Origin of the sequence: Microbacterium sp. No. 7, assembly GCF_001314225.1 — a bacterium.
Lineage (GTDB): Bacteria > Actinomycetota > Actinomycetes > Actinomycetales > Microbacteriaceae > Microbacterium.
In genome coordinates this window covers 734,966-849,130 of record NZ_CP012697.1, presented here as the reverse complement: position 1 = coordinate 849,130, position 114,165 = coordinate 734,966, and the positions used below count along the sequence as shown (strand labels likewise).

The 114,165-nt window shown below is 69.0% G+C and carries 110 protein-coding genes (2 of these 110 only partly in view); 37 read left to right on the top strand and 73 right to left on the bottom strand.

Going from position 1 to position 114,165, the window contains the following annotated elements:
- A protein-coding gene (locus AOA12_RS03790) for a hypothetical protein (RefSeq protein WP_054680385.1) crosses the window boundary here: on the top strand, window positions 1-1,485 show its 3' portion. 633 nt of this gene lie to the left of the window's left edge; only the last 1,485 of its 2,118 coding nucleotides appear in the window; the start codon falls outside the window, past its left edge; the stop codon is at window positions 1,483-1,485.
- Here AOA12_RS03790 and AOA12_RS03785 read toward each other — a convergent pair.
- Window positions 1,469-2,626 carry a polysaccharide pyruvyl transferase family protein gene (locus AOA12_RS03785; protein ID WP_054680382.1) on the bottom strand — a complete coding sequence of 386 codons (1,158 nt, stop codon included), beginning with the start codon at window positions 2,624-2,626 and terminating at the stop codon, window positions 1,469-1,471. The genes AOA12_RS03790 and AOA12_RS03785 overlap by 17 nt on opposite strands.
- Window positions 2,623-3,507 carry a glycosyltransferase family 2 protein gene (locus tag AOA12_RS03780; protein ID WP_054680380.1) on the bottom strand — a complete coding sequence of 295 codons (885 nt, stop codon included), beginning with the start codon at window positions 3,505-3,507 and terminating at the stop codon, window positions 2,623-2,625. Before AOA12_RS03780 ends, AOA12_RS03785 begins: the two co-directional genes overlap by 4 nt.
- Before the next feature lie 229 nt (window positions 3,508-3,736).
- Here AOA12_RS03780 and AOA12_RS03775 point away from each other — a divergent pair, with 229 nt between their 5' ends.
- The 20 genes from AOA12_RS03775 to AOA12_RS03680 all read left to right on the top strand — a co-directional run bounded on the left by AOA12_RS03775 (window position 3,737) and on the right by AOA12_RS03680 (window position 26,515).
- Window positions 3,737-4,999, top strand: coding sequence for a YveK family protein (locus AOA12_RS03775; protein WP_054680375.1), 1,263 nt, complete (start codon window positions 3,737-3,739; stop codon window positions 4,997-4,999).
- A complete protein-coding gene (locus AOA12_RS03770; protein ID WP_054680373.1) occupies window positions 4,996-6,003 on the top strand; it encodes a DUF6492 family protein in 1,008 nt (335 codons plus the stop codon). The genes AOA12_RS03775 and AOA12_RS03770 overlap by 4 nt, the downstream gene beginning before the upstream one ends.
- Before the next feature lie 3 nt (window positions 6,004-6,006).
- Entirely contained in the window at window positions 6,007-6,915 is a 909-nt protein-coding gene (locus tag AOA12_RS03765) for a glycosyltransferase family 2 protein (RefSeq protein WP_054680367.1), read from the top strand.
- Window positions 6,912-8,402, top strand: a complete 1,491-nt coding sequence (locus AOA12_RS03760) for an O-antigen ligase family protein (RefSeq protein WP_054680363.1) — start codon at window positions 6,912-6,914, stop codon at window positions 8,400-8,402. Before AOA12_RS03765 ends, AOA12_RS03760 begins: the two co-directional genes overlap by 4 nt.
- On the top strand, window positions 8,399-9,397 hold the full coding sequence (locus AOA12_RS03755; protein WP_054680360.1) for a glycosyltransferase: 999 nt from the start codon (window positions 8,399-8,401) through the stop codon (window positions 9,395-9,397). Before AOA12_RS03760 ends, AOA12_RS03755 begins: the two co-directional genes overlap by 4 nt.
- A 162-nt stretch (window positions 9,398-9,559) precedes the next feature.
- A complete protein-coding gene (locus tag AOA12_RS03750; RefSeq protein WP_197281047.1) occupies window positions 9,560-10,813 on the top strand; it encodes a hypothetical protein in 1,254 nt (417 codons plus the stop codon).
- A 124-nt stretch (window positions 10,814-10,937) separates the two neighbouring features.
- A complete protein-coding gene (locus AOA12_RS03745) occupies window positions 10,938-12,530 on the top strand; it encodes a lipopolysaccharide biosynthesis protein (RefSeq protein WP_054680354.1) in 1,593 nt (530 codons plus the stop codon).
- Window positions 12,527-13,666 carry a glycosyltransferase gene (locus AOA12_RS03740; protein WP_054680352.1) on the top strand — a complete coding sequence of 380 codons (1,140 nt, stop codon included), beginning with the start codon at window positions 12,527-12,529 and terminating at the stop codon, window positions 13,664-13,666. Before AOA12_RS03745 ends, AOA12_RS03740 begins: the two co-directional genes overlap by 4 nt.
- Window positions 13,663-14,805, top strand: a complete 1,143-nt coding sequence (locus AOA12_RS03735; protein ID WP_054680348.1) for a glycosyltransferase — start codon at window positions 13,663-13,665, stop codon at window positions 14,803-14,805. The genes AOA12_RS03740 and AOA12_RS03735 overlap by 4 nt, the downstream gene beginning before the upstream one ends.
- Window positions 14,806-14,833: 28 nt before the next feature.
- Window positions 14,834-16,387: a lipopolysaccharide biosynthesis protein gene (locus AOA12_RS03730; RefSeq protein ID WP_054680345.1), complete on the top strand. Its 1,554-nt coding sequence runs from the start codon at window positions 14,834-14,836 to the stop codon at window positions 16,385-16,387.
- Window positions 16,388-16,425: 38 nt separating this feature from the next.
- Complete coding sequence (locus AOA12_RS03725; RefSeq protein WP_054680342.1) at window positions 16,426-17,736, top strand: UDP-glucose dehydrogenase family protein; 1,311 nt, start codon at window positions 16,426-16,428, stop codon at window positions 17,734-17,736.
- A gap of 160 nt (window positions 17,737-17,896) precedes the next feature.
- Window positions 17,897-19,408, top strand: coding sequence for an IS1182 family transposase (locus AOA12_RS03720; protein ID WP_442922247.1), 1,512 nt, complete (start codon window positions 17,897-17,899; stop codon window positions 19,406-19,408).
- A gap of 226 nt (window positions 19,409-19,634) precedes the next feature.
- Window positions 19,635-21,278, top strand: coding sequence for a glycosyl hydrolase family 28-related protein (locus AOA12_RS03715; protein WP_054680339.1), 1,644 nt, complete (start codon window positions 19,635-19,637; stop codon window positions 21,276-21,278).
- A gap of 156 nt (window positions 21,279-21,434) precedes the next feature.
- Window positions 21,435-22,304, top strand: coding sequence for a glucose-1-phosphate thymidylyltransferase RfbA (rfbA, locus tag AOA12_RS03710; protein WP_054680336.1), 870 nt, complete (start codon window positions 21,435-21,437; stop codon window positions 22,302-22,304).
- A complete protein-coding gene (gene rfbB / locus AOA12_RS03705; RefSeq protein ID WP_054680333.1) occupies window positions 22,304-23,302 on the top strand; it encodes a dTDP-glucose 4,6-dehydratase in 999 nt (332 codons plus the stop codon). Before rfbA ends, rfbB begins: the two co-directional genes overlap by 1 nt.
- A 98-nt stretch (window positions 23,303-23,400) precedes the next feature.
- Window positions 23,401-23,982, top strand: coding sequence for a helix-turn-helix domain-containing protein (locus AOA12_RS03700; RefSeq protein ID WP_054680330.1), 582 nt, complete (start codon window positions 23,401-23,403; stop codon window positions 23,980-23,982).
- Window positions 23,982-24,548: a nucleotidyl transferase gene (locus tag AOA12_RS03695; protein WP_156366382.1), complete on the top strand. Its 567-nt coding sequence runs from the start codon at window positions 23,982-23,984 to the stop codon at window positions 24,546-24,548. Before AOA12_RS03700 ends, AOA12_RS03695 begins: the two co-directional genes overlap by 1 nt.
- Entirely contained in the window at window positions 24,545-25,951 is a 1,407-nt protein-coding gene (locus AOA12_RS03690; protein WP_054680324.1) for a sugar nucleotide-binding protein, read from the top strand. The genes AOA12_RS03695 and AOA12_RS03690 overlap by 4 nt, the downstream gene beginning before the upstream one ends.
- A gap of 97 nt (window positions 25,952-26,048) precedes the next feature.
- The gene (locus AOA12_RS03685) at window positions 26,049-26,336 is read left to right on the top strand and encodes a helix-turn-helix domain-containing protein (protein ID WP_054680321.1); all 288 of its coding nucleotides are present in this window, start codon (window positions 26,049-26,051) and stop codon (window positions 26,334-26,336) included.
- Complete coding sequence (locus tag AOA12_RS03680; protein WP_054680318.1) at window positions 26,333-26,515, top strand: hypothetical protein; 183 nt, start codon at window positions 26,333-26,335, stop codon at window positions 26,513-26,515. The genes AOA12_RS03685 and AOA12_RS03680 overlap by 4 nt, the downstream gene beginning before the upstream one ends.
- Window positions 26,516-26,658: 143 nt before the next feature.
- Here the strand turns inward: AOA12_RS03680 and AOA12_RS03675 are convergent, their stop codons facing one another.
- Together AOA12_RS03675 and AOA12_RS03670 are read right to left on the bottom strand one after the other, a co-directional pair.
- Entirely contained in the window at window positions 26,659-26,976 is a 318-nt protein-coding gene (locus tag AOA12_RS03675; protein WP_054680315.1) for a hypothetical protein, read from the bottom strand.
- Between the two features lie 490 nt (window positions 26,977-27,466).
- On the bottom strand, window positions 27,467-28,714 hold the full coding sequence (locus tag AOA12_RS03670) for an IS256 family transposase (protein WP_054678492.1): 1,248 nt from the start codon (window positions 28,712-28,714) through the stop codon (window positions 27,467-27,469).
- 217 nt (window positions 28,715-28,931) lie between these two features.
- On the opposite strand from AOA12_RS03670, the gene AOA12_RS03665 reads away from it, so the two are divergent.
- Together AOA12_RS03665 and AOA12_RS03660 are read left to right on the top strand one after the other, a co-directional pair.
- Complete coding sequence (locus tag AOA12_RS03665; RefSeq protein WP_054680311.1) at window positions 28,932-30,416, top strand: sugar transferase; 1,485 nt, start codon at window positions 28,932-28,934, stop codon at window positions 30,414-30,416.
- Entirely contained in the window at window positions 30,413-31,513 is a 1,101-nt protein-coding gene (locus tag AOA12_RS03660) for a glycosyltransferase (RefSeq protein WP_054680308.1), read from the top strand. The genes AOA12_RS03665 and AOA12_RS03660 overlap by 4 nt, the downstream gene beginning before the upstream one ends.
- A 486-nt stretch (window positions 31,514-31,999) precedes the next feature.
- On the opposite strand, the gene AOA12_RS03655 is transcribed toward AOA12_RS03660, so the two are convergent.
- From AOA12_RS03655 to AOA12_RS22475, 9 genes are all read right to left on the bottom strand, one after another.
- On the bottom strand, window positions 32,000-33,376 hold the full coding sequence (locus AOA12_RS03655; protein WP_156366381.1) for an O-antigen ligase family protein: 1,377 nt from the start codon (window positions 33,374-33,376) through the stop codon (window positions 32,000-32,002).
- Between the two features lie 82 nt (window positions 33,377-33,458).
- The gene (locus AOA12_RS03650; protein ID WP_082405902.1) at window positions 33,459-34,781 is read right to left on the bottom strand and encodes an oligosaccharide flippase family protein; all 1,323 of its coding nucleotides are present in this window, start codon (window positions 34,779-34,781) and stop codon (window positions 33,459-33,461) included.
- Window positions 34,782-34,795: 14 nt separating this feature from the next.
- On the bottom strand, window positions 34,796-35,926 hold the full coding sequence (locus tag AOA12_RS22490) for a glycosyltransferase (RefSeq protein WP_082405901.1): 1,131 nt from the start codon (window positions 35,924-35,926) through the stop codon (window positions 34,796-34,798).
- A complete protein-coding gene (locus AOA12_RS03645; protein ID WP_082405900.1) occupies window positions 35,923-36,810 on the bottom strand; it encodes a glycosyltransferase in 888 nt (295 codons plus the stop codon). The genes AOA12_RS22490 and AOA12_RS03645 overlap by 4 nt, the downstream gene beginning before the upstream one ends.
- Entirely contained in the window at window positions 36,807-37,889 is a 1,083-nt protein-coding gene (locus AOA12_RS03640; RefSeq protein ID WP_156366380.1) for a glycosyltransferase family 4 protein, read from the bottom strand. Before AOA12_RS03640 ends, AOA12_RS03645 begins: the two co-directional genes overlap by 4 nt.
- Before the next feature lie 125 nt (window positions 37,890-38,014).
- Window positions 38,015-38,977 (bottom strand): glycosyltransferase family 4 protein, encoded by a 963-nt coding sequence (locus AOA12_RS22485; RefSeq protein ID WP_197281046.1) that lies wholly within the window; start codon window positions 38,975-38,977, stop codon window positions 38,015-38,017.
- A gap of 182 nt (window positions 38,978-39,159) precedes the next feature.
- Complete coding sequence (locus AOA12_RS03630; RefSeq protein ID WP_442922247.1) at window positions 39,160-40,671, bottom strand: IS1182 family transposase; 1,512 nt, start codon at window positions 40,669-40,671, stop codon at window positions 39,160-39,162.
- 170 nt (window positions 40,672-40,841) lie between these two features.
- Window positions 40,842-41,939 carry a glycosyltransferase gene (locus AOA12_RS22480; protein WP_082405898.1) on the bottom strand — a complete coding sequence of 366 codons (1,098 nt, stop codon included), beginning with the start codon at window positions 41,937-41,939 and terminating at the stop codon, window positions 40,842-40,844.
- Window positions 41,936-43,228: a sugar transferase gene (locus AOA12_RS22475; RefSeq protein WP_156366379.1), complete on the bottom strand. Its 1,293-nt coding sequence runs from the start codon at window positions 43,226-43,228 to the stop codon at window positions 41,936-41,938. Before AOA12_RS22475 ends, AOA12_RS22480 begins: the two co-directional genes overlap by 4 nt.
- A 293-nt stretch (window positions 43,229-43,521) precedes the next feature.
- Here AOA12_RS22475 and AOA12_RS22960 point away from each other — a divergent pair, with 293 nt between their 5' ends.
- The 5 genes from AOA12_RS22960 to AOA12_RS03605 all read left to right on the top strand — a co-directional run bounded on the left by AOA12_RS22960 (window position 43,522) and on the right by AOA12_RS03605 (window position 47,457).
- Window positions 43,522-43,740 carry a hypothetical protein gene (locus AOA12_RS22960; protein ID WP_156366378.1) on the top strand — a complete coding sequence of 73 codons (219 nt, stop codon included), beginning with the start codon at window positions 43,522-43,524 and terminating at the stop codon, window positions 43,738-43,740.
- Between the two features lie 6 nt (window positions 43,741-43,746).
- On the top strand, window positions 43,747-44,778 hold the full coding sequence (gene gmd, locus AOA12_RS03620) for a GDP-mannose 4,6-dehydratase (protein WP_054680284.1): 1,032 nt from the start codon (window positions 43,747-43,749) through the stop codon (window positions 44,776-44,778).
- A complete protein-coding gene (locus AOA12_RS03615; protein WP_054680281.1) occupies window positions 44,775-45,740 on the top strand; it encodes a GDP-L-fucose synthase family protein in 966 nt (321 codons plus the stop codon). The genes gmd and AOA12_RS03615 overlap by 4 nt, the downstream gene beginning before the upstream one ends.
- 120 nt (window positions 45,741-45,860) lie before the next feature.
- Complete coding sequence (locus AOA12_RS03610; protein ID WP_054680277.1) at window positions 45,861-46,154, top strand: hypothetical protein; 294 nt, start codon at window positions 45,861-45,863, stop codon at window positions 46,152-46,154.
- 52 nt (window positions 46,155-46,206) lie between these two features.
- Window positions 46,207-47,457: an O-antigen ligase family protein gene (locus tag AOA12_RS03605; RefSeq protein WP_054680271.1), complete on the top strand. Its 1,251-nt coding sequence runs from the start codon at window positions 46,207-46,209 to the stop codon at window positions 47,455-47,457.
- A gap of 85 nt (window positions 47,458-47,542) precedes the next feature.
- On the opposite strand, the gene AOA12_RS03600 is transcribed toward AOA12_RS03605, so the two are convergent.
- The 7 genes from AOA12_RS03600 to AOA12_RS03570 form a co-directional block, all read right to left on the bottom strand.
- A complete protein-coding gene (locus tag AOA12_RS03600) occupies window positions 47,543-48,691 on the bottom strand; it encodes a lipopolysaccharide biosynthesis protein (RefSeq protein WP_054680268.1) in 1,149 nt (382 codons plus the stop codon).
- Window positions 48,692-48,693: 2 nt separating this feature from the next.
- Window positions 48,694-49,944 carry a CDP-glycerol glycerophosphotransferase family protein gene (locus AOA12_RS03595; protein WP_156366376.1) on the bottom strand — a complete coding sequence of 417 codons (1,251 nt, stop codon included), beginning with the start codon at window positions 49,942-49,944 and terminating at the stop codon, window positions 48,694-48,696.
- Window positions 49,945-50,075: 131 nt separating this feature from the next.
- Complete coding sequence (locus AOA12_RS03590; RefSeq protein WP_054680262.1) at window positions 50,076-51,218, bottom strand: nucleotidyltransferase family protein; 1,143 nt, start codon at window positions 51,216-51,218, stop codon at window positions 50,076-50,078.
- Window positions 51,219-51,266: 48 nt separating this feature from the next.
- Window positions 51,267-52,265 carry an ATP-binding protein gene (locus tag AOA12_RS03585; RefSeq protein ID WP_156366375.1) on the bottom strand — a complete coding sequence of 333 codons (999 nt, stop codon included), beginning with the start codon at window positions 52,263-52,265 and terminating at the stop codon, window positions 51,267-51,269.
- A 69-nt stretch (window positions 52,266-52,334) separates the two neighbouring features.
- Window positions 52,335-53,843 carry a polysaccharide biosynthesis tyrosine autokinase gene (locus AOA12_RS03580; RefSeq protein ID WP_082405896.1) on the bottom strand — a complete coding sequence of 503 codons (1,509 nt, stop codon included), beginning with the start codon at window positions 53,841-53,843 and terminating at the stop codon, window positions 52,335-52,337.
- A gap of 363 nt (window positions 53,844-54,206) precedes the next feature.
- Window positions 54,207-54,890 carry a hypothetical protein gene (locus AOA12_RS03575; RefSeq protein ID WP_156366374.1) on the bottom strand — a complete coding sequence of 228 codons (684 nt, stop codon included), beginning with the start codon at window positions 54,888-54,890 and terminating at the stop codon, window positions 54,207-54,209.
- 155 nt (window positions 54,891-55,045) lie between these two features.
- Window positions 55,046-55,912, bottom strand: a complete 867-nt coding sequence (locus tag AOA12_RS03570; protein ID WP_054680249.1) for a helix-turn-helix domain-containing protein — start codon at window positions 55,910-55,912, stop codon at window positions 55,046-55,048.
- A 269-nt stretch (window positions 55,913-56,181) separates the two neighbouring features.
- On the opposite strand from AOA12_RS03570, the gene AOA12_RS03565 reads away from it, so the two are divergent.
- From AOA12_RS03565 to AOA12_RS03555, 3 genes are all read left to right on the top strand, one after another.
- Entirely contained in the window at window positions 56,182-57,531 is a 1,350-nt protein-coding gene (locus tag AOA12_RS03565; RefSeq protein WP_442922258.1) for an IS30 family transposase, read from the top strand.
- Window positions 57,512-58,519: a MauE/DoxX family redox-associated membrane protein gene (locus tag AOA12_RS03560; protein WP_082405895.1), complete on the top strand. Its 1,008-nt coding sequence runs from the start codon at window positions 57,512-57,514 to the stop codon at window positions 58,517-58,519. Before AOA12_RS03565 ends, AOA12_RS03560 begins: the two co-directional genes overlap by 20 nt.
- Window positions 58,520-58,621: 102 nt before the next feature.
- Complete coding sequence (locus tag AOA12_RS03555; protein WP_054680243.1) at window positions 58,622-59,659, top strand: hypothetical protein; 1,038 nt, start codon at window positions 58,622-58,624, stop codon at window positions 59,657-59,659.
- A 69-nt stretch (window positions 59,660-59,728) separates the two neighbouring features.
- On the opposite strand, the gene AOA12_RS03550 is transcribed toward AOA12_RS03555, so the two are convergent.
- The 4 genes from AOA12_RS03550 to AOA12_RS24070 all read right to left on the bottom strand — a co-directional run bounded on the left by AOA12_RS03550 (window position 59,729) and on the right by AOA12_RS24070 (window position 65,715).
- Window positions 59,729-60,376 (bottom strand): hypothetical protein, encoded by a 648-nt coding sequence (locus AOA12_RS03550; RefSeq protein WP_054680240.1) that lies wholly within the window; start codon window positions 60,374-60,376, stop codon window positions 59,729-59,731.
- A gap of 214 nt (window positions 60,377-60,590) precedes the next feature.
- On the bottom strand, window positions 60,591-61,316 hold the full coding sequence (locus tag AOA12_RS03545) for a helix-turn-helix domain-containing protein (RefSeq protein ID WP_156366373.1): 726 nt from the start codon (window positions 61,314-61,316) through the stop codon (window positions 60,591-60,593).
- A 774-nt stretch (window positions 61,317-62,090) separates the two neighbouring features.
- On the bottom strand, window positions 62,091-62,993 hold the full coding sequence (locus tag AOA12_RS03540) for an AraC family transcriptional regulator (protein WP_054680233.1): 903 nt from the start codon (window positions 62,991-62,993) through the stop codon (window positions 62,091-62,093).
- 181 nt (window positions 62,994-63,174) lie between these two features.
- Window positions 63,175-65,715, bottom strand: coding sequence for a LuxR C-terminal-related transcriptional regulator (locus AOA12_RS24070; RefSeq protein ID WP_156366372.1), 2,541 nt, complete (start codon window positions 65,713-65,715; stop codon window positions 63,175-63,177).
- A 399-nt stretch (window positions 65,716-66,114) separates the two neighbouring features.
- Here AOA12_RS24070 and AOA12_RS03530 point away from each other — a divergent pair, with 399 nt between their 5' ends.
- Window positions 66,115-66,693: a hypothetical protein gene (locus tag AOA12_RS03530; protein WP_054680226.1), complete on the top strand. Its 579-nt coding sequence runs from the start codon at window positions 66,115-66,117 to the stop codon at window positions 66,691-66,693.
- 134 nt (window positions 66,694-66,827) lie between these two features.
- Here the strand turns inward: AOA12_RS03530 and AOA12_RS03525 are convergent, their stop codons facing one another.
- Window positions 66,828-67,829 carry a helix-turn-helix transcriptional regulator gene (locus AOA12_RS03525; protein ID WP_054680223.1) on the bottom strand — a complete coding sequence of 334 codons (1,002 nt, stop codon included), beginning with the start codon at window positions 67,827-67,829 and terminating at the stop codon, window positions 66,828-66,830.
- A gap of 299 nt (window positions 67,830-68,128) precedes the next feature.
- On the opposite strand from AOA12_RS03525, the gene lepB reads away from it, so the two are divergent.
- Window positions 68,129-68,857 (top strand): signal peptidase I, encoded by a 729-nt coding sequence (gene lepB, locus AOA12_RS03520; protein ID WP_054680221.1) that lies wholly within the window; start codon window positions 68,129-68,131, stop codon window positions 68,855-68,857.
- Window positions 68,858-69,259: 402 nt separating this feature from the next.
- Here lepB and AOA12_RS03515 read toward each other — a convergent pair whose 3' ends face one another.
- From AOA12_RS03515 to AOA12_RS03500, 4 genes are all read right to left on the bottom strand, one after another.
- Window positions 69,260-69,439: a hypothetical protein gene (locus AOA12_RS03515; RefSeq protein ID WP_054680218.1), complete on the bottom strand. Its 180-nt coding sequence runs from the start codon at window positions 69,437-69,439 to the stop codon at window positions 69,260-69,262.
- Window positions 69,439-70,134 carry a hypothetical protein gene (locus AOA12_RS24085; protein ID WP_054680215.1) on the bottom strand — a complete coding sequence of 232 codons (696 nt, stop codon included), beginning with the start codon at window positions 70,132-70,134 and terminating at the stop codon, window positions 69,439-69,441. The genes AOA12_RS03515 and AOA12_RS24085 overlap by 1 nt, the downstream gene beginning before the upstream one ends.
- 84 nt (window positions 70,135-70,218) lie before the next feature.
- Entirely contained in the window at window positions 70,219-71,058 is an 840-nt protein-coding gene (locus AOA12_RS03505; protein ID WP_054680212.1) for a universal stress protein, read from the bottom strand.
- 111 nt (window positions 71,059-71,169) lie between these two features.
- Entirely contained in the window at window positions 71,170-71,400 is a 231-nt protein-coding gene (locus tag AOA12_RS03500; RefSeq protein ID WP_054680209.1) for a type II toxin -antitoxin system TacA 1-like antitoxin, read from the bottom strand.
- Window positions 71,401-71,627: 227 nt separating this feature from the next.
- On the opposite strand from AOA12_RS03500, the gene AOA12_RS03495 reads away from it, so the two are divergent.
- Window positions 71,628-72,728 (top strand): hypothetical protein, encoded by a 1,101-nt coding sequence (locus AOA12_RS03495; RefSeq protein ID WP_054680206.1) that lies wholly within the window; start codon window positions 71,628-71,630, stop codon window positions 72,726-72,728.
- A 139-nt stretch (window positions 72,729-72,867) separates the two neighbouring features.
- The gene (locus AOA12_RS03490) at window positions 72,868-73,557 is read left to right on the top strand and encodes an endonuclease/exonuclease/phosphatase family protein (protein WP_054680203.1); all 690 of its coding nucleotides are present in this window, start codon (window positions 72,868-72,870) and stop codon (window positions 73,555-73,557) included.
- A 326-nt stretch (window positions 73,558-73,883) separates the two neighbouring features.
- Here the strand turns inward: AOA12_RS03490 and truA are convergent, their stop codons facing one another.
- The gene (truA, locus tag AOA12_RS03485; RefSeq protein ID WP_054680200.1) at window positions 73,884-74,717 is read right to left on the bottom strand and encodes a tRNA pseudouridine(38-40) synthase TruA; all 834 of its coding nucleotides are present in this window, start codon (window positions 74,715-74,717) and stop codon (window positions 73,884-73,886) included.
- Window positions 74,718-74,812: 95 nt separating this feature from the next.
- Here truA and AOA12_RS23500 point away from each other — a divergent pair, with 95 nt between their 5' ends.
- Window positions 74,813-76,972 (top strand): acyltransferase family protein, encoded by a 2,160-nt coding sequence (locus AOA12_RS23500; protein WP_054680199.1) that lies wholly within the window; start codon window positions 74,813-74,815, stop codon window positions 76,970-76,972.
- Window positions 76,973-77,241: 269 nt separating this feature from the next.
- Here the strand turns inward: AOA12_RS23500 and rplQ are convergent, their stop codons facing one another.
- The 42 genes from rplQ to AOA12_RS03270 all read right to left on the bottom strand — a co-directional run bounded on the left by rplQ (window position 77,242) and on the right by AOA12_RS03270 (window position 112,805).
- Entirely contained in the window at window positions 77,242-77,808 is a 567-nt protein-coding gene (gene rplQ / locus AOA12_RS03475; RefSeq protein ID WP_054680196.1) for a 50S ribosomal protein L17, read from the bottom strand.
- A gap of 29 nt (window positions 77,809-77,837) precedes the next feature.
- Window positions 77,838-78,827 (bottom strand): DNA-directed RNA polymerase subunit alpha, encoded by a 990-nt coding sequence (locus AOA12_RS03470; RefSeq protein ID WP_054680194.1) that lies wholly within the window; start codon window positions 78,825-78,827, stop codon window positions 77,838-77,840.
- Between the two features lie 183 nt (window positions 78,828-79,010).
- On the bottom strand, window positions 79,011-79,409 hold the full coding sequence (gene rpsK, locus AOA12_RS03465; protein WP_047544506.1) for a 30S ribosomal protein S11: 399 nt from the start codon (window positions 79,407-79,409) through the stop codon (window positions 79,011-79,013).
- A 35-nt stretch (window positions 79,410-79,444) separates the two neighbouring features.
- The gene (rpsM, locus tag AOA12_RS03460) at window positions 79,445-79,825 is read right to left on the bottom strand and encodes a 30S ribosomal protein S13 (protein WP_054680191.1); all 381 of its coding nucleotides are present in this window, start codon (window positions 79,823-79,825) and stop codon (window positions 79,445-79,447) included.
- Between the two features lie 299 nt (window positions 79,826-80,124).
- Window positions 80,125-80,241, bottom strand: a complete 117-nt coding sequence (gene rpmJ, locus AOA12_RS03455; RefSeq protein WP_005050492.1) for a 50S ribosomal protein L36 — start codon at window positions 80,239-80,241, stop codon at window positions 80,125-80,127.
- Window positions 80,242-80,342: 101 nt separating this feature from the next.
- Complete coding sequence (gene infA / locus AOA12_RS03450) at window positions 80,343-80,564, bottom strand: translation initiation factor IF-1 (RefSeq protein ID WP_005050493.1); 222 nt, start codon at window positions 80,562-80,564, stop codon at window positions 80,343-80,345.
- Window positions 80,565-80,860: 296 nt separating this feature from the next.
- Window positions 80,861-81,844 (bottom strand): hypothetical protein, encoded by a 984-nt coding sequence (locus AOA12_RS03445; protein WP_156366371.1) that lies wholly within the window; start codon window positions 81,842-81,844, stop codon window positions 80,861-80,863.
- Between the two features lie 230 nt (window positions 81,845-82,074).
- Complete coding sequence (locus AOA12_RS03440; protein ID WP_054680184.1) at window positions 82,075-82,755, bottom strand: DsbA family protein; 681 nt, start codon at window positions 82,753-82,755, stop codon at window positions 82,075-82,077.
- A 74-nt stretch (window positions 82,756-82,829) separates the two neighbouring features.
- Window positions 82,830-83,663, bottom strand: a complete 834-nt coding sequence (map, locus tag AOA12_RS03435; protein WP_082405893.1) for a type I methionyl aminopeptidase — start codon at window positions 83,661-83,663, stop codon at window positions 82,830-82,832.
- 2 nt (window positions 83,664-83,665) lie between these two features.
- Complete coding sequence (locus AOA12_RS03430) at window positions 83,666-84,253, bottom strand: adenylate kinase (RefSeq protein WP_054680181.1); 588 nt, start codon at window positions 84,251-84,253, stop codon at window positions 83,666-83,668.
- Entirely contained in the window at window positions 84,250-85,575 is a 1,326-nt protein-coding gene (gene secY / locus AOA12_RS03425) for a preprotein translocase subunit SecY (RefSeq protein WP_054680177.1), read from the bottom strand. The genes AOA12_RS03430 and secY overlap by 4 nt, the downstream gene beginning before the upstream one ends.
- 99 nt (window positions 85,576-85,674) lie before the next feature.
- Window positions 85,675-86,163 carry a 50S ribosomal protein L15 gene (rplO, locus tag AOA12_RS03420; protein ID WP_082405892.1) on the bottom strand — a complete coding sequence of 163 codons (489 nt, stop codon included), beginning with the start codon at window positions 86,161-86,163 and terminating at the stop codon, window positions 85,675-85,677.
- Window positions 86,160-86,345, bottom strand: coding sequence for a 50S ribosomal protein L30 (rpmD, locus tag AOA12_RS03415; RefSeq protein WP_054680173.1), 186 nt, complete (start codon window positions 86,343-86,345; stop codon window positions 86,160-86,162). Before rpmD ends, rplO begins: the two co-directional genes overlap by 4 nt.
- Window positions 86,345-87,013 (bottom strand): 30S ribosomal protein S5, encoded by a 669-nt coding sequence (gene rpsE, locus AOA12_RS03410; protein ID WP_231637170.1) that lies wholly within the window; start codon window positions 87,011-87,013, stop codon window positions 86,345-86,347. The genes rpmD and rpsE overlap by 1 nt, the downstream gene beginning before the upstream one ends.
- 14 nt (window positions 87,014-87,027) lie before the next feature.
- A complete protein-coding gene (rplR, locus tag AOA12_RS03405) occupies window positions 87,028-87,387 on the bottom strand; it encodes a 50S ribosomal protein L18 (protein WP_054680170.1) in 360 nt (119 codons plus the stop codon).
- A gap of 2 nt (window positions 87,388-87,389) precedes the next feature.
- Window positions 87,390-87,926, bottom strand: coding sequence for a 50S ribosomal protein L6 (rplF, locus tag AOA12_RS03400; RefSeq protein ID WP_054680167.1), 537 nt, complete (start codon window positions 87,924-87,926; stop codon window positions 87,390-87,392).
- A 6-nt stretch (window positions 87,927-87,932) separates the two neighbouring features.
- Window positions 87,933-88,331 (bottom strand): 30S ribosomal protein S8, encoded by a 399-nt coding sequence (gene rpsH / locus AOA12_RS03395; protein ID WP_054680163.1) that lies wholly within the window; start codon window positions 88,329-88,331, stop codon window positions 87,933-87,935.
- A gap of 104 nt (window positions 88,332-88,435) precedes the next feature.
- The gene (gene rplE, locus AOA12_RS03390; RefSeq protein WP_054680160.1) at window positions 88,436-89,023 is read right to left on the bottom strand and encodes a 50S ribosomal protein L5; all 588 of its coding nucleotides are present in this window, start codon (window positions 89,021-89,023) and stop codon (window positions 88,436-88,438) included.
- A gap of 2 nt (window positions 89,024-89,025) precedes the next feature.
- A complete protein-coding gene (gene rplX, locus AOA12_RS03385) occupies window positions 89,026-89,385 on the bottom strand; it encodes a 50S ribosomal protein L24 (protein ID WP_054680157.1) in 360 nt (119 codons plus the stop codon).
- Between the two features lie 2 nt (window positions 89,386-89,387).
- The gene (rplN, locus tag AOA12_RS03380; protein WP_029145868.1) at window positions 89,388-89,756 is read right to left on the bottom strand and encodes a 50S ribosomal protein L14; all 369 of its coding nucleotides are present in this window, start codon (window positions 89,754-89,756) and stop codon (window positions 89,388-89,390) included.
- A complete protein-coding gene (gene rpsQ / locus AOA12_RS03375) occupies window positions 89,753-90,067 on the bottom strand; it encodes a 30S ribosomal protein S17 (protein ID WP_054680154.1) in 315 nt (104 codons plus the stop codon). The genes rplN and rpsQ overlap by 4 nt, the downstream gene beginning before the upstream one ends.
- Window positions 90,067-90,375 carry a 50S ribosomal protein L29 gene (gene rpmC, locus AOA12_RS03370; RefSeq protein WP_054680151.1) on the bottom strand — a complete coding sequence of 103 codons (309 nt, stop codon included), beginning with the start codon at window positions 90,373-90,375 and terminating at the stop codon, window positions 90,067-90,069. Before rpmC ends, rpsQ begins: the two co-directional genes overlap by 1 nt.
- Window positions 90,375-90,794: a 50S ribosomal protein L16 gene (gene rplP / locus AOA12_RS03365; protein ID WP_054680148.1), complete on the bottom strand. Its 420-nt coding sequence runs from the start codon at window positions 90,792-90,794 to the stop codon at window positions 90,375-90,377. Before rplP ends, rpmC begins: the two co-directional genes overlap by 1 nt.
- On the bottom strand, window positions 90,794-91,546 hold the full coding sequence (rpsC, locus tag AOA12_RS03360; RefSeq protein WP_054680145.1) for a 30S ribosomal protein S3: 753 nt from the start codon (window positions 91,544-91,546) through the stop codon (window positions 90,794-90,796). The genes rplP and rpsC overlap by 1 nt, the downstream gene beginning before the upstream one ends.
- Window positions 91,546-91,938 (bottom strand): 50S ribosomal protein L22, encoded by a 393-nt coding sequence (gene rplV / locus AOA12_RS03355; protein WP_054680142.1) that lies wholly within the window; start codon window positions 91,936-91,938, stop codon window positions 91,546-91,548. The genes rpsC and rplV overlap by 1 nt, the downstream gene beginning before the upstream one ends.
- Window positions 91,939-91,978: 40 nt before the next feature.
- A complete protein-coding gene (gene rpsS / locus AOA12_RS03350; protein WP_054680138.1) occupies window positions 91,979-92,260 on the bottom strand; it encodes a 30S ribosomal protein S19 in 282 nt (93 codons plus the stop codon).
- Window positions 92,261-92,272: 12 nt separating this feature from the next.
- Window positions 92,273-93,112: a 50S ribosomal protein L2 gene (rplB, locus tag AOA12_RS03345; RefSeq protein ID WP_054680135.1), complete on the bottom strand. Its 840-nt coding sequence runs from the start codon at window positions 93,110-93,112 to the stop codon at window positions 92,273-92,275.
- A gap of 24 nt (window positions 93,113-93,136) precedes the next feature.
- Window positions 93,137-93,457 carry a 50S ribosomal protein L23 gene (gene rplW, locus AOA12_RS03340; protein WP_054680131.1) on the bottom strand — a complete coding sequence of 107 codons (321 nt, stop codon included), beginning with the start codon at window positions 93,455-93,457 and terminating at the stop codon, window positions 93,137-93,139.
- A complete protein-coding gene (rplD, locus tag AOA12_RS03335) occupies window positions 93,454-94,116 on the bottom strand; it encodes a 50S ribosomal protein L4 (protein WP_054680130.1) in 663 nt (220 codons plus the stop codon). The genes rplW and rplD overlap by 4 nt, the downstream gene beginning before the upstream one ends.
- A gap of 2 nt (window positions 94,117-94,118) precedes the next feature.
- Window positions 94,119-94,778, bottom strand: a complete 660-nt coding sequence (gene rplC / locus AOA12_RS03330; protein WP_054680129.1) for a 50S ribosomal protein L3 — start codon at window positions 94,776-94,778, stop codon at window positions 94,119-94,121.
- 11 nt (window positions 94,779-94,789) lie between these two features.
- Window positions 94,790-95,098: a 30S ribosomal protein S10 gene (rpsJ, locus tag AOA12_RS03325; RefSeq protein WP_005050520.1), complete on the bottom strand. Its 309-nt coding sequence runs from the start codon at window positions 95,096-95,098 to the stop codon at window positions 94,790-94,792.
- Window positions 95,099-95,570: 472 nt separating this feature from the next.
- On the bottom strand, window positions 95,571-101,813 hold the full coding sequence (locus AOA12_RS03320; protein WP_156366370.1) for a DUF7927 domain-containing protein: 6,243 nt from the start codon (window positions 101,811-101,813) through the stop codon (window positions 95,571-95,573).
- A gap of 651 nt (window positions 101,814-102,464) precedes the next feature.
- Window positions 102,465-103,421, bottom strand: a complete 957-nt coding sequence (locus AOA12_RS03315) for a hypothetical protein (RefSeq protein ID WP_156366369.1) — start codon at window positions 103,419-103,421, stop codon at window positions 102,465-102,467.
- A gap of 336 nt (window positions 103,422-103,757) precedes the next feature.
- Window positions 103,758-103,985, bottom strand: coding sequence for a hypothetical protein (locus tag AOA12_RS03310; protein WP_054680119.1), 228 nt, complete (start codon window positions 103,983-103,985; stop codon window positions 103,758-103,760).
- A gap of 170 nt (window positions 103,986-104,155) precedes the next feature.
- Window positions 104,156-105,346: an elongation factor Tu gene (gene tuf / locus AOA12_RS03305; RefSeq protein ID WP_054680116.1), complete on the bottom strand. Its 1,191-nt coding sequence runs from the start codon at window positions 105,344-105,346 to the stop codon at window positions 104,156-104,158.
- A gap of 138 nt (window positions 105,347-105,484) precedes the next feature.
- Complete coding sequence (fusA, locus tag AOA12_RS03300; RefSeq protein ID WP_054680113.1) at window positions 105,485-107,599, bottom strand: elongation factor G; 2,115 nt, start codon at window positions 107,597-107,599, stop codon at window positions 105,485-105,487.
- A 71-nt stretch (window positions 107,600-107,670) separates the two neighbouring features.
- A complete protein-coding gene (gene rpsG, locus AOA12_RS03295; RefSeq protein WP_054680110.1) occupies window positions 107,671-108,141 on the bottom strand; it encodes a 30S ribosomal protein S7 in 471 nt (156 codons plus the stop codon).
- Window positions 108,142-108,146: 5 nt separating this feature from the next.
- Window positions 108,147-108,515: a 30S ribosomal protein S12 gene (rpsL, locus tag AOA12_RS03290; RefSeq protein ID WP_013584051.1), complete on the bottom strand. Its 369-nt coding sequence runs from the start codon at window positions 108,513-108,515 to the stop codon at window positions 108,147-108,149.
- 256 nt (window positions 108,516-108,771) lie between these two features.
- Window positions 108,772-110,175 carry a DUF5684 domain-containing protein gene (locus tag AOA12_RS03285; RefSeq protein ID WP_054680106.1) on the bottom strand — a complete coding sequence of 468 codons (1,404 nt, stop codon included), beginning with the start codon at window positions 110,173-110,175 and terminating at the stop codon, window positions 108,772-108,774.
- 224 nt (window positions 110,176-110,399) lie between these two features.
- A complete protein-coding gene (locus AOA12_RS03280) occupies window positions 110,400-111,038 on the bottom strand; it encodes a hypothetical protein (protein ID WP_054680101.1) in 639 nt (212 codons plus the stop codon).
- Between the two features lie 203 nt (window positions 111,039-111,241).
- Window positions 111,242-111,700, bottom strand: coding sequence for a hypothetical protein (locus tag AOA12_RS03275; protein ID WP_054680098.1), 459 nt, complete (start codon window positions 111,698-111,700; stop codon window positions 111,242-111,244).
- A 7-nt stretch (window positions 111,701-111,707) separates the two neighbouring features.
- Window positions 111,708-112,805 (bottom strand): hypothetical protein, encoded by a 1,098-nt coding sequence (locus AOA12_RS03270; RefSeq protein ID WP_054680095.1) that lies wholly within the window; start codon window positions 112,803-112,805, stop codon window positions 111,708-111,710.
- A gap of 153 nt (window positions 112,806-112,958) precedes the next feature.
- On the opposite strand from AOA12_RS03270, the gene AOA12_RS03265 reads away from it, so the two are divergent.
- Window positions 112,959-113,567 (top strand): hypothetical protein, encoded by a 609-nt coding sequence (locus tag AOA12_RS03265; protein ID WP_054680092.1) that lies wholly within the window; start codon window positions 112,959-112,961, stop codon window positions 113,565-113,567.
- Between the two features lie 7 nt (window positions 113,568-113,574).
- On the opposite strand, the gene AOA12_RS03260 is transcribed toward AOA12_RS03265, so the two are convergent.
- Window positions 113,575-114,165: the 3' portion of a hypothetical protein gene (locus tag AOA12_RS03260; RefSeq protein WP_054680089.1), read on the bottom strand. The gene runs 3 nt beyond the window's last position; only the last 591 of its 594 coding nucleotides appear in the window; the start codon falls outside the window, past its right edge; its stop codon occupies window positions 113,575-113,577.

Sequence of the window (114,165 nt, the reverse complement as noted above, 5' to 3'; positions counted from 1 at the left end):
TTCGCCGTGGACAACAACTTCACGACGGGCAACGGCCACATCGTCATCGGCACCGTCCCCGCGTGGTCGACGCGGCAGACGTACGTGTGCGTGCAGAACATCGAGATCCGCGACATCGACGTCTTCGGCGTCGCGGACAAGTCGGGCGAGTCGTCGGCGATCTGGTTCAGCACCGTGCACGTGCGCGAGGCCGAGGCGAACCCCCTCGCCAACGGGCTGACGCACCCGTGGGTGAGCATGTGGCAGAACTGGTCGCTCGACACGTACTGGAGCCGCCAGACCGCCTACGCGAACGGCTGGACGTGGATGACCGACATCCGCATCTCGCAGGTGCGCACGCACAACACGGCCCTCGCGGTCGGGGTGGTCGCGTACGTCGGCCGGCACTACTCGATCTGGATGGACGGCATCGAGATCGACGACGTGATCCATACCCAGGACACGCACTACCAGCGGGCGCGCATGCACTGCTCGGTGTACGTGGGCGGCAACATCGTCGGCGGCTCGGCGACCGTGCGCAACATCGCGGTCACGAACATCGGCGACGACTCGCTGGAGATCGGCGGGTTCCGCGAGGTGCTCGTCGAGAACATGGTGTCGGTCAACGCGAACCGCGCCGGCATCATCATCCGGTACTCGCAGCGTCCGCAGTACCCCTCTCAGACGCGCGTGACGATCCGCAACTACCGCAACGTCGTCACGGGCGACGCGATCCGTCCGGGCGCCGTCAAGCAGAGCTTCCGCGGCTCGCCGATCGACATCTTCTACGACCGCGACGGCGACGTCGATCCGTCGACCGGGGTGCAGCGCGGCGACATCTACCCGCTCGCGTTCCTCACCATCGAGGACAGCTCGTCGCTCATCGACGGCACGACGAGCGACGGCGTCGACCGCGGCGAGTACTCGATCCTCGAGCGCGCGGGCGCCCTGGGCTGGACCCACAACTGGCAGGTCGGCCTCGTCACGATGCGCCGCGTCAGCGCGGCGGTGCGGCACTTCCACCTCGGCCATCCGCCGAACACCGAGTTCCCGATGAACCTCATCGAGGGCCAGCACCCCGACACCCGCTGGGACGTCGAGGGGCTGACCCTCGAGGTGGAGGACGTGACGTCGAGCGGTCGCCAGATGATGTTCTACGCGACGTGCCTGCACTCGCGGAAGCCGATCCGCCTGGCGAACGTCGTCGGCATCCTGCGCGACACCGACAACGCCGCCGTCAGCCGGTTCGTGGCGACGTCGCCGGGGTACAAGCCGCACAGCGTGGCGCCCGACCAGATCTACGTCGGCGGCATCGAGACGATCGACGGCGTGCGCGTCATCTCGTCGGGCACGACGACGGCGATGATCCGCGGCGTCTCGGTCGCCAACCACCAGCCGGTCGCCTCGATCGCGGTGCGCGGCGTCGACGTGCTCTCCGCCCCCGGCGCGATCGCGATCAACCTGCCCTTATCCGGCGCGAACGCGGGCATCACCGTGCTGCAGTGACGCTCCTCAGGATGCCGTCGAGGTCGTCCCACATGCGCGCGACCGAGGCCTCGACGGTCTCGGACGCCGCCCGGATGGTCTGCGACACCTCCTCGCGGCGGGCCAGCAGCCCGCGCAGCACCTCGACCTGCTCGTGTGCGGGGCGGGCGGGGTCGACGACGAACTCGCGCACACCGTAGTCGGCGCCCATCCACGCGTACTTGTGGCTCCACGAGTGCACGAGCGTCGGCACGCTCTGCGCGAGCGCGCTCGACACGGCGTGGAACCGGCCCGACACGACGACGTGCGCCGAGCCGATGAGGGCCTTCAGCTCCAGCTCGCGGAGACCGCTGACGAGCTCGAGGTCGCCCGTGCGCTCGCGCAGCGCGGTGAGGATGGCGAGGTCGCGATCGCCCTCGTGCGACAGGCCGTAGGGGGTGAGGCCGGCGGCCCTGACCTCGGTCACGAACGCCTCGAGCACGTCGAGGTACGCGTCGGTGTCGTTGCCGAGCAGCCGTTCCCGGATGTTCCAGTTGGGCACGAGCGGAACCGCCCCCGCGAGATGCTGCAGACCCGCCGGCGCCCGCCCGGCCTGCTCCGCCGTGAAGTCGGGCGACTGCCGGATGTTCGCGCCGTCGAGGCCCGACGCCGTGGCCAGCTCGCTGAGGTAGCGGTACGAGTCGGGATCGCGCGCGTAGATGACGGCGCACGAGCCGAGCAGCGTGCGGGCCGGGTCGGCGGTCTCCTCGAAGGGGCCGAACGCCTGCGGCAGCATGACGACGGCGCGGCCGCGCTGCGACCACGCCTCGAGGCGGCGCGCCGAGCCCTCGAGGTTGAGCCGCGTCCACTGGTCGGCGTAGCGGAACCCCGAGATGTCGAGCACGGCGGAGATCTCGCGCGGGTACACGAAGCGCAGGCGCGAGGGCAGCACGCCGTTGAGCACGCTCAGGTCGGCCCACGGCGCGTTGCGCTCGACCTTGCGGGGCGCGAGCGTGCGCACGCCGTACTGCGCGCGCTGCTCGGGCGTGCCCGTGCTGTAGTCGAGCACGACGTCCCAGCCCCACTCGGCGAGCTTGTCGCGCACGCGCAGGAGCATGAGGTTCGCGCCCTGGTTCTCGAAGTTCGCTCCGACGACGAGCGCCAGCGGTCTCTTGCTGCTCACGATGTCCTCTCCTCCAGCGGCCGGACGAGCACCATCCGGCGGTGCTTGATGTCACGCAACAGGGTCATGATGTCGACGGGGCTCAGGACCACGATGAGGAACGCGTGCTTCAGCTTGGCCGGGAGCGTTCTCGACGAGTGGAACCGGATGCGGTGGATCGACCCGCGGATGCGGTTGCGGTCGCGCAGGCGCAGCGAGGCGCCGTGCTTCGCGAGATAGAGCTCGGTGCCGCGCGCCCGCGCCTCGGTGAGGCTCATCAGCTGGCCGCGGTCGTGCTTGCGCTGCAGCACGTTGCGCGCGGAGACGACCGCGTAGGTCTTGCCCGCGGCGAGGAAGCGGTAGAGGAAGTCGGTGTCGTTGCGCACCGGCAGCCCGATGTCGTACCCGCCGACGTCGTCGAAGGCCGAACGGCGCAGCAGCACGTTCGATCCCGTGGCGCCGGGGTTGACCGCGGCGACCCGCGTGTGGCTCAGACCGGGCGGCATGTTGGCGCCGTCCTGCACGACGTCGCCCGAGAACTTGGAGATCCAGGTCACGACCAGGTCGACGTCGTCGCGCGTCATCGCCGCGGACGCCTGCTCGAGGTAGCCGGGCCTCCACAGGTCGTCGTCATCGAGGAACGCGAGCAGGTCGCCGCGCGCGACGGCGGCCCCCGCGTTGCGGGACGACGAGGCGCCCGCGCCCGCGGAGTTGTCGACGAAGCGCGCCTCGATGCCCGACCGCTGCGAGAACTCGTGCGTGATCCGCTCGGCCTCGGGGTTCGGGATGTCGGACGCGACGATCACCTCGAGCGGCGGCAGGGTCTGCGCGCCGATCGACTCCAGGCTCTCGCGCAGGAAGTCGTTGCGGTCATGTGTCGGGATCACGCAGCTGATCGTCACGTTCGGCTCCACTGGCAGTCGCGGCCCGCCGATGGCGCTTGCCCCGCCGGCGAGCACCATTACTTGTCCACACGATACAACCGGCCGCGCGGCGCGAAACGGCCGGGGGGCGGTTCGCACGAAACGTTTTCCAACCCGAAATGTTCCTGTTTCGTTTGCGTCTTTCGGGCCTGCCTATCATGACCGGCATGCAGCACTTGAGGTCTCACGCCCGAAACGAGCGGCGATCGTGACGGCGGGCGGTCCCACCTGGCGCGATGTGGTGGCGAGGTGGCCGCTGGCTCTCGGAGTGTTCCTCATAGCGATCGCGACCTCGGCGATCGTGGGTCTCGTCACACCGCGCGAGTACGAGTCGACGGTGCGGCTCTACGTGTATGCGGCCTCCGAGCTGGAGGCGCCGACCGTCAACCAGATCGTCAAGGGCAACCAGTTCGCGGTGGCCGAGGCGGCGCTCGCCCCGACCGTGGTCAAGAGCGACGCGAACCTGCAGACCGTGCTCGACGAGCTGTCGCTGTCGTGGAGCCGCCCGCAGCTCGCCGCCACGATCGACGCGACGACGGTCACCAACTCGCCGATCGTGTCGCTGACGGCCACGAGCGCCTCGCCCCAGGACTCCCAGACGATCGTCGAATCGGTCGCGCGCGCCTACATCGGCTCGCTCGACCGCGACACCGCGGGCGTGCCGTTCCACGTCGCGGCCACCCCGCTCGAGGCGCCCAAGACGCCCGCCACCCCTTCGAAGCCGAACCTGCCGGCGATCTTCGCGATCGGCGTGATCGTGGGCGTCGTGTTCGGCAGCCTCGCCGCCTACATCGTGGCGCTCGTCTCGCGCCAGGCCGGGTCGCCCGACCGGCTCGCGGCGGAGGCCGGCGGTCCGCTCGTCGCCGCGCTCGGCACGCCGGCGGGCGACGTCGAGGACACGAGCGGGCGCGCACGCACCCGTTGGCTCGCCGCACGGCTCGGCCGGCTCGCGCGCGCGAACGGAACCCGCTCGATCGCCCTGACGACCGCCCGCCCCGGCGACGACGTGCGCGCCGTCGCGGAGCGGGTGACCGCCGCGCTGCAGGCCGACGGGGTGCGCGTGGGCGTCGTCGACCTCGTGTCGCACGCGGACGGCGGGCGCTACGCCGGCGACGGCACCGTGCTGCGCCGCGGGGGCGGCGCCGCGGCATCCCCCCTCTCCGCCGGCGGCGTTCGAGCCGCACGCGACGAGGTCGAGCAGTCGCACGACCTCGTGCTGTGGCTCGTCGATCCCGTCTCGGCGTCGGCCGACGCGCTCGCCGTCGCCGGCGGCCTCGACGCGACCGTGCTCGTGGCCGACCGCCGCACGCCCCTCACCGACGTGCGCGGAGCCCGCGAGGCGCTGCGGTTCGCGGGCGAGGAGTTCGCGGGCGTCGTCGTCACGTCGGTGCGGCGTGCGGGCGAGCTGCGCTGGGGCCCGTTCCTGGAGGACGCGCCCGCCGACGTGCGCGCGGAGGTGCTGTCGTCATGACGACGCGCGCGGTGAGCGTCGTGACCGTCGTCTTCGAGGTCGAGATCCCCCTGCTGCTGCTGCAGGCCCGCTCGCTGCGCGCGCACGTGCCCGCCGAACGGATCGCGCGCTACATCGTGATCGACAACACGGCGCGCGGCCTGAGCCCGGCCGACCGCCGGCGCATCGCGGGCGAGCTGGGCGACCACGCGCCGCGGCTGCGCGTCGTGCGGCCGGCGGACCTCGTCGACGTGCCCGCGGCGAAGGGCTGGGTCGTGCAGCAGGTGCTCAAGCTCGCCGTGAGCGCGCTCGTCGACACCGACCACTACGTGGCGCTCGACGCGAAGAACCACTTCGTCCGCACGCCCGCGCCCGACTTCTTCGTGTCGGCGGACGGGCGTGCGCGCGTGAACACCTACTCCTACGAGGAGCACCCGCTGCGCCCGCAGCTGGAGACCGTGCTCGCGTACACGGGTCTGGAGCCCGGCGCGCTCGTGCGCGACTTCACCGCGACGGTCACGCCGTTCGTGTTCGACACGGCGCGCGTGCGGCGCACGATCGCCGAGGTCGAGGAACGCAGCGGATCGCCCTTCGCCGACGAGTTCGTGCGCGCGGGCCTCACCGAGTTCTTCCTCTACACGGCCTGGGCGCTGCGCGACGGCGCCACGATCGACGCGGTCTTCGACGTGCAGCAGGTCTTCTGCCCCGTGCTCTGGCCGCGCCGCAACTCGCTCGCGCACGTCGACGACGTGCGCGAGCGGCTCGACGACGAGCGCGTCCCCCTGCTCAGCGCGCACCGCAACGCCCTCGCCGACCTCCCCCGCCCCGCTGCGGACGCCCTCGCGGCGCTCTGGGTGAGCCACGGCCTGTTCGCCTCGCCGCGCGAGGCCCGCGGGTTCCTGCGACGCTTCCGGATCAACCGCCTGGTGCAGACGGCGCTGCTGCGCGCACGCGCGAAGCTGCCGGCCCGGGGCGGGCGCGCGCCGCGCGCCGCGCTCGCACAGGCCGCCGCGAGAGAGGGATGAGCCATGCCCGCATCCGAGCCCGCAGGCCCCGCCGTCGCGATCGGCATCGCGACCTACCGGCGCCCGGCGCTGCTGCGCCAGCTGCTCGAGTCGCTCCGTGACCTCGAGCGTCCCGTGCCCGTGAGCGTGTACGTCGTCGACAACGACGCCGACGGGTCGGCGCGCGAGGTCGCGGCCGAGTTCGCCGACCTCGACGTGCGGTACTCCGTCGAGCCGGCGCCCGGCATCGCCGAGGCGCGGAACGCCTTCCTGCGCGCGGTCGCCGACGAGACGCACGTGGCGTTCGTCGACGACGACGAGCGCGTCGCGCCCGACTGGCTCGTGCGCCTGTGGGACGCCGCGCACGCCTACGACGCGGAGGTCGTCGCGGGCCCGGTCGTGCCGGTCTTCCCCCCGAACGCCCCCACGTGGGCGATCGCGGGCGGCTTCTTCGAGCGGCCGCGCGTCGCGACCGGCCAGCGCATGCCGCTCGCCGCGACGAACAACTCGCTCGTGCGGCGCACCGCGCTGCAGCGGCTCGACAGCCCGTGGTTCGACCCCGCGTTCTCGCGCACGGGCGGCAGCGACTCCGACCTGTTCCACCGCATGGTCGCCGCGGGCGCGACGATCGTGTGGTGCGACGAGGCGGTCGTAGAGGAGGACGTGCCGCTGGAGCGGATGACGTGGGAGTGGGTCAAGCGCCGCGCCGAGCGCACGGGCAACGTGCGCGCACGGCTCCTGCTCAACGACGGCAAGCGCCTGCGCGTCGGCGTGGAGGGCGTCGCGCGGCTCGCCGTGGGCGGCCTGCGCATCACGACGCGCACGCTGCGGCGCCGGCCGGTCGACGCGCACGCGCTCAACACGTGGATGCGGGGGCTCGGCCTGCTGCGCGCGATGCGGGGCGACCTCATCCAGGAGTACCAGCGGTCATGAGCGCGCAGCCGATGGCCTCGCGCCACGACACGGTGGCACGGCGCATCGGCCGCGGCATCCCCGACGCCCAGCGCCGCGCCCTCGCGATCGGCATCGTCGCGGGAGCGGTCGTCGTCGTGGTGCTCGCCGTGCTCGCGCTCACGCGGCTCTCGGCGGCGTTCACGGTGCTCGCGGTCGTGATCGGCGGCGCCGCGGCGATCGCGCTGTTCTGGTCGCTGCCGGTGACCTGGCTGCCCGCGGCGTCCGTCGTGCTCTACGCCGCCCTGCCGGCGCAGCTGCTCATCCGCGTCAACACGGTGCCGCTGCTGGGACTGCCGCTCGTGATCTGGGTCGTCCGCCGGCTGGTCGCCCAGTGGCGGGGCGGTCCGCCCGCGTTCTCGCTGAGCCACCGCCTCGGCTCGCGCTACTGGGTGCTCGTCGCGGCGCTGGCCTTCGTCGCATGGCTCGTCGCGACCGTCTCATGGTCGCAGGACCCCGTGCGCAGCGTCGCGTTCGTGGTCGCGATCCTGACGTCGGTGATGTCGCTCGTGATGGTGCTCGACGCGCAGCGCGAGGCCTGGCTGCTGATGCGCGCGTGGGTCGTCACGGGCGCGATCGCGGGCGCGTACGCCGTGCTCGAGGCGATCGTGCAGTTCAACCCGGTCGCCGACACGCTCTCGCCGCTGTTCGGCATCACGAGCCGCACCTGGGCCGTGTACCGCTCGCAGGTGTGGTTCGTGCATCCCCTGTACGCGTCGGCGTACCTCTGCATCGCCGCGGCGCTCGCGCTGGGCCTGTGGCTGCAGTTCGGTCGCACCCGCTTCCTCGTCGCGGCGCTCGTGACGGCCGCGGGCGTCGCCGCGACCGGATCGCGCGGCAGCCTCGTGGCCCTCGCGTTCGGCGTCGGCGTCGCGTGGCTCGTGGCGTTCCTGCGCACGCGGCCGCTGCCCGTCTTCCGCCTGGGGATCGCGGCGATCCTGGCCGTGGTCGGCGCGATCGTCGTGATCAGCCTCCCGACGATCGCCGAGCGCTCGTCGTCGGTGGAGGCCGACCGCTCCGCAGAGGCGCGGGCGGCGGGCATCGAGTACGCCCTCCGGGCGGCGGAGGACTTCGGGTGGCTGGGCAGCGGCGGCTTCAGCTCGCGCGACGTCTTCGACCGCTACGCGACGATCCCGCTGGAGAGCGGCTACCTGCAGCTGCTCATCAGCATCGGCGTTCCGGGCCTCGTGCTCTTCGGGGTGTTCCTGCTCGCGGTGGCGCTGTCGGGCGTCGCGGCCCGCGAGGCGGCCGCGGTCGGCTCGCTCGTCGCGTGCGCGATCGTGCTCGGCTCCTTCAACGCGATCGACGACATCCCCGGCCATCTCCTGCTGTACGGCTACACGGTGTTCCTGTGCGTCGCCGGCCCGACGGCCTGGATGTCGCGCGGCGATCCCGCGCACGCGGACGACCCGCCTCCGGCGAGGTCGCGGTTCGCCGGAAGCGCGGGCAGCCCGGGGAACGCCGGGTGAGCCGCCCGCCGCGCGTGCTGCTCGGCCTGTGGCCCGACGACCGCGGCACGCAGTACGCCGACCAGCTCGTCGACGGCGGCGACGGCTCGATCGAGCTCGGCTACTTCTCCTGGCGCGAGGCGCTGCTCGGGTCGTACGACGTCTTCCACGTGCACTGGCCCGAGATGCTCGTGCGCGGGTCGACGCGCCTGGAGAGCCTGCTGCGGCGGCGCGCGCTCGCGCTCGTGCTGTGGCGCTGCCGGCTGCGCCGCGTGCCCGTCGTGCGCACCGTGCACAACGCGACGCCGCACGAGCCCGGCAGCCGTGCCGAGCAGCGCGTGCTCGCCGCCTGCGACCGGGCGACGAGCGGCGTCATCCGCCTGACGACGCACACCGATGTCGCCTTCGGGAGCTTCGTCGCGACGATCCCGCACGGGCACTACCGTCCGCGGTTCGACGCGCTCCCCCGCGAGGCGCAGGTGCCCGGCCGGCTCCTCTTCATCGGCATCGTCCGTCCTTATAAAGGAGTGCTCGATCTCATCCGGGTCTTCCGCTCGCTCGACGATCCGGCCCTGTCGCTGCGCGTCGTCGGCGCGCCGAGCCCCGGCCAGGGCGAGCTCGTGACGCGCGAGGCGGGCGACGACCCCCGTGTGAGCACCGAGCTGTCGTTCGTGAGCGACGCCGACTTCGTGCGCGAGATCTCCGCCGCCGAGCTCGTCGTCTTCCCTTACCGGCGCATGCTCAACAGCGGCGTGCTGCTCGCCGCGCTCTCGGTCGACCGGCCCGTGCTCGTGCCGAGGTCGCCGGTCAACGAGGCGATCGCCGACGAGGTCGGCCGCGAGTGGTTCGTCTTCTACGACCGTCTCGACGCACCGGGCCTCGCGCAGGCTCTGCGGGACGTGCGCGCGCGGAGCCTGCGGGGTCGCCCCGAGCTGTCGGCGCGCGACTGGCCGGCGGTCGCCAGGGCGCATCGCAAGGTGTACCTCAGCGCCCTGCGCGAGGCCGGGAGAGGGTGATCGGATGCCGTCGGGCGACGCCTACGAGACGCGGATGAAACAGGATCGTTTCGGGTTTGGAAACCCTTGCTGTACGGCGTCCTATCCGGCCCGATCCGCGCATGACGCGGCTATATCGTGAGCAATGACTGGTCCCCCGACCGGAAGGAAGCGTCCCCCGTGGTGACTGCAAGACGTATCGCGCTCGGCATCGGCCTCGCGCTCGCGGGAGCGGCGGTCGGCCTGGCGGCCGGCTCCGTGGTCGCCGGCGAGCTGGCCGAGCGGAACACCGCGGAGGCCGTGCTGCTCGTGGGCGTGGACGCGGGGTCCGTCGACCCCAGCACGCAGCTCGCCGACACGCAGGTGCTCATCGCGCAGATCACCAACGGCTACACGGCGCTCATCCGCACCCCCCTCATCCTGGACGACGCGATGGACGAGCTGGGCGGCGACGTCGCCGGCCTCACGACCGACGACGTCGCCCGCATGACGAGCATCGCGAGCGGCCGCACGTCGCCCATCGTCACGATCTCGGTCACCGACGACGACCCCGAGCGCGCCGCCGTGCTCGCGAACGCGCTCGCGACGACGTTCATGGAGCGCCTCAACGCGGGCAGCATGCCCGAGATGCCCACGCAGGTCGGCGTGATCTCGGCGAGCCTGCTGCGCGAGGCCGCGCCCGGATCGCCGCGGATCGACCTGCCCGCGCCCCTCGCGATGGCGGGCGGCGCCGTCGCCGGCGGCGCCCTCGGGCTCGCGATCGCGTGGCTCGCGCTGCGCGCCGGCGGCCGGGTGCGCCCCGGCGAGCGCCTCGACGGCTACGGGCTCGACGAGCTGGGCCCGCTCTCACCGGGCGAGACCGGCGCGGTCCCGCCCGAGCCGGCGCGGCTGCTGCGCTCGCTCGTCGCCGCGCACTTCCCCGCCGCACGGGTCGTCGTGCTCACCTCGACGACGAGCCGGTCGGCCGAGCCGAGCGCGGCGGTCGGGGTCGCCCGGGCGTTCGCCGCCGCGGGGGCGCGCACGCTGCTCGTCGACGCCGACCTCGCGCACGGAGGACTCGGGCAGGCGCTCGGGCTGTCCGGCCGCGCCGGCCTCGCCGAGCTCCTCGCGAGCCCCGAGGCCGAGCCGTCGGTCGTCGCGCTCGACGGCGTCGGCGAGGTGCTGACCGCGGGGACGACGACGGGCGACGACGGAGTGCGCCACGACGCGCTCGCCGGCATCCTCTCCCGTCTCCGCCGCGGCTACGACGCGATCGTGATCCACGCGCCCGCCCTGCTCGACGAGCCCGGCACCGCGTCGATCGTCGACGCGCCGGGCGTCGTCGTCGGGCTCACGGTCACCCCGCAGGTCGACCGTCGCGCCGACGTGCGCAGCGCCGCCCATCTGGTCCGCAGTCTGGACAACCCCCTGATCGGAGCCATCGTCGTGCAGAGCTGACCTCAGCCCGGGGCCTTCGCGCGCACCCGGCATCCCCGACCCGAGTGTCCCACTCGCCTGCGGCAGTGTCGCTGCATCTCTTGTTGCTGACCATTCCTGCTGATCTCAGACCGATGGGGGATCCGTGAAACCCGAAAAGCCTGCCGCGCAGAAGTCGCTGTCGTCGACGGCGGCACGCGGCGGCGTGATCACGCTCGGCTCGCAGGGCGTGCGCGTCGCGCTGCAGCTGGCCGGCACGGTCGTGCTCGCCCGGCTGCTGGGCCCCGAGGACTTCGGCCTCATCGCGATGGTGCTCGTCTTCGTGGGGCTCGGCGAGGTGATCCGCGACTTCGGCCTGTCGAACGCGGCGATCCAGGCGAAGGCCCTGAGCGTGCCCGAGCGGAACGCGCTGTTCTGGCTCAACACGGCGATCGGCGCGAGCCTCGCCGTGCTGCTCTTCGCGCTCGCCGTGCCCATCTCGGCGCTCTTCGGGCAGCCGGCGCTCGTGCCGCTCGTGCACGGGCTCGCGCCCGTGCTGCTGCTCAACGGCATGGCGACCCAGTACCAGGCGAACCTCACGCGCGAGATGCGCTACCTCGCCATCACGGCGGCCGATCTCATCAGTCTCGCCGCGGGCCTCGTGGTCGGCATCACGGCCGCGGCGACGGGCGTCGGCGTCTTCGCCCTCGTGCTGCAGCAGCTCACCAACGCCGTGCTCGGGCTCGTCATCGTGATGATCCTCGGCCGGTGGCTGCCGCGGCTGCCGCGACGCGACGTCTCCATCCGCCCGTTCGTGCGCTACGGCTGGAACCTGTTCTGGGCCGAGATGCTCATCTACTCGAGCAAGAACGTCGACACCGTCGTGCTCGGCGTGACCACGACGCCCGCCGCGCTCGGCCTCTACAACCGCGCCTACCAGCTGCTGATGGTGCCGGTCATGCAGATCAACGCGCCGCTCAAGCGCGTCGCCCTGCCGACGCTGTCGCGGCTGCAGGACGACCCGCCCCGCTACGCGGCCTATCTCCTGCGCGCGCAGAAGATCCTCGTGCTCGCCGTGCTGTTCATCCTCGGCTTCGCGGCCTCGCAGGCGCTGCCGCTCATCGGCCTCGTGCTCGGGGCCGACTGGACCGGCGCCGTGCCGATCTTCCAGCTCCTCGCGATCGGCGGCGCGTTCCACGTCGTCACCTACGCCGTCACGTGGGTCTTCCTCTCGCGCGCCATCACGGGCGCCTACTTCCGCTACACGCTCGTGATGCGGAGCGTGATGATCGGCCTCGTGCTCGTCGGCAGCCTGTGGGGCGTGCTCGGCGTCGCCGCGGGATACTCGCTCGCGCTCGCCGTTCAGTGGCCGGTCGCCCTGCTCTGGACCCGCCGCGTGGAGGGCGTGCCCACGCGGCAGATGTTCGGCACCGGCCTGCGCTTCCTGCTCATCGTCGCCGCCTCCGCGGCGCCGGGCCTCGTCATCTCGACGTGGCTGCAGCCCTGGCATCCGCTCGTGAACCTGCTCGTCGGCACCGCGATCATGCTCGCCGTCGCTGCCCTCCTCTTCGTGCTGTGGCCGCAGGCCCGCCGCGACCTCCGCGACGTGATCGACGGCGTCGCCCGCATCCGCGGGGCGCGGGGATCGCGCGGCGGGGCGCCGAAGAAGCAGGCCACGACCGCTCAGACGCCGCACGCGCCCGAGCCCACAGACACGGCATCAGAATCCGAGCTGGCGAAGGAGCGAACGACACCATGACGAGATCTGTCGCGATCATCGGCACCCGAGGGTATCCCTCGTACTACGGCGGGTTCGAGACGGCGGTGCGCAAGCTCGCCCCGTACCTCGTCGACCACGGATGGGACGTCACCGTGTACGGCCGCGACGGCGCGACGCGCGACGACGACCCGACCCGCGACCCGCGCGTGCGCACCGTGACGACGCGCGGCACCGACACGAAGTCGCTCAGCACCCTCTCCTACGGGTTCACGTCGGTCTTCCACGCCGCCCGGCGCCGGCCCGACGTCGCGCTCGTGATGAACGTCGCGAACGGGTTCTGGCTGCCGATCCTCAAGGCCCGCGGCATCCCCACCGTCGTCAACGTCGACGGCATCGAATGGGACCGCGCCAAGTGGGGCCGGCTCGCCAAGGCCGTGTTCCACACGGGCGCCCGCTTCACCGCGCGCTTCGGCACGAGCATGGTCTACGACTCGACCGTCATCGCCGCCCGATGGAAGGACGAGTTCGGCCTCGACGGCGACTTCATCCCCTACGGCGGCGATGTGCCGCCCGCGCTCCCCGTGGAGCCGGGGCTGGCGCACCGCGGCTACGTGCTCGTCGTGGCCCGCTTCGTGCCGGAGAACACGATCCCCGAGTTCATCGCCGCGGCCGAACAGATCGCCGAGGAGCACGACGTCGTGATCGTCGGATCGAGCGGCTACGGCGGCGAGCTCGACGAGGCCGTCGAGGCGCTCGCCGCCGCGCGCCCGCGCGTGCGCTGGCTCGGCCACATCAGCGACGACCAGCGCCTGCTCGCCCTGTGGCAGCACGCGGGCGCCTACTTCCACGGCCACTCCGTCGGCGGCACGAACCCGGCGCTCGTGCAGGCGATGGCTGCCGGCGCGCCGGTCGTCGCCCGCGACACCCTGTACAACCGCGAGGTGCTCAGCGACGACGGCGCCGTGTTCGTGCAGCCCGAGCCGGCGTCGATCGCCGCGGGGGTCACGAGGCTCATCTCCGACCCGGCGCTGCAGGAGCGGCTGACCGCCGTGACACGGGCGCGCGCGACCGAGACCTACTCGTGGGAGTCGGTGTGCGCGGGCTACGACGCGGCGCTCACGCGGGAGATGCGGGGAGCGGCCACCGAGATGCGACGAGAGAAGAAGACGGCATGACGACCTCCCCCACCGTCCCGACCCGTACCACCGCCCCCGCGCTCACGGCGTTCCCGATGCACGGTCAGCACAAGCTGATCAGCGAGGGGTACCGCACGCGCGACGGGCACCTCATCGAGTGGTTCGGCGAGCTGCTCGCCCCGCACGGCCACGTCGCGGTGCTGTCGCGGCCCGAGCCGCTGCCGCTGAGCCTGCGCTACCGCGTGCTGCGCGGCACGGTCGCCCCGAACACCCGCGGCTATCCGTCGACGAGCGTGCGGATGCCGAACCTCTCCGACCGGCGCAAGTGGTGGGTGACCTCGCTCCCCGACTACCGGGGGTTCGTCGACGGCCGGCCGACGCCCGTCATCGCCTGGAACCCCTTCCTGTCGCTCTCGAGCGCGTGGAAGGAGATCGTCGCGTCGGGCCAGCCGCTCGTGTTCGACCTGCTCGACGACTGGACCATCCACTACGCGTTCGAGTCGGTGCGCGGCGAGGTGACCGAGGCGTACCGCCGCATCTTCGACCACGCGACCGCCGTGACCGCCAACTCCGAGGCGACGCGCGACCTCGCCCGCTCGTTCGGCCGCGACGACGCGCAGCTCGTCACCAACGGCTGCGACCCCGAGCGGTTCGCGACGACGAGCCTCGCGACCGGGCCGACGACCGTCGGATACGTCGGCAAGATCGGCCGCCGCGTCGACCTCGACCTCGTGCTGGGCGTGACGAGCGCGCTGCCGTCGGTGCGGTTCGTGTTCGCGGGGCCGATCCTCGACGCCGAGTACGAGGCGCCGCTCAAGCGGCAGCCCAACATCGAGCTGCTCGGCGACGTGCACTACTCCAAGGTGCCCGCACTGCTGCAGACGTTCGACATCGGCTGGGTGCCCCACCGCGTGGGCGAGGGCGAGGTCGGCGGCGACGTCATCAAGACGTACGAGTACCGGGCCGCGTGGCTGCCCGTGATCACGACGCCCGTGCTCGGCGCCTCCAGCAGGGGGCTGCAGCACGTCGTCGCGCTGCCCGCGGCCGAGCACGAGCGCTGGTTCGCCGACCAGGCGGCGCAGGGCCCGCGGGTCGCGCGCCGCGAGGGTGCGATCCCGCCGGAGGCGACGTGGAGCGGCAAGGCGCGTCACCTGCTGAGCGAGCTGGGGCTGGGGTAGCGGGACTCTCCGCTCCCCCTCGAACGACATGGCCGCGGGCACGCAGCGTGAGACGCACGGCGGCGCGGGCGGGCTCGGCCGCGTCGCCGGCCGCGGCGCCGTGCTCACGTTCGGCGGCCAGGTGGTCCGCATCGCGATCCAGCTGGGCGGCCTCGTCGTGCTGGCGCGGCTGCTCGATCCCGCCGACTACGGCGTCGTCGCGATGGTCGTCGCCGTCATCGGCATCGCCGAGGTGGTGCGCGACTTCGGTCTGTCGAGCGCCGCCGTGCAGGCGAAGACGCTCACCGCGGGGCAGCGCACCAACCTGTTCTGGCTCAGCCTCGGCATCGGCGTGGTGCTGAGCCTCGCCACGGTGGCGCTCTCGACGCCCATCTCCGCCCTGTACGGCGATCCCCGGCTCGTCGCGGTGACGATCGCGCTCTCGGCGGCGTTCACGCTCGACGGGTTCTCGGCGCAGTTCCGCGCGAGCCTCACGCGCGAGTTCGCCTTCGGCCGGCTCGCGGTCGTCGAGATCGTCGCGCCGTTCACGGGGCTCGTGGTCGCCGTCGCGATCGCGTGGGCCGGCGGGGGCTACTGGGCGCTGGTGGCGCAGCAGGTGGTGCAGGCGGCGTGCGGCGCCGTCGTCCTCCCGTTCGTGGCGCGGTGGTGGCCGGGGATGCCGCGGCGCGGCGAGAGCATGCGCTCGCTCGTCGCGTTCGGCGGCGGACTCGTGGGCGCGCAGCTGCTGACCTACGTGAGCCGCAACATCGACACGGTCGTGATCGGCCGGCTCTTCGGCGCGCAGGCGCTCGGCTACTACAACCGCGCGTTCCAGCTCATGCTGCTGCCGCTCAACCAGATCAACGCGCCCGCGACGCGCGTCGCGCTGCCGACGCTGTCGCGCCTCGACGACGACCCGCAGAAGTACCGCGAGTTCATCGTGCTCGGGCAGATCGTGCTGCTCAACGTCGTGGGCGCGGTGCTGTGGCTGTCGGTCGCGCAGGCCGAGGACCTCATCGCGCTCGTGCTCGGCCACCAGTGGGACGAGACCGTGCCGCTCTATCAGATCCTCGCGGTCGCGGGGTTCTTCCAGGCCGCGGCATTCGCCACCTACTGGGTGTACCTCTCGAAGGGGCTCACGCGACGCTTCTTCTCCTACACGGCGTGGACGCGCCCCGTCGTCATCGGCGTGATCGTGCTCGGCGCCCTGTGGGGCGTCGCGGGCGTCGCCTGGGCGTACCTGATCACGACCGCGCTGCTGTGGCCGATCGGGCTGCTCTGGCTGCGGGGCCGCACCGATGCGCCGCTGCGGCTGCTCTTCGCGAACGCGGGCCGCACGCTCGTCGTCTACGGCGTCGCCGCGCTCGGGTCGTACGGCGCGACGTTCGCGCTGCCCGGCCCGCCGATTCTCGGGCTGACGGTCGGCACCGTAGTCTTTGTCGGGGTGCTGGGGGTGATCGCGCTCGTCTATCCGGCGTATCGGCGTGATCTGATCGCGATCGTCCGCTCGCGGCGGTATTTCGCCGGCAGAGGCGTCATGTCCGCGCAACATCGGTCTGATACAAGTGAACGGCACGCACTGGCAAGCGACGCCGACGTCTGAGGTTCCCTGACACCCCGTCTGACACCCAAGGAGAAGTTATGCGCATGTCTGTGATCGGTTGCGGCTACCTCGGAGCCGTGCACGCCGCCGCCATGGCGTCCATCGGCCACGAAGTGGTCGGCATCGACGTCGACGATCGCAAGATCGCGTCGCTGCAGAAGGGCGAGGCCCCGTTCTTCGAGCCCGGGCTGCAGGACATCCTCGCCGAGGCGATCGCGTCGGGCCGGCTGTCGTTCACGACCGACATCGCGCAGGCGCACGGCGCGGCCGTGCACTTCGTGGGCGTCGGCACGCCGCAGCAGAAGGACGGCTACGCCGCAGACCTCACCTACGTCAACGCCGCGTTCGACGCGCTGATCCCGCACCTCACGCCGGGCGACGTCGTCGCGGGCAAGTCGACGGTGCCGGTGGGCACGGCATCCGCTCTCGCCGAGCGCGTCACGCCGACGGGCGCGACGCTCGTGTGGAACCCCGAGTTCCTGCGCGAGGGCTTCGCCGTGCAGGACACGGTCGACCCCGACCGGCTCGTCGCGGGCGTGCCCGAGGGCGAGGAGGGCGAGCGCGCCGCCGAGATCCTGCGCGAGGTCTACCACCCGTCGGTCGCGAAGGGCACGCCGTTCATCGTGACCGACTACGCGACCGCCGAGCTCGTGAAGGTCGCCGCCAACGCCTTCCTGGCCACGAAGATCAGCTTCATCAACGCGATGGCCGAGATCGCCGAGGTCACCGGCGCCGACGTCACCCAGCTGGCCGACGCGATCGGCCACGACGTGCGCATCGGCCGCCGCTTCCTCGGCGCCGGCATCGGCTTCGGCGGCGGATGCCTGCCGAAGGACATCCGCGCCTTCTCGGCCCGCGCCGAGGAGCTCGGCCGCGGCGAGTCGGTCGCGTTCCTGCGCGAGGTGGATGCCATCAACCTGCGCCGTCGCGAGCGCGCGGTGCAGCTCGTCGTCGACGCGCTCGGCGGCTCGGTGTTCCAGAAGCGCATCGCCGTGCTGGGCGCCGCGTTCAAGCCGCACAGCGACGACATCCGCGACTCCCCCGCGCTCGACGCGGCCGTGCGCCTGCACGGCCTGGGCGCCGACGTCATCGTCACCGACCCCGAGGCGGTCGAGAACGCCCGTCGCGTGCAGCCGCAGCTGGCCTACACGACCGACCGCGACGAGGCGCTGCAGGGCGCCGACGCCGTGCTCGTCGTGACGGAGTGGGACGAGTACCGCCGCGAGCTCTCGCCCGAGCACGCCGCCGCGCTCGCCGCCGGACGCATCATCGTCGACGGCCGCAACTGCCTCGACGCCGCCGCCTGGCGCTCCGCGGGCTGGAGCTACTACGGCATGGGTCGCCCGTAGGGACCACCTGCCGATCGGGCCGCTCCGGTGCTCCTCTTCGAGCACCGGAGCGGCCCGATCGCGTTGCGCCCGCCCTGAGTCGAAAGGCCGCGCGAAGCCCGGACCCGTCCTCGGTCTGCGGCTAGGTGCGTGGGTCAGATCCTTCCGTTAACGCGCCGGGGTGAATCCGGTGGATAGCGCGGGGTGCTGGGAGAATCGATTCATGACGGTGACTGCCAGCCTGGAGGGTCTGTTCGAGGTCGAGCCGGGTGAGGCGCGGGCGCCGGGCTCGGCTGCACCGGCGGGTGCGGGCAAGACGTTCCGTGGGTATGACCAGGGGCAGTGTTTCCTGCTCCCGCCGAGTCTGGATGACTGGCTGGACGAGGATGATGAGGCCCGGTTCATCTCCGAGGTCGTCGAAGAGCTCTTGGATCTGACGCCGGTCTACGCGTCGTACGCGTCCGCCTCGGGTGCGCCTCCGTATGACCCGCGGATGATGTTGAAGCTGCTGCTGTTCGCGTACGCGACGGGCGTGACCTCGTCTCGTGAGTTGGAGCGGCGCTGCAAGCGCGATATCGCCTTCCGGTGGCTGTCGGGCAACCAGGCGCCCGACTACCGGTCGCTGGCCCGGTTTCGTCGGCGTCACCTGGATGCCCTGCCGGGGTTGTTCCTGCAGGTGCTGCGGGTCTGCGCGGAGGCGGGGCTGGTGCGGTTGGGGCGTGTCGCGCTGGATGGCACGAAGCTGGCCGCGAACGCGTCGCGGCATAAGGCGATGAGCTACGACCGGATCGTGCCGAAGATCGATCAGCTCCAAGCCGAGGTCGCTGCGCTGCTCGCCGAGGCGGAGGCGGTCGATGAGGCCGAGGATCAGCAGTTCGGCCAGGACCGGCGCGGGGACGAGGTCGCCCCGGAGCTGGCCCGCCGTGAGGGGCGCCTGGCAAAACTACGTGCCGCGAAGGACGCGATCGAGGCCGACGCCGCCGAGAAGGCGGCAGCCGTAGCGCGGAAGAAGGCCGACGCCGCCGGTCAGCCCCCTGAACAGGCCGACGCGGCCGTCGCGACTGCAGTGGACACGGCGGCGCCGAAGCCGAAAGCGCAACGCAATTTCACCGATCCTGAGGCGCGGATGATGAAGACGGTCCGCGGCTTCGATTACGCGTTCAACGCGCAGGCCGTTGTCGATGAGGGCCACCAGATCGTGCTGAGCGCCGAGGTCACCCAGCAGGCCACCGATATCCAGCAGTTCGTCCCGATGGCCGAGCAGACCCTACGGAACCTCGACGCGGCAGGAATCGAGCGTTCCCCAGAGGTCGTCCTCGCTGACGCGGGCTACTGCTCGGAAGCCAACCTCGAAGCCGCCGACGATCTGGACGCACAGGTGTTGATCGCGACGGGACGGCAACGTCACGGCGAGAGCTTCCCTACCGCCGGCGCCCCGGACCCGGCCCCAGAGGACGCGAGCCGGCGGGAGCGGATGGCGCACGCGCTGCGCACCGAGCAGGGCCGCACCGACTACGCGCGCCGCAAAGCCATCGTTGAACCCGCGTTCGGGCAGATGAAGACCCGGCAAAACGCCGGACAGCTCCGGCTACGCGGACTCGCCGGCGCCCAAGGCGAATGGCTACTCCACACGATCTGCCACAACCTCCGCAAGCTCCGCGTCGCTACAGCCGCCGGGCTGGCGCCCGCATAGGCCTCCCCAGGGGTCCCGGGGCGTCACAGCACGCACCGACAGTCGCCACGAGCCCCTCGCCGTGCGATCCCGCACGCTCTCACACCGCAACGGCCCGCCCGTTCCCGTTCGCGACCGTCAGCGCGCGATGCCAGAGTCAACGCCGCGCGCCACGCCACCCGATTCTGACCCGCGCACCTAGGGTGGCGTCAACGCCCGCCGGCTCTGCTTCTGAGAGGAACCACGCATGGCTCTCCCCGACGACACACAGGACACGGGCAGCGCACCCGTGACCGCACGCCGCCCCACGACATCGTCCGCCTCCTCGCAGCGGTCGTCGTCGGGGCGCGCGTTGAACGTTCTCGACTACGGCGCGGACCGGTCGGGCGTGGCGGACTCGACGGCCGCCATCCAGGCCGCCGTCGACGACGCGATCACGAGCGGCTCGGGGACCATCGTGTTCCCCAACCGCGAGGGCTGGTCGAAGTACCGGATCGACGGGACGATCACCGTCGCGGGGATCTACAGCAAGGTGGTGCGGTTCGAGTTCGAGGACTCCCTGCTCCTCGCGTCGGAGAACGTCGGCGCCCCCGTGTTCAAGATCTGGTCCCCCTACGCGGACACCGACACAACCGCGCCGCCGTACCTGCGACGCATCTCGCTCCGCGATCTGCGCCTGCAGGCGCACGAGAACTGGGCCTCCAGCGTGCAGCGCCGCCGGCTGGCGTTCGACCTGCGCATCGTGCAGGACATCGAGATGGACAACGTGTGGATCAGCGGGTTCCGGCACGGCGGCATCGACATGATCGACGTGTGGGACGGCTCCTTCAGCAACGTGCAGATGCTCACCTGCGGATGGGGCGACCCGACCGACGTGACGGATCCCACCCTGTACTACGCCCTGTCGCTGCGCACGAAGTTCGACAACACCAACGCGACGCACTGGAACGCGCTGCACATCGAGCAGTCGCCGCTCATGCTCGTCGTCCACGGCCGCTCCCGGCACAACCATTTCGTCAACAGCAAGTTCGAGCAGCGCGCGGAGAACACGTCCGCGCTGTCCGCCATCCAGATCAACGGGTACGAGAACTCGTTCGCGAACATCCACTTCACGCAGAACCACGACACCGCCGCGGGAGGACCGGCGTTCTTCCGGTCGCCCCCGCCGATCGGTGCCGGCGAGCCCAACTATCCCGACCTGCCGAAGAAGTACATCTCGGTCGTGGGGTCGTCGTTCTCTTCTCCGCATGGGAAGGCGGTCAGATGGTTCGAGGGCGGGCAGACGAAGTTCCTCGGATGCGTGTTCCAGCATGCGAAGGGCGACGCCTGGCAGTCCGCCTTCGACCTCGACAACGACGTCACGCTGCGCGACTGCGAGGTCACCCACGCCGCCGGCTACTCCGCGACGATGAGGCTGCGCGGGGCGGGGAACCGGGTCGAGAACCTGCGCGTCTTCTGCGCCGCCTCAGGGAACTCGGGGGCGACGGTCTCCGTGGATGCCACCGCGACGAGCAACGACGTCAGCGGCGTCCGCATCACCGGCGCGCCGGCGACCCTGCTGGGCAACCACACCGGTCTCGCCGGGTCGTCGCTCGGCTCCAATCGCGTCAAGCCCTCCGCCTGGAAGGGAGCCGTGTCGGCCAACTCCGGCGATCCGGTCGTCTTCGACACCGACCTGCTGAAGCTCACCGGATCGACCGTCGGAACGATCACCAACTTCCGGCACGCCTACTCCGGGCAGGCGCTGCTCGTCGTGTCGAACGCCTCGGCGAGCACGATCGTCCAGCACGGGGCACTGATCAAGACGAAGACCGGAGCCGATGTCACGCTCGCGCCCGGCGCGACCATGCAGTTCGTCCACGACGGCGGGGTCTGGTATCAGGTCACCTGACCGCGGTTCTGTCGGCTCTCGTTCTGCACCGAAGCGGGCGTGCGACGGGTGCGGGTTCGAAACGGTCTGATTAACTCCCGCAACAGTCTGGTTAACAATGTCCGGCGTGACCGCATCCGGGCGAATCGCTTTCGCGCGCCATGCAACCATGGTCCCGTGAAGGGGATCATTCTCGCCGGGGGGTCGGGGACGCGTCTGCACCCGATCACCCTCGGCGTCTCGAAGCAGCTCGTGCCCGTCTACGACAAACCGATGGTGTACTACCCGCTGTCGACGCTCATGCTCGCGGGCATCCGCGACATCCTGGTGATCACGACGCCCGCCGACGCTCCGTACTTCGAGCGCCTGCTCGGCGACGGGTCGCAGTTCGGCATCTCGCTGACGTTCGCGCAACAGCCGTCGCCCGACGGCCTCGCGCAGGCGTTCACGATCGGCGCCGACTTCATCGGCGACGACAAGGTGGCGCTCGCGCTCGGCGACAACCTGCTCTACGGTCCCGGGCTCGGCAGCCAGCTCACGCGGTTCGCCGACGTCGACGGCGGAGCCGTGTTCGCCTACTGGGTCGCCGAGCCGCAGGCCTACGGCGTCGTCGAGTTCGACGACGCGGGCAAGGCCGTCTCCCTCGAGGAGAAGCCGGCGCAGCCGAAGAGCAACTACGCCGTGCCCGGTCTGTACTTCTACGACAACGACGTGGTCGAGATCGCGCGCGGCCTGCAGCCGTCGGCGCGCGGCGAGTACGAGATCACCGACGTGAACCGCGCGTACCTGGAGCGGGGCGCCCTGCAGGTCGAGGTGCTGCCGCGTGGGACGGCGTGGCTCGACACCGGGACGTTCGACCAGATGACGGATGCCGCGGAGTACGTGCGCACGATCCAACGCCGCACCGGCATGTCGATCGGGGTTCCCGAGGAGGTCGCGTGGCGACAGGGCTTCCTCACCGACGACGAGCTGCGCACGCGCGCGCAGAAGCTCGCGAAGTCGGGCTACGGCTCGTATCTGCTCGCCGTGCTGGAGAGAGGGCTCTGATGGCGCATCTGCTGGTCACCGGCGGTGCCGGCTTCATCGGCTCCAACTTCGTGCACCACGTGATCGCGCACACCGATCACTCGGTGACCGTGCTCGACAAGCTCACCTACGCGGGCAACCGCGCATCGCTCGACGGACTGCCGGAGAGCCGCTTCACGTTCGTGCAGGGCGACATCGCCGACGCGGCCCTCGTGGACGAGCTGTTCGCGGGCGTCGACGCCGTCGTGCACTACGCCGCCGAGTCGCACAACGACAACAGCCTGCACGACCCGCGTCCCTTCCTCGACACCAACATCATCGGCACGTACACGCTGCTCGAGGCCGCCCGCCGGCACGACCGCCGCTTCCACCACATCTCGACCGACGAGGTGTACGGCGACCTGGAGCTCGACGACCCCGCCCGGTTCACCGAGTCGACGCCGTACAACCCGTCGTCGCCGTACTCGTCGACGAAGGCCGGCAGCGACCTGCTCGTGCGCGCGTGGGTGCGCTCGTTCGGCGTGCGCGCGACGATCTCGAACTGCTCGAACAACTACGGCCCGTACCAGCACGTGGAGAAGTTCATCCCGCGGCAGATCACGAACGTGCTCCGCGGCGTCCGTCCCAAGCTCTACGGCAAGGGCGAGAACGTGCGCGACTGGATCCACGCCGACGACCACTCGTCGGCGGTGCTGACGATCCTCGACCGGGGCGAGATCGGCGAGACCTACCTCATCGGCGCCGACGGCGAGAAGAACAACAAGGACGTCGTCGAGCTGATCCTCACGATCATGGGCCGGCCCGCCGACGCATACGACCACGTGACCGACCGCGCGGGCCACGACCTGCGCTACGCGATCGACTCCACGAAGCTGCGCACCGAGCTGGACTGGCTGCCGTCGTACCGCGACTTCGAGGCGGGCCTCGCCGCCACGGTCGACTGGTATCGCGAGAACGAGTCGTGGTGGGCCCCCGCCAAGGACACCACCGAGGCCTTCTACGCCGCGAAGGGCCAGTGAGCTCGGCGGCACCTCGCAGTGCACGATCGTCGCGTTCAGAGACAACCAAGCCTGTACACATGCAGGTAGAATTGTCGTATTCGACAAGAGGGAGTCACATGAGCATCGCAACGGCACTCTCCGCGCAGCGGCGCCGTCATGGCTTCCCCGCGAACGAAGTCGCTGCCCGGGCACGCACGTCGCCCGCCGCACTGTCGCACATCGAGGCGGGCAGACGACTGCCCCGCATCGATCTGGCCGAACGCATCGCTGAGGCGATGGGCAGCCGTATCGTCGTGCTTCCCGGTGCGCGCGGGAGAAGAGGACCTGCGGAGATCGTCGACGACATCCGCCATGATCTCGCGCAGGCGCACCACGACTGGGCTTTTCGACGACTCATCCAGCTGTCTGACGACCTCCGAGCGGTCGACCCGTTCGTCGCGGCGGTTCTCAGCGCGGAACGACCTGAGCACACTGGCAGCGCTCTCTTCGACGCCGGCCTCGCCGCCGTGACAGCGCAGGCGCTCGCCACTCGTGACATGCCTACGCCGTCGTGGACGCGCGAGCCCGATCGATATCTGGCGGAATCGACCTATCTGCCCGATCCGCAGGCACCGTTCGACCTGCGCGACGACGAAGTCCCCGACGAGTTCGCTGCGCGAAACGTTCGCGTTCACCGCCTGGATCTGGAATCGGTGTGATGCTCGATCGCCAGGATGTGATCGAACTCGTCGAGGCGCTCGCCGCGGCTCTGGACGACAGCGGTGTACCCGTCACCATTCAGATCGTCGGGGGCGCCGGCATCGCTTGGCTGCATTTTCCCCAGCGGCGGGGCACAGTCGATATCGACGCCTTGTTCTCGCCACGTGAGCAGGTATTGCGGGTAGCGAGCGAGATCGCTGCTCTGCATGGACTTCCCGATGAGTGGCTCAACGATGCGGTGCTTCGGACGGGCGCCATCCCCTTCGCACGCGACATCGACTGGATCACCGTCGTCGAGCGAGGCGACGTCACCGTTCACGTCGCCGATGCACGCGCATTGCTCGCCATGAAGCTCCGCGCCGCTCGCCCCGGGCGCGACACCGACGACATCGTGCATCTCATGAGCAGGGAAGACATTCGCTCCATCGACGAGGCAGAAGCCGTATTCGAGGAGTTCTACCCGGGCGAAGCGGTCTCTGAGAGAGGCATGCGCATCCTGGAACGTATCTTCACAGTCGACCTGGTCGATGAACACACTCATCATGAGAAAGGCGGCAACGCGTGACCGAGTACGGCAAGCGGCTGAGCCCTGTCGAGACGCCCATTCCCGGGCTCACCCTGTGGGAGCTGCCGGTGCACGGCGACAGCCGGGGCTGGTTCAAGGAGAACTGGCAGCGCGAGAAGATGACCGCGCTGGGGCTGCCCGACTTCGGGCCCGTGCAGAACAACATCTCGTTCAACGACGCGGTCGGCACGACGCGCGGCATCCACGCCGAGCCGTGGGACAAGTGGGTCTCGGTCGCCACGGGCCGCATCTTCGGCGCGTGGGTGGACCTGCGCGAGGGGCCGACGTTCGGCACGGTGTTCACCGCCGAGCTCGATCCGTCGCGGGCCATCTTCGTGCCGCGCGGGGTGGGCAACTCGTACCAGACGCTCGAGCCGAACACGGCGTACGCGTATCTCGTGAACGACCACTGGTCGCCGGACGCCGAGTACTCGTTCCTCAACCTCGCCGACGAGACGGCCGCGATCGACTGGCCGATCTCGCTCGCCGAGGCGGAGCTGTCGGCGAAGGATGCCGCGCACCCGCGCCTCGCCGAGGTCACGCCGATCCCGCCGAAGAAGATCCTCGTCGTCGGCGCGAACGGCCAGCTCGGACGAGCGCTGCGCGCGGAGTACGAAGGCGCCGCGCACGTCGAGTTCGCCGCGCGCGACGACCTCGACCTCACCTCGCCGACGCTCGAGGATGCGCGGCGCTGGCGCGACTACGGCGCCATCGTCAACGCGGCCGCTTACACCAAGGTCGACCTCGCCGAGACCGCCGAGGGCCGTCGCGACGCGTGGGCGGCCAACGTCACGGCCGTGAGCACGCTCGCGCGCCTCGCGACCGCGAACGGCCTCGCTCTCGTGCACGTCTCCAGCGACTACGTGTTCGACGGCACCGCCGACCGCCCGTACCGCGAGGACGACCCGCTCTGCCCGCTCGGCGTCTACGGCCAGACAAAGGCGGCGGGCGACGCGATCGTCACGACCGTTCCGCGGCATTACATCGTGCGCACGAGCTGGGTCATCGGCGACGGCAACAACTTCGTGCGCACCATGGCCTCGCTCGCGGAGCGAGGCATCGACCCGGGCGTCGTGAGCGATCAGACCGGGCGCCTGACGTTCACGAGCGAGCTGGCCCGCGGCATCCGGCATCTGCTGGAGACGAGCGCGCCGTTCGGCACATACAACCTCACGGGCTCGGGCGAGCCGCGCACCTGGGCCGAGATCGCGGCGCGCGTGTTCGAGCTCGCCGGCCACGACCCCGCCCGCGTGCGGCCGGTCACCACCGACGAGTACTTCGCCTCCGCGACCACGCCCGTCGCCCCCCGGCCCCGTTGGTCGACCCTCGACCTCGCCAAGATCGAGCAGACGGGCTTCGCCCCTCGCGATGCCGACGACTCCCTGCGCGACTACCTGTCCTGAGCGCGACCCCGTTCCCAGAGCACAAGGATAACTGTGCGTTTTCTGTCGATTGTCGCGTAGATAGCGGTTTGTCATCGCGAATATGCAAGCTAGCGGAGTGGACGAATGGGAGCGTGAGTTCGGCGCGCAGATCCGACGCGCTCGACTGCTGGAAGACATCACGCAGGACGATCTCGCGCGCCGCGCCCATGTCAGCGTGGGCACTCTCGTCACGCTCGAGGGTGGCAAGGGAAGCAGTTTCTCCACCGTCATCCGCGTCGTGCGTGCGCTGGGACGCGAAGAATGGCTGGCGTCATTCGAGCCGAAGCCCGTGGTGAGCCCGCTTGCGCTCGCCAGAGAGCAGCGAGGGCTCACCGAACCGCGCCGCGCATCGAGGCGATCGTGACGTATCAGCACGTCGAGGTGCTCACGAGCCGAGACATCATCCCGCTCGCGGACTGGGCCCGCACCGCCGACGTTCGCGGCAGCGTCGCCGCGAACAAGGCCAAGCAACAGACGATTCCGGCGTTCCGTCTGCGCGATCGGTGGATGATCGCGGTCGCACACAGGGAGCCGGCGCTATGAGCAGCAGCGTCCGGTGGCCGCGCCATGTTTGATCGGGGGAGCAGCATTCACCGCGGCGCGAGCGCTGCCGGACTCCTGCGCGCTGTGAGCTGGTAGACGGCGGGCTTGATCGCCGAGATCGTCGAGCCGGTCGTAGCGCGGCATCATCGGTCGGAGGACGGCTCGCCCCAGGCGCGATTCATCAGCCAGGTCACATCGCGATCGAGATGGGTGATCTTCGCGTCGATCGTGTCGAGACGGCTGTGCACGGCGTCGAAGCGTGCACTCAGCTCGCCGCGGAGCCCGCCGATCTGCGCATCCAGCTCACCGCGGAGCCCGCCGATCTGCGCATCCAGCTCACCGCGGAGCCCGTTGACCTGCGCCTGCGTCGATCGGTTGATGAGGGTCGTCGACAGTGTGAGCCCGCCGATCATGATCGTGCCGAAGACCGCGATCAGGGTCCAGATCTGGGGATCGTTCATGGGGTCCACTCCTTCATTCTCGCTCGGTGCGACCGAGAATGCCAGATGTGCGAGGCGACGATCTTGCGATCCTCCGCATTCGTGGACAGATCGCGCGATGACCCGATTGTGGACGAGGACTCAGCCCCGCAGCGGTGAGCTTGTATCATGCGGCGGCGCCGCCGCCCCGACGCTGGTCGAGCAGGCCCCGCCGGTCGAGCAGGCCCCGCCGGTTGAGTACCCCCGCTGGTTGAGTAGGTCCCGCCGGAGGCGGGACCGTATCGAAACCCATTTAAGGCTCACGATACCCATAACCCCGGCATCCATATCGCCAGCAAGTCTCGACGATGCATCACCACATGTCGATGTCGCCTGTCGGCGCAGCTTTGTCACCTCTTGACGCCGGTCTGACACCGACACGTGCACGTCACAAACGCACTGCTATCCTGGGGACTGGTCAAGCCCCGGGACGTGGTGTAGCGGACGGTGATCCTTCTGTTGTTGATTTCGGTTAGGCGCTGAGCTCGAGGACGGTGTCGGTGTTCACCTCCTCTCCGGTGTCGGCGACGAGGGTGAGGCGGGACTTGGCAAGGATCTCGAGGCCGAGGTAGCGGCGGCCCTCGACCCATTCGTCAGTCTGCTCGGCGAGGACCGCGCCGACGAGGCGGATGATCGCGTCGCGATTGGGGAAGATGCCCACGGAATCGGTGCGGCGGCGGATCTCCCGGTTGAGGCGCTCGTTCGGATTGTTCGACCAAATCTGCTGCCAGAGCCCGTCGGGGAACCCGGTGAACGCGAGGATGTCCGCCCTCGCGGCGTCGAGGTGCTCGAACGCGTCGGGGAGTTTCCCGTCGACGTAGTCCAGCAGCCGGTCGAACTGGGCGTGCACGGCGTCCTTGTCGGGCTGGTCGTAGACGGAGTGCAGCATCGCTTTCACCGCCGGCCACATGGCCTTCGGTGTCACGCTCATCAGGTTCGCCGCGTAGTGGGTTCTGCATCTCTGCCAGACAGCTCCGGGCAGGTTCGCCGAGATCGCTTCCACCAGCCCGGCGTGCGCGTCGGAGGTGACCAGGCGGACCCCGCCGAGGCCGCGGGCGACGAGGTCGGCGAAGAACGAGTTCCAGGCCGCCCCGGTCTCGCTGGTCGCCACGCGCAGGCCGAGGACTTCGCGATGCCCGTCCCCATTCACGCCGGTCGCGATGAGCACGACCGCGTTGATCACGCGGCCGCCTTCGCGGACCTTCATGGTGAGCGCGTCGGCGGCGACGAACGTGAACGGGCCTGCATCATCGAGCGGGCGGTGACGGAACTGGTCGACGTGCTCGTCGAGGTCCGCCGCCATCCGCGAGACCTGCGACTTCGACAGCGAGTGGATCCCGAGAGTCTTCACGAGCTTGTCCATCCGTCGGGTGGAGACGCCGGCGAGGTAGCAGTCCGCGACCACGGTGATCAGCGCCGTCTCGGCCCGCTTACGGCGCTCCAGCAACCACTCCGGGAAGTAGGTTCCGGTGCGCAGCTTCGGGATCTGAACGTCGATCGTGCCGACACGAGTGTCCAGGTCGCGGTGCCGGTAGCCGTTGCGTTGGGCGGTGCGGTCGGGGCTGGGCTTGCCCCATTCGGCGCCGACAACAGCGTCCGCGTCGGCGGACAGCAGCGCGTTGATCATCGTCTGCAGCAACTGCCGCATCAGATCGGGAGATCCGTCGGCAAGGGCTTCACCGAGCAGGCGGGCAGGGTCGACAATATGAGGTGCGGTCATCGTGATGATGCCTTTCGAGTGGGATGTGAGAGTTTCCTCGAAGGATCACACGGTGACCGCGCCCACGTCCAAGACAGGACCGGCAGCCACCGCGCGCTACACCACGTTAAGGGGCACTACTTGGGGACTTGCCGTGCTTTTGGGGAAAAGCCCGTGTTTACACGGGCGGGCACGCGCAACGGTCCCGGCCGGGTCGGGGTCTTGGGGAGGAACGTCGATGACTGTGCACGCCACAGAGCCACGCCGCACGGAATCGGGGAGCATACTGCTGCCGCCTGTCGCCGACAGGTGGCAGCGAGACTACGCGACGAGGCTCGTCATCAGCGACTTCGTGATCGTGACGCTCACTGTCTTCGGCACGCAAGTCTTCTGGCTTGGCAGCCATACGAGGGGGGTTGCCGGCGCCGACTATCTGGATTACACCTGGCTGTCCCTTCTGCTCATCGCGAGCTGGATGCTGATGCTCTCGCTCTATGGCACTCGTAGCCCGCGCGTGATCGGCTACGGCAGCGCCGAGTACAGGGCGATCGTCGATGGCGCCCTACGGCTCTTCGGCCTCATTGCGATCGTGTCCTACCTTGCGATGGTCGATGTGTCGCGCGGGTACATCCTCATCAGCATGCCTCTTGGGCTGGCGCTTCTCATCCTGTCACGCTGGGCGTGGCGCGCATGGCTGCGCGGACGTCGGCGGCGCGGCGAGATGATCTCCCGCGTGCTGCTGATCGGCGAGGAAGAGGCCAGTGAGCGCATCCTCACTGAGTTGAACAGCCAGCCGGCCGCCGGCTACGTCGTCGTCGGCGCATGCTCGCCGTCGGGCCTCGTCGGCGGAACGCTCGGTGACACAGGTGTTCCGGTGCTGGGCAACCTCGACCACATGATCGACGCGCTGCGCGTCACCGGTGCCGACACGGTGCTCATCTCGGGCGAGAGCGGCCTGCCCGCCGGCAAGGTGCGCGAGCTGAGCTGGCAGCTCGAGGCCGGCCAGCACCACCTCATCATGGCGCCCAACCTCACCGACATCGGCGGCCCCCGCATCCACACACGCCCCGTCGCAGGCCTGCCCCTCATGCACGTGGAGACTCCTCGCTACACGGGTCGCCAGGTCGTGCTCAAGCGTGCGTTCGACATCCTCGGCTCCGGCACGCTGCTGCTGCTGCTCTCGCCGGTCTTCCTTCTCATCATGCTGCTCGTGCGGCTGTCGAGCCCTGGCCCGATCTTCTACGGGCAGGAACGCATCGGCCTCAACGGCAAGCCGTTCCAGATGCTCAAGTTCCGGTCGATGATCCCCGATGCCGACGACATGCTCGCCGAGCTGCTCGCCCAGCAGGGCACGAGCGACACCCCGCTCTTCAAGGTCGAGAACGACCCGCGCATCACCAAGGTCGGCCGCGTGCTGCGCAAGTACTCGCTCGACGAGCTCCCCCAGCTGGTCAACGTGTTCCTCGGCAGCATGAGCCTCGTCGGCCCCCGCCCGCAGCGCGAGGGCGAGGTCGAGCTCTACGACGACGCCGCTCGTCGCCGCCTCATCGTCAAGCCCGGCATGAGCGGGCTGTGGCAGGTGAGCGGTCGCTCCGCGCTCAGCTGGGAAGATGCCATCCGCCTCGACCTCTACTACGTGGAGAACTGGTCACTCACGGGCGACGTCAACATCCTGCTGCGCACGTTCAAGGCGGTTGTCGCCCCCGGGGAGACGGCGCATTGACAGGACTGCTCGTCCACGAGTGGATCGCTCCGTCTGGCGGCTCCGAGAACGTGCTCGAGGCGATGGCCGACGCGTTCCCGGACGCCGACATCCAATGTCTGTGGACCGATGCGCCGCATCGGCTCGCCGATCGCAATCTGCGCGAGACATGGATCGCGCGCACGCCGATCCGGCGCAGCAAGGCGCTGGCGCTGCCTTTCACGGTACCCACCTGGCGCATGCTGAAAGCCGACCGCGCCTACGACTGGATGCTCGTTAGTTCGCATCTCTTCGCTCATCATGCGCGCATTCGAGGCCAAGACATTCCAGAACTCGTCTACGTGCATAGTCCCGCCCGGTACATCTGGACGCCGGAGTATGACGAGCGCGGCGCAAGCGCGATGATCAGGGCAGTCGCTCCCCTATTCAAACTTATCGACCGTCATCGTGCGGCGGAGGCCGCAGCGATCGCGGCCAACAGTGCTTTCGTTCGGCGACGTGTGCAAGACGCTTGGGAGCGTGATGCCGTCGTCATCCATCCGCCTGTCGAAGTGGAACGCATTGCTCGTATCCATGAGTGGTCGGCGCGACTCACCGACGATGAACGTCGGTTGCTCGACGCCCTCCCAGAGGTGTTCGTGCTCGGCGCCTCACGGTTCGTCCCGTACAAGCGGCTCGATCTGGTGATCGCGGCGGCAGAGGCAGCGAATGTCCCAGCGGTGATCGCGGGTCGTGGTCCGGACGAAGAGTTGTTGCGCGCACAAGCCGGTGAGGCGTCAGTCCCCGTGCAGATCGTGCACTCGCCATCAGATTCGTTGCTGTGGGCGCTCTACGAGCGCGCGAGCGTGTTCGTCTTTCCTGCGATCGAAGACTTCGGGATCGTTCCCGTCGAGGCCCAGGTCCTCGGAACACCCGTCGTGACCGGTCCCGTCGGCGGGCAGCTCGAGACGTTCGTGGACGGTGAAACGGGAGTCGTTGCTGAGTCAACAGATGCCACTGACCTAGCCCATGCGTTGGTCCGCGCCCTTGATTTACCAGCATTCGACGGTCCCGCTGCGACAGCCGAGTACAGTCTTTCTGTGTTTCAGCGAAACATTCAGGAGTTTGTCGCAAGCTGAATCGCGCGGCGCGTATTGGAGCCGGGCGTGAATGGCCCGTACGTCCGCCGCCGGGCGGCAGTACGTCCGCCGAGCAGAAACCGTCACCCCCATCAAAGAGCCAGGCCAACCGGTCCACGAAGTCCATGGTGTAAGAACCCGCAGAGCACGTCGAGTTCAACGACGCTTGACACGCTGCCCAGCAGCTTCGCGGCGCCCACACGCACCACAACCATGCCGTCGGACGCACATCGCTGAGCAAGTACTCGAAACATTCCTCACCTGCCCGATGCCCAAGATCTCATGCCTTGGCCATGCCCTGATCCGATACCGAGTCGCTTCCCTCGCCCACTGAATAACAAACCCGTCATCAAGCGGCGACATCGGGGGCGTGAACGGGCACATCGGATTCCCCGACTGTCACCAAAATCCCGAGACGTCACAGCGCTGGATCTCACGTGTCCCAAAACAAGGGTCAGCCCCTTGCCTTTCGCTCTCCGTCGAGCGCTACGATTTCCGCAGTCGCGGACGCGCTTCCGAAGTTGCTACACTTCTTTCTTCCGCCCTAAGCTTCTGCTGCCGCAAAAGAATCCCGGCCTGCGTCACGAGAATCGCAAAAACAGGGATAGTGTTAGGCACCCCGTAGAAATCAGTATTGTCAAATGTTGCGTGCGCAACCATCCAGGCTATCGCTCCGAGCTGCATACTAAATGCGCGAGCCTGCCTGGACGAGTCTGCCTCTCTCATGAGCTTTAGATACTGGAACACTAGAACAGCGATGACGGCAAAAAAGAGGGCGACGGCGATCACTCCTGCGTTCGCCCAACCCGCGATCACGAAGTTGTGCGGAGGGAGGTCGGGGCGCATACCAAAGCTGTGTGCGTCTTGTGCCCACGCGGCTTCCCACCCACCAAACCCGAGCCCGAAGAAGGGCTGTTCTGAGAAGTAGCCAGCAGCGGCATTGGCGAAGTTCGCACGATCTTCCGCCGACTGCTCAGCACCCGTCAACGCCTGTGGCAGATAGTCGGCCAACCGCACAGTTAGAAATGCAAAGCCGCCCATGAGCACCAAACCGAGCAGAACGGATAGCGGTGATCGCGCGCCGGCAACGACCCACGGGAGTAGGAAAAAGATGACTGGAACGATAATAGCCAGCACGATCGCTGTCTTCGAACTCGTTGCCAATGCGCCACCCATGCACACCGCTGCCATGAAAAGAGTCCATGCGGCGCGACGCTGAAACCACATAGCAAGGTACATGAGCGCCCACACAGCCATGACCATTGAAGCTCGGTTACCGTTGACAAACAGCAGACCACCCGCTTTCTCAGGGTCGGTCACATTGTTGGTTCGCGTTGTAAATAGAAACGCAGCGTCATCACCCAGCAGCAAGTGAAAAAACTCAGATCGAAAATAGGAGTCTTCGATCGCAGGATTTACTCGAAAAATGATCGTGGCCAGAGACTGCAGAATGGCCAGTGGGGCCAAGACGATCATCATACGGCGGATGAGAGCGCGAGGATCACCGTCGCATGCAGCCGCGCTGAGAGCAGCGGCGGCGACCACTCCGAGTACCGCCACTCCTGTCGTCAGGGCACCGGTTGCACGAGGCGACCAAAGGGCAGAGAAAAAATACCAAACGGCGAGCGCCAGCAGAAGTAAAGTCGCCGGGGCCGCCAGGGCCTGCAGGAAGTGTCGGCCCGTTTTCAGAACAGTGGCCAAGGAGAAGATCGCCGGCGCTCCGGCGGGAACCGAGATGCTCGTCGGGTTGATCGAACTCAGCAGAGCGAACGTGTTCCACAGAAGCCTGCTCGGGATGAAAACGAACAGCGCGCCAACGAAGAAGGCCGCTACGGGCACAAGCAACGCCATGAGAATATCCACGACGCCCCCCTCAGCGACCCCCAAGCACCAGCAGCTTCCACAGCGCGGCACGAAACATACCCATGCTACAGCATGAGCCGTGTCACCTACGTCGCAGTCGATCCATCAGCTGTCGGCCGATGCCGACCACGTCACGCACATCCTGAGATCCGAGCCGATAGAAATCGAAAGCTGCGATGCCGTAGTGCTTGTGACAGAACCAGATATTGAGGTTTGCTGCCACGACGTTGCCGGCTAGCGTTGCGCCCGCTGCGCCAAGCGCACCCAGCGAGGGCGTGAGAGCGATGACGAGAACAACATTCGCGATCAATGCAACGAAAATCGATACGCTACGCAGTTCCGGGCGACCCCGTGCTGCAAGCCCTGCGCCCGCGACAGACCCAGGAATTCCCAGCACCGAAGCGACAATCAGCAGGATGGTCGCAACCGTCGCGGCGCCAAACTCGGCGCCGAACAGCCACGGCAGCCAAAATGGAACCGTGATCGCAATCGCCACCCCTACGACACCGGAGATAAGAAAAGAAACTCGGGCAGCCCGCAGAAGCCGGATGTTGGAACGTTCTGCGGCGTCGCTCGACATGACAACATCGCGCACTGCGTGATTGACGAGCAGAGTCACGTCAGCGACGTTGACAGCGACAGCATAGAGACCGAGTTGATACGCGCCGGCGAGCGGTGCGATCAAGAGTTGATCGATTCGGCTGAGCAAGACCCCCGACACCGACCCCAGCCACTGGCGAAACCCAAAGCTTGCGAGCGACTTTATCGATGCCTTCGCCACATCGGCCGTCTCCGACGTCCGTGAGTCTGCCCGCGCCTGTCGAATCACAGACAAGTAGGCGACAACCCCGATGATCGGCGCGATAGCAATCGCAGCGACACCCACAGCAAAGGTCAGCTGCCCAAGAAAAAACGCCCCGAAGATAACCGCGACACGAATAACCGCTGTGATCAGTCGCTCCACGGCCACCGCGCCCCATCTTTGCAGTCCCTGCGCGAGCCCGCGAAGTCCGCCCACTAGAACCGTCGGGGGGATAGCAAGCCCCGCGAGGGCGATGGAGAACGCGACATGGTCGATACCAGCAGATAGCAATGGCGCAAAGAGGACACTCAGCACGGCTGCCAACGACCCGCATATCGTTAGGATGATGAGGCCGTTAGAGGTCGCACGACGTGCAAGGCGCGGAGACGATGCGGCGACTACGGCGATCGCCTCGGTGATGCCGAACGTCGCAAGCGTGGCGAGGAACATATACGGGGCCGTTGCCGCCGCCAACTCACCGCGCCCTTCAACGCCTAGTGCGCGAGCGAGAACCGGGGCCGTGACGAATGTCGACAGCGGAAGCGCAAGCTGCCCTAGCACTGTCACCGCGACGTTCGCGCTAAACCCTCTTTCTCGATTCATCCCGCGCAGCCTTCCTATGCACGTCGCTCGCGTGCTCGAACGTACAGTCGCTCGAGCTTCTCCGACTGTTTGGCCGTATTGAACTCGGATATCACCCAAGCCCTTCCAGCACGAGCCATAGTCTCAGCCCTTGCCCGATCGGTCAGCATCGATTCCAGCGCTCGGCGCAGCGCCTCCACGTCGCCCTCGTCAACCAGAACGCCTGTTTGGCCATCAACGACAGCCTCAGGAATCCCTGAGTGACGGGTCGCAACGATAGGGGCGCCCTCACGAGCCGCCTCGAGCACAACGATCGGCAGACCCTCGGTATCGCCGTTCGCGGCTGTCTTTGACGGCGCACAGAACACCGCACATGCACGCATGGCCGCAATCACCTCGCTCGGGGGTTGCGCACCGAGAAAATTCACATCGACGGTCGCCTGTTGAGCCAATGCGCGGTAATCCAAGTCTTTTGGTCCATCGCCGATCACGGTGAGCGGCTGTCGTTCACGTAGTTCGGGAGGCAAGCCTGCATAAGCCGCGATGAGATCATCGAGGCCCTTCTTCTCCGTCAAACGCCCGACGAACAGCACTCCGCTCCGTATACTCACCTCGGGAGCGGCGCCCACGCTTTCCGACGGAATGCCAATATAGTGCACTACGGTCTTCTCCGCCGGCGCGCCCAGAGAGAGAGCACGCTCGGCGATCGCCTGCGACACAGCGATAACAACGGCAGCATCGGCGAAAAGGCGGCGAAGGCGGCGTCGATAGAGGGGACCTCTCCAGCCTCCAGCCTGTGCATCGGCCGTCGCATCGGCGCCGTGCAGTGTGACTATCAGTGGTATGTTCGCGCGACGCGCAGCCGACCGCACGACGGCGCCATCGAATCCAAAGTGAGCATGCAGAACGTCGGGCCTCGCACTCGTGAGGTAGCGACGCAACGTGCCGGAGCGCGCAAAGAGCTTCGCCGCTCGCACCCTCGCACGTCCACCGGCCGAGCGATACAGGATTACATCGGTGTCGCGCGCCAGCGGGGACTCGATGCGCTCGAAACCCACAAAGACAGAGCGCCACGTTGGAAGCGTGTCGCCCTGTGTTCGCACGAATGTCTCAGAACCGGCGAGCAGTCCCGAGCGGAACACGGCCACAAGCGGCGGTGGGGTCATATCTTCGATCCTCGCAAGGCGATCTTCGCTGGAAGAATTACAACGGCACTGAGACTGTTGATGCTCGGCCGCCCTCGTCGGAACGCGAGCCGCACCATGCGCAGGCCCGCCTTCCAGTCGCGGTACCGCAACGCTTGGAAATATGAAACGGTGAGCAGGAAATCTGCTTGGACCTGAGCGGTCGAATGCGCCAGGGCGTGCCCAGCCCACGCTGCAGATTGGTCTGCGGTGATGCCACGCGACACCGACTCGCCGCCGAACCTCAGCCGGGTCAGCGGCTCCTGCACCTGCACGACCTGAATATCAGGAACTTCGCGGTCGAGACGAGCCAGCCAATCGATGTCCTGATGAAAGCGCAGCGACTCGTCGAACGGATGCGCGATCACCAATGAGCGGGGAAAGAGCAGTGTTGAGGTGTGCATGGCCCCAGTGCCGCCCTTTACTTTCTTCTTGTGAAACAAGTACTCCGGCACACGCTCGCCAGCGTACCGCCGCTCAGGCCAGACCCGGCCCGTAGGCTCAGTCACGAGCGTCGAACTCACCCATCTGTCGTTTGCCAGAGGATCGTCGATGTGCCAGCTGATCTCCGCCAGCTGATGCTCCAGTTTGTCGGGGTCCCAGAGGTCGTCGTCATCGAGCAATGCGATGCAGTCGCCCGTTGCCGCACGGATGCCCGCCATCCGAGCAACGTTCCCTCCTGCGCGAGGTCCCGTCCGCAGTACGCGCACACGTTCATCCTCAGGCAGCGAGAGTTCGTCGGCCGTATCCGCTGCCACAATCACCTCAGCCAGTCCTACTGTCTGCGCGAGGACCGACTCCACGGTCGAGAACAGTTCGTCCCGCCCGATCGTAGGAATGACTGCGCTCACACGCAGGCGGCTCATCTGCTGACCTCTCTTATGACGGTTGCCGCGTAGTCCGCCCAATCGGGCCAGGCGAGGCTGCTAGCATCAGCCGCGATCAGCTGACGCTCGTCCCGTGTCAGCGTGCGCCGGTCGCCGAGCGCCGTACGGAGGGCACGAGAGCTACCAGGCTCCACGATTGTATGCACGTCGGAAAGGTACTCAGCTGCGCCCACTGCCGATGTCGTGATTACGGGGAGCCCCGCTGACGCCGCTTCTGTGACGACAAGGCCAAAGTTGTCCTCAATGGAGGGAAGCACGAAGACATCCATTGAGGAGTATAGAGCGGCGAGCTCCGCGGACGGAAGCACTCCCGCAAGCCGAACGTTCTCTGGGAGTTCCGCGACGATGCCGCGATCAAAGATCTGACCCACGAGCGTGAGGTCAATTTGCTGACCGCGTACGGCCTCAATAAGGAACGGAACACCCTTACGAAGTGAGATCTGCCCTGTGAACACCGCCTGAAGTCGGCGTGACGCGGACCGTTGCACCGACTCGAGCGGCCGGAAGACGGAGAGGTCGACGCCGTACGCGACGGTTCGCACCTTCGACTCAGGCACACCGTTGCTCAGCATCTGCTCACGCACGACGCGTCCCGGCACAAGCACGACGTTGGCGAGTTCCATCTCGCGCTCGATACGTTCGACGAAACTCCGTGGATAGGTCTCAGCGCGGGAACGATGCTGCCCGTATACTTCCTCGAGCATTTGATTGCGGACCCGCGGATGGGCGTCGATCTCGTGCAGAATCAAACGGCGGTGCGCGTTGGCAGCGAACGTGAGCAGCGACGAACCTGGCATCGAGAAAAGAAAGTCGGCGTCGCCGAAATCAACACGACTGGCACGACGATCGTACACCGTCTTCCAAGTCGCGTTGCCCATGCGATGGTTCAACGGCGAATGGATAGGACCGCCGATGAGCCGTACCATCTCCGATGTGACGGATACGAGTTCATCCTCCGGCAACGCTCCGGCATCGATCTTAGCGATGTGTCGATTGGTATATTCGTCAACCCATGGTGAGCGCACGAAGCGATTGATCTGCGCCGCCTTGTCGAGCACGGCACGCGAGTTGCGTATAGCTCGCCTAGTGAGCAGCCCTCGCTCATGTGCGAAGCGTGCGATCGCGCGTAGAGAGTTCTCATCGAACGCGATCGACGCTGCAATCTTAGGGAGGGATAGCTCTGTCACGGTGTTGTCCCTCCGTTGCCCTGAAAACCTGATTGTTTCGATCGCAACTGGGCGACGATCGCTGCGACACGCTCAGCGGACGACCGCCATGTGTACTGTGCGGAATTCACCTGGCCTCGCTCCGAAAGCAGGAGCCTCAGCTCTTTGTCGGTGAACACGCGTTCGATGGCGCGTGTCATCGAACGCGTATCGTACGGATCGAACCACAGTACGCTGTCACCGAGCACCTCCGGCAACGAAGCGGCGCGCGCCGCGATTACGGGAGTACCCGACCGCTGCGCCTCAATCGGAGGAATGCCGAAACCCTCATAGAGCGATGGGAATGCAAAGGCCGTCGCGTTCCGATAGAGCCGAGACAGCTGTGCGTCGTCGACGCGCCCCAGCCACCGGATTCGATCAGACCGATGCCGGTGCGTCTGCGAAAAGACCGTGTCCTGCTGCCCGACGATCAGTAGTTGTGTCTCGCGAGGAAGATCAGCGGCAACAAAGGCATCGATCAACGCCGTGAAGTTCTTATGTTTGTTCGGGGAGGACACGGCGAGCAGGTACGGAGGCTCGTCGATACCGCTATCATCAGCATCGACGTGGACGACGCTGGCCGTCACACCGTTGGGCACGACGTCGATGCGATCCACCGGAATACGATAGTGCGCGCCGATCTCCTTCCGAGAGAATTCGCTCACGGTGATGACACCACGGTTGTTCCTCAACAACAGCGGCATCAGAACGGCATAAGAGATGCGGAACCCACGTGAGAAGCTTTCAGGAAACCTGACATAGGTAATATCGTGGTGCGTGACGATCTGATTGTGATAGATGACGGGTCCCGTGCTGGCTAGGTTCAGCAGAAGGGGCTTGCCATGACTGCGCAATACCCGCGGTAGCGAGAACTGCTCCCACCGTTGACCGCTACCGTCCCCAAGACGAACAACAGGCGCTTCACCAAGAGCGTCCGGCACGCTAGGTGCGCGGGTCAGAATCGGGTGGCGTGGCGCGCGGCGTTGACTCTGGCATCGCGCGCTGACGGTCGCGAACGGGAACGGGCGGGCCGTTGCGGTGTGAGAGCGTGCGGGATCGCACGGCGAGGGGCTCGTGGCGACTGTCGGTGCGTGCTGTGACGCCCCGGGACCCCTGGGGAGGCCTATGCGGGCGCCAGCCCGGCGGCTGTAGCGACGCGGAGCTTGCGGAGGTTGTGGCAGATCGTGTGGAGTAGCCATTCGCCTTGGGCGCCGGCGAGTCCGCGTAGCCGGAGCTGTCCGGCGTTTTGCCGGGTCTTCATCTGCCCGAACGCGGGTTCAACGATGGCTTTGCGGCGCGCGTAGTCGGTGCGGCCCTGCTCGGTGCGCAGCGCGTGCGCCATCCGCTCCCGCCGGCTCGCGTCCTCTGGGGCCGGGTCCGGGGCGCCGGCGGTAGGGAAGCTCTCGCCGTGACGTTGCCGTCCCGTCGCGATCAACACCTGTGCGTCCAGATCGTCGGCGGCTTCGAGGTTGGCTTCCGAGCAGTAGCCCGCGTCAGCGAGGACGACCTCTGGGGAACGCTCGATTCCTGCCGCGTCGAGGTTCCGTAGGGTCTGCTCGGCCATCGGGACGAACTGCTGGATATCGGTGGCCTGCTGGGTGACCTCGGCGCTCAGCACGATCTGGTGGCCCTCATCGACAACGGCCTGCGCGTTGAACGCGTAATCGAAGCCGCGGACCGTCTTCATCATCCGCGCCTCAGGATCGGTGAAATTGCGTTGCGCTTTCGGCTTCGGCGCCGCCGTGTCCACTGCAGTCGCGACGGCCGCGTCGGCCTGTTCAGGGGGCTGACCGGCGGCGTCGGCCTTCTTCCGCGCTACGGCTGCCGCCTTCTCGGCGGCGTCGGCCTCGATCGCGTCCTTCGCGGCACGTAGTTTTGCCAGGCGCCCCTCACGGCGGGCCAGCTCCGGGGCGACCTCGTCCCCGCGCCGGTCCTGGCCGAACTGCTGATCCTCGGCCTCATCGACCGCCTCCGCCTCGGCGAGCAGCGCAGCGACCTCGGCTTGGAGCTGATCGATCTTCGGCACGATCCGGTCGTAGCTCATCGCCTTATGCCGCGACGCGTTCGCGGCCAGCTTCGTGCCATCCAGCGCGACACGCCCCAACCGCACCAGCCCCGCCTCCGCGCAGACCCGCAGCACCTGCAGGAACAACCCCGGCAGGGCATCCAGGTGACGCCGACGAAACCGGGCCAGCGACCGGTAGTCGGGCGCCTGGTTGCCCGACAGCCACCGGAAGGCGATATCGCGCTTGCAGCGCCGCTCCAACTCACGAGACGAGGTCACGCCCGTCGCGTACGCGAACAGCAGCAGCTTCAACATCATCCGCGGGTCATACGGAGGCGCACCCGAGGCGGACGCGTACGACGCGTAGACCGGCGTCAGATCCAAGAGCTCTTCGACGACCTCGGAGATGAACCGGGCCTCATCATCCTCGTCCAGCCAGTCATCCAGACTCGGCGGGAGCAGGAAACACTGCCCCTGGTCATACCCACGGAACGTCTTGCCCGCACCCGCCGGTGCAGCCGAGCCCGGCGCCCGCGCCTCACCCGGCTCGACCTCGAACAGACCCTCCAGGCTGGCAGTCACCGTCATGAATCGATTCTCCCAGCACCCCGCGCTATCCACCGGATTCACCCCGGCGCGTTAACGGAAGGATCTGACCCACGCACCTAGTGGCACCTGCAGGTACTATGACCTTTAGGCTGACCAACGAGCTCAACTCTTGTGTAATTTCTCGAGCAAACCGCTGCACTCCGGTGAGGGGTTGGGTGAGAAACCGTCCGTTGACAACGATGTGAGAAAGCTCAGGCTTCGCCACTGCGCGCACCTCGCTCTCGATCCGAGCCACTAGGCCCCCAGATTCGCGTCAGCGCCGCACGTTGGTGATCCACGTCTTGCTCCCGTACGTACTCGTCCCAACGACTGCGGTTGTCCTGCGCCCATTGCAGGTAGGCTCCGCCGCCGACCGCCTCAAGGAACAGGTCAAGGCCGCCCTCGACCGTCAGCAGCGGATCAATGCCCTCGAATGCACTGATATTCCGTACAAGAATCGCACACCCTGCACTGTGTGCATCCAGAACAGCGATCGGAAAACCCTCCCAGGCAGCGCTGTGCACGTAGAGGTCGGTCGCGGCAAGGGCCTTGGCGACGTCGTTTCGAGCCAGCCAGCCACTGACGACAATGCCGCTCAGCGCCGCGGGCAGAGGCTCGTCAGGTGCTTCAGAGCCACCGATCCACGTCGCCTCGACCGCCACGCCATAACGTCGCATTCGGTCGATCGTCGTTCGAAAATATGCAGGATCCTTTTGGGGAGAGACACGACCAAGCATAGAGACACGCACCGCCGCACCGTCGTCGAACCCGGAGGAATACCGACCGGCAAAATTGTCGATCGATGCGGTGTTCGGTACCCAATCGACACCACGAGCGAACCGACCCACACGGCGTGCGACACTCAGTTCACCCCTACCGCACGCAGCAATCAAAGTTGTGTTCAGCCCAAGCAGAGTTTCGATGGCGCGTACGGCAAATCGTGACATAGTCGACGACGTCGTTCGCTCGAAGGCGAAGCCGTGTGGCGAGTAGATAATCGGCACGCGTCGTGAGCTCAGAGAGACCCTCGTGACGACACCAGGGACGCTGGAATGGGCGTGCACAATCGACGGTCGCAATGTACGCGCGAGCGCTCTCACGCGCCTCCAGTATCTCACAGGCGACGTCGATCCGAGATCAAAAAACTCGACATCGTCCGATGCATCGAACGCGGCCGGTGGCTCGCCGGCGCGCAGGGGAACACATACAGCGTGACGTACCCCCGGAGGCGAGTTAGCGATGTAGGTTGCCGCAGCAACCGGCACTCCTCCAGAACTGCGATCAACGATATGCAGAACAAGCACGTTCATGGATCAGTGCGCCGTCTTCCCGGATGAAAGATGGCCTTGAACGCGCGAAGCAATATTTTGATACCACCTGTCAACGATAAGTTTTCGGAGCAGTAGAGATCAAGCCTGATCACATCCTCCCGTTTCGACGCGGAGCGGCCACTCATCGGCCAGAGGCCACTCATCCCTGGTTTGACGACCAGCCTACGATGAGCCACTGAATCGTGCAGTGTCACCTCGCCCTCACGCTGCGAGTAAGAACCTATGAGGCTCGCGGATCCGAGGAAGACGTTGATGAGCTGAGGAGGCTCGTCGATAGAGTATTTGCGCAGCACGCGGCCAACAGGAGCTATACGCGGATCGCTCTCTGTTTTGAAAAGCAGACTATCACGCTCCCCTTGCCCCTTGAGCAGATCTACAAGTTGTGCGCCAGGACCTACGTTCGTGGACCCGAGCCTTAGCCCCATAAACGTGATTTCGTTCATGCAGATACGTTCTAGGCAATATATCAACGTCTCTGCGCTCATGAATTTCACGAGCGCAGAGACAGTGAAAAGAGTCAGAGACAGCAGCAACAAGAGCAGCCTTGAACCGATCAAGCCAAAACCTCGTTTGGCGAGAACTTGCTGGCCTGCACGACGCGGTGTCTCGACAAGCATCAGTGGAAGGCTCACAACCAGCCGAGCACGAATACAGTGACCGCCTATATCCGTGATGTGCGGAGCCACAATGAGGTACCGGTGCCCCATCTCGAGCCGCCCTCCCATCGTACGAACCTGTTTGGCCAACAACCCGCTTTCTCCCGACACCATGGCCGTATCGTCGCCCGTAGCATCGAGGGCCCGCTCAAAGTCAGCAACCCCGCTCACGACAAGGCTGCCACTCTGCCCGGCTTCGCCTTCAGCCGCCGCCACACCCGCAACGCGGACACCAACGATGATCAACCCTGTCTGCAGCCGATGGTCTGTCAGGACACGCTCGGTCGAGTCCTCGTCGCCGACGAGCAGCGCCCGAGACGTCGTGCTCCAGCTGTGTTCCTGGGCACCCGGCCATCGCCACCACCGCCGCCGCGAGGCGATGAGCACGATGACGCCCAACGGAAAGCTGACGCGAATACACCGTCGCGAGACATCGATCTGTCCGACATATGGGACGATTGCGACGAACCGCCACGGTTCTGAAGCCGATTCGCGCTCAGTGGTTGGATCTGCACTGGCCGGCAGTTCCTCAACTGTGACACACGGATGCTCATGTGTACCCTGCACCAGCTCGTCGCCCTCCCCATTGGCGCAATCACGAGAGTCAGTCAATCGCTGCCCTCTAGAACAGAGAGCGCCCCAAACACGACGTCTGACCGGGCTATGCTATCAGGCGGCGTGGCGCAGGTAGGGTTGCAGGCATCGCCGACCAGCCAGAAAGCCTGCCGCGTGCCGGTCCTCCTCGTGATGGCGTCGGCGGCCCCGATCCTCACCCCTTGCGCAGAGGACCCGCGCAATGTGAGGTTGCGACCGCTGCTCACCGACCAGCTATGCCTCCACGTCGCGAGAATCGTCGGAGTCACCCGGCAGTCGTGGGGTTCGCCAGCCAGTGTTGGCGATGCGGCGTGCCCGCGTTGGTGATCCTCGTGACAGCGGCGTTATCGAGAAAACCTCGTTGGGATGCCTTCGCGCACCGCGCCCGCGTCTCCGCCATCGCTCTGCTGGCGTCCACGGCCACGTACGCCATGCTGATGCCATGCTCGCTCTGCACCGACTGCGATCTGAACGTCTCGGAACGCAAGCTGCTTGGCGACAGCACACCGCGATCGATTGAAGTGGACTGAGGAAATATGACCAAACGCGCCTTCATCACCGGCATCACCGGGCAGGACGGCTCTTACCTCGCCGAGTTCCTGCTCGCCAAGGGGTATGAGGTGCACGGGCTCATCCGGCGTGCCTCCACTTTCAACACATCGCGCATCGACCACCTCTACGTCGACCCGCATGATCCGAACGCGCGACTCTTCCTGCACTACGGCGACCTGAGCGATGGCGTGCGCCTCGTCACGCTGCTCTCGCGCATCCGGCCCGACGAGGTGTACAACCTCGCGGCGCAGTCACACGTGCGCGTCTCGTTCGACGAGCCCGAGCACACCGCCGACACGACGGGCACGGGCACTGTGCGCGTGCTCGAGGCGGTACGCCAATCAGGCATCCAGACGCGCTTCTACCAGGCGTCGTCGTCGGAGCTCTACGGGTCGGTGCCCCCTCCGCAGAGCGAGTCCACACCGTTCTCGCCCCGCTCGCCCTATGCCGTCGCAAAGCTCTACAGCTTCTGGATCACCAAGAACTATCGCGAGGCCTACGGCATGCATGCCGTCAACGGCATCCTCTTCAATCATGAGTCCCCGCGACGCGGCGAGACGTTCGTCACCCGCAAGATCACGCGCGCCGTCGCGCGCATCTCCGTGGGTCTGCAGAAGGAGCTGTACCTCGGCAACCTCGAGTCCATCCGCGACTGGGGCTATGCGCCCGAGTACGTCGAGGGCATGTGGCGCATGCTGCAGGCCGACTCCCCCGACGACTACGTGCTCGCCACCGGCGTCGGCTACACGATCAGGGAGTTCCTCGCCGCCGCGTTCGAGCACGCCGGCCTCGACTGGCAGCAGTACGTGCGCTTCGACGAGCGATACCTGCGGCCGACCGAGGTCGACGCGCTCATCGGCGACGCCTCGAAGGCACGCGAGAAGCTGGGCTGGACGCCCACGATCGATGGCCTCCAGCTCGCGAGGCTGATGGTGGATGCCGACACCGCCGCCCTCGTGCACGAGGGGCCGCCGTGGATCGACAGGGTCGCCCTCGACTCCTGGGCGAACGCATGAGCACGTTCACGCCCGCCCCGCTCGACCGCGACGCGACCTTCTACGTCGCGGGTCACCGGGGGCTCGTGGGCTCGGCGATCGTACGCAGGCTCGAAGCCGCAGGGTTCACACGCATCGTCGGTAGGACGTCAGCTGAGCTCGATCTCAAGAACCGGGACGACGTCTTCGCCTACGTCGCCGAGCTCAAGCCCCGCTACCTCGTGCTGGCGGCCGCGAAGGTCGGCGGCATCCTCGCGAACAGCACCTATCCCGTCGACTTCCTCAGCGACAACCTGCGCATCCAGACCAACGTGCTCGACGCCGCGCTCGCGCATGAGGTCGAACGCGTGATGTTCCTCGGCTCGTCGTGCATCTATCCCAAGCTCGCGCCGCAGCCGATCCGCGAGGACTCGCTGCTCACCGGACACCTCGAGCCGACCAACGATGCGTACGCCATCGCGAAGATCGCCGGCATCATCAACGTGCAGGCCGTGCGCCGGCAATACGGATTGCCGTGGATCTCGGCCATGCCGACCAACCTCTACGGGCCGAACGACAACTTCTCACCGCAGGGCTCGCACGTGCTGCCGGCGCTCATCCGTCGCTACGACGAGGCCGCCCGCTCGGGAGCCGCAGAGGTCACGAACTGGGGAACGGGCAGTCCGCGCCGCGAGTTCCTGCACGCCGACGACATGGCCGACGCCGTGCTGCACCTCATGGAGCACTACGACGGACCCGAGCAGGTCAACGTCGGCACCGGAACGGACGTAACGATCCGCGAGATCGCCGAGACCATCGGCCGCGTCGTCGGCTTCACCGGCGAGACCCACTGGGACACCTCGAAGCCTGACGGCACGCCCCAGAAGCTGCTCGACGTGTCGAAGCTCGCCTCGGCGGGCTGGACGGCGAAGATCGGCCTCGAAGAGGGGCTTGACCGCACCGTGCGCTGGTATCGCGACAACGTCGACCGGCTGCGGGGCTGAGTCCTCGTCCACAATCGGGTCATCGCGCGATCTGTCCACGGATGCGGAGGATCGCACGATCGTCGCCTCGCACATCTGGCATTCTCGGTCGCACCGAGCGAGAATGAAGGAGTGGACCCTATGAACGATCCCCAGATCTGGACCCTGATCGCGGTCTTCGGCACGATCATGATCGGCGGGCTCACACTGTCGACGACCCTCATCAACCGATCGACGAGCGCGCAGATCGGCGGGCTGCGGGCCGAGATGAACGCACGCTTCGAGACCGTCGACGCACGTTTCGAGGCTGTCAATGTGCGCTTCGATGCCGTGGACAGCCGTTTCGACACGATCGACGCGAAGATCACCCACCTCGATCGCGATGTGACCTGGCTGATGAATCGCGCCTGGGGCGAGCCGTCCTCCGACCGATGATGCTGCACCGGTAGGGTGATTCAGACGCCCGACCAGCCAGAAAGCCCGACTCATGCCCGTCTTCTTCATCGTGGCATCGGCGGCACTGATCGTCGCGGTGTCGTTCTCCGCCCTCCGCAAGGCGGGCACCCGCGCGCTGCGCGCGACCGAGTTCTGGATACCGGTGGCGCTGACCGTGTGGCCGGCGTGGATGCAGATGTTCCGCATCGGATCCGGCACGGAGGCGAGCGACTCGGCCTGGTTCGCGGCCTCGATCGCTCCGGCACTCGCGATCTCTGGTCTGCACATCGTGCTGCGCGCCGTCGGCCTCTCGAAGAGACGCACGATCATCGGTGTGGGGTCGGCGGCGATCGTGGTCCTCGTCGGCATCGCGACGATCGCCGCAGCGCTCACCGGACAGAGCTGGCAACACGGCGTGCTGGCGCTCACGCTCGTCGTCGCGGCGTCGCTGTCAGGCATCCACCGCTGGGATGCCGTGGTGCACGGTGTGCTCGTATCGGTGCTGCTCATGCTCGTGTCGACGGCCGTCTACGCGCTGGCCGCGCCCGGCGCCTTCCGCACCGACTGCGGTGACAACATCTCGAAGTGCGAACTGCTCGGCGGCTTCGTGTCGATCGGTGTCGGCAGTGGCAGCAACGCGTTCGGCATCACCCTCGCGATGCTCGTGGGCGTCGTCGTGTACCGGCTCCGCGCGACTCGCGGGGCGATCGCCGGCATCGCCGTGGTCGTCACGGTCCTCTCCACCGGTGCGCGTCTCGCCACGGCCTGCGCCGCCGCGGTCGCGCTGATCGCGTGGCTCGCATCGATCGCGCCGTGGGCCCGCCGGCTGCTGCCCTATGGCGCGGGCGCATTCGGCATGCTGAGCATCGTGACCGCCGTCGTGCCGTTTCCCGACGATGCGTTCACCGAACGGGCGACCCTCTGGGGACGCGCCCGCGCGATGATCGCCGAGAGTCCCGTGTTCGGCCACGGGATCTCCCACTGGGTGAGGGATGCGGCAACACAGCCGCCGCCGCCCCGCAGCTACGCACCGCACAACCTCTGGCTCGACCCGCTCGTGGCCGTCGGGTTCGCCGGCGTCGCGGTGCTCGTCGCCGGGATCGCCCTGGGCGTGTGGTTCGCCCGGCGACGGACCCGGGGTGTGGCGTGGGTGCTCGTCGCAGGGGTGCTGTGCGCGGGGGTGTTCGAGTCGACGGTCATGCCGTTTCGGTTCGGTCCGATTCCGGCGGGATTCCTGGTGCTGTTGCTGCTGCTGACGGCGAGCCAGCGGCGGTTGGGGCGGGGGTTGGATGCTTCTGGTTGAGCGGGGTGGATTTCGATACGCCGCCGCTGCGCGGCGGCACTCAATCAGCAGGGTTGTAAAGTAAGCGCCGTGCTCCATCAGGCCGTCACGCGGCTAGGGAGCGGACGGCACGGCGGAAGAGCAGGTACATCGTGCCCTGGGCGATCGCGGGGACGAGGCCGAGCCATGGCACGCCGATCGTGGCCGCGATGACCGCGGCAGCGGCGACGCCCGTAACGGCGCCGATCGCGACAGCACGCGCCGAGAGGCCCGGACGACCGACCGCAAGCAGCAGCGCCTGATGTGCCTGGTTGGCGCCCATGATCGTGCCGCCCACCACGAAACCGGCCACGGTCGCCCACGCGGCCTCGAACCCCGGGCCGAGCACCCAGGCACCGACGAGCCCTGCGGGAACCGCGAGCACGACGCCGGCGGCGACGATCCACAGGGTGACGCGGTGCGTGCGACGGAACAATGCCAGCCGCGCGTCCTTGTCACTGCGCGTCAGCTCCGGCGTCGCCACCTGCAGCAGCGCCTGGCTCAGCAGGTTCACGGGGCTCGCGGCACGCGCCCCCGCGGCATACAGTCCTGCCAGCGGCGCGCCCCCGAACACGGTGATGAGCGGCACCTCCGCCTGCGAGATCGAGGCGGCGAGGTTCGCCGCCCAATACCCGCGATTCGCGACGATGGTCGCGCCCAGTTCGCCCACGCGCGGACGCGTGCGGACGACGGACGCGACGTTGACCGCGACGACCGCCGCAGCGACGATGCCGAAGACCCACGGCATCCACACGGTCATCAGCGTCAGCGCGGCGACGAGCACGATCAGCCGCTGCGCGATCAGCAGAACCGTCGCGTAACCGATGCGGCGCACGCCGGCGAGCGCCGCTTGGCAGAGATCGGTGATCGCGTCGATCGCGACGAAGGCCAGCGCGACGGCGACGACACCGGTGGCGACACCGGTCGCCGCCCCGACAACGGCGAGCGCCACCAGAATGGAGAGGCCCATCGCGAGCCGCATCGTCACCGCAAGGCTGCGCAGACGATCGCCCTCGGCACCCTCGCCCGTGCGCAGGACGCGAGGCGTGAATCCGAACCCCGTCACCGACACGAGCAGCCCACCCGCGGCGAAGATCCATGAGAACGAGCCGAAGCCCGCGACACCCAGCGTGCGCGCCAGCACGATATAGGTCACGGCCTGCACCAGCGACGCGAACGCGAGCCCCGCGAAGCGCAGCACGACCGACCGCCGCATCCTCACGGGCCGATCATACGGCGGACGTCGACGAGGGGCGGCAGCCCCATCTCGGCCATGCGCGTCTGCACGACCTCCAGCACACGCCGAGTCGCACCGGACCCCCGTCGCAGCGCGAGCCGTTCCGCCACACGCGATGACGCATCGGCGACGGCGCCCGTCGCGAACGAGGCGACCACTGCGTCGACGAACACCGCCATCTCTTCGTCGGACACGATGCACAGCTCCGCGGCCACCTCTGAGATCGCGGGCGAGTTGAATCCGCGGCCGCGTGCGAACTCGACGTCGTCGGCGAACACGAGGCCGACGGGCCGCGATCGCGCGAGGTAGTCGACCCAGACGCTCGAGTAGTCGGACACCAGCCCGTCGGCGAGCGACAACAGCTGGAAGAAGCTGAGGCCCGCGTCAAGGAGAGTGTGATCGGTGACGACCGTGAAACCCCAGCCCTCGACGTTGCGCTGATCGTCGAGCTGATGCGCCTTGGTCACGACCGTCACGCCGCGCTCTCGCGCGTGGTCGCGCAGCAGCGCGATGCGGTCGCGCAGCACGGCGCTCTCGCCGATCTCCGGCAGGCCCGTGAGCTTGGGCTCATTGCGCGGCACCCGGTAGGTCGGCAACCAGAGCAGCAGGGGCGCGGCGGGATCGATGCCGAGTGCCGCCAACCGCGAGCGGTCCACCGGGCGCGTGAACACGTCGTCGCGGGGATTTCCCGTCGTGAACGCGTCGCGGGCCACGTCGATGCCCTGATCGGCGATGACGGCCATCCCCCACACGTCGTTGTTGGTGGTCGCGAGGTGCGCGCCGTGCAGGAAGGGACGCAGCGGGTTCGATGCCGACTTCGGCCCGTGACCGTGGCCGAGCAGCACATGCAGCCGACGCCGCCCGGCATGCGGGTTGCAGAACATGCCGTGGGTCGAGAACGCGACACGTGCACGCACGAAGAGCCAGAGCCCCCGAAGCGAGTTCTTCCGCACGATCGACACCCGCTCGCTGACTGTGCCCTCGATCGCGATACCGAGGTGGCGGGCGGATACCGCGGGCTCCTCGCACAGCAGGACGATGGGCACGCCGGGTCGGGTCGTTGCGAGCAGTCCGCGCACGATCTGCAAGGCGTTCTCCTCGCCGTCGCGCCACCCATGGGCGACGATCGACGGCGTCGGCGCGATGAGGGTGAAGGCGGCGCGCAGCGTCAGGCGAACAAGTGTCTCGCGCAACCGCACACGCCAGAGGCGTAGGCGGAGGCTCGTGTTCACCGTGCCCCGCCTTCCGTCACCTCGACTCTCGCAGTGACGCGTCACCGCATGTTCGCCGAGAGTTCCCGGCGAGCAAGAGAATATTCACCGAGTGTACCGATACTGGCGCTGCGGCTCGGATCGGGTCACGCTCAGCGCTGTACGTTGCGGGGCCGCCTCATCACGTCGGCGATGCCCCGTCGCAGACGATGAACACGTGCCTGCAACGCACCGTGCGAAATCTCGCCCACATGACGCTCGGAGGCCTGCACAACCTCGCGCGAAGGCCAGAAGAGCCGGAAGGCGACCAATGGTCGGCGCAGCCACGGCACCTCTTTCAGTGCGACGAGATAGGCACGGGCCTTTGTCGGCTGAGCGCGCCATGCCCAGTCACGGGGTGTGCCTGCCGAGGCAACATCGAGCGTAGACTGCGGGAACGCCTCGACGATATCATCGTGCAACGCGACGACGGCGTCAATAGTCATGGCCGCGTCGCGAACTCCGTCGCCCCCGGCCGACAATACAGCCACGGCTCGTTCGTGGGCACTCCGAGGCGTCATGTGTCCGATCTCAGGGCGGACGGCGTGCAGAGCCGACAGGACCGCGTTCACCTCGCGGCGGGGCGTGCTTGACACGACTCCGGCGAATTCCACGGGCGTCGTGTGAGCCCTAACGACCGAGAATGCCGCAGCATCCGTGAGACCAAGTCCCGGCATCCGCCTGTGGACATCGATCTCACATCCCCAGCCAGCGGCAGGCTCCAGGGTCAGCGAGTGGTTGATCGGGAGCCCCGACCACAGATCCGGCTGTAGCCTCCATCCCCATGGCTCCATAGCTGCGATGAAGTCGTCGATGCGATCGGGCTCGACCCACACATCGACGTCGCCGGAGTGCTCGCGATCGCGCAGCCCTTGCGCGTGCAGCATGGGCCCCTTGATGAAGACCAGTGGGATGCCGTGCCGTCGTGCCACGTTCTGCACGAGGGCATAGACAAGCTCATGCATCGGCGACGACATCCACGGCGATGAGATGTCGTTCCATCGCGCGGGGTCGCCGGGATTCGGGGACGCTAACCCGGCTCCTCGCATCTCGCGCACAACAGCGCGCTCGTCCTCGGTGAGCTCGGCGTCGGCGACCGGTCGCTCAACGAGGCGACGCCAAAGGTCAGCGCCGACAGGCGGCAGAGCAAGCGGAATCGACGGGATCGTGGGGAGAACGATCAGCTCCGCCGCCTCGAAGTCGGGGCTTTCCGCCACGTCGAGCACGCCGAAGCTCGTGGCCACCCACTCCGTCATCCCCAAGATCCCCCTCGTCGTGCCTTACGCCCCACACGCAAAGCTCGCCTATGCCTCCCGTAAGACCAGAAGGCCAGACGCGATCAACTCGTCGACGGCGGCGTCGATGAGCACATCCGCGTCTGCGTTCGGCGGCGGACCGTACGTCTCCAAGATACGCCCGTGCATGGCGGCGCGCGACTCACCCTGGCGCACGGAGCGCCAGATTGCGGGGGCGATACCGCCGAGCACCTGCACGGTGCGCGCCTTGAGCACGATGACGGCATCGCCGATCTCGATCGCGTCGTCGATCTCACCGACGGCGAGCGAGGACGCGGATGCGCCCGTCGTCACGGGCTCCGCCACGTCTTCCCCACCCCCGACCGCGATGGCGCCGTCGAAGACCTCGGCGACCAGGGGCGCCAACGTCGTCGCCTCGCTGTATGTGAGCTGCAGCAGGCCGCCGAGCGCCTCGCTCAACTCCGCGAGCCTGTGCAGTGGGCGATCGAGCTCGGGAAGGTAGCTCATCTGCGCGACCAGCTCGGGCAGGGCCTCGACCAGCGGCACCCGGCCGATCGCCGGTGCGTCGATGTGTTCCACCCGGTTCAGGATCACGAGCGCCGCCAGGCGCAAAGGCGACGCCGGCAAGGGCTGCAGCCCCAGTGCTGAGGGCGCCGTCTGGTCCTTCGGCAAGCCATCGCGGATGATCGACAACGGCTTGCGGTAGGGGTGCACGGTGAGCGCATGGTCCACGGCGATCGTCTCATCGGATACGTAGCCGTAGGTGTGCGCAAGCGCCCGGGTGAGCGTCGTCTTACCCCGGCCCGAGGGGCCGACGAAGGCGATCACACGCCCGTCGGGTGCGGCGATGCCCGCGGCGTGGAACATCATCATCGACCCTCGGCGACCTGCGAGCGCCGCGAGCGTCACGTCGACGGAAAGGCGTTCGAGCAGCACCTCGTCGTCACCCGACAAGGGCACGGTGACCTGAGCATCAGGCGTTCCCTCGTCTGCACACACAGCATCGGCCCAGGAGCCTCTCGCGCGCTGGATGAACTCGTTCGACAAGGACGAGTCAAACCCGACACGGATTCTCAGGCCAAGTGCGCTCACATCAAAGCTGTGAGTCACAGGTAGCTACCTCCGCGCGGCGCGTCGGGATTCTGCACGCGGCGCGGGCGCCGACTCGAACGGAGTGCGCCGCAACGGCGCCGCGTCGTCCGCAGGCTGCGTCTCATCGTTCGAACGGTAGTATTCGCCGTGATACTGGTATCCATAGTAGGCAGCGCCACTACCCTTACGCGGCACGCGGTTCAGCACGATCCCGAGGGGGCGGGCACTGGCACGCTCAAGATTCGACAGCGCCTTTCCCAATACTTCGAAGGTCGTCTTACCCACGGTTGTGACAACGATCGCGCCATCTGCGCGGTTCGCGACCACTGCAGCATCGGTCACAGGAATCAACGGCGGTGCATCCACGATGACCGTAGCCTGCTCCGAGAGCGCGGCGAGCAGTTCGCGCATGCGCTCCGAGCCCAGCACCTCGCTGGGGTTCGGCGGGATCTTGCCCGCACCGACCACGACGAGGTTGCGGTTGCGGCCGATCGTCTGCGCGACGTCCGCCAGCTCGGCTCGGCCGGCCAGCACGTCGGTGAGGCCTGCTCCCTCGACCAGACCGAAGACGGTGCTGATCATGGGACGCCGCAGGTCGCCGTCGATGAGGATCGTGCGCTGCCCGTTGGCCGCGAGCGTGATGGCGAGGTTCGACGCCGTCGTCGACTTTCCATCGCCGGGCAGCGGGCTCGTGACGACCATCACCTTCGGCGGGTTGTCGACGTCCATGAACTGGATGTTGGTACGGAGTTCGCGCATGGCCTCGGCGATGCCGAACAGGTGCGCGTTGCGGCTCTTCACCGAGTTTCCGCCGTCGAAGGGGATGAGACGGTCATCGGTCGTGAAGGACTTCTCCTCAGGAATCGTGCCGACGACCGCGACACCCGTGGCCTTTTCGACACCGTCGACCGAGCGGATACGGCGGTCGAGGGTATATCGCAGAATCCCATAGGCGATGCCGGCGACGAGACCGAGCAGACCACCGATCGCGAGAGCGAGACGCACGTTGGGCGAGGACGGCGCCGTAGGAAGGCGAGCGGAGTCCATCGCTGTGAGGAAGGTGGCACCTTGGACCTCGGGGTCCTTGGTCTCAAGAACGTTGACTTCAGCGGCCATCGAACGCACCCACGACTCCGCAAGGTCACGCGCACCTTCGGGCGTGTTCGCCGTCGCGGACACGCGCAGCGAGACGGTCTCGAGCGGATTCGTCACGATCACCGATCCCACGAGGGCCTCGGGCGTCGTGTCCAAGCCGAGATCGCTGATCGTCCGTTCAGCGACGCGGCGCGAAGTGCCGACATCGACGTAGGTCTTGACTTTGCCCTGCGCAACGATGTTCGCAAGCGACTGCTCACCAAGACTATTGTCGCCAGAAGCCGCCGTTCTCGCCTGAATGATAGCTGTAGAGTCAGCCGTGTATACGCGCGGCTGGAACATCGTCCAGCCATAGGCTAGTACTACCCCGGCCAACGTGAGGAGAATGATCCCGAGCCAGTGTGCTCGGAAGATCCGCAGATATTGATTGACGTCCATGGGACGCGCTCCCCCTCAAAGCCGTTTCCATATGCAGTACCTACCGAGCCTAGCATTCTCGCCCGAGAGACACCTGACGGCAGCGAGGCGGCGGAAGAGACGGATACGTCCGACGGTGCGCGTCAGTTGCCGCTGGTGTCCTCACGCCGAGAACGTGGCAGGCCGAAGGCAGCAACGGACGGCGAAACACGTCAACACGTCACCAAGCCTGACGACGCGGTCCGCCGAGCCGCGCAGAAGCAGGGGCATCCTGAACGGATGGGCTGCTCCCTCCCAGGGCAGCGCGTATGGAGCCATCCCCAAATATCATTGGCTCCTCCCGCATCAATCGCGGGAGGAGCCAATGACAAATAAATCGAACGCTTAGAGGAGACCTGCGCCCGCGGGCACGCTGATCGTGCCGCTCAGCGTCGCGAACTGCGTCCCGTTGGACTTGAAGACGACGTTCACGTTGTAGCTCACCAGCACGCCGATCTCGACCAGCGTGAGCCCCTGGGTCCGACGGTTGGTGACGCCCCACGCGATCGGAGCGAAGTTCGAGATCTGGTTCGACGCGACGTCGCCCAGCGAGAACTGAGAGAACGTGTCCTGCGCTTCCACGCGCACGAGACCGATGCCGAGACCACCAACCTGGCGATCAGTGATCACAGTCGTCCCGAGCTGCGTAGCTCCAGGAATCGTCGCGGGGGCGAAGCCACGGAGCCAGCGGGTTCCGATACCGAGGCCGAGGCTCAGACCACCCGAGAGCGCCACGGTGAACTCGACCGTGACGTTGGGGATGATCCCCGGGGTGTTGTCGATCGCGAATCCCGTCGGACCACTCGGGAGGAGATCCAGACCGACGAGGGTCCCCTCACCGATGAGCGTCAGGTCGAGAAGCTGTCCGCTCGACTGCGTCCAGTAGACGCTGGCGGTGTCCACCGAGGCGGCAGCCAGGGGCATCGCGACGGCAGTGGCGATCACCGGCACCGACCAGGCGGCACCCTTGATCACACCGCGGCGGCCGAATTCACGTGCGGTGCCCGAAGGCTGTTCAAGTTCAGTCATGTTGTATTTCTCCCCAGATTATTGGCGCCGGAGCGCGACCCAAGTACGCCTGCACTCCGTCGGGCGACAGATGCCACTTTCGACCACACAGACGCAACACCGAGGAGGCGTGTCGCAAAACGCGCCAAAGCTGTCGCGAAACGTACCGTCAGCGATCAGCGGCGACGACGTGGCGACGACAGGCCCAGAGTGACGAAAGCACGCCGCAGGGCGGCAGCCGTGCCGAACCCCGAGTGCGCCGCGATCTCGTCGACGGTCAGCGCGTCGTACGTCTCATCACCCAGCAGCTGCTGCGCCAGCTCTGCGCGCAGCTTGCGCAGTTCGTCGGCGGGAGTGCTGCCCACGGCGGCGAACTCGCGCTGCAGCTGACGGGTCGAGAGGTGCAGCTCGGCGGCCAGCTCCTTCACCCCGAACGCCGCGTCGGCGCGCCGCAGGACCATGAGCGTGCGGGCACGCTCGAGCGGGCGCGCCTCGCGTACGGCAGATCCCCGCGCGGCCACGGGCTCGCCGCGCCCGGCCTCCAGCACCGTGCCGAACACCATCTCGGCGAGCAGCTTCTCGACGAGATAGTCGGTGTACATCGTGGGCGGGTCTCCCTGCCGCACGAAGGTCCCCGCGAACGCGCGCAGGCCGCTCAGCAGCGGCGTCGCGGACAGCACGGGCGAGCGGTTGAGCGTTCCGTCATCCAGCTCTTCGAGCGCATCCCACGGCACCCACACGCACATCGTCGAGGTCGACCGCTCCGCCGACACGGTGAAGCTGTGGCCCGGGTGCAGGAAGAGCGCCGCATCCGCACTGGTGGCCCACCCATCCTCCGCCGCCACCTGAACCGGCGACTCGACGAACGCGAGCAACGCCATCTCATTGCCCAACTCGGGCTGCGTGTCCCACGACCACGGCGCGTCGACATCGAGCGCATGCGTCGTGATCGCCGTGCTGCGGAATCGGCGAGCGGTGACGGGATTGTCGTTCGGCAGCCCCAGCAGCCGCCCCAGTGAACGCAATTCTGCGACGAGAGCCATCGGGGCTCAGTGTAGCGACGCGCCGTCCGGTCGTGGGGAGTCCGCGGCACGGACCGAGATGCGGCGTCGGCGGCACCCAGTAGCGTTGCCTCGGGGAGGCGACACATGCACACGGCCGCAGCGATCCTGGGCGAATTCAACTGGTCGTCGCAACACCTTGATCGTGGAGGTGTTCAGCAGTGGCGACAAAGGATTGGCTCGCGAAGACGAGCGAGGTTCCTGAGGGTGCGCGTCGGCAGTGGCGTGCGGATCGAGCGTTGCGGCCGCCGATGCGTTCGCCTGGACGACCTGAGCCCTCGCGGGCGGTGCAGCGGCAGTTCTGGTGTCTGATCGCGACGGGCATCACCTCGGCCGAGGCGGCGCTGAAGGTGGGCGTGTCCGTGCCGGTCGGGACCCGTTGGTTTCGTCACGCTGGCGGCATGCCACCGATCTCACTGGCCGAGCCCACCGGCCGCTACCTGTCCTTCGAAGAGCGCGAGGAGATCGCGCTGTTACGCGCCAAGGATGTCGGGGTGCGTGAGATCGCACGCAGGATCGGCCGCGACCCGGGAACGATCTCCCGCGAGCTACGCCGCAATGCCGCTACGCGCAGCGGCAAGCAGGAATACCGGGCGCTGGTGGCGCAGTGGAAGGCGCAGCAGGCGGCGAAACGACCGAAGGCGGCGAGATTGGTGACCAACGCTAGGCTGCGCGAGTACGTCCAGGACCGTCTCGCCGGCAACGTTCGCCGGCCTGATGGCAGCGTCGTCGTTGGCCCGGAGCCGCTGGCATGGAAGGGGCGGAACAAGCCGCACCGGCAGGACAGGCGGTGGGCGATCGCGTGGAGCCCGGAGCAGATCTCGCATCGGTTGGAGATCGACTTCCCGGATGATGAGTCCATGCGCATCAGCCACGAGGCGATCTACCAGTCGCTGTTCATCCAAGGCCGTGGCGCGCTCAAACGCGAGCTCGTCACCTGCCTGCGAACCGGCCGTGCGCTCCGGCGGCCACGGGCTCGAACGCAGAACCGCCCGCAAGGGCACGTCACCGCCGATGTCGTGTTCTCCGAACGCCCCGCAGAGGCTGCGGACCGCGCCGTCCCTGGGCACTGGGAAGGCGACCTGATCATCGGCACCGGCCGGTCGGCGATCGGCACGATCGTCGAGCGCAAGAGCCGCTCGACCCTGCTGGTGCATCTGCCGCGGCTGGAAGGCTATGGCGAGATCCCACCGGTCAAGAACGGTCCTGCGCTGGGCGGCTACGGCGCCGTCGCGATGAACGCCGCGCTCATCGCGACGATGACCAAGCTCCCCGAACAGCTCCGGAAGACGCTCACGTGGGACCGCGGCAAGGAACTCTCAGCGCATGCCCAGTTCGCGCTCGAGACGGGCACGAAGGTGTTCTTCGCTGATCCCCACTCGCCCTGGCAACGCCCGACGAACGAGAACACCAACGGGTTGCTGCGACAGTACTTCCCGAAGGGCACCGACCTCTCACGGTGGTCCGCGGAAGACCTCGAAGCAGTCGCTCTCGCGCTGAACAACCGGCCACGCAAGGCCCTCGACTGGAAGACACCCGCCGAGGTGTTCGAAGAGCAGCTACGCTCGCTTCAACAACCCGGTGTTGCAACGACCGGTTGAACGCAGGCTGTCTCTGGCAATCACGATCACATTCGCGTCCAGCGGCTTCGGCAAGCTCCGTTCGATGGAAGCGAGCGCACAGACGCTCTCCGCCCTGCGCCTGCCGGTCGTCGCACCGCGCACGCTCTTGGGACTTCTGGCGGTCGTGGAGATCCTCATCGCCCTCGGCATCCTGCTCGCGCCACCGACCCTCATCATCGCCGCGATCGGGGCGACGGCCTTCTCCGCCGCGTTCCTCCTCGTCGTCGTGCGCGCCTACCGCCTCGGCTCGCGAGAGGACTGCGGATGCTTCGGCGAGAGCGACCACTCCCGCATCGGGCCGGCGTTGATCGTGCGCAACGCCGTCTTGCTGGTCGTCAGCGCCTTCCTGCTCGCACTCGCGCTCACGGGAGCGACCGGTGTTCCCGGAGTGGTCCAGTCCCTCGGCGCCGGTGATGCGGGGGCGCTGCTCTCGCTCGCGGCTGCCGCGGCCGCGGCAGCGCTGGCCTGGGCCGTGCTGCGTGCGCGGGCCACGGCCCCCGTTGGCGCCGACGGTGAGGCCGTGCCTGCCGCGCAACCGCCACCGGCCTCGACGCCGTCGCTCCTGGTGCTCAGCCGCGAGTCGGGGAAGGTCCTGGACCTCGCGAGCCGCGCGCGGCTGCGCGCCCAGCTCGCGATCTTCGTCAAACCCGGCTGCGGATCATGCACGCAGGTCATGGCGCATCTCGACGAGCACGCCGACGCCGTGCGCGCTGTCGCCGAGGTGTCCGTCATCGCCGGGGTCGCCGCGTTCGAGAGCGTGGAGTCGGTGGCATCCGCCGACCCGCGTGTCACAGCGCTCGACATCGGTGGGCTCGTGGGGAACCGACTCGCCGACGACAGTCAGTACCGGCCCATCGCCGCGTTGCTCGCGACCGACGGATCCGTCGTCGAGCCCGTCGCCATCGGACGCGATCAGGTGATCGAGCTCATCGACGTGCTCCGCGCCGTCACGGAGGAACAGGCCTAGCCTCCCGAGTCGGCTCGAGTGGCGCCGCGGGCGAACTGATTGCTAACGTCGAGAGGATTCTCTGCGGGGCTGCAGGGAATGCCCAGGGGAGAGGGATACCGGATGAGCGAGCTCGTGCAGCAGAGAATCGCGACGGCACCGAGCCGTCGCACCGTGCTCAAGGTGGCGGCCTGGTCGGCCCCCGTCGTCGCGGTGAGCGTCGGCGCACCGGTCGCGGCAGCGACGACGACGGTGCCGTCCGACCTCGTGCTCGAGTTCGGCGACATCGTCGAGGGATCGACGCGCGACATCACCTTCGCGGTCGTCGACTTCATCGACCGCGCGATCCGCGCGCTCGGCCCCCAGGAGCCGGTGGCGCCCAACCTCGTGCTGCCGCCCGAGCCCGTGCGCCCCCCGGGGATCCCGAACCCGATCAATCCCAGCCCCGCATGGCAGGCATACTTCGCCGCGGTCGCCCAGTGGTTGCAGGACGTCGCCGCCGCGAACGCCGCCTACGCCGAGGAGCTGGCCGTCTACGCCCAGGAATGGGCGGTCTACCAGGCCTGGAACCTCGCGGTCACGACCTTCATCAACCGCCTGCGCGACCTCGCGATCACGACCGAGGGCCTGTTCTTCGCCTCCGCGACCTACCCGCGCACCCTCACGGTGCGCAACAACGGCCCCCAACCGATCCCCGCGGGCACGACCGTCACGGTGCAGGTCATCACCGACATCAACCTCGTCAACGCCTACCTGCCCCAGACCGGCGCCATCCAGGCGGTGCAGACCGGCGGCACGACGATGCTCACCTACACGACGACGGCCGACGTCCCCGTCGGCGGCGAGGTGTTCTCGCAGCCGCTCGTCTACAACCCCGTCGCGGTCACGCTGAACATCACGGGCACGGTCACGCCGTCGTCCATCACGGCCGCGCTCACGCCGCCGTCGCAGGACACCGACGTGAACGACAACGGCGACGTCATCGCCTCGAACGTCGGCGTGCTGCTGAACGTCGCGACCGGCGACGTGCAGGCGATCCTCGCCGAGTGGCAGCAGTTCATCCAGCAGGCGGCTGACTTCTACGACCTCGTCACGACGCTGTTCCCCGACCTCGACTGGACGAACATCATCAGCGGCATCCTGCCGATCGGCACGCCGTAGCGGCGGCCGCGCCCTTCGCCGCACCGCCTGGCCATCGCGTGACGACCAGACGGTGCGGCGAGGCCCGCGTCACTGGTTCGCGGGGTACGACTTTCCGCTGACGTCGTTCAGGCCGCCGGCGTCGGTGAACGCGTTCACCGTGAGCGTCGCGCGCACGCGGCGGCCGAGCGGCAGCCAGGCGGCCGACTGCGTCAGCGTGTCGGCGAACGTCAGCTCGGGGAACTCGACGGTCACCGACGAGTTCGGCTCGACCGACACGGGAAGCGGCGACATCAGCTGGAGCTCCACGTAGCCGCCGGTGTTCACGAGGACAGCCCACGTGAAGCCCCCCGGGGTCGTCAGCGTGGACCCCGTGATGGGCGCGCCGTTGTAGAGCAGGTCCTCGTAGTTGACGGGACCCTCGACCGCGTACGCCGCACTCAGCGAGTTGATGTTCACGGCGGTCGACTTGGTGTTGGAGACCGAGACGCTCGCGCCGAACGAGCCCGAGACCGACGTGCCGGCCTCGTTCGGGCCGCCGATGCTGAGAGCGGAGCCGCTCGCGATGGTGAGCGCGACGACGCCCGTGTCGGTCGTCGCGGAGGCCAGCGGCACGCTGACGGCCGCGGCGATGACGGGCAACGACCATGCGGCGCCCTTCAGCACCACGCGGCGCTGCGGGCGGATCGCCGCGGTCTCCTCGCCGGAGTGGATCGCGGTGTTGTCGGTAGAAGTCATGTGTCTCCCCAGAAGAATCGAACGAAGGCGCCTCAGCCGGCGCCAGACGTCTCCCAGCGAAGCAGCCTGCGTCATCGGCACGGTCGCGGACGAGGATCGCTGACGCTTTCGGAACGGAACCAGTCGGCGCCGGTATCACCGAGGGATCGCGATCTCGACGGCGATCCCTCCCTGTGACGCGGCCGCCTCGGGGCTCCGGCGCATCACCGCCGGCTCATCTCGCCTGCCGCAGGACCGTGGGCGCCGCCAGCGCCTCCGCGCGCATCGCACGGGCGAGACTGGATCCGTTGGAGAACCCGACATACTGTGCGATCTGGTCGACCGTGAGCGCGTCGTAGGCGGCGTCTTGCAGGAGCGACACCGCATGCGCCAGCCTCGCTCGGCGGATCTCCGCGCGCACCGTGGTGTCCCGTGCCGCGTACGCGCGCTCGAGCGTTCGCGGCGAGACGTTGCACTCCGCGGCGATGACGGCGGCGCCCAGGGTCACGTCGCTGCTGCGCGCGAGCACGATCGCCTGTGCCTCGTCGAACAGGTTGCGGCGGCGCGATGCGTGCCGCGCGCGCTGGCCGTCGAGCACCAGCGCGATCATCATCTCCTGCAGGAGCTGCTCGAGCGAGTAGCGCGCGATGCTCGACATCTCCGCCTCGGACCCCTCGACCAGCGCCAGGAGGAAGGCGACGACCCCGCGCGCGAGCCTCTTCGATTCCGGGACGACGAACACCGTGCCCGGCGGCAGGTCGCCGACGTGCTCCAGCACGACGGCCGGCATGGTCAGTGAGACGAAGTCGCTGACCTCCACGGCCTCGACCGGCACCGGGACGGCGCCGGGATGGAGGAGGAGGCCGCCGGCGACGCACACCTCGCCCGTGCGCGGGAGCCGCAGGGTTCCCGCGCGCAACGCGAGAAGCTGCACGGTGTCGGCCCCGGCTTTCAGCGGCATGGTGAAGCGACCGGGTCGAACGATCCACCGCGTGACGGATGCGGTTCCCAGGAACAGCGGCTTTCCGACACGGACGGTCGCGTGCACCCCGGTGGCCGGGAACCGCGGCTGACGATCACGCCGGATCGGACCTGCACCGTCTTCGGGACTCGCGGTCATCGACATGGCAGTGCACCGGCGGCAGGCGTCATATGTGGCGCAACGCCGCGACGCTCAGGCGGCCGACGGACCCAGGTCGCGCACGGCGGCGAATGCCGTCGCAGCACGCGGCGCTCGCCGCTTCGCTTCAACGCGAGCGAAGTGAGCTAATAATGAGTCCCGGCTGCAGCAGAGCCGCAGCCGGCCGGGCCTCCCCGCAGGCGGCACGCCACGGCGGTCGCTGGTCGCGCCCGTCCTCTCGCCCCCGCGAACCCGCCCTCCCCAGGCGATACGCACAACGATCCCACCATTCCCCTACGGCAGACCGCCTGCAGACGCCGTCTTCGACGGTCCGTGCAGGCGACAGCTCCCCAACTGTCACGGCGACTCGACGATGCGTGCTGAACATCTCAGACCGCGTCATGAGACGCGGCGCGACGGCCCGTCGCGCCCGTGCACCACCAGATAAGCCGTCTTCTCCCGCCCCCGGCGCGCGGGGGTGTCTCGATGACGCATCAGGTATGGCATCCGGCGCGTTCTGCATGAGAACGCGCGCCAGCCACGCGGCACGACCGCCGGTCGCCTAGCCTCAGAGACGCCGACGGGCGCCGGCAGGACGAGCTCGCGGGTCGACGCTCAGGCCGGCCCTCGCCGGTCGCGACGGATCGTCGCGGGCGACGGCTGGCCCTCCGCGCGCATCGCGCGGGCGAGGCTGGAGCCGTTGGAGAAGCCGACGTGCTGCGCGATCTGGTCGACCGAGAGCACGTCGTAGCCGGCATCCCGCAGCATCGATCCGGCGTGCACGACCCGCGCCCGGCGGATCTCGCCGCGCACCGTCGTGTGGCGAGCGGAGTACGCCCGCTCGAGGGTGCGCGGCGACACGTTGCACTCCGCCGCGATCATCGCGACGTCCAGCGCCACGTCGCCGCTGCGCGCGAGCACGACCGCCTGCGCTTCATCGAAGAGGTCACGGCGGCGCGATGCGTGCCGTGCGCGTTCGCGATCGAGCACCAAGGCGATCACCATCTCATACATGAACTGCTCGAGTGAATGGCGGGCGATGCTCGACGCCTGCGCGTCGGCGCCGTCGACCAGCGCCGCGAGGAAGGCGACGATCCCGCGGGTGAGCATCGTCGGCTCCGACACCACGATGGGCGCCGTGTCGGGCAGCTCCCCGATGTCGCGCAGCACCGCCTCGGGCACGGCGAGCGACACGAGGCAGCTCAGCATCGACGCCTCGACGAGCGTCGACGCCGCGCCGCGCACGAGCAGCAGGCTGCCGACCGGATACGTCTCGCCCGACGCGGGATGCCGCAGCTCCCCCGATCGCAGCACGACGAGCTGCACGCAGCGCACGTCGGCATCCAGCGGGATCGAGAAGGCGCCCGGCTCCACCGCCCATCGGGTGACGCGTGCCGTGCCCAGTCGCAGGGGCGCCCCGATGCGCACGGGCCGGTGCACGTGCGACACGGGACGCAGGAGACGCGGGGCGTGCGGGACGGCGCGGAGGTCGCCGGAGGGGAACGCGGGCTGCGACATGGACGATGAACCGGTGGCGGAGGTGGGGGGCAGCGGACCGCCGCCACGGATCCGCCACTCCGACTCTGCGCCCGATCAGGATGCCGGTGGCGCGGAAACGGTCCTTTTCACCCTCGGATCGCCCGGACTTGGTACCGGTATGAAACATTCATCTGCATAGAAGGTGAGGTCTGCGCACCGCTCACTCCGCCAGCAGGCCCAGGTCGCGCGCTGTCGCGAGCGCCGCCTGCCGCGACGACACGCCCAGCTTGCGGTACAGCCCGCGCAGCTGCGTCTTGACCGTGTGCGGTGAGACGAACAGGCTCTCGGCGATCTGCTTCGCACCGGTGTGCTCGGCGAGCGCGCGCAGCACGACCTGCTCACGCGGCGTCAGCGTCACCGGCTCGCCCCCGCTCACCTGCTGCGGGAGCGCCGGCGCATCGAGATAGTGCTGCACCGCCTCGGCGTCGCGATCGCGGGCCAGCTCCCACAGCTGCCGTCGATCCCGCGACGACATCGCGGCGACGTGCACCCGGGGGCCGTTGGTCTCCCACGTCACGGCGGCGTTCGTGAGCCACCACCACGCGAGCTCGGCATCGCCCGCGCGCAACGCGGCGACGGCTCCCGTCGTCCACAGCTCGGCGCGCGTGCGCGTCGTGTGCGCGGGATGCTCGAGCAGCTCGCGCGCATACGCGAACGCGTCGCGCTCGCGCCCCTCCGCGAGCATCCGCGCGGTGCGCGCACCCGCGAGCACCGCACTGCCGGGCGGCCGCGCGTCGAGCAGCTCCCCCGCCGTCTGCAGGTGGCCCGACGACATCCACGCACGCGCGAGCACCGCGTAGAGGTGCTCGGTGGCGACGTTGTCGCCGATGCCGGGTGGCGTCGGCCCCGCCAGCTCGCGCGTGACCCGCACGGCGTCGGCGTGCGCCTGCCCCAGCCCGTGCCGCGCCGAGATCGAGATCGCGGTGAGGAACGGCCAGAACTCCGAGGTGGGGGCGAACTCGATCGAGCCGCGCAGGCTCTGCAGCGCCCCCGCGAAGTCGAAGTCGTCGAGCAGCAGGAAGCCGCGCGTGATGATGCCGGGACCGTTCATGTAGGTCGTGCGCAGGCTCTCGGGCCACGCGCGCGTGTTCGCCGCCTCGAGGAACGCCCGGGCGTCGACGAGATCACCGTCGAACGCGCTCGCGACCGCGGCGAAGATCACCGAGTAGCCGCGCGTCGTCGCCGTCGTGCTCATCGCGACGGCCCGTCGCGCCGCGTCGATCGCCTCCGCGATCTCGCCGCCCTGCAGCAGCGTGTAGCTCACCTGGCGCAGGATCGCGCCCACGTTGTCGCCGTGCTCCGCGAGGACCGCCGGCGGGATCGCGTCGAGCAGCCGCACGGCGTCATGGCTCGCGGTCGTCGCCGCAGGCTGATCGGGCACCTCCCGGTGGGCGAGGGCCCGCGTGCCCGCGAGCAGGAACGCATCGACCGACGGCTCGGCGTAGGCGGGATGCGCGGTCGAGTCGACCACCATCCGAAAGACCCGCGGCGCGTCGAGCCGGTGCACGGGACTGGCCATCAGCGCGAGCGCCAGCCCGAAGGCGAGCATCGGATACTCGGGGAGCACCGACTCGGGCACCTCGCGCAGCGGGCCCAGCAGGCGGTCGGTCGTATACGAGTCGGCGTGGCTCGTCACCAGCGCGGCGAAGATGCGATCGGCGAGCGCGTAGTCATGCGCCTGGATCGCGAACCGCAGCGCCTGGTCGGCCTCGCCGTTCTCGAACAGCCACTCGGCCGTCGCGACGCACGCGTCGGCGAACCGCTCGGCATCCTGCGCGGCACGCGCGCGGAACGAGTCGCGGATCGCCTCGACGTACTGGAACACGGGATGCCCGGGACTGTAGGGCACCCAGCGACCGAAGCCGTTGCGCTCGAGCGTGTTCAGGATGCCGACGGCACCCGATGCGCCCGTCAGCTGCTGGGCGAGGTCGGCGTCGACGTAGGGCGCGACGCTCGTATGCGTCACGAAGGCGACGGTCGCCTCGTCGGGAAGCAGCGACTCGAGCCGCGCCGCGACCACGGCATCCCATTCCCGCGACTCCATCCGCGGGACCCGGCCGAGCTGTGCCAGCGCCAGCGCGACCGACCGCACCGTGAGGGGGAACCCCCGCGTCGCCCGGGCGACGTCGCGCGCCAGCTCGGGATCGTCGATGCCGCTCTGCGTCGAGAGCAGCTCGCCGATCTCGTCGGCCGTGAGCGCCAGCTCGTTCAGGGCGATGACGCGGGTGACGCCCCCGGGCACGTCCCGGTCGGCCAGCCGCGTGCGCGCTCGCGTCGTCACGATGATCCGCAGGCCGGGGACGGCCGCGACGAGACGCGTCAGGTCGTCGTCGATCTCGCTCATGAGATCGCCGAGGTGCTCGTAGCCGTCGATCACCCAGGTCATCGGGCCGTGCGCCCCGACGTCATCGATCGCGACGTCGACGGGATCGACGCCCGCGCCCAGCTGCTCGTCGACGCGCTCGGCCCGCTCGTCGGTCAGGATGTTCATGCGCATCGCCGAGCTCGCCGCATGCCGCCAGAACGCCTGGCGGTTCGTCACCTTCGGCCCGAGCGCGATCCACGTGATCACCCGGTCCTGGTCCTGCTGCATCACCCAGCTGCGCACGAGCGTGGTCTTGCCGCTTCCGCTCGGCCCCTGCACGATGCACAGGCGCACGAGGGGCGAGTCGAGAATGCGGTAGAGACGTGGTCGTTCCACGACCCCGGCGATCGTCGCTGGCGCACCGTCAGAAGGCACGCGAGACAACATCTCGTTCAGCCCGAGCTGGCCGCGCATGGGCGCGGCGGACTGCAAGCGCTCTTCATTTTCCCTGCCCTCCCGTCACCCCCGTGACGCGGACGACGCCGAACCCGGCGCGTCCGTCTCCCTGACAGGGAGGGTACAGGGGATCACTGGGAAAAGTGCCCACGATGACCATGGATGGCTGTGACTCGACCGCACGTGGCGGCGTCACGACATCCGGCGATTCGCGCAGTATCCCCGGCGATTCGCGCAGCACGCGCGGCCCGTGTCGCCCGCGACCGCATTCTCGTGAATGCACCGACCCGAGGGTGCACGTGCCCGAACACGTGCACCCGTTCAACTACGGAGACACCCATGAATGCTGAGAACAGCGCGGCCACCGCGCATCCCACCGCGCGCCGCCGCACCGTGATCAAGGGCGCGGCCTGGTCGCTGCCCGTCATCGCGATGGCCGTCGCCACGCCCGCCAGCGCGGCCACCGACCCCACGACGCCGAAGACGACGCCCGGCGTCGACCTCTTCGAGCGCAGCGGTGGCGGCGGCTACGGCGAGACCAAGGGCCTCGTCACGAACTCGAACTACCTCGACCCGAACGCCGACGGGGTCTTCCAGACCAAGCTCGTGCTCGACAAGAAGCCCGGCCACACGACCGAGCCGCCGTCGGGCACGCAGAGCGGCCTCATCACCTACACGATCTCGCTGAACGGCTACTCGTTCACGAGCCAGGACAAGTGGCAGCTGCAGGGCTGGAGCGTCGTCAGCAACAACGGCACGACCGCCGTGCTCACCTACCCGTCGATCGCCATGTACGGCAGCACGGGCCAGATCCAGATCCCCGTGTACCGCACCGCGGGCACCGGCTCGATCACCGTCACCGTCGGCTCGACCGTCGCCGGCAGCGCCGGCAACGTGGTGCCGGGCAGCACGTACTGACGGAGCGGGATGGACGGCCCTCGGCGCTCCTGCGCCGGGGGCCGGTCGTGCCCATGCGCGGGGGCCACTGTGCTGGGGGTCTCTGCGCTGGGGGCCTCTGTGCTGGGGGCCTCTGCGTTGAGCGTCGTTCGTCGCTATGCGCTGAGCGCCGTTCGCCCGCGCGCCCGGCGGTAGGCGAGCGGCGACGTTCCGAACTGCCGCACGAAGGCGCGCCGGAAGGTGTCGACGGTCGCGAAGCCCGACAGGCGCGCGATCTGCGCGACGCTCTGCTCGTCGTAGGCGGGGTCGCACAGGCAGTGCGCGGCGTGCCCGAGCCGGTGCGCGGCGATCTCGCTCGCGGGCGTCGTTCCCGACTCGGCGAGCGCCGCCTGCAGCGTGCGCAGGCTGATGCCGAGGGCGTCGGCGACCCGCTGCGGCGAGAGCGCGACGTCGGCGTGATACTGCGCGATGTACGCGAGCGCCGCCGAGGTGACGTACGACCCGCTGCGCGCGGCGTGCGTCGCGTGCTCGTCCCACGTGGCGAGGGCGAGGTGCGTGATCATCTGCACGAGGATGTCGCCCACGCGCACCTGCTCACGCGCGCTCGGCGCCTGCTTCAGCGTGGCCAGCGCGTCGGTGAACTGCATGATCGCGCGCAGCGTGACGGTGTGCTGCGGCGACACGGGCGTGATCGTCTGACCGCGCCAGGCCGTGAGCGGCGCACCGAACGGGGAGCGGCCGATGCCCACGAGGGTCACGGACGCGTCGCCGTTCCAGGGCAGATCGGCCGCGTTCTGCCCGTCGATCAGCGCCGCCTGCCGTTCGAGCCCCCGTTCCTTCGTGTAGGCGAGATAGAACGGCACCTCGGTGCGCGCCGGCACGGGACGCACGCCGACCCGCGCACCCGCGACGCGCACGACGAGCGCCTCGCCGAAGAGCCGCCAGCGCACCTGCGCCGGCTCGTTCGCCGTGCCGGGGTGCAGCACGAGGCCGGCGGCGCGCAGCCCGTCGATCGCGACGGCGTCGTGCGGGTCGATGAGCGCCTCGTTCCGGCCGTGGCCGCGCAGCCGATCGTCGAGCAGCACGAGCGGATGCGCGCGCGGCGGCACACCGCGGGCGCTGGGCGACAAGAGCTCGACGACGCGTGCAGGGGGCATCTCGGAACACCTCGGGGAGTCGGGGCGCGCATCGGGTCATCGCGCCCGCACATCCCTCAGATAAAGCCCTCCCGCCGAGGCTTGCGGCGCGGAAGGCGGTGCACTGTCGCGTCGGGTATGCGATCTGGCGCGTTCGGTGGCGCGAGGGTCTCCTGCCTCGCGCACGGGGGATGCGACCTGACGCGTTCGTCGGTGCGAGCGGCCCTTGCCTCGCCTGCGGCGATCACCGCCGATCCCCCGGCTTGCGCGGGGTGCGCGACCCGCCGGACGCACAGGTGCGGCCCGGTAGCGTGGATGCCATGAGCGAACCCGCGCCGCAGCCGACGCCGAGCACGCCCCCCCAGCGACCGCTGTGGCGCCGCATCACCCGATCGACGTGGTTCCACCTGTTCGCGGCGTTCGTCGTGTTCGGCCTCGTGCTCAACTTCGTGGCGAAGCCCTACCTCGTGCCCAGCGAGTCGATGGAGGAGACGCTGCAGATCGGCGACCGCATCCTCGTCAACCGGCTCGCCTACATCGGCGGCGGCCCCTCGAACGGCGACGTCATCGTGTTCGACGCCGACGCCGCATGGGACGGCGAGCGCCCCGCCGAGAGCAACCCGATCAAGGCCGTGCTGCGCTGGATCGGCGAGGTGAGCGGCTTCGGCCCGTCCGGGCCGCACACGCTGGTCAAGCGCGTCATCGGCACGCCGGGCCAGACCGTCGAGTGCTGCGACGACGACGGCGCGGTGCTCGTCGACGGCGTGCCGCTCGACGAGCCGTACGTCTTCGAGGACCTGCCGTTCCGCGCGGGGACCAGCGACTGCAGCACCGAGCCGAAGGCGCGGCGCTGCTTCGGCCCCGTCGTCGTGCCCGCGGACTCCTATCTCATGCTCGGCGACCACCGGTCGAGATCCGCCGACTCCGCGTCGATGTGCCGCTTCGAGGCCGCGACGGACGACTGCTGGGCGTGGGCGTCGCGCTCCAGCATCGTCGGCAAGGCCTCCGCGATCCTGTGGCCCATCGGCCGCTGGGGCGGCATCGACTGACCCCGGCGGGGTGCGCCCTCACATGCCCGGGCGCGTGCCCGGGGTCGTACGCCCTCCCTCCCGCGAGGGTGTCAGTTCTCCCCGCGAGGGTGCTTACTATCCCCGCGAAGGTGCCAGTTCTCCGCGCGAGGGTGCCAGCTCTCCCCGCGAGGGTGCCAGTTCTCCGCGCGAGGGTGCCAGTTCTCCGCGCGAGGGTGCCAGCTCTCCCCGCGAAGGTGCCAGCTCTCCCCGCGAAGGTGCCAGCTCTCCCCGCGAGGGTGCCAGTTCTCCGCGCGAGGGTGCTTGCTATCCCCGCGAGGGTGCTCCCTGCCCGCGGGCGAGAGCACCCTCGCGAAGACAAGGGGCACCCTCGCGAAGACAAGTAGCACCCTCGCGAGAAGGGCGGGCGCCTCGGCGAGGGCGCTACGACAGGATCGAGGCGAAGGACTCGACCGTCACGAACAGCAGGATGGCACCGCCGGCGATGATCAGCAGCACCGGCGCGATGCCGGCCGGCCGCTTCTTGCGCTTCGCGCGGCGCAGCAGCCAGCTCGCGACGACGATCATCGCGAGCGCGGCGAAGAACAGGAGACTCGAGCGCATCAGGCGGAGTCGGCGATCTGCTCGGGCACGGATGCCGGCGCCGAGGCACCGTTCGACGAGGAGACGGCCGGGGACGGCGCGGGCGACAGAACCGCCGGCGGTGTGACCGGCGACGGTTCGACGGGCGACAACAGCGCGGCAGGGGACGGTTCGACGGGCGACAGCGCGACAGGCGACAGCGGCGCGGCAGGGGACGGCGCGACCGGACGCAGCGCGACCGGCGGGGTGGCCTGGGTCCCGGCATCCGGCAGCGGCGGGAAGCCGGCGTCGTCGAGAGCGTCGGCCTCGTCGAGCGGAAGCGGCCGCGGCGCGCCGATCGAGGGCCGCACGCTCCCGGAGCCGATCGGATCGCTCGCGACGCGCGGCGCGGCGCCCACGGCATCCGTCGGCACATGCGGCGCGATCGGGGCGACCGGCGGGGCCTGCACACGCGGTTCGGGCTCCTCGAGCAGGGCGTTGCGGATGATGCGACGTGGGTCGTACTGACGAGGATCGAGCTTGCGCCACTCGACGTCGTCGAAGTCGTCGCCCATCTCCTCCTTGAGCCGGCTCTTGGCGCCCGTGGCCCACTGCTTCAGCTGCTTGACCGCGCGCGACAGCCACGCGGCCGCCTGCGGCAGGCGCTCAGGCCCGATGATGATCGCGGCGATCACGCCGATCAGCAGAATCTTCTCGGCGTCGAGCCCGAAGAACATACGTACCCACTCCCCCTGCCCGGGCCGCGCGCGAGACGGCGCTCCGCCCGGGACAATCACCCATCGTAGCGAGGGTGCGGCGGACTACCGGACGACGGCCGTCACCGTCGCAAGGCGCGCGAGCACCTCCTGGCTGATCGAGCCGAGCAGGAACCGGGCGATCGCACCACGGCCGTGCGTGCCGACGACGGCGAGCCGCGCGGTGTGCGCCATCTCGTTGAGCACGAACGCCGGGTAGCCCTGCACGACGTGACGCACGACCTCGAGGTCGGGATAGTCCTCGCGCAGGCCCGCGAGCGACAGCGCGAGCACCTCCTCGGTCGCCGCCTGCATGTTCGCCAGGTACAGCTCGGGGTAGACAGCGCTGCTGTTGCGCGGCGCGTGCAGCGGCGTCCACACCGCCACGGCGATGAGCGGCTCGCCCAGACGGTCGGCCTCGGCCGCCGCGAACCGGATCGCGTGCTCCGACACCTCCGACCCGTCGATGCCGACGACGACGCCCGAGCGCTCCCCCAGATCGATGTCGGGAACGACCACGACGGGACACTTGGCCGCGGCGGCGGTCCGCACGCCGTGCGGGCCGCGGGCCGGACCGCCCTCGCCGCGGTAGTCGCTGCCGAGCACGAGCAGGGCGGCGTGAGCCGAGGCATCCGCGAGCACCGACACGGGGTTGCCGCGCTCGACCCGGGTCGTCACGGCGACACCGCGATCGGCCACACGCGCGACGTGCTCGTCGAGCATCTCCTGCGTCGCGGCGAGCGCGTCGCGCACGACGCTCTCTTCGCCGACCGTGCCGAGGGCGCCGCCGACGACCGCGATCAGCTCGACCCGCTGGTGACGCTCGGCCGCCCGCGCGACGGCCCAGTCGACCGCCCGCCGCGAGACCGGGGCCCCGCTGACACCGACGAGAATCACATCAGACATGGTCGCTCCTTCGCCTCGGCAGCCGCGTCGCGCGATCTGCCCTTCCAGGCTATCGGGGATGCCGCGTGGGCCGGACCGTGAATTACGGGGCCGGGGAGCGAGCCGAGACGATCAGACCGACGAGGCCACCCGCTGGCGCAGAGCCGCATCGGCCTCCGCGACCCGGCGCTTGGTCTCCTCCGCCATCTGGAGGAACTCGGGGTCGTCGACCGCTCGATCGGCCTTCTCGGTCACCGCGTCTCGCACGATGGCGTTCACGGGCTTGCCCGTGATCAGGCTCATGCTTTGAAGGAGCTTGTACTCCTCGTCGGTGAATCTGACTGACAGAACACGCGTGGTCATGAGATCAACTCTCCTCCTAGGTTCGGGCCTTTCCCCGACTCTCCATCGCCGCCGGCCTCGCTGAAGCCCCCGGCCGGGACGAGGACATCCGACTCGGGGGCGAGGTCCGAGGGTGCAACTACCATGGCCGACTGTAACACGCACTACGTATGAGAAGAAGTCTTGTAGTCAGGTGCTACATGACTTAGTCTCGTGATCAGACACTTCGACCGACGCCGGAGGACAGCATGGCCTACCCCATCAACCGTCACATGTTCGACGCGAGCGAGGCCGAGCGCGTCGCGTACGAGATCGCGCATGGCGCGCGTTCCGCGGTGCGAGGGCTGGAGAGCCAGAACACCTTCGGCATCAACATCGACGAGGCGAGCGCGCAGGCGAAGCACGCCGTGTTCGCCCAGGATCCTCCCGAGATCGACGATGCTCTCGCCTATCTCAAGCGCCGCAAGGCCACGCGCGAGGGGCTCTACAGCCCCGCGAACGCGGGGCTCGAGGTGTCCGCGGCGCCGGATTCCCAGGGCGAGCAGCAGATCGGGTTCGACAAGGCCGCGTGGGATGCGGCCCAGGTCGCCGCCAACGAGGCGGGCGTGGTCGCCCTCGGCGAGGAGGACGAGCACCGCGGCGAACCGGGCGGCGGTGCGATCTCGCGCGGCCAGCGGCTGAAGTACCTGATCGGCAACGATCTCCCGTTCGCGATCGTCGATCCGCTCGACGGATCCAACCAGGCCGCCGGCATGGGCCAGCGTTCGGGATGGGCCTCCTGCGCGATGGTCAAGTACCCGGGCAGCCCCCAGCTCGCGGTCGCCGTGCTGCTCGGCGACGGACGCGGCTTCGTCGCCCACGACGACCAGGTCTGGATGAGCGAGTCGTCGCATCCTGATCGCACGCCGCTCTTCTACGCCCTCAACGTCGACCGCAGCCTCTCCGGCCTCTCCCGTGCGCACTACGTCATCCCGGCGGCGAAGCGCTCGACCGCGGAGCGGGCCGTCGCCATCATGCGATCGGACGACTCCATCGAATACATCTCGCCGCTCGGGGGCAACCCGGGGATCCTCGCCGCGATGTACGGCGCGTCCGCTCCGGCCGCCCTGCAGCCCGAGGCCTACGCCTGGGACCACATGGCCGCCCTGATCCTCGCGAACGGCGGCTTCCCCGTCATCCGCGCGACGGACACCGAGCCGCTTTCCGCCGACGACCTGGTGGAGCTCCTGCTCACCGATCTGGCCGCCGGGCGCAAGACCGAGACGCTCTACATGGGCCGCAGCCTCGAGGCGGCGATCAAGCTTCGCGACGCCGACCGACTCGCCCGCACGTTCGCCGTCGACAGCTAGTCGTCCGGTCTGCCGAAAGGCCCGACGGCACCGCGAATATCCGGCTCGCCGGATGTGGCGGAGCCCTGCCCTTACGCGGGGTCGTCGCGGGAGTGAACACCCCGGGTCGGGAGGCCCGGGCGGTCTAGGCTGAGGGGTGATGAGAGTCATCTCGTACAACCTCAACAAGCACCGGGCGGCGAACGAGCTCGAGGAGCTCGTCGACCAGCACGGCGCCAACCTGCTGTGCCTGCAGGAGGCCGACACCGAGAGCCTGCCCACGACCATCGCGGGCCTGCGCCTCGCGGAGGCGACCACGCGCAACCGGCTCGGCCTCGCCGTCTACTACCGCGAGAACACGTTCACGGCGCTCGAGGTGCGCACCCTCGCGGTCAAGAAGTCGATGCACGACATGGTGCTCAAGCCGGCCGAGGAGCGGATGCTCGGCGTACGCCTGCACGACATCGACCACGGACGCGAGTTCGTCGTCGCGAGCTTCCACGCCGCGCCGCTCACCGCGCTCAACTCGCTGCGCCGCAAGCAGATCCGCGCGGCGCTCGACGAGCTGTCGACGCTCGGCTCCGACCTGCCGACGCTCATGGTGGGCGACTACAACTATCCGGTGTACAAGGAGAGCCTCGCGCAGTTCGTGCGCGACGCCGGCTACGTGCTGACCCTCAGCGACAGCCGTACCTACACGCGCTACAAGTACTCCCGCGGGCACTACGACTTCGCGACCTCGGTCGGCTTCGACATCTCCTCGATCACGACGCTCCCGCAGGGCGCGAGCGACCACCTCCCCATCCTCGTCGAGGCCTCCCTCGGCGCCCGCCGGCTCGCCGCGGGCTGACGCGCCGTCACCGCGAGGGTGCCAGTTGTCCTCGCGAGGGTGCTGGTTGTCTGCGCGAGGGTGCCGCTTGTTTGCGCGAGGGTGCTGGTTGTTCTCCCGAGGGTGCTGGTTGTTTGCACGAGGGTGCCGCTTGTTCTCGTGGAGGTGTCATTTGCTCTCCTCGTGCGGACAAACACCTGGACAACTGGCACCCTCGTGGGGATACCCAGCACCCTCGCGAGGATAACCAGCACCCTCGCGAGGATAACCAGCACCCTCGCGAGGAGAGGTGGCACCCTCGCGAGAACAAGTGGCACCCTCGCGATTGCGAAGGGCACCCTCGGGCGCTATGCGGGGGGCTCGCGGCGGGCGCGGGTCTGGTCGGCGCGCGCGGCGAGCAGGTCGTCGGCGGGATAGCCGACCTCGACCAGGGTGAGACCGCGGGCGGCGAGCACCTTGAACGCGCTCGTGCGCTCGCGCGCGTCGCGCAGCACCGCGGCATCCTCGACCTCGAGCCGGCCCTCCCCGACCGCGACGCACGCGCCCACGAGCGCGCGCACCATGCTGTGGCAGAAGGCGTCGGCCTTGACGTTCGCGATCAGGATGCCGGTGTCGTCGCGCCGCCAGTCGAACTCCAGCAGCGTGCGGATCGTCGTCGCCTCCTCGCGCGGCTTGCAGTACGCCGCGAAGTCGTGCAGGCCGACGAGGGAGCGCGCCGCGGCATCCATCCGCTCGGCGTCGAGGTGGGCGTTGACGCTCGTGGTGTGCCGGCGCTGCAACGGGTCATAGCCGGCAGCCCGATCGGCGATGCGGTAGGAGTAGCGCCGCCACACGGGCGAGAACCGCGCATCGAACCCCTCGGGCGCGACGACGGCTCGCCGTATGCACACATCGGAATACGCACCGAGGATGCCGTTGACGCGCGCCGCCAGGGCCTCGGGCCGCGGATCTCGGCCACGCTCCAGCCGCTGCCGCTGCGTCTCGTCGAGATCGAGGTGCGCGACCTGGCCGGTGGCGTGCACCCCGGCATCCGTCCGCCCGGCGACCACGAGCCGGGGGTCGCCTCCCAGGATCCGCGCGAGCGCGGCCTCCAGCGTGCCCTGCACCGTGCGCAGCCCGGGCTGACGCGCCCAGCCCTTGAAGTCGGTGCCGTCGTAGGCGAGATCGAACCGGATGCGCACCCTGTCAGCCTACGGCGACGTCGGCCGGGGCCCCGGCATCCGCCGACGTAGACTGTCTGACTGGACCTCTGCGCACCCACCCGGATCCCTCACTCATGTCGTCGTCTTTTGCTGCCCGCCTGTCGGGGCTGGATGGGCTTCGGGCGATCGCCGTGCTGCTCGTGGTCGTGTACCACGTGTTCCCCGGTTGGGTGCTGCGCGGCGGATTCATCGGCGTCGACGCCTTCTTCGTGATCTCGGGCTTCCTCATCACGACCCTCCTGCTGCGCGAGCACGCCGACACCGGCCGCGTCGCCCTCGGCGCGTTCTGGCGGCGCCGCGCACGGCGCCTGCTGCCCGCGCTGCTGCTCGTCGTGACGGTGACGGCCACGTGGGCATGGCTCGCGGGCGGTGATCTGCTCGTCGGGCTCGGCCGGCAGGTGCTCGGCGCCCTGACGTTCTCGTACAACTGGCTCGCGCTCACCGACAGCGCGTCGTACTTCAGCACGCACCAGCCCGAGCTGCTGCGCAACCTCTGGTCGCTCGCGGTCGAGGAGCAGTTCTACCTGCTCTGGCCGCTGCTCTTCTCCGCGCTCCTGCTGCTGCGCGGGCGCACGCTGCGGGCCGCGCTGGCACTCGGCCTCGCGGGCGGATCCGCGGTGTGGGCGGTCACTCTCATCGGCGCAGGCGCCTCGCCCACGCGTGTGTACTTCGGCACCGACACGCACGCGTTCGGGCTGCTGCTGGGCGTCGCACTCGCCTTCGCGGGGCTGCACCGCGCGCGGCCCGCGGGACGCGCGGTCACGGTGATCGGCGCGGCCGCACTCGCGGGACTCGTCGCGCTGGCGACGCTCGCGCCCACGGACGACGCGGCGACGTTCCCCGGCATCCTCGTCGCGGCCTCGCTGTGCGCGACGGTCGCGATCGCGGCGGGCGCGTGGCCGGGCTCGCGGTTCGGCGCCGCGATCGACGCCGCGCCGCTGCGGTGGATCGGCGAGCGCTCCTACGGCATCTACCTGTGGCACTGGCCGCTGCTCGTGCTGCTGCCCGGCGCGGCCGCGTCGGTGGCGGGCGGCATGGGTGTGCTGGCGCTCACGCTCGTGCTCGCGGCACTGTCGTTCCGGTTCGTCGAACAGCCGCTGCGACGTCACGGCCTGCGCGCGTCGGTGGCGACCCTCGCGACCGGACTGCGCCGTACTCCCGCCCAGCGCTTCGCGTCGCTGGCCGCCTTCGCCCTCGCGATCGTGCTCGTCGGCGGCACCGCGGCGGCCGTGACGACCGGTCCGCGCGTCTCGTCGGCACAGACCGCCGTCGAGGCGGGGCAGGCGGCGCTGGATGCCGCGATGGCGGGGCAGCCGGTGTCGGCCGGGAACGGGGGCAGTGCCGGAGGCATCGGGGCGGGCGGGGGTTCACCCGAGGGCTCCGCCGACGGGATCGAGGACGTCGCGGGCGGGAGCGACGACGCCACCGGCGGGGAGGATCGCGCGGAGGCGCACGATGCGGAGAGGGATGCCGAGGGCGCGCAGTCGCACGCGGACGGCGAGCCGCGCGGAGTGAGCCGGCCCGTCTCCTCGGTGAACCGCACCGTCCTCTCCCCCATGCCCGGCCGCGCGCTCCCGACGCCGCGGATCTCCGCCGGCAGCGCCGTGTTCTCCCCGAGCCCGTCGCCCGGGCCGCGGGCACCGACTCCGGGCGGCGACGGCCGCCCCGTCCCGCCGACCGAGGTCGCGATCGACGGAGCACGCGTGAGCGCCGTGGGCGACTCGGTCATGCTCGCGTCGGCACCGGCGCTGCTGGCACGCTTTCCCGGCATCCAGATCGATGCGGCGGTGTCGCGGTCGATGTATGCCGGGCCCGGCATCCTCTCGGGGCTCGCGGCCGCGGGCGAGCTGCGCGACTACGTCGTCGTCGGCCTCGGCACGAACGGGCCGATCGAGCGCGAGACGCTCGACGAGCTGCACGCCCTCGCGGGGTCCGACCGGCATCTCGTGCTCGTCACGGCGTCCGCGCCGCGCGACTGGATCCCGGGGGTCAACGACGAGATCGTGCGCTTCGCCGCCGAGCACCCCGGCGTGCTGCTCGCCGACTGGAACGCGCTCATCGCGCCGCGCCTCGACCTGCTCGCCGACGACGAGGCGCACCCGGTCGAGGCCGGCGGCGAGATCTACGCGGATGCCGTCGTCCAGGCCATCAGCGTCGTGGAGGACCGGCACGCCCAGGCCCGCTACCAGTGCGAGCTCGGCATCTGGCTCCTCACCCGCGTTCTCCACCCCTGACCCCGCACAGTCCGCCTCGCGCTGTCACACCCTCGCACCTCGCACCGAGATGGTGGGATTCTCGCCGAACCGGTGCCTCTCCTCCCCGAGATGGTGGGTTTCTCGCCGAGCAGGTGACCCACCATCCCGGCGCAGAACCCACCATCTCGGCGCAGAACCCGCCATCTCGACGCAGAACCCACCGTCTCGGCAACCGGGCGGCGGGCGGCGGGGGAACGCGAAACGCCCCGACGATCCAGGGGATCGTCGGGGCGTTTCGGCGAGCGGTGTTACTCGGCCTTCTCCTCCACGGGGGCCTCGTCTGCAGCAGCCTCGGCGGCGGCATCCTCAGCCGGAGCCTCGGCGGCGGCGTCCTCCGCGGGAGCCTCGGTCTCGACGACCTCAGCCTCGGTCTCCTCGGCGGCGGGCTCCTCGACCGGGGCCTCGGCGGGAGCGGCAGCGGCAGCCGCCTTCTTCGCGCTCTTCGGCTTCGGGCTGACGGGCTCGAGCACGAGCTCGATCACGGCCATGGGCGCGTTGTCGCCCTTGCGGTTGCCGACCTTCGTGATGCGGGTGTAGCCGCCCTCGCGCTCGGCGACCTGCGGCGCGATCTCGGCGAACAGGATGTGCACGACTTCCTTGTCACCGATGACCGACAGCACGCGACGACGCGCGTGCAGGTCGCCGCGCTTGGCGAACGTCACCAGACGCTCGGCGTAGGGACGCAGGCGCTTCGCCTTGGTCTCGGTCGTCTTGATCGAGCCGTGACGGAACAGCGCAGCGGCCAGGTTCGCCAGCAGCAGACGCTCGTGGGCAGGGCCGCCTCCGAGACGGGGACCCTTCGTGGGCTTAGGCATATCAGTTACTCCAGGTTAGAAAAAGAAGGTCAGACGGTCTCGTCGTCGTAGCCGCTGTAGAAGTGGGCGCCGTCGAAGCCGGGCACCGAGTCCTTGAGCGACATGCCGAGCGAGACGAGCTTGTCGCGCACCTCGTCGACCGACTTCTGACCGAAGTTGCGGATGTTCATGAGCTGCGTCTCGCTGAGCGCGACGAGCTCCGACACCGTGTTGATGCCCTCGCGCTTGAGGCAGTTGTACGACCGCACCGACAGATCGAGGTCCTCGATCGGCATCGACAGCTCGCTCGTGAGCACCTCGGCGACCGGCGCGGGGCCGATCTCGATGCCCTCGGCCTCGACGTTCAGCTCGCGCGCGAGACCGAACAGCTCGGTGAGCGTGCGGCCCGCCGACGCGACCGCGTCACGCGGGGCGATCGACGGCTTGGTCTCGACGTCGAGCACGAGCTTGTCGAAGTCGGTGCGCTCGCCGGCACGCGTGGCATCCACGCGGTACGACACCTTGAGCACGGGCGAGTAGATCGAGTCGATCGGGATCTGCCCCGCCTCGGCGTACTCGTTGCGGTTCTGCGTCGCTGAGACGTAGCCGCGGCCGCGCTCGATCGTGAGCTCCAGCTCGAACTTGGCCGAGTCGTTGAGCGTCGCGATGATCAGCTCGGGGTTGTGCACCTCGACACCGGCGGGAGCCGAGATGTCGGCCGCCGTCACCTCACCGGCACCGGTCTTGCGCAGATAGGCGGTGATGGGCTCGTCGCGCTCGCTCGACACGACGAGCTGCTTGATGTTGAGGATGATCTCGGTGACATCCTCCTTCACGCCCGGAATGGTGCTGAACTCGTGCAGCACGCCGTCGAGACGGATGCTGGTGACCGCGGCGCCGGGGATCGACGACAGCAGGCTGCGGCGCAGCGCGTTGCCGATCGTGTAGCCGAAGCCGGGCTCCAGCGGCTCGATGACGAACCGGCTGCGGTAGTCGCCGACCTTCTCCTCGGTCAGAGTGGGACGCTGTGCAATAAGCACTGTGTGTTCCTTTCCGTCACGTGCCCGCTATATGACACGTGAAGTTGGTGAGGTGTTGAGTTGTCGTAGGCGGATGCCGGGGCCGGTCTCGATGCGCCGCCTTCGGCGGGACTCGACCAGCGGGGTCTGCGCCACCCGGGGCGGCGCTCGACCGATGGGGCTGCGGGCCCCGGCATCCGAAGATCAGACGCGGCGGCGCTTCGGGGGGCGGCAGCCGTTGTGGGCCTGCGGCGTGACGTCCTGGATCGACCCCACCTCGAGGCCGGCGGCCTGCAGCGAGCGGATCGCGGTCTCGCGGCCCGAGCCCGGGCCCTTCACGAAGACGTCGACCTTCTTCACGCCGTGCTCGGCGGCCTGGCGGGCGGCCGACTCGGCGGCCATGCCGGCGGCGTACGGGGTCGACTTGCGCGAGCCCTTGAAGCCCACGCCACCCGACGACGCCCAGCTGATGACGGCGCCCGACGGGTCGGTGATCGAGACGATCGTGTTGTTGAACGTCGACTTGATGTGGGCCTGGCCCAGCGCGATGTTCTTCTTCTCCTTGCGGCGCGGCTTGCGCGCGGCGGACTTGGCCTGTGCCATGAGTTCTGTTCTCCTAAACCTTTACCGTGGCGCGCTTACTTGCGGCCGGCCTTCTTCTTGCCAGCGACGGTGCGCTTCGGGCCCTTGCGGGTGCGCGCGTTCGTCTTGGTGCGCTGACCGCGCACCGGCAGGCCGCGGCGGTGACGCAGGCCCTCGTACGAGCCGATCTCGACCTTGCGGCGGATGTCGGCGGCCACCTCACGGCGAAGGTCACCCTCCACCTTGTAGTTGCCTTCGATGTAGTCGCGCAGGGCGACCAGCTGGTCGTCGGTGAGGTCCTTGACGCGGATCGACTCGTCGATCTCGGTGGCCGTGAGGATCTCGGTCGAGCGGGTACGGCCGATGCCGTAGATGTAGGTGAGGGCGATCACCACGCGCTTGTCGCGCGGGATGTCGACGCCGGCAAGACGTGCCATGCGGTGCTCCTAGGAGTCGGTGGAGGTGTGGAGCAGGATCTGTGCCCGGGCCTCCGCCCCGGGGTGTCGCCCTCGCGGGCTATCGGTCCTGCCTGATGTGTGTGTTCAGTTGTGATGGTGCAAGTAGATGCCGGGGGGCGACGTCTGGCTCGGGGTGTGGGCCTTGGTCGCTGCGGGTTTCGACGGTGGCTCGGGTGTGAGTCTCGGTCGACGCAGGTTTCGATACGCGCGCTTCGCGCGCTGCTCGACCTTGATATGGGTCGCATCAACGCGGCTGCGCCGCATTGATCCGCCCCGTATCAACCCTGGCGCTGCTTGTGGCGGGGGTTCGACTTGCAGATGACCATGACGCGACCGTGGCGGCGGATGACCTTGCAGTGGTCGCAGATGGGCTTGACGGAGGGGTTGACCTTCATGATGTTTCCTGATTCGCTGTCTTCACCCGGGCCCGGTCATCGAACGTCACGGCGAAGCCGTGGGTGCCGACGCCCCGGAGGGGTGTTACTTCTCGACCGGTCTAGCGGTAGCGGTAGACGATGCGCCCGCGGGTGAGGTCGTAGGGCGAGAGCTCCACGACGACACGGTCCTCGGGGATGATGCGGATGTAGTTCTGTCGCATCTTTCCGGAGATCGTTGCGAGCACCTTGTGTCCGTTCGTCAGCTCGACGCGAAACATCGCGTTGGGCAGCGCTTCGGACACGACGCCCTCGATCTCGATGACACCGTCTTTCTTGGCCATAGCCTCGCTCACGCTTGTGCAGACCGGCCGGTCTGCGGTGGATGGGGTTCGGTGCGGCGACACGCCAACAAAGGCGCAAGGCACCAAAGATCTAGTGTACGTGCTAAAGCCCCGCCCGGCAACTCACCCGCACGGACGCGCACCTCCCCGCCCCGCCACCGCCCCACCCCGCCTCCCTCGCCGAGTCAATCCTCCCTCGCCGAATCAACCCGCGGTGTGCGCGTACGGGGTATTGGCTGGGCGGGCGAGGATTGACTCGGCCGTGCCTGGTCACGCGAGGGAGAGGGGCGGGGCGGCTACCGCGGGAAGACGCGGAAGGCGGTGAGACGCTCCTGCAGATGGGCGACCGACGCGATGTGATCCCAGCCCCAGCGCACGGGGCGTCTTCGGGTGGTGCCGCGGACCCAGTCTTCGCGCTCCTTCTCCGCCAGCACCACCTCCGCCGGCGTCTTCCCGCCCCGCAGGCTCTCGTCGGTGTACTTGCCCTTCCCGTCGAACTCGCCCCACACATCCGTACGCCCCAGATCGAAGTCCAGGTAGTAGGTACTGCCTGCGGGGCCCGCAACCGGCAGCTGCAGACGGACATGGCGATAGCCCAGGTCGTGCAGGTAGAGCAGGCTCAGCGCCTCGCCGGGATTCGCTGCGCGGCCGTCGGCCAGGGGGAGCACCTCGCGCGCCCGCCGTACGCCCCGTGCGCCGGGCCGCAGGTGCGCCGCGATCCGCCGCCGCAGGTCCTCTGCGGCATCCTCGTCGTAGTCGTGATGCTGCTGCGGATCGATGGCGACCCGGCGCAGCGCCGCACACGCGACGGCCATGCCCGTCTCACGGCGTTCCGTGCGGAGAACGTCGGCGACCGTCAGCACGAGCGAGGTGCACGGGATGCCGTCGACGTCGGCGATCTCGTGTCCCGGAACCGGCATGCGGTGACGAGCGACGGCCATCCGTCCCCGGTCGCGCCAGCCGTCGATCGACGATCCGCCGCGCACGTGCACGCGGTCGGGTTCACAACGTGTGACCGGCAGGCCGTGCACGGCGGCCGCGGAGATGTGCGAGAAGACCGCACCTCCCCCACGCAGTCGTCGCTGCGCGGCGATGACATGCGCGAGCTGCCGGCCGTCGGCGTAGAGCGTCTCCCACTCGGCGGTGCGCATGTAGACGCCCGCACCCAGCCGCTGGAGCTCCCGCGCCCCCACCGAGCGCATGATCTCGCGCTCGGTCATGCCATCGCGCATGAGCTCGGCACGGGAGAGGAGGCGAGGGCGGATCTCGTGGGGATGCATGCGCCCCACTGTGCCGCGCACAACGGCCGCAGTCCCCAGCATCCCCCCGATCCGTGGACAACCCACGCGATCACGCCCCTGGGGACGAGATCTCGCGCGCTCCCCTCCCCCGCCGAGTCAATCCCCCGTCGCCGAGTCAATCCCCGAACGACGCGAATCGGAGGTTGATTCGGCGATCAGGGATTGACTCGGCGGGGGTGCTCGCGGGTGGGGCGCCTGCGCCCGAGGGGCTAGTTCAGGCGGTCGAGGATGTCGGCCTGCGGGTTGCCGGTGACGCTGATGTACTCGCCGTTGACGAGGAGGGTCGGGGTGCCGCGGCTGCCGGTCTCGGGGTTCTCGGGCAGATTGTCGGTGTTCTCCTGCACCAGGTCGTCCCATGCGCGGGCGCTGAAGCAGTCGGCCACCGACTCCGGCGCACCGGCCTCGGTCGCGAGCTTCAGCAGCTCGTCGTCGCTGAGGCCCGCGCCCGACGGGTTGAGCGCGAACACCGACTGGAAGAACGGGTACGCCGCCTCGGGCTCGGCCTCGGCCACGCAGTAGGCCGCGTTCGAGCCGCGCTTGGAGAAGTCGGTGCCCGACGCCGCGTTCAGGCTCGGCAGCGCGACCGGGAACAGGCGCAGCGTGATCGACTCGTCGGCCAGCGCGTCGTCGATCGTCTCGCCGTAGGTCTGCTCGAACACCTGGCAGTGGCCGCAGTAGAAGTCGAAGTACACGTCGACCTCGTTGGAGCCCGTGCCGACGAGGATCGCGCCCGACTCCTGGTCGATGCCCGCGCTGTCCGGGCGCGGGGCCGGGGCCGACGCGGCCGCGTTCATCCAGACGACCAGCGCGCCGACGGCGACGATCGCCACCACGACGCCGATCGACACCCATACGGCGAACCAGTTGGTGCTCTTCTGCTGCTGTGCCATTGCCTTCGCTCTCTCGCCTCTGGTGCTCTCTCTGCTCCGGGCTCTCTGCCTCGTAGCCGTGCCTCTCGCCGGGCTCAGCCGATCGGCGCCGGCACGACCCCGAAGGGCGCCAGGCCTGCGGCTCCGCCGTCGGGTGCCGTGAGCACCCAGACACCACCATCGTGCACGGCGACGCTATGTTCCCAATGTGAGCCGTCGCTGCCGTCAACAGTCGTCACAGTCCAGTCGTCGTCCTCGACGAACGTCTTCTCCGAGCCCGACGTGACCATGGGCTCGATCGCGAGGCACAGGCCCGCGCGCACCTCGGGCCCGAGGTCGTCGACCCGGTAGTTGAACACCGTCGGCCCCTCGTGCATCCTCCGGCCGATGCCGTGGCCGACGTACTCGCGGAGGATGCCGTAGTCGCCGGCCTCGGCCGTGATCGACTCCTCGATCGCGACGCCCACCTCGCCCACGCGCGATGCCGACGCGAGGGCGGCGACGCCCGCCCACAGCGAACGCTCCGTCACGGCCGACAGGCGCTCGCGCGCCGCGACGAGCTCGGGCCGCGCGGGATCGGGCACGACGATCGTGATCGCCGAGTCGCCGTTCCAGCCGCGGAACTGCGCGCCGCAGTCGATCGACACGATGTCGCCGGGCTCGAGCACCCGCTCCCCCGGGATGCCGTGCACGACCTGGTCGTTGACCGAGATGCACGTCGTGTGCCGGTAGCCGCGCACGAGCTGGAAGTTCGACTCGGCGCCGCGCTCGCGGATGACGCGGGAGGCCGCGGCATCCAGCTCGCCCGTCGTGACCCCCGCGACCGTCAGGGGGCGCACCGCGTCGAGCGCCGCCGCCGTGATGAGCCCCGGCTCGACCATCGCCCGGAGCTGGACGGGGGTCTTGTAGAGCGAGCGGCGCAGGCCCACGGTCAGAAGGCGATGCCGCGCGCCGACAGCGCGGCGCGGATGCGCTCGGTGATCTCGTCGAGCGAGCCGACGCCGTCGATCTCGTCGACGATGCCGCGCTCGCGGTACAGGTCGAGGATCGGCGCCGTCTCGCTCTCGTAGATCGCGAGGCGCTTGGCGATCGACTCGGCGTTGTCGTCGGCGCGGCCCTGCTCGGCGGCGCGCAGCGACAGGCGCTCGATCGACTCCTCGCGCGGCACGGCGAGCTCGATGACGGCCGTCAGCGCCTCGCCGCGGCCCGTGAGGAACTCGTCGAGGTCGCCCACCTGGCCGAGGTTGCGAGGATAGCCGTCGAGCAGGAAGCCGCCCGCGGCGTCGTCCTGCGCGAGGCGGTCGCGCACGATCTCGCCCGTGAGCGAGTCGGGGACGAGGTCACCGGCGTCGATGATCGCCTTGACCTGCTGACCGAGCGGGGTGCCCGCCTGCACGTTGGCGCGGAAGACGTCTCCCGTCGAGACGGCGGGGATGCCGAGCGCCTCGGCAATGCGCACGCCCTGCGTGCCCTTGCCCGAGCCCTGCGGTCCGACGATCAGAAGGCGAGGAACGGTCATCGAAGTAGCCCTTCGTAGTGGCGCTGCTGCAGCTGCGCGTCGATCTGCTTGACGGTCTCCAGACCCACACCGACGATGATGAGGATCGAGGCGCCGCCGAACGGGAAGTCCTGATTGGCCCCGACCGTCGCGAACGCGATGAGCGGGATCATCGCGATCAGACCCAGATACAGCGACCCGGGGAGCGTGATGCGCGTGAGCACGTAGTCGAGGTACTCGGCGGTCGGCCGGCCGGCACGGATGCCGGGGATGAACCCGCCGTACTTCTTCATGTTGTCGGCGACCTCGACGGGGTTGAAGGTGATCGCGACGTAGAAGTAGGTGAACCCGATGATCAGCAGGAAGTACACGAGCATGTACAGCGGGTGGTCACCCGTCGTGAAGTTCGCCTGCACCCACGCGACCCAGCCGGGCACGTTGCCGTCGGCGTCGGGCGTCGCGTTGAACTGCGAGATCAGGGCGGGGATGTACAGCAGCGACGAGGCGAAGATGACCGGGATCACGCCCGCCATGTTCACCTTGATCGGGATGTAGGTGTTCGTGCCGCCGACGGTGCGGCGGCCCACCATGCGCTTGGCGTACTGCACGGGGATGCGACGCTGCGACTGCTCGACGAACACCACGAGCGCCACCACGACGATGCCGACGATCAGCACGAGCAGGAACGTCTCGAGGTTGTTCGTGACGTAGATGTTCCAGAAGGCGGCCGGGAAGGTCGCGGCGATCGAGACGAAGATCAGCACCGACATGCCGTTGCCGACGCCGCGCTCGGTGACCATCTCGGCGAGCCACATGATGAGGCCGGTGCCGGCGGTCATCGTGACGATCATGAGCAGCTGCGCCCACCACGCCTGGTTCGTGAGCAGCTCATCGCACTCGGGGATGCCGACGACGCCGAACAGCTGGCCCGTGCGGGCGACCGTGACGAGGGTCGTCGACTGCAGCAGCGCCAGGGCGATGGTCAGATAGCGCGTGTACTGCGTGAGCTTGGCCTGGCCGGCCTGGCCCTCCTTGTAGAGCGCCTCGAAGTGCGGGATGACGACGCGCAGCAGCTGCACGATGATCGTCGCGGTGATGTACGGCATGACGCCCAGGGCGAAGATCGACAGCTGCACGAGCGCGCCGCCCGAGAACAGGTTGACCATCGAGAGCAGGCCCTCGGTCGAGCCGGTCTGAGCGAGACACTGCTGCACGTTCGGGAAGTTGACGAACGGCGTCGGGATGTGGGCACCGAGGCGGTAGATCGCGATGATCGCCAGCGTGAAGCCGATCTTGCGTCGCAGATCCGGGGTGCGGAAGACCCGCGCGATGGCGCTGAACAATGAGATTCCTTCCGAGCGACTCCGGTGGCCTCGCGGCACACCATCATCCAGGGTACGGCAGAAGGGGCCGAGGGTAGTCCCCCGGCCCCTGCCATGTGATTATTCGGCCGTGGTGACCGATCCGCCTGCGGCGACGATCTTCTCCTGCGCCGACCCCGAGACCTTGTCGACGGTCACGTTGAGCTTGACCGAGATGTCGCCGGTGCCGAGCACCTTGACCTTCTCGTTCTTGCGCACCGCGCCCTTGGCGACGAGGTCGCCGACCGTGACGTCTCCGCCGGCCGGGTACAGCTCGGCGAGCTTGTCGAGGTTGACCACCTGGTACTCCACGCGGAACGGGTTCTTGAACCCGCGCAGCTTGGGCGTACGCATGTGCAGCGGCATCTGACCGCCCTCGAAGCCCACCTTGACCTGGTAGCGCGCCTTCGTACCCTTGGTACCGCGGCCCGCGGTCTTGCCCTTCGAGCCCTCACCGCGACCCACGCGGGTCTTGGCGGTGTTGGCGCCGGGCACCGGACGCAGGTGGTGGACCTTCAGCACGCCGGGGCGCGCGGTCTCCTGCTCGGCCTTCTTCTTCTCAGCCATCAGTCGATCTCCTCAACCTTCACGAGGTGCGCGACGGTCTTGACGTATCCGCGCGTCTGCGCGTCGTCGGGACGCACGACGGACTCGCCGATGCGCTTGAGACCCAGCGAACGCAGCGTGTCACGCTGGTTCTGCTTCTCGCTCACCTTGGACTTGACCTGCGTGATCTTCAGTCGGGCGGCCATCAGGCACCTACCTTCTGCTCACGTGCCGCAGCCTCGGCCTTCGCCTGGTTGCGGATGATGATCTCCGGAACGACCCGGTCGTAGTCGAGACCGCGGCGAGCGGCGACGGCGCGCGGCTCCTCCAGGCTCTGCAGCGCCTCGACGGTCGCGTGCACGATGTTGATCGTGTTCGACGAGCCGAGCGACTTCGACAGCACGTCGTGGATGCCGGCGCACTCCAGCACGGCACGCACGGGACCACCGGCGATGACGCCGGTACCGGCGGCGGCGGGACGCAGCAGCACGACGCCGGCGGCGGCCTCACCCTGCACGGGGTGCGGGATGGTCGAGCCGACGCGGGGCACGCGGAAGAAGTTGCGCTTGGCCTCCTCGACGCCCTTCGAGATCGCCAGCGGCACCTCACGGGCCTTGCCGTAGCCGACGCCGACGAGACCGTTGCCGTCGCCCACGACGACGAGCGCCGTGAAGCTGAACCGGCGACCGCCCTTGACGACCTTCGACACGCGGTTGATGGTCACGACGCGCTCGAGGAACTGGCTCTCGTTGCGGTCGCGGCCACCGCGCTCGCGGTTGGGGTTGCGCTCGCGACCGCCGCGGCGGGGCTCGCGCTGCTCGCGCTCGGCGGGAGCGGTGCCGGCAGCCTGCTCGGTCACTTCGGTGTTCTCCACATTCGTTGTATCGGTCACAGGTTCAGACCTCCCTCGCGGGCGCCGTCGGCGATCGCCGCGACGCGTCCGGCGTAGCGGTTGCCACCGCGGTCGAACACCACGTCCGAGACGCCTGCGGCCTTGGCGCGCTCGGCGACGAGCTCGCCGACCTTGCGGGCCTTGGCGGTCTTGTCACCGTCGAACGTGCGCAGGCCGGCCTCGAGCGTCGAGGCGGATGCCACGGTGTGACCCTTGCTGTCGTCGACCAGCTGGACGAAGACGTGGCGGGCCGAACGGGTCACGACCAGACGCGGACGCGCCTCGGTGCCGACGATCTTCTTGCGAAGGCGGGCGTGACGACGCGCACGCGCGTCGGACTTCGACTTCACGGCCATGATTACTTACCAGCCTTTCCGGCCTTGCGGCGGACGACCTCGCCCGCGTAACGCACGCCCTTGCCCTTGTACGGCTCGGGCTTGCGGATCTTGCGGATGTTCGCGGCCGCCTCGCCGACGGCCTGCTTGTCGATGCCGCTGACGGTGACCTTGTTGTTGCCCTCGACGGTCAGCGTGATGCCGGCCGGCGGGTCGACGAGCACGGGGTGCGAGAAGCCCAGCGCGAACTCGATCGAGCTGCCCTTCTGCTGCACGCGGTAACCGGTGCCGACGACCTCGAGGCCCTTGGAGTAGCCCTGGGTGACGCCGATGATGTTGTTGTTGATGAGGGTGCGGGTCAGGCCGTGCAGCGAGCGCGAGGCGCGCTCGTCGTCGGGCCGGCTGACGAGAACCTGGTTCTCCTCGACCGCGACCTCGATGGGGCGCGAGACGGTGAGCGAGAGCTCGCCCTTCGGGCCCTTGACCGAGACATCCTGGCCGTCGACGGTGATCGTCACACCGGCGGGGATGTCGATGGGAAGACGTCCAATACGCGACATGTCAGATCACCACACGTAGGCGAGGACTTCCCCGCCGACGCCCTTCTGCTCGGCCTGGCGATCGGTGAGAAGGCCAGAGGAGGTGGACAGGATCGCGACGCCCAGGCCGCCGAGGACCTTGGGCAGCTCGGTCGAGCGTGCGTACACGCGCAGACCGGGCTTCGAGACGCGCTTGATGCCGGCGATCGACCGCTCGCGGTTCGGGCCGTACTTCAGGGTGAGGGTGAGGGTCTTGCCCACGCGGGCGTCCGACACCTCCCAGCCGGCGATGTAGCCCTCCTGCTGGAGGATCTCGGCGATGTGCGTCTTGAGCTTCGAGCTCGGCAGCGACACGGAGTCGTGGTGCGCCGAGTTGGCGTTGCGCAGACGGGTCAGCATGTCTGCGACCGGGTCTGTCATTGTCATTTCGTCTGTTTCCTTTGTTCAGCGGTTTCGGATGCCGTTACACGACAGCCGACCTTCTTGATGTCTCGATACGGCGGCTGCGCCGCCACTCGACAAGCGGGTTTCTACTGAGCGTCCTCGGCCTTGAACGGGAAGCCCAGGGCGCGCAGCAGGGCACGACCCTCGGCATCCGTCTTCGCCGAGGTGACGACCGTGATGTCGAAGCCGCGCACGCGGTCGATCTTGTCCTGGTTGATCTCGTGGAAGACCGACTGCTCCTGCAGGCCGAACGTGTAGTTGCCGTTGCCGTCGAACTGCTTCGGGCTCAGGCCGCGGAAGTCGCGGATGCGGGGCAGCGCCAGGTTGACCAGGCGGTCGAGGAACTCCCAGGCACGGTCGCCGCGCAGCGTGACGTGCGCGCCGATGGCCTGGCCCTCGCGCAGCTTGAACTGCGCGATCGACTTGCGGGCCTTGGTGACGACCGGCTTCTGGCCGGTGATGAGCGTGAGGTCGGCGACCGCGCCCTCGATCACCTTGCTGTCGCGAGCCGCCTCACCGACACCGGTGTTGACGACGACCTTGACGATGCCGGGGATCTGCATGACGTTGGCGTAGCCGAACTCGTCCTGCAGGGCCTTCTTGATCTCGCCCTGGTACTTCAGCTTGAGGCGGGGCTGGATCTTGCCAGCCACCGCAGCGTCGGTAGTAGTCATTCTCAGAGGTCCTTGCCGCTCTTCTTCGCGTAGCGCACGCGGACCGTGCGCTTCACGCCGTCCTTGGTCTGCTCCTCGAGACGGTGGCCGACACGCGTCGGCTTCTTCGTCTCGGGGTCGACCAGGGCCACGTTGGAAATGTGGATGGGGGCCTCGACGGTCTCGATGCCGCCCGTCTTGGTGCCGCGCTGCGACTGGCCCACACGGGTGTGCTTCGTGACGTAGTTGACGCCCTCGACGATGATCCGGTTCTGCTCGGTGAAGACCTGCAGCACCTTGCCCTGCTTGCCGCGGTCACCGCCCTTCTCCTGCTTGCGGCCGGAGATGACCTGGACCAGGTCGCCCTTCTTGATGTTCGCCATGATCAGATGACCTCCGGGGCCAGCGAGACGATCTTCATGAACTTCTTGTCGCGAAGCTCACGGCCGACCGGCCCGAAGATGCGGGTGCCGCGGGGCTCCCCGTCGTTCTTCAGGATGACGGCGGCGTTCTCGTCGAACTTGATGTACGACCCGTCGGCGCGACGGGTCTGCTTGACGGTGCGGACGACGACGGCCTTGACCACGTCGCCCTTCTTCACGTTGCCGCCCGGGATCGCGTCCTTGACGGTCGCCACGATGACGTCGCCCAGACCGGCGTAACGGCGGTTCGAGCCACCGAGGACGCGGATCGTGAGCAGCTCCTTGGCGCCCGTGTTGTCGGCGACCTTGAGGCGGGACTCGTTCTGAATCACTTGGCCTTCTCCAGAATCTCCACCAGACGCCAGCGCTTCGTGGCGCTCAGCGGGCGGGTCTCGTTGATGAGCACGAGGTCGCCGATGCCGGCGGTGTTGCCCTCGTCGTGCGCCTTGACCTTCGAGGTGCGGCGGATGACCTTGCCGTAGAGCGGGTGCTTCACGCGGTCCTCGACCTCGACGACGATCGTCTTGTCCATCTTGTCGCTGACGACGTAGCCGCGGCGGGCCTTGCGGTAGCCGCGGGCGTTCGCGTCGCGAACGTCGTGCTCGCCGTGGACGACCTCGTCGGCCTGCTTCTTCTCAGCCATCACTCGGCCTCTTCCTTCGCGACCTCGTCGGCGGCATCCGCCTTCTTGGCCTTCTTCTTCGTCGCCTTGGTCTCGACGGGCGCGGGCGTGGCACGGATGCCGAGCTCGCGCTCGCGGATCACGGTGTACAGCCGCGCGATGTCGCGCTTGACGGCGCGGATGCGGCCGTGGTTGTCGAGCTGGCCGGTGGCCGACTGGAAGCGCAGGTTGAACAGCTCCTCCTTGGCCTTGCGCAGCTCCTCGACCAGGCGCTGGTCTTCGAACGTGTCGAGCTCGCTCGTGGCGAGCGTCTTGGTGCCGACGGCCATTACGCGTCGCCCTCCTCGCGCTTGATGATGCGTGCCTTGAGCGGCAGCTTGTGGATGGCACGGGTCAGGGCCTCACGAGCGAGCTGCTCGTTGACGCCGGCGACCTCGAACAGGACGCGACCCGGCTTGACGTTGGCGACCCACCACTCCGGCGAGCCCTTGCCCGAGCCCATGCGGGTCTCGGCGGGCTTCTTCGTGAGCGGACGGTCGGGGTAGATGTTGATCCACACCTTTCCGCCACGCTTGATGTGACGCGTCATGGCGATACGAGCGGACTCGATCTGACGGTTCGTCACGTAGGCGGGCGTGATGGCCTGGATGCCGAACTCGCCGAAGGTGACCTTCGTGCCACCGGTGGCCTGGCCCGAGCGACCCGGGTGGTGCTGCTTGCGGTACTTGACCTTGCGGGGGATAAGCATCAGGCAGACGCTCCTTCTGCGACGGGGGCCTCGTTGCGGGGGCCACGACGGCGGTCGCCACGGTCGTCGCGACGCGACTTCGGTGCGTTGGCCTGCTCGCGAGCAAGCTCCTTGTTGGTGAGATCGCCCTTGTAGATCCAGACCTTCACGCCGATGCGGCCGAAGGTGGTCTTGGCCTCGTAGAAGCCGTAGTCGATGTTCGCGCGCAGCGTGTGCAGCGGCACACGGCCCTCGCGGTAGAACTCCGAGCGGCTCATCTCGGCGCCGCCGAGGCGGCCCGAGACCTGGATGCGGATGCCCTTGGCGCCGGCGCGCTGCGCGCCCTGCAGGCCCTTGCGCATCGCGCGGCGGAAGGCCACGCGGGCGCTGAGCTGCTCGGCGATGCCCTGGGCGACCAGCTGGGCGTCGGCCTCGGGGTTCTTGACCTCGAGGATGTTCAGCTGGATCTGCTTGCCCGTGAGCTTCTCGAGGTCGGCGCGGATGCGCTCGGCCTCGGCGCCACGGCGGCCGATCACGATGCCCGGACGGGCCGTGTGGATGTCGACGCGAACGCGGTCACGCGTGCGCTCGATCTCGATACGGCTGACGCCCGCGCGGTCGAGCTGCGTCTGCAGCAGCTGGCGGATCTTGACGTCCTCGGCCACGTAGTCGGCGTAGCGCTGGCCCGGCTTCGTGGAGTCGGAGAACCAGCGGGACACGTGGTCCGTGGTGATGCCGAGGCGGAAGCCGTAGGGGCTGACTTTCTGTCCCATTACTTGCTCGCCTTCTTGTTCTTGGCGCCGGCCTCGGCCAGCTCGGGCGTGGCCAGGACCACGGTGATGTGGCTCGTGCGCTTCTTGATCTGGAACGCACGACCCTGCGCGCGGGGCTGGAAGCGCTTGAGCGTCGTGCCCTCGTCGACGTACGCGTTCTTCACGTACAGGTCCTGCTCGTCCAGGTACTCGCCGTCCTTGTCGGCCTTGACGCGCGCGTTGGCGATCGCCGAGGCGACGAGCTTGCCGATCGGCTCGCTGGCGCTCTGCTGAGCGAACTTCAGGATGGCCAGGGCCTCCTGAGCCTGCTTGCCCTTGATGAGCGCGACGACACGACGAGCCTTCTGAGGGGTCACGCGGATGTGCTTGACGCGTGCGATGGATTCCACCATGTGTCTTCCTCCTCCTGTCTCTCTCTGGAGCGCCCCCGCGTCAGCGGCGGCGGCCCTTCTTGTCGTCCTTCTCGTGGCCGCGGAAGGTGCGGGTGGGCGCGAACTCGCCCAGCTTGTGGCCGACCATGGTCTCGGACACGAACACGGGGATGTGCTTGCGTCCGTCGTGCACGGCGATGGTGTGACCCAGCATGGCCGGGATGATCATCGAACGGCGCGACCAGGTCTTGATGACGTTGTTGGTGCCGGCTTCGTTCTGCGCGACCACCTTGCGAAGCAGGTGCTCGTCGACGAAGGGGCCCTTCTTCAGGCTGCGAGGCATCTTCCTCTACTCCTACTTCCGCTTCTTGCCGGCGTTGCGACGGCGAACGATGTACTTGTCGCTTTCCTTGTTGGCGTGGCGGGTACGGCCCTCGGCCTGACCCCACGGCGACACGGGGTGACGACCACCGGACGTCTTGCCCTCACCACCACCGTGCGGGTGGTCGACAGGGTTCATCGCGACACCGCGCACCGTCGGGCGGACGCCCTTCCAGCGCTTGCGGCCGGCCTTGCCCCAGTTGATGTTCGACTGCTCGGCGTTGCCGACCTCGCCGATCGTCGCGCGGCAGCGCGCGTCGACGTTGCGGACCTCGCCCGAGGGCAGGCGCAGCTGGGCGTACGGGCCGTCCTTCGCCACGAGGCGAACGCTGGCACCGGCGGAGCGGGCCATCTTGGCGCCGCCGCCGGGACGGAGCTCGATCGCGTGGATGACCGTACCGGTGGGGATGTTCTTCAGCGGCAGGTTGTTGCCGGGCTTGATGTCGGCGCCGGGACCCGACTCGACGATGTCGCCCTGCTTCAGCTTGTTCGGCGCGATGATGTAGCGCTTCGTGCCGTCGGCGTAGTGCAGCAGCGCGATGCGCGCGGTGCGGTTGGGGTCGTACTCGATGTGGGCGACCTTGGCGTTGATGCCGTCCTTGTCGTTGCGACGGAAGTCGATCACGCGGTACTGGCGCTTGTGGCCGCCACCGATGTGACGGGTCGTGATGCGACCCTGGTTGTTGCGACCGCCGGTCTTCGACAGGGGGCGCAGCAGCGACTTCTCGGGGGTCGATCGCGTGATCTCGGCGAAGTCGGCCACCGACGAGCCGCGGCGTCCCGGGGTCGTGGGCTTGTAGTTGCGAATAGCCATTCTCGTAGTCCTCTATCCCGCCGGTCAGCCGACGGCCGTGAAGATGTCGATGGAGCCCGACTTGAGCGTCACGATGGCGCGCTTGGTGTCCTTGCGCTTGCCCGTGCCGAAGCGGGTGCGACGGGCCTTGCCCGCGCGGTTGAGGGTGTTGACCGCGGCGACCTTGACGCCGAAGATCTTCTCGATGGCGAGCTTGATCTCGGTCTTCGAGGCGCGGGGGTCGACGAGGAAGGTGTACTTGCCCTCGTCGATGAGCCCGTAGCTCTTCTCGGAGACGACCGGCTTCAGGATGATGTCGCGCGGGTCCTTGTTCAGGGCGTTCTGCAGAACGTTGTCCTGGGTCATGCCGAGACCTCCTCGGTGGCGCCCGTCTTCGCTGCGACGAACGCGTCGAAGGCGGCCTTGGTGAAGACGAGGTCGTCGCTGCGGACGACGTCGTAGGCGTTGAGCTGGCCGAACGTCAGCGTGTGCACGTACGCGAGGTTGCGCACGCTGAGCGCGGTGACGTCGTCGTCGTTCGTGATGACGACGAGGACGTTCTTCGTGGCGCCGAGCTGCTCGAGAACGGCCGCGGCGGCCTTCGTCGAGGGCTTGCCCTCGATGCCGAACGAGTCGATGACGTGCACGCGCTCGCCGCGGACACGGTCGCTGAGCGCGCCGAGGAGCGCGGCGGCGATCATCTTCTTGGGCGTGCGCTGCGAGTAGTCGCGCGGCTTGGGGCCGTGCACGATGCCACCGCCGGTGTGCTCCGGTGCGCGCACCGAGCCCTGACGCGAGTTGCCCGTGCCCTTCTGCTTGAAGGGCTTGCGGCCCGAGCCCGAGACCTCACCGCGACGCTTGGTCGAGTGGGTGCCCTGGCGAGCCGCCGCGAGCTGCGCGACGACGACCTGGTGGATGAGCGGGATGTTCGTCTTGACGTCGAAGAGAGCGGCGGGCAGCTCGACCGAGCCGGCCTTCTTGCCGTCTGCCTTCACGACGTCGAGCGCGATAGTGGAGTCAGCCATGGTCAGGCACCCTTCACTGCGTTGCGGACGTAGACGATGCGGCCGCGCGCGCCGGGGACGGCGCCCTTGACGAGCAGCAGACCCTTCTCGGCGTCGACGGCGTGCACCGTGAGGTTGAGGACGGTCACGCGCTCGCCGCCCATGCGGCCGGCCATGCGCATGCCCTTGAAGACGCGGCTCGGGGTCGCCGAGGCGCCGATCGAACCGGGCTTGCGGTGGTTGCGGTGCGCACCGTGCGAGGCCGAGACGCCCTTGAAGTTGTGGCGCTTCATGACACCCGCGGTGCCCTTGCCCTTGCTCGTGCCGACGACGTCGACGAGCTGGCCGGCCTCGAACGTCCCGTCGACCGTGAGCTCCTGACCGAGTGAGTAGTCAGCGGCGTCCGCGGTGCGGATCTCGGTGACGTGACGACGGGGCGTCACGCCGGCGGCCTCGAAGTGGGCGGTCAGCGGCTTGTTGACCTTGCGCGGGTCGATCTGGCCGGCGGCGATCTGAACGGCGCTGTAGCCGTCCTTCTCCGGGGTGCGCAGCTGGGTGACCACGTTGGGGGCCACCTCGATGACGGTGACGGGAACGAGCTTGCCGTTCGCGTCCCAGACCTGGGTCATGCCCAGCTTCGTGCCGAGCAGGCCCTTGGAAACCTTTTCGTTGATGTGTGCCATGGTCGTCGTCCTCAGAGCTTGATCTCGATGTTGACGTCGGCCGGCAGGTCGAGACGCATCAGCGAGTCGACGGCCTTGGGCGTCGGGTCGATGATGTCGATGAGGCGCTTGTGGGTGCGCATCTCGAAGTGCTCGCGGCTGTCCTTGTACTTGTGGGGCGACCGGATGACGCACACGACGTTCTTCTCGGTCGGCAGGGGCACGGGGCCCACGACAGTCGCGCCCGCACGGGTCACGGTGTCGACGATCTTGCGCGCCGACGTGTCGATGACCTCGTGGTCATACGACTTCAGGCGAATGCGGATCTTCTGTCCCGCCATTGCTCACTCTCTTTCCGCGTCGTACCTCTGGGGCATTGGACGCACATGACGCTGTTCGCGTCGGGCACTCGCCGTCTTCCGGGTGGGAACACGACTGCGCACCACTGTTTGGCTGTCAGGCCCGATCCCCCGCGCACGCGCGGAACCCGTTTCCGGGTGAGATCGGAGGTGATGTTCTGCTGCCCGCGGCCTAGGACCTTGCGCTCACGCTGTTCGCTGGTGCGTTCTGCGTGTGCGCCGCCTATGCACTGCCCTGGCAGTGATCCCGCACGCGCGCTGGCGCGCACGCAGGAATGTGGAACCTGACTAGTCTACGTGTCGCCCGGGCGTGTCGCAAACCCGGGCGTGTCGCGCTCCCCCGCATCGCACCCCCAGACGCCGAGATGACGCCGAGATGGTGGGTTTCTCGACGAGAAACCCACCATCTCGGCGTCACCGGCGTGCGCGGCGCTGGGCGCGGCGCACGGTCCGGCTACTCGGCGCGGCGGCGTCGGGCGGCCAGCACGCTCCCGGTGCCGGCGGCGAGGGCGAGCAGCCCGAAGCCGATCAGCGAGGTCGCGATCGCACCGCCGGTGCCGGCGAGGCCGCCTCCGGTGCCGCCGCCCGTGCCCGGCGTGGGCGTGGGGCTCGGCGACGGTCCGACGCTCGGCGTCGGCGACGGGCTGGGCTCCGGCGACGGGCTGGGCCCGGGGGTCGGGCTCGGCGTCGGCGACGGGCTCGGCGTGGGCGTCGGGCTCGGCTCCGGCGGCGTGGGCGTCGGCGTGGGCCGCGGCTTCTCCGGCGTCGGGTGCTCCGTCGTCAGGCAGTCCTCGCGTCCCTCGGGGCACGTCGGCGGGATGTCGCCGTCGGGCGTCACCACGTTGCGCAGCAGCACGCTCCACGCGTTCGCGTTGACCTTGACCTGGTACGAGACGGTGGCCGTCTCGCCCGGCTGCAGCTCCGGCACGATCCAGACCAGCTCCGTGCCGCTCAGCGCGGCGTCGGCCGGCGGATCGGTCACGATGCTGCCCTCGACGAACGTCGCGTTGTCGAGCACGTGCGACAGGTCGTCCACCACCCGCTGCGGCGGCAGCACGGCGTTCGACGTGTTGGTCGCGGTGAGCGTGTAGGTGATGACCGTTCCGGGCTGCACGGTGGTCCCCGACACCGGGTCGGCGTCCTTCACGAGCGTCCACGAGGGCGTGTGGTGCTCCGTCGTGCGGCAGTCCGGATCATTCTCCGGGCAGTCGCCCGGCGGGATCTCCCCGCCCGGGGTCACGACGTTGCGGATCGTCACGCCCACGGCATCCGCGTTCACGACGACCTGATACGAGACGGATGCCGTCTCGCCGTCCGCCAGCGTCGGGATCGCCCAGGTGAGGGTCGTGCCGTTCACCGTCAGCGCCGGGTCGAGGGGCTCGACCAGCTCCGCGTTGTCCAGCACGTTCGACAGGTCGTCGATCGCCGACACGCCCTCCAGCACCGCCCCGTTGCCCGACGTGTTCGTCGCGGTGAGGGTGTAGGTGACCGTGGAGCCCGGCAGGACGGTCGAGCCCGAGGCCGGGTCAGCGTCCTTCACGAGCGTCCACGACGGCGTGTGATGCTCCGTCGTGCGGCAGTCCGGCGCATCCTCCGGGCAGTCGCCCGGCGGGATCTCCCCGCCCGGGGTCACGACGTTCCGAATGGTCACGCCAACGGCATCCGCGTTCACGACGACCTGGTACGAGACGGATGCCGTCTCGCCGTCGGCCAGCGTCGGGATGGTCCACGTCAGCGTGGTGCCGCTCAGCGACAGCGCCGGGTCGAGGGGCTCGACCAGCTCCGCGTTGTTCAGCACCGCCGAGAGGTCGTCGATCGCCGACACGCCCTCCAGCGGCGCGCCGTTGCCCGACGTGTTGGTGGCGGTCAGGGTGTACGTCACCGTGGAGCCGGGCAGCACCGTCGAGCCCGATGCGGGGTCGGCGTCCTTCACGAGCGTCCACGACGGCGTGTGATGCTCCGTCGTGCGGCAGTCCGGCTCGTTCTCCGGGCAGTCGCCCGGCGGCACGTCGCCGCCCGGCGTGACCACGTTGCGGATCGTCACGCCCGTGGCATCCGCGTTCACGACGACCTGGTACGAGACGGATGCCGTCTCGCCGTCCGCCAGCGACGGGATGGTCCACGTCAGCGTCGTGCCGCTCAGCGACAGCGCCGCGTCGAGCGGCTCCACCAGCTCCGCATTGTCCAGCACCGCCGAGAGGTCGTCGATCGCCGACGCCCCTTCGAGCACCGCCCCGTTGCCCGACGTGTTCGTCGCGGTCAGCGTGTAGGTGACCGTCGAGCCCGGCAGCACCGTCGAGCCCGACACGGGGTCGGCGTCCTTCGTCAGCGTCCACGAGGGCGTGTGGTGCTCCGTCGTGCGGCAGTCAGGATCTTCCTCCGGGCAGTCGCCCGGCGGCACGTTGCCCGTCCCCGTCACGACGTTGCGCAGGGTCACGCCCGTGGCATCTGCGTCGACGGTCACCGTGTAGGTGAGCGTCTGCGTCGTCGCCAGCGTGCCGACGTTCCACACGAGCGAGGTGCCCGACGGCGACGCCGTCCCCTGGCTCGCCGTCACGTCGCCGAGCTGCGCGTGATCGAGCACGGCCGACAGGTCGTCGGTGATGACGACGTCCGTCGCCGGCACGCCCGCGCCCGGCACGGCCGTCACGGTGTACGTGATCGTGTCGCCCGGCTGCACCGTCGATCCCGACGCGGGGTTCGACGACTTCCAGAACGTCCACTCCGGCGGGGTCGCCGTGTTCGTGAACGTGCAGGTGACGTGGTCGCCGAGGTTCACCGTCACGACGGGTTCGTCGGTCGACACCCCCGCGATCTGCTGTCCCCGTGCGTCGACACAGACGAGGCCCGTGAGCACGTAGCCCTGCGGTCCCGTCGACTCGCTCAGCGTGAACGAGCCGACCGGGACGACCGCGCCGGTCACCGCGGCGGCGCCGGAGACGCCCGAGATCGTCGTCGGGCCGTCGGCCGTCAGCGTCCAGTCGGCCGGCGTCGCCGTGCCGCCCGTGTCACCGTTGCGCACCTCCTTGACGAGGGTGAGCTTCGGCGGCGTCGCGGTGTTCGTGATCTCGCAGACCACCGTGCCGCCCGTCGGCACCGTCACGGTCGACCCCGAGAGGGTGCCTCCCGTGCACGTCCACGCGCTCGCGTCGAAGCCGCCGGGGCCCTGCTCGCTCAGCGTGTACTGACCCGAGAACACCTGCTGCGTGACCGTGCCGGCTCCCGACACCGCGGCCTGGCCGGGGATGCCGACGGGCGTCGCCGTCAGCGTCCAGTCGGCGGCCACGGCATCCGTGTCGACGCCGTTCTTGTCGACGTGCTTGATGAGCGTGAGCTGCGACGGCTTGTCGGTGTTGACGATCGTGCAGGTCACGTCGGCGCCCGCCGCGAGCGTGACCGACGAGCCCGTGAGCTCGAAGGTGCCCTTGGCGGCCTCACACGTCCACGACGTCTTCACCTGCCAGGTGCCCGCCACGGCGGCCGAGGCCGACTCCGAGAGGGTGTACGCGACGCCGGTCACGACCGTGCCGCTCGCCCCGCCCGCGCCGCTCAGTCCCGGCGCGCCCTGCGGGCCGGATGCCGACAGCGTCCACTCCGTGGGCAGCGCCGAGCCGCCGTACTGCGGCTGCACGACCTTCACGAGGGTGAGCGTCGGATGCGTGCGCGCACAGACCTCCACCTCGGCGCTCGCGGAGAGCGGCGCGGTCTGCGTGCCGATGCCGGTCAGCGACGCCGTGTTCGGATAGTCGACGCACTCGCCCGCGGGCGCAGTGAGCGTGCGCGAGTAGGTGAACGTCTTGCCGCCCGGCACGCTCGCGGTGCGGTCGCCCACGGTCGGGTACTTCGCCGCGAACTCCGGCGCCGTGTCGGTCACGACGGTCGTCGCGTCGGTCGTCGTCGACGGCGACACGCCCACGAAGGTGACCGGCGCCGTGCCCGCCGCCGTGCCGGACGTGCCCGGCAGCGCGGCCGTGTCCCACGTCACCGTCGCGGTGTTGGTGCCCGCGGCGGGACGCTCGGTGCCCGGGTAGAGACAGCTGTAGCCGATGTCGATCGACCCGGATGCCGGGACGACGTGCGCCTGGCCCTGGGCCGGCGGGCTCACCGTGCACGTCGCACCCGGCAGCACGTCGGCGACCGACGCGAGGCTCACGGCGACGTCGTTGGGGTTCGTGACCGTGATCATGCCGGTGACGCGGAAGTTGCCGTCCTTCGCCGCCGACGGCGTCGCCGTGACGGTGTAGTCGAAGGTCGCCGACTGGCCGGGGTCGACCGTGGCCGACTCCTTGTTCGCGGTCTTCGTGATCGTCCAGTCGTAGTCGCGGTCGAACGTGGGCACGGCGGTCTTGCTCACCGTGAGGTCGTCGTTCTCGATGACCGGGGCGTTGACGTAGCGCACCGTCAGGCGGTCGCCGGACTGCACCTCGATGGGCGAGGTCGTCGCCGAGCTCAGATCGGTCCAGGTCGTCACGCCGTTGCGGACGAGCCCGACCTTTCCGCTCTGGAAGGCGTACGACGTGCCGCCGATGGTACGCGGCGTCTCCTCCGAGATCGTGACGGTCGCGACGTCATCCGCGTCGGCGAACCGGATGGTCCAGGTCGCCGGCGCCGCCGCGGTCGCGCCCGTGTTCTGCGTGAGCCCGCTCGGGGTGATCGTCGCGCCGGCCGGCAGCGTCGGGTCGATCGTCATCGGCCAGCCGCCCTGCCAGACCTCCTGGCCCTTGTCGTCGAGGATGTACTTCTCCACCTCGATCGGCACCTGGCAGGTGAGGCCGGCGGCGAGGCCGCGCAGGATCGACTCGAGCTCGGAGAAGTCGCCCGTGAAGTAGTCCTGGTTGAGCGTCGGACCCGAGATCGCCTGCAGGTTCGGGGCCGAGCCGCCCGGGAGCGCGACGCCGACGCCCCACACCGGGACGCCTGCCTGCTTGATCGCGTTCGCCGAGAGCACGGCGTGCTCGACGTGCGCGACGCGCACGCTGTCGACCGAGCCGAAGCGGCTCGCCGTGGGCGCGCCGTCGGTGACCATGAGCACGACGTCGAGGCTCGCGAAGCCGGGGGCGTCGAGCCGCATGGTCTCGAGGCCGTCATCCCAGTTCGTCGCGTTGACGTAGTTGCCCGCCGTCGTGAGGTACGCGTACATCGCATCGGCGAGCGTGCTCGTCGCGGGACCGCTCAGCGCCGACCGGTAGGTGCCGGTCGAGTTGAACGTGACCGTCTCGATGTTCACGCCGCCCACCGCGGCGAGCGTGTTGATCACACCGCGCATCGCGCTCGCGTACAGCGGCCGCTCCTGCGCGTCGATCGAGCCCGACAGGTCGAGCACGAACCCGATGTTCAGCCCGGCCGAGCACTGCGGCTCGACGCCGGGGTTGAACAGCGCGTTGGTCGTGCGGCCGATGGTCGTGAACGCCGTCGACGAGGTCGCGGGCACCGTCACGGTGTTGTTCGCCTGCAGCTGCGGCGTGCGGCCCGGGTAGTGGACGTTGCTCAGCGCGCCGGTCGCCGACCCGGTCGCGATGTCGGGGGTGAAGGTGCCGGCCGCGGGCGATCCCGGGGCCGGGGGCAGCTCGACGACCCAGAACTGGGCGTTGCGGTTCGCGCCGCCGTTCTGGGTGTTCGGAACCGCGATGTCGCACGACGACTCTCCGGCCGCGATCTCGCACGAGGTCGTGCCGGACACGCGCACGCCGTCGGGCTGCGACGAGCCGCCGCCCTGCAGCTCGAACCGCGCACCCTCGAGGTACGCCGTGGAGTAGCCGTTCTGGCCGCTGCGCAGCACCGCCTTGTTCACGCGCACGACGGTCGTCGTGGACGTGGGCTCGAGGGCGAGGGTCGTCAGGGTCTGGGCGGTGGAGCGGCTCTGCGCGTCGCGCTGGCCGCCGGGGTTCGCATCGCCGCCGGTGTCCTTGACCTCGTCGTCGGCATCGTCGTCGGTCGTGCCCTCGTCGGCGGGGCCGGTGGGCTGCGGGGTGGGCGCGGAGAACTGCCGCCCGAACGTGCGGAAGAGCTCCTCGCCGCCGGGCTGCGTCGCGCCGGGGGTCGGGGTGACGTCCGCGGGGGTCGGGGTGGCCGGGGCCGGCGTCGGATCGGCGGGGGCCGGTGTGGGCGTCGGATCGGCGGGCGTCGGCGTGGGGCCGGGGTCGCCGGTCCCACCGGGCGCGGCGTCGCCGGAATCCCCGGCATCCCCGTCGGCGAGCGCGACGAGCGCCAGCGTGGTGAAGGGGCCGTCGGCCGTCACCGGCGCGAGATCCTGCCATGCGGCGTCCTCGCCCACGACGAAGCCGTCGGCGACGGACGGGCGGATGCCGTAGGTCTCGGCCGCGTCGACCGTCACGGCGTCGTCGAAGGCGAGGCGCTCCACGACGAAACGTCCCGGGGCGGCATCGAGATCGTCGCCCGCGTACCCCTCCTGGCCGGTGTTGTCGGCGACGGCGACGTGCGCGTCGGGCTCCCCGGCCCGTCGCACCTCGACCGTGGCACCACCGACGGGCGTGCCCTCGGCATCCACCACCTGCCAGCGCAGCGCGACGGGCTCGGTGAGGGACTCGACGGCCGCGGCGGCCGGCACCACCCCCGCGAGCATCATCGTGCTGGTCGCGACGACGCTCAGGAGCGCGGATACACGCGTTCTCCAGGAGCGGCGGGCGGGTGCGAACGGCGGCTTGCCGCGAACGGGTACGCGTGGATCCTTCGACATGGTTCTCCCCTGGGACCTTGATCACCTCGGCACGTCGAACGATCACCCCGTGGCGGTCGCCCGTCTGGGGGCACGGGCGACCGTCATGGGGTCGTCGCCTATATGGACGAGGCGATCAACTCTTCATGAGCGCGCATTCGGGTCACGCGCTCATGTTCCCGTCGTCCGTCTTGGGGTCGGACGACCGGCTTTTCGCGGCTGTGCGATTCGGGTTGCACGGCCGCGCTCTGTCTGATTTCTCGTTCGGGTCGAGAAACCAGTGTGTGATTGTTGGATGCCGTATGGATAAGACTCGACCTTGAGCAATGCAAATGATGCATCCGCGCGACAGGCTACACCCACCCGAGACGCCGCAACAGTGGTTCATACCGAACGCGCCAAAACCTGTTGTTTCCCACTCCCGACCGTTGTTTCACCGCTTTTCCCTGTGGTTTCCCACGGGCGGATGCGTCATCCCACGCCGCCGTGGCGCCGGGCTCCCGCGGGTCCCCGCCGCGTGACGGTGAGTCCGTCCGGAGCCGAGACGGCGGGTTCAGCGCCGAGATGGTGAGTTCTGCGCCGAGACGGTGGGATTCTCAGCGAGATGGTAGGGCGGGATCGGGACAAAACGCACCTGCTCGGCGGGAAAGTCACCATCTCGGCGAAAGGGGGTCACGTGCCAGGGAGGCCGAGAGAGCGGAGATAGGAAGCGAATTCGTCGATCGTGGGCATTCTGTCGAATCCCCAGCGGTCGCAGCGCCAGCCTGTCACGGCACGCACCTGGCTTTCGCGAATCTCCTGTTCGGCCAAGACCTCATCGACGGTCCGCCCCTGCAGAATGTCGGCGTCCGTGTATTTCGACTTCCCGTCGAATTCCGCCCACCGGCCTAAACGCGGCCAGGCGAAATCGAGAAGAGCGAACCTGCCGTCGGGCAGTTCGATCCGATATTGCAGCTCCGGCGCAGGAAGTCCGAGCTGCCACATCCAGAGCCGCGATATGCTCTCGCCCGGCAACTGCGCACGCCCGTCCGCGAACTCGGCGACGAAGCGCGCGGTGCGGATGCCACGGGCGCCGACGTTGCGCTCGATGCGCCGCCACACGAGCTCGCGAAACGCCTCCGCAGCCGCCAGGTCGTAGGTGCGCGTGTCGTCATCCCACGCCACCTGCCGGAGCGCGGCGTCGAAGCACACGACCGCCGCCTCGATCGGCACCGCACGGATCACGTCGTAGACGGTGCGGTCGAGCGAGGTGACCCGGCATCCGTCGATCACGACGACGTCCTGCTCGCCGAGACCCCGGTGGTGTCGTACGACGTCCTTGCCGTTCTTGCGCGACGTGCGGCCGGGCACGATGACGTCGACGCGCTGGGAGGATGCCCGGTACACGGGCAGTCCGTGCATGGCGGCGGCGCTCTGCAGCGCCACGGCCGTCAACGGATTGCCGATGCGCGGCGCGATCGCGGCGACGCGCGTGCGCAGCCGGCCGTCGGCGAACAGGAGGTCCCATTCGGAGGTGAGCGTGTGCGCGCCGTTGCGCAGGCGCGTCAGCGCCACGGCATCCATTCCTCGGGATGCCAGCGGATGGACGGGATGCCGCGTGACGATGCGGGCACGATGCGGTCTGGTCATCCCCCGACTGTGCCCTGTCGCAGACGCCCGGATTCCCAGAGGAACCCGATATGTGCACAACTCCCCCGCATTCGCCCCCTGTGGACAACTCCCCCTATTCGCGCCCAGCGCACGCGAGATGGTGCCCTTTTCGCCGAGATGGTGGGTTCTTCGGCGATACGGTGACCGCCATTTCGGCGAGAAACCCACCATCTCGGCGAGAAACCCACCATCTCGCGGGGGATGGAACGGCGGCGGGGCGGAACCAACCGGGGGGGGGCGAACGCGACCCGGGGGCCGCACGACGACGGAGGGGTGGATGCCGTGGCATCCACCCCTCCGGGGAATCCGATGACGTCAGTCGTTGCCGACGGACTTGTCGAGCTTCTCGGCGACGTCGTCGATCTTGTCGTGGTGCTCGCCCGGGATGATCTTCTTGGCGAAATCGGCCACGCCGCCGATGATCTTGTCGCTGATCTCCTCGGCCTTGTCGCTCTTGAGCGCCTCCTCGACCTTCTCCTTGTTCTGCTCGAACAGGTCCTTGCCCTTGTTGACCGCGTCGCCGATGCTCTCTTCGATACCCATCGCGGGCTCCCTCCCAGAGGTCTGATGCGCCGGCCAGGTGGCACGGCGCCTCCCATTCTGCCCCTTCGCCCTGCACCGCGGAAGCGTCATGACACCCCGCGTCGCAGACTCACGGCGAACGCAGAAGAGCCCCCGGGATGACCCGGGGGCTCTTCGTGCTGACGCAGAGGTTACTTGACGACCTTGGTCACCGTGCCGGCGCCGACGGTGCGGCCACCCTCACGGATCGCGAAGCCGAGGCCCTCTTCCATGGCGATGGGCTGGATGAGGTCGACCTTCATGTCGGTGGTGTCACCGGGCATGACCATCTCGGTGCCCTCGGGCAGCGTGATGACGCCGGTCACGTCCGTGGTACGGAAGTAGAACTGCGGGCGGTAGTTCGTGTAGAAGGGGTTGTGGCGGCCACCCTCCTCCTTGGAGAGGATGTACGCGGTGCCCTCGAACTCCGTGTGGGGCGTGATCGAGCCGGGCTTCACGACGACCTGGCCGCGCTCGACGTCCTCACGCTTGGTGCCGCGGAGCAGCAGACCACAGTTCTCGCCGGCCCAGGCCTCGTCGAGCTGCTTGTGGAACATCTCGATGCCCGTGACGGTCGTCTTCTGCGTCGGGCGCAGACCCACGATCTCGACCTCGGAGTTGATGGCCAGCGTGCCACGCTCGGCGCGGCCCGTGACGACGGTGCCACGACCGGTGATCGTGAAGACGTCCTCGATGGGCATGAGGAACGGCTTGTCACGGTCACGCTCGGGGTCCGGAACGCTGTCGTCGACGGCCTGCATGAGCTCGAGGATCGACTGCACCCACTTCTCGTCGCCCTCAAGGGCCTTGAGCGCCGAGACGCGGATGACCGGCACCTCCTCGTCGAAGCCCTGGCCGGCGAGCAGCTCGCGGACCTCGAGCTCGACGAGCTCCAGGATCTCCTCGTCGTCGACCGCGTCGCTCTTGTTCAGCGCGACGAGCAGGTAGGGCACGCCGACCTGCTTGGCGAGCAGGACGTGCTCACGCGTCTGAGCCATCGGACCGTCGGTGGCGGCGACCACGAGGATCGCGCCGTCCATCTGAGCGGCACCGGTGATCATGTTCTTGACGTAGTCGGCGTGGCCGGGGGCGTCAACGTGCGCGTAGTGGCGCTTCGGGGTCTCGTACTCGATGTGCGAGATGTTGATCGTGATACCGCGCTGACGCTCCTCGGGAGCCGAGTCGATCGACGCGAAGTCACGCTGCACGTTGGTGGGCGACGGGTAGGTGTCAGCGAGCACCTTGGAGATCGCTGCCGACAGCGTGGTCTTGCCGTGGTCAACGTGCCCGATCGTGCCGATGTTGACGTGCGGCTTGGTCCGCTCGAACTTGGCCTTAGCCACTGGGTCCTCCTCAGGACGGTCGTGTAGAGGTCACGGGCGCCGGATTGCGACCGTTCGTCTACGGGGATTGGTTCAGTCTACTTGTATGCAGTTGTGAGTCTGGTGGCGGATGCCGGGATCCCGGCATCCGCCCGGCGATTACTCGCCCTTGGCCTTCTGGACGATCTCGTCGGCGACGGCCTTGGGGACCTCGGCGTACGAGTCGAACTCCATCGAGTACACGGCGCGGCCCGAGGTCTTCGAGCGCAGGTCACCGATGTAGCCGAACATCTCCGAGAGCGGCACGAGGGCGCGCACGACCTTGACGCCCGCGGCATCCTCCATCGACTGGATCTGGCCGCGACGCGAGTTCAGGTCGCCGATGACGTCGCCCATGTACTCCTCGGGCGTGCGCACCTCGACGGCCATGAGCGGCTCGAGCAGCACGGGGCTGGCCTTGCGCGCAGCCTCCTTGAAGCCCATCGAGCCGGCGATCTTGAACGCCATCTCCGACGAGTCGACGTCGTGCGAGGCGCCGTCGACGAGGGTCGCCTTGACACCGACCATGGGGTAGCCGGCGAGCACGCCGACCTGCATGGCGTCCTGGAAGCCCTGGTTCGTGGGCTCGATGTACTCGCGCGGGATGCGGCCACCGGTGACCTTGTTCTCGAACTCGTACGTCTTGTCGGCCGTGACCTCGATCGGCTCGATCGCGAACTGGATCTTCGCGAACTGACCCGACCCACCGGTCTGCTTCTTGTGCGTGTAGTCGTGACGCTCGACGGCCTTGCGGATCGTCTCGCGGTAGGCCACCTGCGGCTTGCCAACGTTGGCCTCGACCTTGAACTCGCGCTTCATGCGGTCGACGAGGATGTCGAGGTGCAGCTCGCCCATGCCCTTGATGGTCGTCTGACCCGTCTCGGGGTTGAGCTCGGTGCGGAACGTCGGGTCCTCTTCGGCGAGCTTCTGGATCGCCAGACCCAGCTTCTCCTGGTCGGCCTTGGTCTTGGGCTCGATCGCGACCTCGATGACGGGCTCGGGGAACGTCATCGACTCCAGCACGACCTGCTTGTCGGGGTCGCACAGGGTGTCGCCGGTCGTGGTGTCCTTGAGACCGATGACGGCGTAGATGTTGCCCGCCGTGACCGAGTCGACCGGGTTCTCCTTGTTGGCGTGCATCTGGAAGATCTTTCCGATGCGCTCCTTCTTGCCCTTGGTCGAGTTGACGACCTGCGCACCCGACTCGAGGTGACCCGAGTAGACGCGGATGTAGGTGAGGCGTCCGAAGAAGGGGTGCACCGCGACCTTGAACGCGAGGGCCGCGAACGGGTCGGACGCGTCGGGACGACGCTCGATGATCTTCTCTTCGTCCTTGGGGTCGTGCGCCTCGATGGCGGGCACGTCCAGGGGCGAGGGCAGGTAGTCGACGACCGCGTCGAGCATGGGCTGCACGCCGCGGTTCTTGAACGCCGAGCCGCACAGCACGGGGTACTGCTCGCCCGCGACGGTGAGCTTGCGGATGGCGCCCTTGATCTCGGCGACCGACAGCTCCTCGCCGCCGAAGTACTTCTCCAGCAGCGCCTCGTCGCTCTCGGCGACGGCCTCGAGCAGCTTCTCGCGGTACTCGGCGGCCTTGTCGGCGAGGTCGGCGGGGATCTCCTGCACCTCGTACTTGGCGCCCATCGTCACGTCGCCCTTGGCATCGCCGGGCCACACGAGCGCGCGCATCTCGACGAGGTCGATGACGCCGACGAAGTCGTTCTCGGCGCCGATCGGCAGCTGCAGCACGAGCGGCGTGGCGCCCAGGCGGCTGACGATCGTGTCGACCGTGAAGTAGAAGTCGGCGCCCAGCTTGTCCATCTTGTTGACGAAGCAGATGCGGGGCACGTCGTACTTGTCGGCCTGGCGCCACACCGTCTCGGACTGGGGCTCGACGCCCTCCTTGCCGTCGAAGACGGCGACGGCGCCGTCGAGCACGCGCAGCGAGCGCTCGACCTCGACCGTGAAGTCCACGTGGCCGGGGGTGTCGATGATGTTGATCTGGTTCTTGTTCCAGAAGCAGGTCACGGCGGCCGACGTGATCGTGATGCCGCGCTCCTTCTCCTGCTCCATCCAGTCGGTGGTCGAGGCGCCGTCGTGGGTCTCGCCCAGCTTGTGGTTGACACCCGTGTAGAACAGGATGCGCTCGGTCGTCGTCGTCTTGCCGGCATCGATGTGCGCCATGATGCCGATGTTGCGGACCTTGTTCAGGTCGGTGAGCACTTCTTGTGCCACGGGGGTTCCTCTCGGTGAGACGGGAAAGGATGCCGGGGGCCCGGGTGGCGCCCCCGGCATCCGTCAAGCTGTTACCAGCGGTAGTGCGCGAAGGCGCGGTTCGACTCGGCCATCTTGTGGGTGTCCTCGCGGCGCTTCACCGCGGCACCGAGACCGTTCGAGGCGTCGAGGATCTCGTTCTGCAGACGCTCGGTCATCGTCTTCTCACGACGGCCCTTGGCGTAGCTGACGAGCCAGCGCAGCGCGAGCGTGTTGGCGCGGTGCGGCTTGACCTCGACGGGCACCTGGTAGGTCGAGCCGCCGACGCGGCGGCTCTTGACCTCGAGGGTGGGGCGCACGTTGTCGAGCGCCTTCTTGAGCGTGGCGACGGCGTCCTGGCCCGTCTTCGCCTCGACGCCCTTGAGGGCGCCGTAGACGATCGACTCGGCGAGCGACTTCTTGCCGTCGACGAGGATCTTGTTCACCAGCTGGGTGACGATCGGGGCACCGTAGACCGGGTCGTTGACGACGACGCGGCGGGGTGCCGGTCCCTTGCGAGGCATCTAGCTCAACCCTTCTTCGCGCCGTAGCGGCTGCGGGCCTGCTTACGGTTCTTGACGGCCTGGGTGTCCAGTGCGCCGCGGACGATCTTGTAGCGCACGCCGGGGAGGTCTTTCACACGACCGCCGCGGACGAGCACGAGCGAGTGCTCCTGCAGGTTGTGGCCCTCGCCGGGGATGTAGGCGGTGACCTCGGTGCCGTTGCGGAGCTTGACACGGGCGACCTTGCGCATCGCCGAGTTCGGCTTCTTGGGCGTGGTCGTGTAGACACGGGTGCAGACACCCGCCTGCTGCGGGTTCGACTTCAGGGCGGGCGCCTTGGTCTTCGAGACCTTGGGCGAACGTCCCTTGCGAACCAACTGCTGAATGGTTGGCACGTTCTCTCCTTGTTGTGCCGCGCGGAGCCTCGGCTCCTCGCGGGTGCTGCACGGTGACAGCGTTCGTGGTTTCACCACAGATCCACCGGCACGGGAGCGCCCGCGCCGTTCGGTGGTGGATATGCCGTGGGGGTCGCCTGTTCGCAGACGGATCCCGGTTCGTGCGCCGACACGCCGTGCGCGCACAGCGCAAGACGTGTGTGAACACACCCGCTCAATGATACGCGCGCGAGGGCGGCCGGTCAAACGGCGGCGATCAGGCGCGGACCAGGCGAAAGCGCTCGTCGCCGAGCTGGAACTCGGAGCCCTCGGCGAGCGGCGCCGCGGCCGACACCTCGACGTCGCGGCCGGCGGCGTCGCGCACGAGCACGCCGTTCGTCGACCCCAGGTCGACGATGATCCAGCCGTTCTCGGTGTGCTCCATTCGCGCGTGCGTGCGCGAGACCGTGCGACCGGGATCGGCGACGGCGAGCAGCTGCGCGGCGGGATGCGAGGGGTCGTGCTGCGGACGCCGGCCGAGCACGACGACATCGGCCGTGAGCGGCAGCGTCTCGCCCGTCGCCGTGACGAGGCCCCAGTGCGGACGGTGCCGGTGTGAGAGCATCGTGCGGTCGTCGACGCCGGGCACGGGCGCGGCATCCGTCCCGCCGGCGTCCGGGGCATGCGGGGCATGCGACGCGGCCGACGTCGCACGGCGCGGGGAGCCGGCGGCGGGCGCGCCGGCGATCGCGGAGACCTCGCCGCTCAGCTCGTCGGCGCCGAGCGGATCGGCGGGCGAACGGCGCGGCGCCCACTGCTCGTCGTCGTCGGTGATCCGCACGGGCGGCCGCCGGTCGGCGCGCAACGCCTCCTCGGCGCCGACGGCGGACCGTGCCGAACGGCGCAGCGGCGGGTCGTCGGGGCGGAGCAGCTCGGGGCGGGACGGCTCGGACGCGGGATACGACGCGGCGGCGGGCTGAGACGGCTCCGATGTCGGATGCGACGCGGTGGCGGGCCCGGACGGCTCCGCCGAGGGCGTCGGCGCACGCGGCGTCGTGAGCGGCGGCACGAGCACGGGCGGCGCGATGGATGCCGGCTCCTCCGGCACCGTCTCCTCCGCGATCTTCAGGACGGGGGCGGTCGGCGGCGAGACCGGCTCGGGCGACGGCGGCGGCGCCCACTGGCTGCGCGCCTCGCCCTCGGCCGCGGCGAACGGGAACGCGGGCACCGACGAGCGCGGCACGGTCGCGGTGTCGACGTCGAGGTCGTCGTCGGCGGGGTCCCACGTGAGCTCCGCGCCCGGCGCCCGGCGGAGCCGCTCGGTGCCGAAGCCGACGATCGTCGCCCACACGACGGGCACGAGGGCCGCGACGACGATCATGCCCGCGCCGTATCCGAAGACCGCGCCGACGCGGCGGGCCGCCAGCACGAAGACGACGAGCAGCGCGAACGGACCGACCGCCGGGATCAGCACCACGAGCACGAGCCAGGGGTTCAGGTCGGCCCGCTGCAGCAGCGTCGCGACGTTCAGCAGCGGCACCCACGCGCGCCACTCCTCCGCGCCGAGCCGGCGGAACACCGCGGCGAGCGCGATCGACATCCACACGTACAGCGCGAGCCCGACCACCGACCCCAGCAGCACGGTCACGAGGATCGCGGCGGGGTCGAGGCTCGGATCCATGGCATCCAGCCTAGACGCGGCCGGGTCGACGCCCCCGCAGACGGCGTTCGCCGCCCCGCGAGGGTGCCAGTTGTCCGCCCGAGGGTGCCAGTTGTTTGCCCGAGGGTGCCAGTTGTTTGCCCGAGGGTGCTTTCGGAGGCACCCTCGTGAGAACAACTGGCACCCTCGCGAGAACAGAGGGCACCCTCGCGAGAACAACCAGCACCGGCGCGATGCGCGCGGCGTCAGGAGTCGAACGGGGCGTCGAGCGACCGGCTGAGGTCTTCGAGCAGGGCTGCGATCTGCGGCTCGACGTACTGCGCGACGGCATCCTGGATGCGCAGCCGGTGCCGCAGCAGGATGCCGCACACCTCGCGTCCGACCATGTTGGCGTAGTCGTCGGCGAGGCTCACCTCCTGCCGCAGCGCGGCCTTGGCCCGCTCGCTCAGGGGCGGCAGCGCGGGCACCTCGGCGTTCGCCTCCTCGGCGAGCCCGGAGATCGTGAAGAGGAAGGGCGCGCCGGGTGTCGGCTCGGGGTCGAGCGGCAATCCCTCGAACTCGGGCTCCAGGCCCTCGTGCGGCCGGTAGCTGCGCGCGCGGTTGCGCGCCGTCTGCTGGTCGAGCTCGGTCTGCAGCATCGGCAGGTTGCGCGCCGTGTACTCGCTCACGGCGTGGTCGATGATCGTCTTCATCCGCGTCGACAGGCCGTGCTGCACCCCGTGCGGCACGTCGGACCCGAGTCCCGCCGCCGACAGCACGGGCGATCCGAAGCAGCGCTTGCAGGGCGCGACACGCCCGCGGTGGGTCGCGGGCTCCCACCGGGGCAGCCAGCGCAGCCAGGCATCGACGGCCTGGCTGACCTGGGTGTCCAGCGAGCGCTCCACGATGGTATTCTCCCGCCTTTCGTCGCGATTCGCGAGGTCACCCGCGGCAACACGCCGTCCCATCCCCACCCGATCGCCTCACCCTCCCACGGCGAGACGGCACGGGTGCGACGAGACTGCACGACAGACGGGCTGTCTCGTCGCGCCCGTGCCGTCTCGCCGAGAATGGGGGCCGACGGGGCGGCGGGGGCGGCGGGGTGAAGTCAGTCGTCGCGGTTCTCCCAGCGCCAGCGGGGGCGCTGGGCGCGGGTGCGCACGAGGGCGATGCCGGCCCATGCGGCGACGAACGCGCACACCGCGAGCACGAGCACGAACCACGACGTGACGAATCCGCCGACGGCCGCCGACGCGAGGCCCACGTCGGCGCCCTGCACGACGGCGCCGATCCACAGGCCCGCGAGATAGGCCGCGACGGTCGCGACGACGGCGACGCCCGACACGCGGTAGGTCGGCCGCGCGACCGCGGTGCCGCGCCACAGCACGAGCAGGAACGCGCCGATCGCGGCGCCGGCCGCGAGCACGCCCGCCAGCACGCCGACGCCCGGGGTCGCGATCACGTCGACGTCGAGCAGCAGGCTGCCGATGCCGAACGACGCGATCAGCAGCGCGAAGAACCCGACGGTCGAGAAGGCCGTCGCCATCCGTGGCTGCACGCGCGACATGACGGGGTCATCCCTGCCGGATGCGCGGCCCCGCCTCGAGCGTGCGCTCGTACTCGCGCTGCGCCTCGTAGTTCAGCTCGGAGATGTGCTTGCCGCGCCGGGCCGCCCACGCACCGAACCAGATGGTGACCTCGCGGCCGAACACGCCCGCGGCGATCGCGAGCGGCGCGACCAGCTGGCCGCTCACCAGCTCGGCGCCCTGGCTCGCCGTGATGCTCCAGAACGGCGCCTGGAACAGCTGTCCGAGCAGGTGGCCGCCGTAGGCCGCGATGCCGACGAGCAGGCTGAAGTGCACCCAGTAGCCCCAGCGACCGCGGTTGATGATCGCGCCGAGCAGCCAGAACGAGATGAAGAAGACGGCGACGGGCACCCAGAACCACCACGACGTGACCGCCGAGAGCGCGGCGTCGCCGAGCGTCGCGACGGTCGTCGTGCCGTCGAGCAGGCCGAGACCGAGCGCGGCGGCGAGATAGAGGATGCCGAAGGCGACGGCCGCGAGCAGGCCGATGAGGGCCGCGGCGCCGCGATTGCCGCGCGGCAGCGGCGGCTCGGGCGCCTGCACGAAGATCGGCTGCGGCGCGGCCGCGGGGAGAGCCACGGCGGGCTCCGCGGTCGGGTAGACCTCGGTCGCCGCGGGGGCCGTGTAGGCGTCGGTCGCGTACGCCTCGGTCACGGCGGGTGCCGCGTAGACCTCGGTCGCCGGCTCGACGGCGGGCGCCACGACGGTCTCGGCGAGGGGCTCCGCAGGAGCCTCGGCGTAGACGGGCGCGGCGTAGGCGGGTTCGGCCTCGTCGGCCGCGGCGGCCTCGGCGAGCGCCTGCTCGTAGAGGGCGGCGTCGGCCTCGGAGAGACCGTCGGATGCCGTGGCGGGCGTCGTCTCGCCGTCGGCGGCGGGCGCGGCATCCCGTGCCGGCTCGCCCGCCGGCCCGGCGGCGTCGCTCGGTGCGGGCACGTTCTCGGCCGGGGGGCGGAAGGCCGAGGCGTCGCCCGCGGCCGTCTCGGCGTCGGCGAGCGCCTCGTTGGCGCGCGCGACCGCCTCGTCGGGGTCGATCTCGCTGTTCGACTCGCTCTGGGTCACCGGCTCGCCGTAGTTCGGGTCGCTCATGCGAAGTGCTCCTCACGCGGGGCCCATGCCACCGCAAGGCGAGCGTAACCGCGACCGCAAGCATTGCCCGGGAGGCATGCCGACGTGTCGACCGACGCGCGCGTCGCCGCGCGCCGCGCAGACGATGTCGGAACCCGGCCCTATCGTGGGGCCATGCCACGTCGCGCCGCGCTCAGCACCCTGGCGGGCCTGCTCCTCGCCCTGGGTCTCGTGGCGTGCGCCCCCGAGCCCGAGCCCGCACCGGGACCGACGACCGACGCGCCGACCCCAAGTGCGACGTCGTCGCCGTCGGCCGCGGCGGGCGCGCCCGAGATCCTGCCCTTCCCGCTCGGCGAGGCGGCCTCGACGACGGCGCTGCCCACGGACTGCCGCGACGTGCTGAGCGACAAGGTCCTCGCCGAGCTCGAGGACTACCCGTTCAACGCGCCCGGCATGGGCGGCGGCATCCGGCCCGACAGCACGCGCGTGTGCGTATGGGGCGAGCCCGGCGCGGTGGGCACGTGGCTCGTCACCGTGATCGGCTACTCCCCCGAGCGCGAGGCGCGCGACGCCCTGTACGAGCTGTCGGGCGAGGGCTACACGTGCTACGAGCCGAGCCAGGGCATCCGGTGCGAGGACACGTGGCAGCACGAGACGCTGCCGATCGAGCAGGGCCGCACGCTCTTCTGGCGCGACGGCGTCGTGGTCGACACGCAGTACTCCAACCTCGCGCCCTCCGGCTACACGGCGTCGATCATCGAGCGGATGTGGCCGCGCTCGTAGCCGCTCCTCACCAGACGCGGCCGGCGATGCGGTCGGCGTAGCCCGCGGGATGCCAGTCGGCCTGCACCGTCGACGCCCACACGCCGCCGCCGATCTCGACCGTCTCGACCGTGCCGCCGTCCTCACGGGTGCAGCGCACGCGGTCCTCGACGTCGGCGCACGCGAAGCCCGCGGGCCCGAGCGCCGTCTTCGCGATCGCCCCGGCATCCGTCGGCGCCGTCGCCAGCGTCGTGACGATGCTGCCGCGCTCCGACGTCCACGCGCACGTCACGGTCACGCCGGGCTGCACGCCGTCGACGAACGCGGATGCCGACAGCACCGGCGCGTCGGTCGACACGGCCAGGTCGGAGCCGGGTGCGGCGCGCAGCGTCGTCCACAGCGCGTCCTCGTACAGGGCGCGGCAGTCGTCGGTCGCGCCGACCGGTCCCGCCTCGGGCGCGTCGTCGGTCTCGTCCGCGGTCTCGGCGGCGTCGGGGCCGGTCCAGCCGAGCAGGTGCGGCACCATCGGCGCCGCGAGCACCACGAGCGTCACGACGACGCCGAGGCAGAGCAGGCCCACGAACCACGCGGCCACCAGATTGCGCCCACCGACCCTCGC

What these genes read in the sequence shown, in the direction of transcription:
- AOA12_RS03770 (WP_054680373.1), top strand. Translation starts at nt 4,996, where the DNA reads ATGACGACGCGCGCGGTGAGCGTCGTGACCGTCGTCTTCGAGGTCGAG.
- AOA12_RS03765 (WP_054680367.1), top strand. Translation starts at nt 6,007, where the DNA reads ATGCCCGCATCCGAGCCCGCAGGCCCCGCCGTCGCGATCGGCATCGCG.
- AOA12_RS03760 (WP_054680363.1), top strand. Translation starts at nt 6,912, where the DNA reads ATGAGCGCGCAGCCGATGGCCTCGCGCCACGACACGGTGGCACGGCGC.
- AOA12_RS03740 (WP_054680352.1), top strand. Translation starts at nt 12,527, where the DNA reads ATGACGAGATCTGTCGCGATCATCGGCACCCGAGGGTATCCCTCGTAC.
- AOA12_RS03735 (WP_054680348.1), top strand. Translation starts at nt 13,663, where the DNA reads ATGACGACCTCCCCCACCGTCCCGACCCGTACCACCGCCCCCGCGCTC.
- AOA12_RS03730 (WP_054680345.1), top strand. Translation starts at nt 14,834, where the DNA reads ATGGCCGCGGGCACGCAGCGTGAGACGCACGGCGGCGCGGGCGGGCTC.
- AOA12_RS03725 (WP_054680342.1), top strand. Translation starts at nt 16,426, where the DNA reads ATGCGCATGTCTGTGATCGGTTGCGGCTACCTCGGAGCCGTGCACGCC.
- AOA12_RS03715 (WP_054680339.1), top strand. Translation starts at nt 19,635, where the DNA reads ATGGCTCTCCCCGACGACACACAGGACACGGGCAGCGCACCCGTGACC.
- rfbB (WP_054680333.1), top strand. Translation starts at nt 22,304, where the DNA reads ATGGCGCATCTGCTGGTCACCGGCGGTGCCGGCTTCATCGGCTCCAAC.
- AOA12_RS03700 (WP_054680330.1), top strand. Translation starts at nt 23,401, where the DNA reads ATGAGCATCGCAACGGCACTCTCCGCGCAGCGGCGCCGTCATGGCTTC.
- AOA12_RS03695 (WP_156366382.1), top strand. Translation starts at nt 23,982, where the DNA reads ATGCTCGATCGCCAGGATGTGATCGAACTCGTCGAGGCGCTCGCCGCG.
- AOA12_RS03675 (WP_054680315.1), bottom strand. Translation starts at nt 26,976, where the DNA reads ATGAACGATCCCCAGATCTGGACCCTGATCGCGGTCTTCGGCACGATC.
- AOA12_RS03670 (WP_054678492.1), bottom strand. Translation starts at nt 28,714, where the DNA reads ATGACCGCACCTCATATTGTCGACCCTGCCCGCCTGCTCGGTGAAGCC.
- AOA12_RS03665 (WP_054680311.1), top strand. Translation starts at nt 28,932, where the DNA reads ATGACTGTGCACGCCACAGAGCCACGCCGCACGGAATCGGGGAGCATA.
- AOA12_RS03650 (WP_082405902.1), bottom strand. Translation starts at nt 34,781, where the DNA reads ATGAATCGAGAAAGAGGGTTTAGCGCGAACGTCGCGGTGACAGTGCTA.
- AOA12_RS22490 (WP_082405901.1), bottom strand. Translation starts at nt 35,926, where the DNA reads ATGACCCCACCGCCGCTTGTGGCCGTGTTCCGCTCGGGACTGCTCGCC.
- AOA12_RS03645 (WP_082405900.1), bottom strand. Translation starts at nt 36,810, where the DNA reads ATGAGCCGCCTGCGTGTGAGCGCAGTCATTCCTACGATCGGGCGGGAC.
- AOA12_RS22480 (WP_082405898.1), bottom strand. Translation starts at nt 41,939, where the DNA reads ATGAACGTGCTTGTTCTGCATATCGTTGATCGCAGTTCTGGAGGAGTG.
- gmd (WP_054680284.1), top strand. Translation starts at nt 43,747, where the DNA reads ATGACCAAACGCGCCTTCATCACCGGCATCACCGGGCAGGACGGCTCT.
- AOA12_RS03615 (WP_054680281.1), top strand. Translation starts at nt 44,775, where the DNA reads ATGAGCACGTTCACGCCCGCCCCGCTCGACCGCGACGCGACCTTCTAC.
- AOA12_RS03610 (WP_054680277.1), top strand. Translation starts at nt 45,861, where the DNA reads ATGAACGATCCCCAGATCTGGACCCTGATCGCGGTCTTCGGCACGATC.
- AOA12_RS03605 (WP_054680271.1), top strand. Translation starts at nt 46,207, where the DNA reads ATGCCCGTCTTCTTCATCGTGGCATCGGCGGCACTGATCGTCGCGGTG.
- AOA12_RS03600 (WP_054680268.1), bottom strand. Translation starts at nt 48,691, where the DNA reads ATGCGGCGGTCGGTCGTGCTGCGCTTCGCGGGGCTCGCGTTCGCGTCG.
- AOA12_RS03590 (WP_054680262.1), bottom strand. Translation starts at nt 51,218, where the DNA reads ATGACGGAGTGGGTGGCCACGAGCTTCGGCGTGCTCGACGTGGCGGAA.
- AOA12_RS03580 (WP_082405896.1), bottom strand. Translation starts at nt 53,843, where the DNA reads ATGGACGTCAATCAATATCTGCGGATCTTCCGAGCACACTGGCTCGGG.
- AOA12_RS03575 (WP_156366374.1), bottom strand. Translation starts at nt 54,890, where the DNA reads ATGACTGAACTTGAACAGCCTTCGGGCACCGCACGTGAATTCGGCCGC.
- AOA12_RS03570 (WP_054680249.1), bottom strand. Translation starts at nt 55,912, where the DNA reads ATGGCTCTCGTCGCAGAATTGCGTTCACTGGGGCGGCTGCTGGGGCTG.
- AOA12_RS03565 (WP_442922258.1), top strand. Translation starts at nt 56,182, where the DNA reads ATGCGTTCGCCTGGACGACCTGAGCCCTCGCGGGCGGTGCAGCGGCAG.
- AOA12_RS03555 (WP_054680243.1), top strand. Translation starts at nt 58,622, where the DNA reads ATGAGCGAGCTCGTGCAGCAGAGAATCGCGACGGCACCGAGCCGTCGC.
- AOA12_RS03550 (WP_054680240.1), bottom strand. Translation starts at nt 60,376, where the DNA reads ATGACTTCTACCGACAACACCGCGATCCACTCCGGCGAGGAGACCGCG.
- AOA12_RS03545 (WP_156366373.1), bottom strand. Translation starts at nt 61,316, where the DNA reads ATGCCGCTGAAAGCCGGGGCCGACACCGTGCAGCTTCTCGCGTTGCGC.
- AOA12_RS03540 (WP_054680233.1), bottom strand. Translation starts at nt 62,993, where the DNA reads ATGTCGCAGCCCGCGTTCCCCTCCGGCGACCTCCGCGCCGTCCCGCAC.
- AOA12_RS03530 (WP_054680226.1), top strand. Translation starts at nt 66,115, where the DNA reads ATGAATGCTGAGAACAGCGCGGCCACCGCGCATCCCACCGCGCGCCGC.
- AOA12_RS03525 (WP_054680223.1), bottom strand. Translation starts at nt 67,829, where the DNA reads ATGCCCCCTGCACGCGTCGTCGAGCTCTTGTCGCCCAGCGCCCGCGGT.
- lepB (WP_054680221.1), top strand. Translation starts at nt 68,129, where the DNA reads ATGAGCGAACCCGCGCCGCAGCCGACGCCGAGCACGCCCCCCCAGCGA.
- AOA12_RS03515 (WP_054680218.1), bottom strand. Translation starts at nt 69,439, where the DNA reads ATGCGCTCGAGTCTCCTGTTCTTCGCCGCGCTCGCGATGATCGTCGTC.
- AOA12_RS24085 (WP_054680215.1), bottom strand. Translation starts at nt 70,134, where the DNA reads ATGTTCTTCGGGCTCGACGCCGAGAAGATTCTGCTGATCGGCGTGATC.
- AOA12_RS03505 (WP_054680212.1), bottom strand. Translation starts at nt 71,058, where the DNA reads ATGTCTGATGTGATTCTCGTCGGTGTCAGCGGGGCCCCGGTCTCGCGG.
- AOA12_RS03500 (WP_054680209.1), bottom strand. Translation starts at nt 71,400, where the DNA reads ATGACCACGCGTGTTCTGTCAGTCAGATTCACCGACGAGGAGTACAAG.
- AOA12_RS03495 (WP_054680206.1), top strand. Translation starts at nt 71,628, where the DNA reads ATGGCCTACCCCATCAACCGTCACATGTTCGACGCGAGCGAGGCCGAG.
- AOA12_RS03490 (WP_054680203.1), top strand. Translation starts at nt 72,868, where the DNA reads ATGAGAGTCATCTCGTACAACCTCAACAAGCACCGGGCGGCGAACGAG.
- AOA12_RS23500 (WP_054680199.1), top strand. Translation starts at nt 74,813, where the DNA reads ATGTCGTCGTCTTTTGCTGCCCGCCTGTCGGGGCTGGATGGGCTTCGG.
- rplQ (WP_054680196.1), bottom strand. Translation starts at nt 77,808, where the DNA reads ATGCCTAAGCCCACGAAGGGTCCCCGTCTCGGAGGCGGCCCTGCCCAC.
- rpsK (WP_047544506.1), bottom strand. Translation starts at nt 79,409, where the DNA reads ATGGCACAGGCCAAGTCCGCCGCGCGCAAGCCGCGCCGCAAGGAGAAG.
- rpsM (WP_054680191.1), bottom strand. Translation starts at nt 79,825, where the DNA reads ATGGCACGTCTTGCCGGCGTCGACATCCCGCGCGACAAGCGCGTGGTG.
- rpmJ (WP_005050492.1), bottom strand. Translation starts at nt 80,241, where the DNA reads ATGAAGGTCAACCCCTCCGTCAAGCCCATCTGCGACCACTGCAAGGTC.
- infA (WP_005050493.1), bottom strand. Translation starts at nt 80,564, where the DNA reads ATGGCCAAGAAAGACGGTGTCATCGAGATCGAGGGCGTCGTGTCCGAA.
- AOA12_RS03445 (WP_156366371.1), bottom strand. Translation starts at nt 81,844, where the DNA reads ATGCATCCCCACGAGATCCGCCCTCGCCTCCTCTCCCGTGCCGAGCTC.
- AOA12_RS03440 (WP_054680184.1), bottom strand. Translation starts at nt 82,755, where the DNA reads ATGGCACAGCAGCAGAAGAGCACCAACTGGTTCGCCGTATGGGTGTCG.
- AOA12_RS03430 (WP_054680181.1), bottom strand. Translation starts at nt 84,253, where the DNA reads ATGACCGTTCCTCGCCTTCTGATCGTCGGACCGCAGGGCTCGGGCAAG.
- rpmD (WP_054680173.1), bottom strand. Translation starts at nt 86,345, where the DNA reads ATGGCCGCCCGACTGAAGATCACGCAGGTCAAGTCCAAGGTGAGCGAG.
- rplR (WP_054680170.1), bottom strand. Translation starts at nt 87,387, where the DNA reads ATGGCCGTGAAGTCGAAGTCCGACGCGCGTGCGCGTCGTCACGCCCGC.
- rplF (WP_054680167.1), bottom strand. Translation starts at nt 87,926, where the DNA reads ATGTCGCGTATTGGACGTCTTCCCATCGACATCCCCGCCGGTGTGACG.
- rpsH (WP_054680163.1), bottom strand. Translation starts at nt 88,331, where the DNA reads ATGACAATGACAGACCCGGTCGCAGACATGCTGACCCGTCTGCGCAAC.
- rplE (WP_054680160.1), bottom strand. Translation starts at nt 89,023, where the DNA reads ATGACTACTACCGACGCTGCGGTGGCTGGCAAGATCCAGCCCCGCCTC.
- rplX (WP_054680157.1), bottom strand. Translation starts at nt 89,385, where the DNA reads ATGGCGAACATCAAGAAGGGCGACCTGGTCCAGGTCATCTCCGGCCGC.
- rpsQ (WP_054680154.1), bottom strand. Translation starts at nt 90,067, where the DNA reads ATGGCTGAGAAGAAGCAGGCCGACGAGGTCGTCCACGGCGAGCACGAC.
- rpmC (WP_054680151.1), bottom strand. Translation starts at nt 90,375, where the DNA reads ATGGCCGTCGGCACCAAGACGCTCGCCACGAGCGAGCTCGACACGTTC.
- rplP (WP_054680148.1), bottom strand. Translation starts at nt 90,794, where the DNA reads ATGCTTATCCCCCGCAAGGTCAAGTACCGCAAGCAGCACCACCCGGGT.
- rpsC (WP_054680145.1), bottom strand. Translation starts at nt 91,546, where the DNA reads ATGGGACAGAAAGTCAGCCCCTACGGCTTCCGCCTCGGCATCACCACG.
- rplV (WP_054680142.1), bottom strand. Translation starts at nt 91,938, where the DNA reads ATGGTGGAATCCATCGCACGCGTCAAGCACATCCGCGTGACCCCTCAG.
- rpsS (WP_054680138.1), bottom strand. Translation starts at nt 92,260, where the DNA reads ATGCCTCGCAGCCTGAAGAAGGGCCCCTTCGTCGACGAGCACCTGCTT.
- rplB (WP_054680135.1), bottom strand. Translation starts at nt 93,112, where the DNA reads ATGGCTATTCGCAACTACAAGCCCACGACCCCGGGACGCCGCGGCTCG.
- rplW (WP_054680131.1), bottom strand. Translation starts at nt 93,457, where the DNA reads ATGACCCAGGACAACGTTCTGCAGAACGCCCTGAACAAGGACCCGCGC.
- rplD (WP_054680130.1), bottom strand. Translation starts at nt 94,116, where the DNA reads ATGGCTGACTCCACTATCGCGCTCGACGTCGTGAAGGCAGACGGCAAG.
- rplC (WP_054680129.1), bottom strand. Translation starts at nt 94,778, where the DNA reads ATGGCACACATCAACGAAAAGGTTTCCAAGGGCCTGCTCGGCACGAAG.
- rpsJ (WP_005050520.1), bottom strand. Translation starts at nt 95,098, where the DNA reads ATGGCGGGACAGAAGATCCGCATTCGCCTGAAGTCGTATGACCACGAG.
- AOA12_RS03320 (WP_156366370.1), bottom strand. Translation starts at nt 101,813, where the DNA reads ATGTCGAAGGATCCACGCGTACCCGTTCGCGGCAAGCCGCCGTTCGCA.
- AOA12_RS03315 (WP_156366369.1), bottom strand. Translation starts at nt 103,421, where the DNA reads ATGACCAGACCGCATCGTGCCCGCATCGTCACGCGGCATCCCGTCCAT.
- AOA12_RS03310 (WP_054680119.1), bottom strand. Translation starts at nt 103,985, where the DNA reads ATGGGTATCGAAGAGAGCATCGGCGACGCGGTCAACAAGGGCAAGGAC.
- rpsG (WP_054680110.1), bottom strand. Translation starts at nt 108,141, where the DNA reads ATGCCTCGCAAGGGACCGGCACCCCGCCGCGTCGTCGTCAACGACCCG.
- AOA12_RS03285 (WP_054680106.1), bottom strand. Translation starts at nt 110,175, where the DNA reads ATGGATCCGAGCCTCGACCCCGCCGCGATCCTCGTGACCGTGCTGCTG.
- AOA12_RS03275 (WP_054680098.1), bottom strand. Translation starts at nt 111,700, where the DNA reads ATGTCGCGCGTGCAGCCACGGATGGCGACGGCCTTCTCGACCGTCGGG.
- AOA12_RS03270 (WP_054680095.1), bottom strand. Translation starts at nt 112,805, where the DNA reads ATGAGCGACCCGAACTACGGCGAGCCGGTGACCCAGAGCGAGTCGAAC.
- AOA12_RS03265 (WP_054680092.1), top strand. Translation starts at nt 112,959, where the DNA reads ATGCCACGTCGCGCCGCGCTCAGCACCCTGGCGGGCCTGCTCCTCGCC.